Origin of the sequence: Arthrobacter gandavensis, from assembly GCF_039528575.1 — a bacterium.
Taxonomy (GTDB): Bacteria; Actinomycetota; Actinomycetes; order Actinomycetales; family Micrococcaceae; genus Arthrobacter_B; species Arthrobacter_B citreus_B.
On sequence record NZ_BAAALV010000003.1, the window covers coordinates 107348 to 219465 of the forward strand.

The following is a 112118-nucleotide window of genomic DNA, read 5'->3' on the forward strand; positions in this document are numbered from 1 at the left end:
GCTGGGCTTAGCGGCCGCGTGCGGCCTTGCGGTCCGGACGTGCCTTGTACGGGTCGATTCCCTTGGGGATGGGCAGGCGCTGGCCAATGGCGGAGAGGCGCTTGTTGACCGCCTGGACCTCCTGCTTGGTGAGCGACTTCTTGAGCTTCTTGACCTTCTTGGCCACCTGCTGCAGCGGGACCTGCCCCTCGCCGCGGCCGGTCTGGATGACGTGGACCGGAACGTTAGGAACGATGCGGTTCATCTTGCGGCGTTCGCCGTCGACCAGGGCCTTGACGCGGTTGGAAGGTCCTTCAGTCACCAGCACGATGCCGGGACGGCCGATCGCGCGGAAGACAGCGTCCTGGGTGCGGGGGCTGACTGCCACCGGCTGCTCTTCGAGGATCCAGCCCCGGCGCAGCACGGAGAGCGCAGCGCCCGAGGCACCGGGCTGCCCTTCGATCTGCGCGAAAGCGGCGCGCTCGGCGCGGCGGGAGAGGATGAACATGGCGGCCAGCAGGCCAAGCGGGATCGCGATGATGAGCATCGTCACCCAGTTGTCGATCAGGAACCCGATGATCAGGCCGATGGCGATGATGCCGAAGAAGGCACCAACCATCCGCCAGATAACGCTGGGGTCGTTGCGCCGGGTCATCTTGAAGACATCGGCGATCTGTTTCATGCGGCCGGGCTGCTTGTTCTTCTTTTCCGCCTTCGGCTTGCGGGAGAAGAGGCCGCGGCGGGCGCCCTTGGATGCGTCGGAATCAGTGCTGTTGGCCATAATGCGTCAATTCTACGTGATGACGGCCCGGCGCTTTCTCCCTGTGACAAGAGGAAGGCGCCGGGCCGTTGAACAGTGGCGGGAACCCCGGTTTACTGCCGGGCCAGTACGGCAGAAGCTTCCTGGGCAGCGGTGCCGGAATCCGCAATGTGCGCCAGGTTGGGCGGCAGGACCCGGCCCTTTTTCCGCATCGCTCCGGCCCACAGGCGACCGGCGCGGTAGGAGGAACGGACCAATGGTCCGCTCATGACCCCCAGGAACCCAAGTTCTTCGGCTTCGGCGCTGAGTTCCACGAACTCCTCGGGCTTGACCCAGCGGTCCACCGGCAGGTGGCGTTCGCTGGGGCGCAGGTACTGGGTGATGGTCAGCAGATCGCAGCCTGCCTCGCGGAGGTCGCGCAGCGCGCCGGAAATCTCCTCCCGGGTTTCGCCCATGCCCAGGATGAGGTTGGACTTGGTGACCATACCCAGTGCCTGTCCCTGGGTAATGACGTCCAGGGAGCGTTCGTAGCGGAACGCCGGGCGGATCCGCTTGAAGAGCCGCGGCACAGTCTCCACGTTGTGCGCAAAGACTTCCGGGGCGGCGTCGCAGATCGCCTGGATGTGCTCGGGCTTGCCGGAGAAGTCCGGAATCAGGATTTCGACGCCGGTGCCCGGGTTCAGGGCATGGATCTGCCGGATCGTTTCGGCATAGAGCCAGGTACCCTCATCGGCCAGGTCATCGCGTGCTACTCCGGTGACGGTGGCGTAGCGCAGGTTCATTGACTGGACTGAGCGGGCCACCTTCATCGGTTCCATGCGGTCCAGGGGCGAAGGCTTGCCGGTATCGATCTGGCAGAAGTCGCAGCGCCGGGTGCACTCCGAGCCGCCGATGAGGAAGGTGGCCTCCTTGTCTTCCCAGCATTCAAAGATGTTGGGGCACCCGGCTTCCTCACAAACCGTATGGAGGCCTTCCTTCTTGACCTGGCCCTTGAGGTGGACGTACTCAGGGCCAATATTTACCTTGGCCTTGATCCAGTCGGGCTTGCGTTCCACCGGAACGGCGACGTTTCGCTGCTCAATGCGCAGCAGGCGGCGGCCTTCGGGGGCAAGTGTCACGTCACGGCTCCTAGTGTGTCTTCGACTGTGCCGGCTGCCGCTGGTGCGGAAGCGGCGGCTCCCGGGCGGCTGGCAAGCCTCCCGAGGGTACGCATGAGTTCCTCTTCGACCCGCTGCACGACGGCGGCGGGCGTCACCAGGGTGCCTGTCTCCTGGCTGAGGGAGGTGGTTCCGGCGTCTGTAATGCCGCAGGCAATGATCTGGGCGTACGGTGCCAGGTCATTGCTGCAGTTCAGCGAAAAGCCGTGCATGGTGACGCCATGGTCCACACGGATTCCTACGGCGGCTATCTTGCGGTCCTGTCCGCCGTCCGCTCCGGAAATCCATACGCCGGAGCGGCCCTCGACGCGCCTGCCTGCGACGCCGTAGCCGGCCAGCACTGCGATCAGTGCTTCTTCGAGGGCGGCCACGTAGTCCACCACCAGGACCGGATCAGGCAGCCTGAGGATCGGATACCCCACCAGCTGTCCCGGGCCGTGCCAGGTGAGTTTCCCCCCGCGGTCAACGCTGACTACTTCCGTGCCGTCGAAAGGACGTTCGTGGGGTTCGGTGCGGCGCCCGGCGGTGTACACGGGGGTGTGTTCGAGCAGGAAAACCGTGTTCGGCCGGCTGCCGTCCCTGACGTCCTCATGGGCCCTGCGCTGGAGGTCCCATCCTTCCCGGTAATCCAGGTAATCCGGGGCGAGGCCCACGCGCAGAAACTGCAAATCCATAGGGGACACCCTAGCCGGGAATGTGACGGAAAGCAGACATGATCCCCGTCACGTTGTGCCGGCCCTGTGGATAACTTCTGCAAGACTGCGCCGAACAAGCTAGAACTGTCGGCATGCAGATGGCCCATGACCCGGAGACACCCGGCGCGGACGAACTGGATTCTCCGCGCAGGCCGGCACTGCCGGATCCGCAATGGCGCGTCGGACGCTGCCTGGGGCAGGGCAGCAGCTCATCCGTGTGGCTGGTGGAACGGCTTGGGGAACGGAAGCGGTACGCACTGAAGATGCCGCATGGCCAGGACGCACTGGCTGAAGGCTACGAGCTGCGCAGGGAGCTCGCCATCCTGGCCAGGTACCGGCATGAGAACCTGCTGGGCGTCGAAGGCATCCTGGCCACTGCCCACGGTAACGGGCTGCTTCTGGAGTACGCCCCCGGGGACAGCCTTTCTCAGCTCGTGGCTGCCCGCGGTGCCCTCAGCCCCGGGGAAACGGTCACTGTGCTCGTCGCCGTGGGGCGTGCACTGGAGTGCCTGCACGCTGACGGCGCCGTCCACGGCGATGTGTCCCCGGGCAACGTCCTGTTCACGGCCAACGGAAAGCCGCTGCTGGCTGATTTCGGAACCGGCAGGCTCCTGGCCGAACCGGAAGCGGGCGGCACAGGGACGCCCGGGTTCATGGCACCGGAGATCGCGGCTCCGACGGTAAAGCAAGGTTCCCCTCCTGCAGGAGACGTGTTCGCGCTCGGTGCGCTGGGCTGGTTCATGCTGACCGGCAGGCCATTGGTTCCGGGCCTTCGCCTTCCGCTCAGCGTCCTGCTCCCGGAGCTTCCGGCCGCACTGCGGGACCTGGTGGACTCTGCGCTGGAGGAGGACCCGGACTCCAGGCCCGGGGCCGGCGACTTTGCGGCACGCGTGCTGCGGGCCTGCCCGGCAGAGCCGCTGGACCTGCTTCCGGCTGTCCACCAGAGCGTGGTTGCAGAACTGCGCACCCGCCGCACCTCCCCTTCCGTCCGGTCCCGGAGGGTCCGCAAACCCCGGCTGCGGGAGGCCCGCCGTTCCGGGCAGGCTCCTTGGGAAGAGCCGCGGCGGCAAGTGGATCCCCGGACGCGGGCTCCGCGGCCCGGGACACGGAAACGCCGCAGCAGTGCGGGCCTGGTGAGCGGGTGGTTGATTGCCGCCGCCGTCCTGGTGAGTGCAACCGCGGTGCTCGGAGCCATTGCGGTTTGGGCGCCGGAGCTGCTCCGCCCCGATGCGGGCAGCGCGGTCCCCGCAGCAGGACAGGATCCCGGCCCGGCTGGGGCAGGAAACACCGCCGCAGGCCCGTCTTCCGCCGAACCCTCTGCGGGCAACCCGGAAGCCGAACGGGCCGTATCCGAACCGGCACCGGAGGAGCTGGCGGTACTTGCCGGGGACGATCCGCTGGCGGCGGCCAAGGTGCTCCCCGTGCTCCGGACCCGTGCCTTCGAACAGGGGAACCCGGCGCTTCTTGCCTGGGTCAACCAACCCGGCACGGCGGCGGAAGCCGCCGACCTGGAAGCAGTACAGGCACTGCAGGAGCGCGGTGAGCGGCTTGAAGGACTGACAGTGGCAGTCCTGGGAGCTTCCGCAGCGGGTCCTCCTTCCGGAGAGCTCGTCCGAATAGCAGTCTCTGCCGAACTGTCGGCGTGGAAACAGGTTCGCAGCGACGGGACCGAGGCTGCGGAGCCCGGCACGGCGCAGCGTCAGGATGTGCTCCTTGAACTGCAGCGCACCGGAAAGAACTGGCGGATCGCTGCGGTGCTGCCCCCGGCGGCAAGCCTTCAGGAGCCCGCAGCCGCAAAAAGATAGGATCGAAGGTATGAGTTCAACTCCGTATCTTCGCTATCCCGACCTGCACGGCGACCGGGTGACCTTTGTGGCTGAGGACGATGTGTGGGTGGCACCGGTCTCCGGGGGCCGGGCCTGGCGGGTGTCCTCCCTGCAGCTGCCGGCCCGGAACCCGAAGTTCTCACCGGATGGTTCGAGGATCGCCTGGAGCGTCACGCAGGGCTCCGCCCCTGAAGTCGTGACCGCTGATACCGACGGCGGAGACTTCCGCCAGCTCACCTTCTGGGGCAACCAGAGCACCACCGTCCGCGGCTTCACCCCCGGGGGTGCGGTGATTGCAACCAGTCCTTTCGAATTCGAAGACTTCCGGCTGCGCTGGGCCTACGAGGTGCCCCTGGACGGGTCCGCACCCCAGCGGCTTCCTTACGGCCCGGTGGATACGTTGGCCCACGGGCCCGTGCTGGGTGACGAACGGCCCCTGGTCATCGGTTCGGTGCTCAGCCGCGAGCCGGCCCGCTGGAAGAGGTACCGTGGGGGCACCGCAGGGAAACTCTGGATCGACGCGGACGGCAACGGCGAGTTCGTCCGCCTTGTTCCGGAGCTGGACGGCAATCTTGCCTACCCCATGTGGATCGATGGCAGGATCGCCTTCTTCTCAGACCATGAGGGCCACGGCAATATCTACTCCGTAACCCCTGCAGGCACCGACCTGCGCCGGCACACCGATTTCCAGGACTTCTACGTCCGGCATCCTTCAACGGACGGCAGGCGGATCATCTTCGAATCGGCTGGGTCCCTGTGGATTTTGCCGTCGCTGGATGCCGAGCCGCAACGCCTGGACATTAGTCTCGGGTCCGCCGGAACCAACCGGAGGCCGCGTCCGCTCAATGCGGCACAGCACCTTCGCGCGGCTTTTCCGGACGCCGCCGGGAAGTCCAGTGTCGTGGAAACCCACGGCACCCTGCACTGGCTCACGCACAAGGACGGACCCTCCCGCGTCATTGAGGCGACGCCGGGCGTACGTGCCCGGCTTGGCCGTCCGCTGCCGGGAGGCCGCGCCGTGTACGCCGCGGACCCGGGCAATGAAGAGGCCCTGTTCATCAAGGACGTTTTCGCCTCCCTGCCCGCCGCCGGTGACCTGCGCCCGGCCCCCGTGCCCGCCCCTGCGCCGGCCGCCGCCCAGTCCTCCGGTGAATCGGAGGCCGCGGAGCTGCCGCGCCCGGTCTCTGCCCTCGGTCGTCCAACGGCAGGGAGCCCGGAGACGGCGGTTCAATCCGATACCCGTGCCGGGGAGGCTGACGGCCCCGAACAGTCTGCCCAGGGTGCCTCCGAGGCAGTACTCGCCTCGCAGGAAAAGGCGGCAGAAACCGGCCTGGTGCGGATCCCGTTCCCATCGCCGGCCCGCACATCGCAGCTGGTGCCAAGCCCTGACGGCAAACTCGTGGCCGCTGCCACCGAGTTCGGCAAGGTCTACCTCCTCGATGCAGGCACCGCCGAGCTTAGCGAGATAGCAGACAGCGGCCACGGAGCGGTGACGGACCTGGCGTTCAGCCCCGACTCCCGCTGGTTGGCCTGGGCGGAGCCCGTCACAGTCCACGGTGCGCGCAGCAGGATCCGGCTCAGGGAGACATCAGGGAGCGGAGCCGCGATCACGGACGTAACGGACGGCAGGTTCCACGACCACAGCCCTTCCTTTACTCCGGACGGAAAATTCCTCGCGTTTCTGTCCGAACGCAGTTTCGACCCCGTCTACGACACCCACGGATTCGACCTCGGTTTCCCAACCTCCACGAAGCCGTTCCTCATTGCCCTTGCCGCAGGAACCAACTCGCCGTTCGGGCCTTCCGCCCACGTGGTGGAAGCACCTGCAGCCGGGAGCGCCGAATCCGACGATCCGCAGGACGTGCCGGAGGACGCTCCCGCGACCGCCGTGGATCTGGAACGGCTGGCTGAGAGGATCATCGCGGTTCCGGTTCCCCAGGGCAGCTATACAAAACTGCGCGCTGCGGAAGGAGCCCTGCTGTGGCTGGCCGAAGACGTGTACGGCGTCACCGGCGACGGGCGGGCCAGTTCCTCGGACCGCGCGCCGGGCAAGAGGCTTGAGCGTTTCGATGTGGCGGCCAGGGAAGTTTCCGTACTCGTGCCCGCGTTGGAGGACTACGAACTCTCGCAAGATGCCGGCACGGTGGTTCTGCGCCACGAGCACCGGGTGCGGGCCGTTCCTGCCGGTGCCCGGACAGACGAGGATTCGCCGGAGAACGTGAGCGTGGACCTGTCCAGGATCCGGGTCCTGCTGGAGCCGCTGAAGGTGTGGGGACAGGCCTTCGATGAAGCGTGGCGGCTGCAGCGAGAATTTTTCTGGACCCCGGACATGGGAGGGCTGGACTGGGACGAGGTACATGCCCGTTACCGTCCCCTGGTGCAGAACCTGGGCTCCCACGACGACCTTGTGGACCTGCTCTGGGAACTGCACGGTGAATTGGGAACCTCCCACGCGTACGTTACAGCCCCCGGCGCAGCGGAAGCGGGGGGAGGGGCACAGGGATTCCTTGGCGCTGATCTTCGGCCGGGTGCAGGCGGCTGGGAAGTCGTCCGCATCCTCGACCCTGAATCGTCCGATCCCAAGGCCATTTCCCCGCTGAGCGCACCGGGAGCGGATGTTCGTCCCGGTGATGTCATCACTGCCGTGGACGGACTGCCGGTCCCGGCCGACAAGGGGCCCGCGGCGCTGCTGGTTGGCGCCGGCGGCCGCGTGGTGGAACTGACCGTTGTCCGCGGGGCGGGGGAGGATGGCCCGCAGCAGCGGCGCATCGCCGTCGTTCCCCTGCGCAGCGAAGAACGGCTGCGCTACCAAAACTGGGTGAATGCGAACCGCCGGGCCGTCCGCGCGGCATCCGAGGGCGCCTTCGGGTACCTCCATATTCCGGACATGGTTGCCAGCGGATGGGCGCAGCTTCACCGGGACCTGGACAGCGAGGCAGCCAAGAACGGTCTGATCATCGACGTCCGCCACAACCGCGGCGGCCACACCTCCCAGCTGGTCGCAGAACTGATCGGCCGAAAGGTCACGGCATGGATGCTCCCGCGCGGCGAGCAGGCGGGGACCTACCCTGACCAGGCGCCGCGCGGTCCGGTTGTGATCCTGACCGACGAGTTCGCCGGTTCTGACGGGGATATCGTGACCCAAGTGGCCAAGCTGCGGGGAATCGGACCCGTAGTCGGCACCCGGACATGGGGCGGTGTCGTCGGCGTTGACGGCCGCTTCGACCTGGCCGACGGAACGTCCGTGACCCAGCCGCGCTACGCCTTCTGGTTTACCAAGGGAGTGGGCTTCGGCGTGGAGAACAGGGGAGTCGAGCCGGACATCGAGGTTCCGTACCCGCCGCATTCCTATGCCGCTGGAGAAGACCCCCAGCTGGAACAGGGCGTAGCGATCCTGAAGGAAATGCTGGCAGAGATCCCCACGGATGTCCCGCCGGCCAGGGAAGGCTATCCCAGCCTCCGTCCAGCCCCGCTGCCTCCCCGGCCGCAGGACCGGACAAGCAAGGAAAGCTAGTCGGAGCCGGACGGTGGATTCCTCCCTGGCGGGAGGGAATCCTCCGTCCGGACCTTTCCGGCGGTCTGCTTGATTGAGCGAGACGGGACGCAGGCGTACCGTTCAAAAATGGACACTAATTCCAGTTGGCTGCGGCCCGTCACCGACGGTCCCCGCGGGCCGGGTGATGATCGGACGGCACAATGAGCGGCACCCGCGCGGCGTACCTGCGCTGGGGCCCGATCGGACTGGTTGCCCTCGGCGGGGCTGCCGGCGCAGCAAGCCGCGAGGGCCTGTCGCTCGTCATCCCCAACCTCGGCGAAGTCCCGATTGCGATCCCGATCATCAACGTGATCGGTGCCTTCCTGCTCGGCTACCTTTACGAAGCCGTCACCCGCCTGGACAAGGCGCGTCCGACCGGCGCGAACCTCAAGCTCCTGCTGGGCACCGGGTTCTGCGGCGGCTTCACCACCTACAGCTCGCTGGCCACCGACACCGCCGTGCTTTTCCGCGACGGGCTCCCGGGATCCGCAGTGATTTACGCGCTGGCCACGGTGATTGTGGGCGCCTGCGCCACCTGGGCGGGCATCGCGATCGCGACCGCCGTCAACAACCGTGCCCCTGGCCCGCGCAGGGATGAACAGGAGGATGCGACATGACCCCCGGAATCTTCCTATTGCTGGCCCTGGCAGGCGGTGTGGGGGCCACTGTGCGCTTTATGCTGGACGGGTTCATCCGTGCCCACTCCAAGACGCGGTTCGCCTGGGCGACGACGATCATCAACGTCTCGGGTTCGCTCGTGCTTGGCTTTCTTACCGGCCTCACCGTGGAGCATTTTGTATCCACCGACGTCAGCATCGTCATTGGTACCGGATTCCTTGGCGGCTATACGACCTTCAGCACGGCAAGCTACGAGACCGTGCAGCTCATCAAAAAGGGCCGCTACGGCGCGTCTTTCATCAGCGGAATCGTCATGCTTCTGCTCTCCGTCGCCGCTGCCGCGGCCGGCCTTTGGATCGGTGCTTCGCTGTAGCTGAATTCCACCAGCCTGGATGCATCCGGACGACCCGCCGCTAGGGACGCTTTGCCGCGGGAATGTAGTGGGCGATGACCAGGAACACCCAGGTAGTGAGGATGTAGGGCCAGGTGTAGGTGGGCGCGGCTATGTCGTGCATCAGCAGTGTGACCAACGCTGTCACCGCGGTTCCAATGACCGCGAGCACCCATGAGACGGTACTGCTGCGCAGGAACACGACGGCCAGCGCGATCGCAGTCAGCACGCCGGAGTAGCCGGCCAGGCCGTTGGCCGTCTCGGTAAGGGCTTCACCGAGAGCCAGGGCGCACAGGCTGCCCACCACGCTGCCGAGCAGGCCGGCCAGGCCAACCTTCCAGCTCGCCACGAACAGACCCAGCAGGATGAGCGCTCCGGACCATTCGTTGTTGATGAGTACTACCTCGGACACGTTCGTCAGCAGGGAACGTACGAAGGCCAGCGGTGCCGAATCGATGGTGTCCGATGATGCCGCGCTCACATGCAGCGGCTCAGTGCTGAACAGGATGATCGTCGCCACGATGCAGAACGGAGCCGTGGTCGAGGGCAGCCCGTAGATCCTCAGCGGCGTCTTTGTGAACAGTGCGTTCACCAGCCAAATTACCGGGGCGCAGAGTATGCCCCCGGCCAGTGCGATTGGATACGCCTCCCATGGGGCGCCGATAGCCGCATAGGTCGCTGCTCCGACCAGGGCGCCGCAGAAGCCCTGCATCCCCGCCATGACCGAGGACGAGTCGGCTCCGATCAGGCGCCCGGCCACCGTGTTGCCCGCGGCACCGATGAGGACCAGCAGGGCCATGCGCCAGTCTGCGACGGCAAAGGCAGCCAGTATCAGCAGCGCTGTGAAGACGTTGCTCTGGAAGAAGATCTGCGAGAGCCCCTGGCCCCAGCCTTTTAGCCAGCCTGCGGCCGGGATGGCAGGGTGCGGAGCGGTTGCCCCTGTGCTGCTCATGCTGTTTCCTCTCCGGCAGGGGTGCCTGGCGGCCGGCCCGGCTCGGGTGTTTTGCCAGGCCTGCGGCCCCGTTGCGGGCCCTCACCGGGGAGAACGCTCCCGGGGCCTGGTTGAGCCCACCGCTCTTCCACCCTCCCGAACTTCCAGTAGGCGGTGGAGATGAGCCAGACCAGGACCAGGGTGCCCGCGATGATGTATCCCACGTTCTCCAGATCGATCCCGGCAACCCACCCGGTGAGCGGATCCCGAAGCCCAAGCTTCTCGTTCAGCAGGCCAACCAGCTCTATGCCGCCAATGATGACGGCAATCATCACGGAGAGCCCGGTGATGGTCAGGTTGTAGTAAACCTTGCGGATCGCGTTGACGCTTGCCCAGCCGTAGGCGCGGACCATAACGGCCGAGTCGAGGGTGTCGAACAGGCTCATGCCGGCTGCGAAGATGAGCGGCAGGCAGAGGATGGCATACCAGGGCAGGCCTGTGGCCGCTCCGGTTCCGGCAAGCACCAGCAGCGCGATCTCACTGGCGGTGTCAAAACCAAGCCCGAACAGGAACCCGACAGCGTACATCTTCCCCGGCCGGTCGATCGTCTTCAGCAGCGGCCGGAGAATCCGGGTGATGAAGCCGCGTCCCTGAAGGTGGCGTTCCAGCTCCACCTGGTCCAGCTCGCCGTTGCGTGAAGCCCGCCAGACCTTCAGGATTCCCATAAAGGCGACGGCGTTGATGAGCCCGATCAGCAGCAGGAAGACGCCGGACACGAGCGTGCCGAAAACGCCCAGGCCGTTGCGGACCTCGTTGCCGTCGTCGCTCAGCCCCACGGCCCAGCTCACTCCGAGTGCCAGCAGCGCCGCCATCAGGAAGACGATGGTGGAGTGCCCCAGTGAGAAGAACAGGCCGACGCCGGCGGCGGGCCGGCGCAGGTCAACGAGCTTGCGGGTCGTGTTGTCAATGGCGGCAATGTGGTCGGCGTCGAAGGCGTGCCTCACGCCGAGCACATAGGCCACCACGGCAATACCGACTCCAAAGACGGAGGATCCAAGCTGCAGGTGCAGCGGTTCCACCAGGAAAAAGAACAGTCCGAACCCCGCGATGTGCAGGAGCACAACGGGTATGAAGGCCAGAATGACCTGCGCCCGGAAGGAATGCTGCGGCCCTGCCGTCGCCGTCTGCGTACCGCTTTGTCCACGCACGGTCAGACCCTTCCTAGTTTTTCCGAATGTGGGGCGCCTGCTTCCCGGTCAGCAGCTCATGCACGGCGGAAGCAGCTGCCGTGTTCGCGGCCGCCACTGCCACGGTGTCGTTGCCAACCAGGCGCATCCAAACCCCGGTATTGCCGGGCAGGGTACTCACCCCGTAGATCAGGTCGCCCCCGCTTTCGCCAACCGCCCGGAACAGTGTGTCTGCCAGCTGCGCCGGGGGAGCGAGGGGAGTGAAGACGTAGAGCATCGCGAGCACATCGTGGCCCGCAAGCACACCCAATCCGTTTACGCCGCTTCCCTCTTCCCCGTCCCCTGGACAGAGCCGCACCCTGTCCAGGGCGACCAGCTGGCCGTCGGGACGCCGCACCTCAAGGTCGGAGGCATACACGTCATAGGCGTGCCGCTCGCCGCGGGCCAGCCGTCCGGCGTAGACGGTCTCGCCCAGCAGCAGCGTCGCGGACTCGTCCAGCACCACTGAAGTCTGCTGGTAGAAACGCGAATCCGCGAAAGGGACAACCGGGTCCGGCAGGTACTCAACGTACGCATCTTCTTCAGCCGCGAGGTTAACGACGGCGGTCGCGTAACCGTAGTCCATGCGGTAGATCCGGGTATGCGCCTGGGTGGTCACGTGGGCCGATGTCCCGGCACCGAACCGCAGGTCGGTGCGCTGCCGGTCGCCCTGCAGGATGCCTCCGCCCGATGACATGAGGTAGGTGTAAGGCATGTCGGGGCGCAGCAGGTTGAAGTACAGCGGATGCATGATCTGCAGCGGAGACTTCTGGTAATGCTCTACCAGCTCGGTCCGGCCGCGGTTGCGGTCGAAACCGAGCTGCAGCACACCCACCTTGCCCGGGCTGCCGACCGGCAGGCTGCGCGGCGCCCCCGAGTGGCGCAGGACTTCCTCCGGCACCCGGTCCGGTTCAAAGTAAGCCGGCTCGAGCCGGTAGCCGCCCGTGCTCGGAGGCCGGCCTCCGGTCTGCGGAACCTGTGGCTGGGGGACCCCATCCAGCTGGGGAGGGGAAGTGCTTTCCGGTTCCGCGGCTTTGACCGTCATCCGATGAGCTCGGTTCTGGCGCCGTTCCACTGCGTCATGATCTGCTGGTGCAGCTCATCGACTCCCTGCCCGGTGAGTGAGTTGGTCAGCACCACCGGCCTGTCTTCGCGCACCCGGTGCGCATCGGCCTCCATGACGCCCAGGTCCGTACGGACGTACTGGGCGATATCGATCTTGTTGATCACCAGGATGTCGCTGTCCGTAATGCCAGGTCCCCGTTTGCGGGGCATTTTCTCGCCCTCCGCTGTGTCCAGCACGAACACGAACACATCCGCCAGGGCGGGCGAAAATGTCAGCGTCAGGTTGTCCCCGCCCGATTCGTAGATGAGCGTATCGACATCCGGGAACCGCTCCAGCATTTCGGCGCCGACTGCCAGGTTCATGGTTGGATCATCCCGCACGGCCGTATGCGGGCAGGAACCGGTCTCGACCCCAATGACGCGCTCCGGGTCCAGGATGCCGTCCAATTCCCGGCGGACGTGGTGGGCGTCCTCCTGGGTATAGATGTCGTTGGTGATGACGCCCGGGGTTCGGCCGGCCGCGATGAGCCGGGGAACGAGGGCCTCCGTCAGGGCAGTCTTGCCGCTGCCCACGGGTCCGCCGATGCCGATCCTCAACACGTTCTCGCTCATAACTTCCTCATTTCGTGTTCTGCATCTTTCGTGACGGGCACCGTACGGTGCCCGTCCGACCTTCCTTCGTGTGCCGGGTCAGCTGGCGAAGAGCCGTGCCTCGGCTTTTTCGTGCTGGGCGGACATGACATCGGCCAGCGGCACGCAGCCGCCGAGGTCGGCGAGGTCGCGCTCAAGCGCGGCGTCCGTGGCCTGCTCCATTACTCCAGCCGTTTCCAGCAGGACGGCCTGGGCATGCCGGTGGTCGGTAAGCCGCAGGCGGAGCGCGGCACCAACGAAGCTTGCCGAAAAGGCGAACAGGTCCGAGGCCACGGCCTGCCGGGTCTGGACGCCATTAGCCGCATAAATCACGGCCGAGGCAACAGGCTGGCAGCCGGGGGTGGCCCGGCTGCGCACCCTGGCACCGTATTCAGCGAGCAGCGGCTGCTCAATCAACTCGGCACCGAGATCGATCAGCTGGTGTCCGCTGCGCACGGAGGCCGTACGCATCTCCGCGTTCAGCTTGGAGGCGAAGAGAAGCTGGTCGATTTCCTGAACGAGTTCGATGTCGCCGTCGGACGCCGCGCGGTGTGCCGCGGCGAGTGCCGTTGCATCCCCGGGTCCAACGGAGTGCAGCAGCAGATCCGCCAGCAGCGGCTGCACATCGCCGCGCGAGACGAGCCTGGCCTGGCTGAAGCCCTCGAGTCCGTGCGACATTGTGTAGAACCCGCTGGGAAAGGCCGAATCCGCGAACTGCAGGCTGGTGAGCAGCTGCCTTACGTCCGACATCCTGTGTTCCTACGCCAGGAAGAACAGCTGGGTCAGCGGCAGGGACTGCGCCGGGGGTATCTTCGCCAGCGTGCCGTTATAGGTCACGTCATAGGTCTCCGGATCCACCGTGATATCCGGCGTGGCATTGTTGCGGACCATATGTTCCTTCCCGATGCCGCGGCAGCGGTGCACCGGCAGGATCTGGCTCTCCAGGCCAAGCGTTTCCGGCACGCCCTTGTCAATGGCAGCCTTGGACATAAAGGTCGCCCGGGTGCTCTGCAGCGCCTTGCCCTGCGCGCCGAACATAGGCCGGTAGAACACCGGCTGCGGGGTGGGCAGTGAAGCGTTCGGGTCTCCCATCAGCGCCCAGTTGATCAGGCCGCCCTTAACGATCAGCCTCGGCTTGGCGGCGAAGGACTGAATCGGCCAGAGCACGATGTCCGCCATTTTGCCCTCTTCCAGTGACCCGATGTAATCGGAGACACCCTGGGTGATGGCCGGGTTGATGGTGATCTTGGCAAGGAACCGCAGCACGCGGAAGTTGTCATTGTCCGCGCTGTCTTCCGGCAGCTTGCCGCGCTGGTCCTTGCAGTGGTGCGCAATTTGGAAGGTGCGCATAAAGGATTCACCGATGCGCCCCATGGCCTGGGAATCGGAGGACACCATCGAGATGATGCCCTCGTCGTGGAAAACCGTCTCAGCGGAGATGGTCTCGGCACGAACGCGCGAGTCCGCAAAGGCGACGTCCTCGGGGATGTCGTGGGAGAGGTGGTGGCAGACCATCACCATGTCCAGCAGCTCGTCCACGGAGTTGGCCGTATAAGGCAATGTGGGGTTCGTTGACGACGGAAGCACGTTGGGGTAGCCGGCCACCTTGATGATGTCCGGGGCGTGCCCGCCGCCGGCGCCCTCGGTGTGGAAGGTGTGGATGGTGCGGCCATCGATGGCGTCCAGCGTGTTCTCTACATATCCGGCCTCGTTGAGGCTGTCGGTGTGCACCGAGATCTGGACGTCGTAATCGTCCGCGACTGAAAGTGCCATGCTGAGCGCGGCCGGTGTCGCTCCGAAGTCCTCATGAACCTTGAGGCCCGCTGCTCCGCCCTCGATCTGCTCGATCAGTGCGTCCGGCAGCGATCCGTTGCCTTTTCCAAGAATGCCCATGTTGACGGGCATCCCCTCGATGGACCGGAGCATCGTGGCTATGTTCCAGACGCCGGGGGTTGTAGTGACGCCGTTAGTACCGTCCGTTGGCCCCGTGCCGCCCCCAAAAAGGGTGGTGATGCCGTTGGAGAGCGCCGCCAGCGCCTGCTCGGGGGAGATGTAGTGGACGTGGGAGTCGATGCCACCGGCTGTGGCGATGAAGTGTTCGCCGGCGAGCAGTTCGGTGCCTGGTCCAACGACAAGACGGGGGTCAACTCCGCTCTGGGTATGCGGGTTCCCGGATTTGCCGACCCCGGCGATCTTTCCGTCGCGAATGCCGATGTCGCCCTTAACGACTCCGAGGATGGGGTCCAGGATAATGGCATTCGTGATGACCAGGTCCAGGACGCCTTCAGCGGAAGTCGCCTGGGGGTCTGCGGCCATGCCGTCGCGGGCTGTCTTGCCGCCGCCGTAGACAACTTCGTCGCCGTAGTGGCCCTCGTTGAAGTCCTTCTCAATCTCGATCACCAGATTGGTGTCTGCCAGGCGCACCCGGTCTCCGGTAGTCGGGCCAAAGAGGTCGGTGTACTGTTTGCGCGGGATCCTGGCCATCACTTCTTCCCCTCTTTTGCGGCAGGGGTTTTGCCCGTGCCGTCTTTTTTGCCGGCAGTTGGTTTGGCGGTCGGCTTGCCGTCCTGGAACCCGAGTTCCCTCATCCGCTCCATCGCGCGGATCTTGGTGTCCGCAGCGTCGAGTCCGCCGTCAACAAGGTTGTTGAAGCCGATCACCCGCCGGTTTCCCGCGTAGGCGGTGAGGGTTACCTCCCGGGTATCCCCGGCCTCAATCCGGACGCCGGTGCCTGCTGGAAGGTCCAGATGCATTCCGTAGGCCCGCTCACGTTCGAACAGGAGGGCCTTGTTGGTTTCGAAGAAGTGGAAGTGCGAGCCTATCTGCACCGCCCGGTCTCCGGTGTTGCTTACCAGCAGGGTGACGCTTGGCCGGCCGGCGTTTATCTCAATGTCCTCTTGCTTATGGTCATAACTTGGGGTGCCCAGCATGATCTGTCCTTCCCTAGCGGTGCAGGGTCGCTGTATCTGGTTGTGGGTGGAGGCCCGTCAGTTCCTGCCAGTCGGGGCGGGGTAGCTGTGCGTATGGCCGGCAGCTACGCCGTGGGTGTGTGAGTGCCCGCCGGACGCCTCCTCGAAGGCGTGTGAATGGGCGTAGCCGTGGCCGTGGTCGGCCTGCAGCCCGGCTTCCACGCCGGAACGGCCGTGGCTGAGGGCATGCAGGGCGTCCCGGACCCGATCACGAATGACACGCAGCACTGCCTGCTCGCTCAGCAGCGCGCCGTAGAATTCGACGTCGGAGAACTCGCCGGCGCGGAACGGCACCGCCTCCGAGTGGACGGTTCCCGCACGCCGGAACCCGGCGGGAACCACAACGGTGTGCACGCTGCCAAGCCGCCGGAGCCGCTGGACCGCTTCCAGGAGCCCGCCGACGCTGCCCACAGTTGCCGTTTCGACGGGGATGCCTGCTCCGTGCGTCCGCACCAAATGGGTGACGCGGTAAAGGTCGGCATCGTCGAAAGGGTTCGCGGCGTCGGCAGTGATCAGCATTGCCGCTTTCGGTGACCGCCTGCGCACTTCGACCGCCGCAGTCCTGAGCCAGGCCGTGAGGTGGTCGCTCGTTCCGAAGGGATCGGCCAGGGAGAGTGGAGCTGCGGGCTGACCTGCGGCGGCACCCAGCCAGCGAAGTGTCTTCGCCGTATCGGCAACGAGGGTGGGGTTGCGGCCGAATGTCATGGGCAGCACCACTACGGGCCGCGGGTCGGAAGCTGCTTCCCTGCTGCGGGCCAGGAGGCGCGTGAGCAGGTTGTGCAGGGGCCGGCCGGCGGGAGTGATAAGTGCGCCGGGCACAAGATCCGGCACGAAGGCCAGATCAGCACCGTTGCCGCTTTCATGTCCTCCGACCAGTACTACCGTCGCATCCGGCTCCGTGGGCCGGGTCAAGTCACACCCCGATCGGATCGTGGCAGGAGACCAGCTTGCTGCCGTCGACGAAGGTCGCTTCGACCTGCAGAAGGGGCAGCCGTTCGCGGACGCCGTCCATGCACTGGCCCTCGGAAACTATGTGCTTTCCGAGCTCCATCACTTCAGCGACGGTTTTGCCGTCCCGGGCACCTTCCAGGATTGCCTCGCAGATCAGGGCAATGGCCTCGCTGACGTTGAGTTTGGTTCCCCGGTCCCGGCGCCTTCGGGCCAGCTCGGCCACCTGGTAGACGTAAAGTTTGTCGATTTCCTTTGGCGTGAGGTTCATATCTTCACCTTCAGACGCAGTTGCGGTCGTATCGAAACCGCTCCCTTGGCCCCCGGCCAAGCTCGCTTGTAAGGGAGAGTACGCGTACGGGTTGGCGGGCAATACCCCAAAGGACCTCTCCCGGCGGGGAGAGGTCCTTTTTAGTCCGGGAGGGCGAGGTGGAGCCTAGGTTTCCAGCGTCGCATCCATGGTGATGGTGATGCCGGAAAGCGCCTGGGACACGGGACAGCCGGTCTTGGCGGACTCGGCAATGTCGGTGAACTCCTCGGCGGTCAGATCCGGAACCGCGGCGTTGACGCGCAGATGGCTGCCTGTGATTCCGGTTCCCGGAACGAAGGTGACCTCGGCGGAGGTTTCGATGCGTTCTGCTGTCTTGCCTGCTTCTGCCAGGGCGTTGCTGAAGGCCATGGAGAAGCAGGCGGAGTGTGCGGCCGCTATTAGTTCCTCGGGGCTGGTCCGCCCCTCGGCCTCCTCCGCGCGGGCTTTCCAGGTGACGTCGAAAGTCCCAAGCTGGGACGAATCGAGGGTTACTTCACCCTTGCCGTGGAACAGGTCCCCGTTCCAAATGGTGTGTGCTTTACGGACAGTAGCCATGGAAGCTCCTTCGGGGCAGGGCGCCGGGCGGGACTGCCGTAAGGCGCTGGCGCCCATCCTTGCAGGCAGGGAAGGCAACTGCCAGACCCCTGGGCCGCAGTCCGTCCACGCCGTCCGGGCAGAGGGCACAAAAAAGTTCCTCCCCTCCGAAGCGGAGGGGAGGAACCCGGGCGGATACACCGCGTAATGCGTTTAGGGGTTGATCACCACATGGTGGCCAGGGCCACGTTGACCACAGTCAGGATGCCCACGCCGTTGGCCAGTACGCCGGAGACCGGCTGGTCCTTCTTGTACTTGCGCTGGCCGATGAAGGCCATGATTGCGATCACCAGTGCGATGGTGAGCTTGGCCGCAACCTTGATGTGGTTGACGTCGCCGTCGCCCATCTCATTGACGCCGACCAGCAGGATGCCGGTCACCAGCTGCAGCAGTGCGGCGTGGAACTGGCCGGGCATCACGGTGGGGTTCTTGATCTTGGCAACCCAGATGCCGACGATGATGCCGGCTCCGAGGATGTGGAGGAAGACAAGGAAGTTGTGAAGGAAGTCCATGGATTCGATCTTACCGACAGAGTGTCAGGGTGCGTAATTATTCCGGTAACTATTCTACAACGGGTAGAACTTCCCCTGCCGGGCAGCACTTAACGCGACAGGCGGGCGCCCCGAGGGGACGCCCGCCTGTCTGCGTGGTCTAGCGCTTAGAGGCCCAGATCGGCTTCGAAGCTGCCTTCTTCCAGCCGTGCCTTCAGCGTCTGAAGGAACCGACCGGCGTCGGCGCCGTCCACCAGGCGGTGGTCGTACGTCAGTGACAGGTACATCATGGACCGGATGGCAATGGTGTCATTGCCGTCTTCGTCCGTGCGGACAACCGGGCGCTTCACGATCGCACCGGTGCCCAGGATTCCAACCTGGGGCTGGTTGATGATCGGGGTGTCGAAGAGTGCTCCGACGCTGCCGATGTTGGTGATCGTGAAGGTGCCGCCGGAGAGCTCATCCGGACCGATCTTGCCGTTGCGGGTGCGTGCCCCGACGTCGGCAATCCGCTTGGCGAGGCCGGCGAGGTTCAGGTCGCCTGCGTCGTTGATGACCGGAACCAGCAGGCCCTTTTCGGTATCAACGGCGATCGCCAGGTGCTCGGCGTCGTGGTAGGTGATTTCCTGCGTCTCGGAGTCGTAGGAAGCGTTCAGCTTCGGGTGCGCCTTGAGCGCCTCCACCACGGCCTTGGCGATGAACGGCAGGAACGTCAGGTTTGCACCGTTCTGCTCCTTGAAGCCGGCCTTGGCCTTCTGCCGCATCGTGGCGATGCGGGTCATGTCGACTTCCTGGACCTGCGTCAGCTGTGCAGAGGTGTCCAGGGACTCCTTCATGCGGCGGGCAATGGTCTGGCGGATGCGCGGTGCCTTGACCGTGGTGCCGCGCAGCTTTGCGCTCTCTTCGCTGATCTTCGCGGGAGCAACCTTGTCAGAGGACGACGGCGCCGCAGCGGATGCCGGTTCCTTTGCCTTGGCCGCTTCGGCAGCATCCAGGACATCCTGCTTGCGGATGCGTCCGGCTACGCCGGAGCCCTTCACAGTGGAGAGGTCCACGCCGTGCTCGTTGGCCAGCTTGCGGACCAGCGGCGTGACGTAGGTACCCGAGCCGGATTCTTCCGTGTCGGCTGCCTGCTTGGGAGCCTCTTCCTTCGGGGCCTCCTGCTTGGGGGCCTCCTGCTTGGGAGCCTCCTGCTTGGGAGCGGCTTCCTGCTTGGGCTCGGCTACGGGCTCTTCGCGCTCGGTCGACGGCGCGGCGGCTACCGGCTCAGCTTCCTTCGGCTCGGCCTTGGCCGGAGCCGCAGAGCCGGAACCGATGACGGCCAGGACGGAACCGACCTCAGCGGTCTCGTCCTCGTTGACCTTGATCTCCAGCAGCTTGCCGGCCACGGGGGAGGGGATCTCGGTGTCGACCTTGTCGGTGGAGACCTCCAGGAGGGGCTCATCTACTGCCACGTCGTCGCCGACGGCCTTCAGCCACCGGGTGACGGTGCCTTCGGTAACGCTCTCGCCCAGGGCCGGCAGCGTGACATCGGTGCTGTCGCCGGAGTCGGCGGAGCCGGAGTCCTCAGCGGGGGCTTCCTGGGCGGGTGCTTCTTCCTTGGCCTCGGGCTCGGGAGCCTCTTGGGCAGGTGCTTCCTCCTGCGCCGGTGCCGAGGAATCGGAGTCGGAGGAGGAGCCGGAGCCGTCGCCGATGCGCACCAGCGCTTCGCCAACCTCAGCGGTCTCGTCTTCGGCTACGAGGATCTCCTCGATGACGCCTGCCACCGGTGAAGGGATTTCGGTGTCGACCTTGTCGGTGGACACTTCGAGCAGGGGCTCGTCAACGGCGACGGTATCGCCTACCTGCTTCAGCCAGCGGGTAACGGTGCCTTCGGTGACGCTCTCACCAAGAGCGGGTAAGTTCACGGTTTCAGACATATTGTCCCCGTTTCTCCTTGTTAGTTCTCTGACCAGCCGTACCGCTGGTGCTGGTTGGTTTGAAGCCTAGTGCACCCGGCGGCTACGGCACCGGGTGCACCAGGGAAAAACTGGTGCTGCAAGGCCTCTTAGCCGTGCAGCGGCTTGCCCGCGAGGGCCATGGCAGCCTCGCCAATGGCTTCGTTCTGGGTGGGGTGGGCATGCAGCAGGCCGGCCAGGTCTTCCGGGTAGGCTTCCCAGTTGACGATGAGCTGGGCTTCACCGATCTGCTCGCCGATACGGCCGCCGATCATGTGGACACCGATGATGGGGCCATCCTTCTCGCGTACCATCTTGATCAGGCCGGAACTGCCCAGGATGGAGGTCTTGCCGTTGCCGGCCAGGTTGTATTCCTGGACCTGGACGTTGTCGGCACCCAGCTTTTCCTTGGCCTTAGCCTCGGTCAGGCCAACGGAAGCGATTTCCGGTTCGCAGTAGGTGACCTTCGGGATGTTGACGTCTTCGACCACTACCGGCTTCAGGCCGGCGATTTCCTCGGCGACGAAGATGCCCTGCTGGAAGCCGCGGTGGGCCAGCTGCAGGCCGGGGACGATGTCGCCCACGGCGTAGACGTTGCCGACGCCGGTGTGCAGGCGCTCGTTGGTGATGACGAAGCCGCGGTCCATGGTCAGGCCGGCTTCTTCGTAGCCGAGGTTGGCCGTAACCGGTCCGCGGCCGACGGCGACGAGCAGCAGCTCGGCTTCGAAGGTCTTGCCGTCAGCCAGGGTGACGACGACGCCGTCGTCGTTCTGCTCCACCTTTTCGAAGAAGATTCCCGTGCTGAACTTGATGCCGCGCTTCTTGTAGGCGCGCTCCAGGTTCTTGATGATGGCGGCGTCTTCGTTGGGGACCAGCGACGGCAGTCCTTCAACGATCGTGACGTCAACACCGAAGGAGTTCCACACGGAGGCGAATTCGACGCCGATCACGCCGCCGCCCAGGATCACTGCACTCTTGGGGACGTAGTCCAGGGTCAGTGCCTGGTCGGAGGTGATGACGCGTCCGCCGATTTCCAGGCCCGGAAGTGACCGGGAGTAGGAGCCGGTGGCCAGGATGATGTTGGAACCGGTGTAGGTCCGGCCGTTGACCTCGATGGTCTTTTCGCTGGTCAGCCGGCCTTCACCCTCAATGACGGTGATGCCCTTGGACTTGATCAGGCCCTGCAGGCCGCGGAACTTGCCCGCAATGATGTTGTCCTTGTAGGTGTTGACGGCGTTCATGTCCACGGAGTCGAAGGTGGCCTTGATGCCGTACTTCTCCGCAGTCTTGGCGTTTTCAGCGATTTCGGCTGAGTGCAGCAGTGCCTTGGTGGGGATGCAGCCGTTGTGCAGGCAGGTGCCGCCCAGCTTCCCCTTTTCGATCAGCCCGACGGAAAAGCCCAGCTCCACGGAGCGGAGTGCTGCGGCGTAGCCGCCGCTGCCTCCACCGAGGATCAGGATGTCGAACTCTTGCGCAGTTGCCTCTTCGGCCACGTGGACGCTCCCTCGCGTAATCTGTTGACGCACTGATGGCGCGTCGGTTAGTGATTCGGGCGGTTGTGAATAGGTTTCACACTATCGCCCAGTTTCCCCGGCATCCACTCGGTTAAGTGGGCCGGAAGGCGAATGTAACCAGAAACACGCGCAACATTTGCCCGTCTAAGTTGCACGCGGAACAGCTGTGGGTGTTATACCGCGCGGGCCAGGACGTCCTCCGCGTAGGAAACCAGCGTGCGCACAGCAACCCCGGTGCCTTCCTTCGGGGTGTAGCCGTAGGGTGCGCCTTCGTTGAAGGCAGGTCCGGCGATGTCCAGGTGGGCCCAGGGGATCTTTACACCGTCGACTTCGCCGACGAACTCGCGCAGGAAGACAGCGGCGGTCATCATGCCGCCGAAACGCTCACCGATGTTGGCGAGGTCAGCGGTGGGCGAATCCAGGCTGGCACGCAGTTCTTCGGGCAGCGGCATGGGCCAGAACAATTCTCCGGCGCGGTCCGCGGCGGCCTTGACGGCGTCGCGGACGCCGTCCTCGCCCATGACGGCGGACACGCGGTTGCCCAGCGCTACCATCTGTGCGCCGGTCAGGGTGGCGACGTCGATGATGGCGTCCGGGTGTTCCTCGCTGGCGATCGCCAGGCCGTCGGCCATCACCAGGCGGCCCTCGGCGTCGGTGTTCAGGACCTCCACGGTGCGTCCGCCGTAGGTGGTGAGGACGTCCGACGGGCGCTGGGCGGTGCCGGAGGGCATGTTCTCGGCCAGGCAGAGCCATGCCGTGACCTTGAGCGGCAGGCCCAGTTCAGCAATGGCAAGCAGTGCATTGAGGACGACGGCGGCACCGCCCATGTCCGACTTCATTGCCTGCATGCCCGCGGCCGGCTTCAGGGACAGTCCGCCCGAGTCGAAGGTGATTCCCTTGCCTACCAGGGCGAGCTTGGCCTTGGCCCGGGCGGGGGAGTACTCCACCTTTACCAGGCGCGGCGGACGGGCCGAGCCCTTGCCGACGCCCAGGATGCCGCCGAAGCCGTCGCGCTCCAGTTTCTTCTCGTCCCAGACAGTGACCTTGACGGGCAGCGGCCGGGCGGCGTCGCGGGCGGCCGCGGCGAAAGTTTCGGGGTAAAGGTGGCTGGGCGGCTGGTTGACCAGTGTGCGGGTGGCATTCACGGCGCGGGCCACGATCCGGGCGCGCTCGAGGGCCGGCTTCAGCGCGGCATCCGAGGCGGTGGAGGTAACCACAGTGATTGATGAGACGGGCGCGGGAACCTTGGCAGAGTGGGCGCTGCGGTGTTCCGTGAAGCTGTACGCGCCAAGGAGGGCACCTTCAGCAACCGCGGCTGCGTCCTCCACGGTGGAGGCGGGAAGGGCCAGGGCCACCGTGGCCGTGCCCGCGAGCTGCCGGACTGCGGAGCCGGCTGCCCGGCGGAGTGATTCGGTGCTCAGCTGCTCACCTGCCGAAACCGGGCCGAGGCCTGCCAGGACCAGCATCTCTGCGTCCAGCTCCGGCAGGCCTGGAAGGCGGACCACCTGGTCGGCGGCACCGGTGACGCCCAGCAGGGCGAAGGAACCGGCCACTGCCGAGGAAGACTTTTGTGAGAGCGGGCTGTCCACCAGTACGGGTCCGTCAGGGGTCTGCCCGACGCCGACTACCAGTGCCTGCGTCTGGACCTTGCGAACGTCCCGGGAAATTACCTGCAGGTCTGGCTCACTGGCTTTGCTCACGAAGCTTCATCCTCACGTTTGTGTGTGTTCCTTGTGCTTTGCTCTTCCGATCGTAGTCTCTTCCGCCGCTGCCCATGCGGCAGGGGTTCCCGGCGGTGTGGAATGAATCGGCTATCGCCTGGCGTTTACCCTTGAGTAAGGGATTGACAACCACGCGCTTGGTTTCTAAAGCGCCCCCGCAAACCAACGGGACGAGTGGCAGGAAGGTACAACATGCTTGATCCGCTGACCCTGTTCAACCTGGATCCGGAACTGGCCGCCTCCGCCGAAGTGCGCGGGCTGCGGCTGATTGCCGGATTCACGGGTTTCGGTGAGGCAGGCCATGTGGTGTCCCAGGTCCGTGACGAACTTTTCGAAAACCTGGAACACGATCTGGTGGCCACCTTCGACGCCGACCAGCTCATCGACTACCGTGCCCGCCGTCCGCAGCTGACTTTCGTGGAAGACCATTTCACGGGCTACGAGGCTCCGCGCATCGAACTGCACCGCTTTTACGACGGACTGGGTGAACCCTTCCTGTTCCTGACCGGGTTCGAACCCGATTTCCAGTGGGAACGCTTCACCGCAGCGGTGCTGAGCCTGGTTCAGGCACTGGACGTATCGCTCGTCGCATGGGTCCATTCCATCCCGATGCCCGTGCCGCACACGCGCCCCATCGGCGTCACTGCGCACGGCAACCGGCCGGACCTGATCGAGGGAATCAGCTCGTGGAAGCCGACGGCGCAGATCCAGGCTGCCGTGGGTCACCTGCTTGAGCTGCGCCTCTCCGAGGCCGGTGTCGACGTCGTGGGCCATGTGGTTCACGTCCCGCACTACCTTTCGGATGCCGAATTCCCGCCTGCCGCCGTGGCGGCGCTGGAATACCTCGGTGCGGCGGCTAATCTGGTCCTGCCGACCGACCGGCTGCGCGAAGCCGGCCGCGAGGTTGAAAAGCAGATTGCGCAGCAGGTCGATGCCTCAGCCGAAGTCCGCGGTGTCGTGGCCACGCTGGAGAGCCGGTACGACGAGTACAACGGCAGCACCGTCCGGCGTTCCCTGCTGGTCAAGAACAACGATGAGCTGCCCGACGCCGAAGAGCTCGGCGCCGCAGTCGAAGCGTACCTGGCCAGCCCGCAGGCCGAAGAAGAGACTGAGGCACTGCTTGTTGGACAGAACGAGCAGGAACCCGGCCAGGACGGCAAAGGCCCTGCGTCAGACGAGGATGAGGAAAGCGTTGAACCGAACGGCCCCGAGCGCCTTCCCGGCGGCGAAGACCGGCCCGGAACACCCGGAGACAACGGCAACGCATAAGCCTGTTCCTGTGTTGGCCGCCGTCTGTGCCGGCGGTGCCGCATGAAAACCCGAGGCGCATGGCTGGTCTGGGGTGCCGGAGTCTTTGCCTACATGGTGGCCGTCACCCAGCGGACCGCTTTTGGTGTTGCAGGTGTGGAGGCCACTGAACGGTTCTCGGCGACTGCATCCGTCCTTTCCATCTTTACCGTCGTGCAGCTGGTCGTTTATGCCGGCCTGCAGATTCCGGTAGGCATGCTGGTGGACCGGTTCGGTCCCCGGCTCCTCATCGCCGCCGGAGCGGTGCTGATGTTCGCCGGACAGTTCCAGCTTGCCGTTGCGGAGTCAGTAGGTGCCGGCATTGCCGGACGTTCCCTGGTTGGGGCCGGTGACGCGCTGACCTTTATTTCCGTTCTGCGGCTGCTGCCGGCCTGGTTCCCGGCGCCAAGGATTCCCGTCCTGACCCAGTGGACCGGGATTATTGGCCAGCTGGGCCAGATTGCCAGTGCCATTCCGTTCGCGTTTGCGCTGCATGCCCTGGGATGGAATACGGCGTTCATCTCCGCGGCGGCACTCTCTGTCCTCGCCTTCGTGCTGGCGCTGGCTTTCGTCCGCAATCAGCCCGGCAATGCCGTGCGTGTCCCCCGCTCAACGCACGACGGCGGTTCCCTCGCAGCTGCCTGGCGCCAGCCCGGCACCCGGCTGGGGCTGTGGACACACTTCACCATCCAGTTCCCGGGGACGGTGTTTGTGCTGATGTGGGGATACCCGTACCTGGTCAGCGCCGAACAGGTTTCCCCCGCTGAAGCCTCCCTGCTGATGACATTCTTTGTTGCGGTCGCCATCGTGTGCGGACCGTGGCTTGGGTCGTGGGTGGGCCGGCACCCGCTGCGCCGGTCCACCATGGTTCTGCTGATCGCTGCCGCTATGGCCTGCGCCTGGCTGGTCGTGATGTTCTGGCCGGGCCCGGCTCCCGTATGGGTCCTTGCCGGTCTTGTTGCCGTGCTTGCCATTGGCGGCCCTGGCTCCATGATCGGTTTCGATTTCGCCAGGACGTACAACCCCAGCACCCGTCTGGGTACGGCCACCGGAATAGTGAACATCGGCGGGTTTGTTGCCTCACTTGTCTCGATGTACCTCGTAGGCCTGGTCCTCGATGTGCTGCTCAATACCGGCTTCTCCGGCGGAAACCTTTATGATCTGGCGGCATTCCGCATCGCCTTGGCCGTGCAGTTCCTGGTCATGGGCGTTGGAGTGGCCGGCATCCTGAGGAGCCGCCGCAGGGTGCGCTCTGCCATGGCTGATGACGGACTGCGCCTGCCGCCGCTTCGGGAAGCGCTGGCCCGGGAACGCCGCCGCCGCCGCGAGGAACGCCGCGGTGCCGGGCCGGACCACGACGGACGGGGAGTGCAGAAACCGGCAGGCGACTAACGTCTTTGCGCCGGTCCCTGCCGGGATGAGGATTTCCGGGGATGCGCCGTTGCCGGCCCTCTTCCGCGTCTTTCCCTCCCCAGCGGAGCCAATAGCCTGCGCCGCCGGGCCGTTGTCCGCAGGTGATGAGTCCAAAGGGCCGGTGACCGTCCTGTGCAGGCAGGCTGGCCGTATGAACGAATTCCAGGAAGCGGGACACCCTGCCGGCGGTCGCCAGCCCGAACACCGCAAATCCGTTCGGGCGGACACTACAGGAAGCGCTGGCCCCGGTTCTGGTGCCGCCGATTCCGGCACCCCGGAGGTGCTGTGCGCAGGGACGCCGCAGGACATTCTGGCGTTTGTTCCCCACTGCCTCGGCTTCCAGCCGCAGGAATCGCTGGTTCTGCTCGGGCTCCGCGGTTCCCGGCTCGGGGCCACGCTCCGGCTGGACCTGCCGGGTGCCTCCTGCGCCGGAAACAGGCCCGAACCCGACAGTCTTGAACTGATCTCCGGCTATGTATCCCGAATCTCGTCCCTGCTGTCCAACGATGAAGACACCGATGGAGTGCTGGCCGTGATGTACACCGGCCTGCGCCTGGTTGAAGGCGGCCCTCCGCCGTACAGCGCCCTCATGGAGCTCCTGAGCGGGGAACTCGAAGACAATGGGCTGAGCCTCCGCGACGCCTGGCTGTCGGGTAACGGAACATGGCGGTCCTACTTCTGCACGGACGCTGCCTGCTGCCCCTGGCCCGGACACCCGGAGGACAAGATTGCCGAGAGCAGGCTTAGTGCAGAACTGGTCTACCGGGGGAGCGCCTACTCCGCCTCGCTGGATGGATCACTGCGCACGGCAGGAACGTTCCGGACCGCCGCCCTGGATGAACGCGTTGAGGAAATCCGTTGGCGTCTGGACGGCATGTGGGGCAACCCGGAAGTCTTCGATGAAGTGCTTGGGGCCTGGGACCGCAGGATCGGATCAGCCCCCGGGACGGTGCCGCCGCCGTCCGCAGCCGGGGCGCCGCATCCCACGCAAGAAGGGGTTCAGGGGGACGCGCTGCTGCTGGCCAGCCTTCACTGCAAGCCCATACGGGACACCGTCCTGGTCCTTGCCGCCTCGGGACTGACGGCCGCCGTAAACGGTGCACGGCAGTGGCTGGATCCGGCAGCGGAGCCGCAGGCACAGGGAAGCACCGCACCGGCAGCTTCTGCGCGGGCCGGCCAGCAGTTCAGATCCATGCTCATTGGACGCAGCCGGAGCGCCCCGGACTGGGAGCGGCTGGACCGCACGCATGCAGTATTCAGTGACCTCCTGCAGTTCACGTCAGGTGAGCCGGCCGCTGCCCTGCTGACTTTGCTGGGTTGGATTGAGTGGGCACGCGGGCGCAGCTCCCGGGCCGAGCTGTGCCTGTCCGCGGCGCTTCGCGAGGAACCCGGATACCGGCTCGCAGCGCTGCTTCGTGAACTGCTGCGCAGGGGAGAGCTGCCCCAGTGGGCGCTGTACCCGCGGACCGCCTGGCGTGGCGGGCCGCCGGCCTGAACAACCCGCCGCCGCTGGCGGAGGAGCCTCAAGTCTCGTGTCCGGTGGTGGCACTGTGGGAAAGCATGCGACAATGGGAACCGAGACCCGGTTGGGTTCGTGTACCTAGTGTCGTTCCAAGCTTCCCGCTCACGCGGGGAATAGGAACCGGACGCGGTGTGTTTTCGTCAAGAACCACACCGCGTACAAACCACTGGTTATGGCACGGACTTGACAGGGTCATAGTGGTGTTGCCCCCATGGCGGCGCCGCAGCCCGCCGTATTGAAAGGTTTTCTGTGTCCGCGAGAAAGACAACTGCTGTCAAAGAGACTGACACTGTGACTGCCGAGGTTGCTGAGGCGGCACCCGCCGCAGCCACCAAGACGGCTGCCAAATCCGCCCGCAAGCCTTCCACCCGGAAGGCTCCGGCAAAGGCCTCCGCGGCAAAGACCACCGCCAAGAAGGCAGCCGCCCCCGCCGAGGACGCCGACGTCCATACCGATGAGGCCGAAGCAGAGCCCACGGACGTGGACGTGGAGGTCGTTGAGGCTGATGCTCCTGAGGCAGCCCCGACCGGTTCCGGTTTTGTTTACTCCGACGCCGACGATGACGATGCCCCTGCCCAGCAGGTCGTCTCCGCAGGCGCCACCGCGGATCCCGTTAAGGATTACCTGAAGCAGATCGGTAAGGTTGCCCTGCTGAACGCTGAGCAGGAAGTCGACCTGGCCCTGCGGATCGAAGCAGGCCTCTACGCCGAAGAGAAAATCGCTGCCGACCCGGACATGGATCCCAAGCTCAAGCGGGATCTGCAGCAGATCATCCACGACGGCAAGCGCGCCAAGAACCACCTGCTGGAAGCCAACCTCAGGCTGGTTGTGTCGCTCGCCAAGCGTTACACCGGCCGCGGCATGCTGTTCCTGGACCTGATCCAGGAAGGCAACCTGGGCCTGATCCGTGCGGTGGAGAAGTTCGACTACACCAAGGGCTTCAAGTTCTCGACCTACGCCACCTGGTGGATCCGCCAGGCCATCACGCGTGCCATGGCCGACCAGGCCCGCACCATCCGCATTCCCGTGCACATGGTGGAAGTCATCAACAAGCTGGCCCGTGTCCAGCGCCAGATGCTTCAGGACCTGGGCCGCGAGCCGGCCCCGGAAGAGCTGGCCCTTGAACTGGACATGACCCCTGAAAAGGTCGTCGAGGTGCAGAAGTACGGCCGTGAGCCCATCTCCCTGCACACCCCCCTTGGTGAGGACGGCGACTCCGAGTTCGGTGACCTTATTGAGGACTCCGAAGCCGTTGTTCCTGCCGACGCAGTGAGCTTCACCCTCCTGCAGGAACAGCTTCACTCCGTCCTGGACACCCTGTCCGAACGTGAAGCTGGCGTTGTTGCCATGCGCTTCGGCCTCACTGACGGCCAGCCCAAGACCCTCGATGAGATCGGCAAGGTCTACGGCGTGACCCGCGAGCGGATCCGCCAGATCGAATCCAAGACCATGTCGAAACTGCGCCACCCGTCGCGGTCGCAGGTCCTGCGGGACTACCTCGACTAAGACGCCGCAGTATCCGCAGCATGTAAACGGCAGTGCCCCCGCGTTCACCGCGGGGGCACTGCCGTTTCTCCCGGACGCTTCGAATCAGACCCCGGACCCGGACCTTGGATGCCAACGTCTGATCCGGTGCGCGGGGGCCCTGCCCATGGACAGAACGAAGGCCCCTCCGAACCGGAGGGGCCTTCGCCAAGTCTTGGACTGCTGGTCTTCGGAATTAGTCTTCCGGAGAAGCGGCCTTCTGGTGCAGACGAGCACTTTCGTCCTGCCACTCAGACGTCAGGGGCCGAAGGTTGGCCTCCACCGTCCGTGCATGGTGAGCGCAGAAAAGCAGTTCCCCACCGGAGGATTCCAGTACCGCGCGCACGTAAGCCTGAGCGCCGCAGCGGTCACAGCGGTCCAGCGCATTTAGTTGACGTGTAGCAACTGCTGCTGTCATGAGTGCCTCCTTAAGGGTGTTGATACTTCATATAACCACCTTTCCCCGCCCGCCCTTTCCATTAAGGCCAGCCTTTCGCTCTGCGCGTACCAATGAGTAGGTCACATCCGAGCCGGCAGGCAGTGGCAATGTTCACTTTCGCCTCTCCGGCGGGCCCGGATCGGCCGGTGCTGCTGAGTCGCTGCCGGAGACTGTCACCGGCGGGCATTAACCTTATAGAAGGCCGGTTTCCGCCGGCTGCCCAGCCGCAAGGCTTTCCGACGCATAACAAGGCCGTTTCCCGGCCCTAGGAGTTCAGCACCGTGGTCCCCCTGGATACTGAGTACAACGCCCGGCACCTTTCCGTCCTCGAGGGCCTTGAGGCTGTCCGGAAGCGCCCTGGCATGTACATCGGGTCCACCGATTCCCGCGGCCTGATGCACTGCCTCTGGGAGATTATCGACAACTCCGTGGACGAGGCGCTGGCCGGCTACGGGCAGAGCATCCGGATCATCCTGCACGCGGACAACTCCGTGGAAATCCATGACGACGGGCGCGGCATTCCCGTGGATATCGAGCCTAAGACCGGGCTCTCCGGCGTCGAGGTGGTCTTCACCAAACTCCATGCCGGCGGCAAGTTTGGCGGCGGGTCCTACGCGGCTTCCGGTGGCCTGCACGGTGTGGGCGCCTCCGTTGTCAACGCACTCTCCTCCCGTTTGGACGTGCAGGTTGACCGCGCCGGGAAGACCTACCAGATGACCTTCCGCCGCGGCGAGCCGGGGGTCTTCGCGGACACCGGTTCCAAGCCGTCCCCCGACGCAAAGTTCACCCCGTTCCTGGAGAGCAGCAAGCTCGAGGTAGTCGGCAAGGCCAAGCGCGGCGTCACCGGCACCCGCATCCGGTACTGGGCCGACCGGCAGATCTTCACCCCGGACGCCAAGTTCTCCTACACAGAGCTGGAGGCCCGGGCCCGCCAGACCTCCTTCCTGGTGCCGGGCCTGCGGATCACCCTGCGCGACGAACGCCGCCTTCCCGGAACCCCCGGGGAAGACGGTCCGGTGGAGGAGGTCTTCCACCACGACGGCGGCATCTCCGAATTCGTTGAGTTCCTCGCAGCTGACGCTCCGGTTACCGACATCTGGCGCCTGCACGGAGCAGGGAAGTTCAAGGAGTCCGTCCCGGTCCTGGACGAGCGCGGGCACAGCAAGATCACTGAGGTGGAGCGTGAATGCGAGGTGGACATCGCCCTTCGATGGGGGATTGGCTACGAGACCAGCATCCGCAGCTTCGTCAACATCATCGCCACGCCCAAGGGCGGTACGCACCAGGCAGGATTCGAGCAGGCTCTGCTGAAAACCTTCCGCAAAGTCATTGAAAGCAACGCCCGCAAGCTGAAGGCCGGCAACGACAAGATCGAGAAGGACGACGTGTTTGCGGGCCTCACCGCCGTGCTGACTGTCCGGCTCGCCGAACCGCAGTTCGAAGGGCAGACCAAGGAGATCCTTGGTACGTCCGCCGTGCGGTCCATCGTGGCCAAGGTTGTCGAAAAGGAGATCACGGCCAGGCTCAACTCAACAGCCCGAGGCGACAAGGCCCAGACCGCACTGCTTTTGGAAAAAGTCGTGTCGGAGATGAAATCCCGTATCTCCGCCCGGGTGCACAAGGAAACCCAGCGCCGGAAGAATGCGCTGGAAACCTCGTCGATGCCCGTGAAGCTGGCCGACTGCCGGATTGATGACAACGAACGTTCCGAGCTCTTCATCGTCGAGGGCGATTCCGCCCTGGGCACAGCCAAGCTGGCACGGTCCTCGGATTTCCAGGCGCTGCTGCCCATCCGGGGCAAGATCCTCAATGTGCAGAAGGCCTCCGTTTCCGACATGCTCTCCAACGCAGAGTGCGCAGCCCTGATCCAGGTGGTGGGTGCCGGTTCAGGCCGCAGCTTCCAGCTTGAAGCCGCACGCTACGGCAAGGTGATCTTCATGACCGATGCCGACGTTGACGGCGCCCACATCCGCACGCTGCTGCTCACCCTGTTCTTCAGGTACATGCGCCCGCTCGTGGAAGCCGGCCGGGTCTACGCGGCCGTACCGCCGCTGCACCGAGTGGAGGTCATCAACCATGGCTCCAAGGCCAATGAGATGGTTTACACGTACAGCGAGAAGGAACTCCACCAGCTGCTGGACCGGCTGGAGAAGGAAGGCAAGCGCTACAAGGAACCGATCCAGCGCTACAAGGGCCTGGGTGAGATGGACGCGGACCAGCTGGCCGAAACCACCATGGACCCCCGCCACCGCACGCTGCGCCGGATCCGCCTCAGTGAAGCAGAGGAAGCCGAGCGCCACGTGGATGAGGCTACGTTCGAACTGCTGATGGGCAGCGACGTCGCGCCGCGCAAGGAGTTCATCATCGCCGGTGCGGCAATGCTGGACCGCGACCGGATCGACGCCTAGCAGCCCTGTTTCCGGCCGGTCAGCCGTGGATCAGGCCGGGGGCGAACAGCAGCGCAGTGGGGACGGCGAGCAGCAGTACTGCAGCGGCCTGGATGAGAACGCTGACCCAGCGGTGCAGCGGCGGCTGAGGCGTGAGCAGGCGGCTGAGCCGGGCAGCCATGCCGTTTTCGCCGTCCAGCCCTCCGCCGGCGACCGCAGGGACCGAGGAGCCGGGCAGGCTGGCGGCGGTATCAGCGCCTGCCCCTGAGGCGGAGGCGACGATTGCCACCGCGCGGATCAAGGTTGGCCGGTCGACCTTCTTCAGCGCCTCGTCGTCGGCCAGCATTTCGATCAGCTCGTTCACGGACCGCTGGGCGAGCTGCGAGGTGGGCAGCCACGGCAGTGCCGCCCGCCAGGCCGCGAAGGCCCACAGCAGCAGATGGTGGTGCTGGCTCAGGTGCGCCTTCTCATGGGTGAGGACCCCGGAAAGCTCTTCCTCGGAGAGAATATCCATCAGCCCGTCCGAGAGGACGGTGACGGACTGCGCCCCGCCCGGAAGGCAGTAGGCCACGGGGGAGGGATGGGGGATAACGAGGGTCGCCGGCGTGTTCTGCGAGGGGGAACTGAGGAGGTTCAGCATGTCCCGGTGGCGGCGCCGGCCGGAGACGATGCGGTAGTAGGTGAGCAGCAGGGTGAAGACAAGATGCACGCTCAGCAGCACGGCTGCGCTGATGGCGAACACATGGACCAGGCCCAGTGCTTCAACGGATTGCCGCTGCAGGAGGATATTCCAGAGACCCCGGAGGCCCTGGGCAAGGTTGTCCGCTATCGGCTCCAGGCCCCAGGTCAGCATGGCACCGATCATCGACAGCCCGCCGGCAAGGGCGATCGACTGCCACAGCACCATTGCGGTGAACGGCGACCGGGCCGGCCACTTGGCGCGTGAAAGCAGGACTGGAACCGGCCAGGCGAGAATTACCGCAAGTGCAGCGAGAAAATAGGAGGCCCAGAACATGCGGGGCGCAGACCGGGGGCCTAGGCGCCGTCGAGCAGCCTGCGCAGGGTTTGCGCTTCGGTTGCCGAGACGGAACCGACGAAGCGGGCCAGGACCGCTTCGCGGTCGTTGGCTGAGCCGAGGACCTCGTGCATAAGCTCGGCGGTGTGTTCGGCGCGGGTCGTCACTGCACGGTAGCGGTGGGGGCGGATGTCGCGTTCACGCGCCACCAGGGCCTTTTTCTCGAGCCGGGAGAGAACTGTGAGGACCGTGGTCACGGCCAGGCCCTTTGCCTCGGCGCGTCCCGCGTCATTCTGCGCCAGGCGTTCGCGGAGTTCATTGGCGGTCAACGCCTCGGCGGACTCCCAGAGGAGGTCCATCATCGCACGCTCGAGCTCTCCAAGAGTCGCCATAGTCCGCATCTTCCTTTATCTCTTCTGGTTCCTGGTCCGGGAGTTCGCCCCGGGCAGGTTGTCCCTCACGGCGGACCCTGCCGGGTCCTGCCGAGGAGCTTAACAATACCGACTTTTTCGGAAGTTCTCTACGTCACGTAGAAATGTGTCGCCTAGTGTTCTACGATTCGTAGAAGAAGGGTTTTCTACCGCTTGTAGAACATGACATAACTAAGGACCTGCACGTGGAAGCATTGGACATTGCCCGCTGGCAATTCGGCATTACGACGGTGTATCACTTCCTGATGGTCCCGCTGACCATTGGCCTGGGGCTGGTTGTGGCCGCCCTGCAGACCGCATGGGTCCGCACCGGCAAGGAAGAGTACCTGCGCCTGACCAAGTTCTGGGGCAAGCTGTTCCTGATCAACTTCATCATGGGCGTGGCTACCGGCCTGGTCCAGGAATTCCAGTTTGGGATGGCCTGGAGCGAGTACAGCCGGTTTGTCGGCGACGTCTTCGGGGCCCCGCTGGCACTTGAATCGCTGCTCGCCTTCTTTACCGAGTCCGTGTTCCTGGGCCTCTGGATCTTCGGCTGGAACCGCCTCCCCAAGAAGCTTCACCTAGCCACCATCTGGCTGGCAACGGGGGCCTCGGCGCTCTCGGCGTACTTCATCCTCGCAGCGAACTCCTGGATGCAGCATCCGGTTGGCGTTGAGCTCGTGGACGGCCGGGCCGTCATGACGGACATCTGGGCCGTGCTCACAAACAACACCCTGCTGGTTGCCTTCCCCCACACCATCACCGGTGCATTCGCCGTTGCCGGCGGCTTCCTCCTGGGTATTTCCTGGTACCACCTGTGGAAGCGGCGCCGCGACGGCATCGACACGGTGGACGAGAACGGCCGCGTGATCGTGGGCGAAGACGCCGCGATTGGGCGGGACAAGACCGACCATGCGGTCTGGATCAAGGCGCTCCGTATTGGTGCAGCCGTCGCAGTTGTAGCGTTCGCCGGCACCGCCATCACGGGTGACCTGCAGGGCAAGCTGATGTTCGAGCAGCAGCCAATGAAGATGGCTGCCGCGGAAGCTGCCTGCCACAACGGCACCTCGTTCTCCATCCTCTCCGTTGGGGACGTGGGTGCCCGTGACTGCGACGACGTCAAGACACTGATCGAGGTTCCCGGCGTCCTGTCCTTCCTGGCAAACGGCGACTTCAACACGCCTGTGGACGGCGTGAACACGCTGATCCCGGAGTACCAGGAAAACTACGGCACCCACCTGCCTGATGACCCGATGTATGGCGAGCAGGCCGGCCAGGAGATCGACTACCTGCCGGTTATGGCTGTGACCTACTGGGGCTTCCGCATCATGATCGGCTTCGGCGGTATCGCTGCGGTGGCTGCCGCGGTGGCCCTCTGGGTTACCCGCAAGGGCACCGTGCCGCAGTCCAAGGGGCTTATGCGCCTGGCCGTGTTCGGCATCCTCGCTCCGTTCGGCGCCAACAGCGCCGGCTGGATCTTCACCGAGATGGGCCGCCAGCCCTTCGTTGTGGTGCCCAACCCAAGCTTCACCGGAATAGACAACGTCTTTATGTTCACCGCAGCGGCGGTGTCCCCGGGGGTAAGCAAGGCGGAACTGCTGTTCTCCGTCATCTCCTTCACGGTCATCTACCTGGCGCTGCTGGTGGTGGAAGTCGGCCTGCTGGCGAAGTACGTCCGCGGAGGCGTGCCATCCGCCATGCCCGAACTGCTGCCCGGTAACGGACACGACGGTGACGGCTCTGACGGGCCGGACGGTACCGGAGACAGCGGTGACGGCAAGCCCGGCGGACGCAAGTCCGACGACGTCCTCGATTTCGCCTACTAGCAGGAAGGGAAGAACATGACGCTTCCAACATTCTGGTTCATTGTTATTGCCTTCCTCTGGGTTGGGTACCTGTTCCTGGAAGGGTTCGACCTGGGCGTGGGCATGCTCATGAAGCTCTTCGCCCGCAATGAGCGCGAGCGGCGCGTACTGCTCAACACCATCGGTCCTGTGTGGGACGGCAACGAAGTCTGGCTCATCACCGCAGGCGCCATGACCTTCGCAGCTTTCCCGTTCTGGTACGCAGCGCTGTTCTCCGCGCTCTACCTGCCGCTGACACTGGTGTTGCTCGGCCTGATCTTCCGCGCTGTTTCGATCGAATACCGCGGCAAGCGGGACTCCGACCGCTGGCGCAACCGCTGGGACTGGGCAATGGCACTGGGTTCCTTCGTCAGCGCGTTCGGTGTAGGTGCGGCTCTGGCGCTGACCTCCACGGGCCTGCCGCTGAATGAGAACGGCGACCGCGTGGGCGGAGCCTTCGCCTGGCTCACCCCCTGGGCAGTCCTTGGCGGCCTGGCCGTTGTCGGTTTTGCCCTGGTTCACGCGTGCGCCTTCCTGATGCTCAAGACCGACGGCGAGATCCGCGCCCGGGCCCGCCGCGCCGTCGTGCGCTGGCTGCCCGTGGGCGTGCTGCCGCTGGCTGCCTGGGCCATCGGCGTGCAGTTCACCAGCGGCGAGCTGATGTCCCTGATCCCGCTGGCCGTTGCCGTGGTTGCCCTGGTGGTCGCCTGGGTGATGGCATTCAGGGGCCGGGAAGCGCTGTCCTTCGCGTCCCTGGGCGCGTTCCTTCTCTTTGGCGCGGTATCCATCTTCGCGGCCATGTACCCGGTGGTCCTTCCGTCCTCGCTCGACGCAGCCTGGAACCTGACCATCGAGAATGCGTCCTCCAGCCCCTACACGCTGAAGGTCATGACCTGGGTCTCCGTGTTCGGCCTGCCGATCGTGCTGCTCTACCAGGGCTGGACCTACTGGGTCTTCCGCAAGCGCGTCACGGCTGAGTCCATCCCCGCTGTGCACAAGGTGAAGGTCCAGTGAAGCCGGTCCTTCCGGTCAGCGCCACCAGCCGCCGGGCGCTGTACCTGCTGGGACTCGTCGCCGCGGTCAAGGCCCTGGCCCTGGTGCTGCTGGCAACCGGTGTTGCCGCCGGAATTGCCGGCCTCGCCGCCGGCAGCCCGGACTGGGGATACGTCGCCGCCACGGGTATCAGCGGAGCGGTGCTGCGGTCAGTGGCGATGTGGGCCCAGGAAACCGTGGCGCAGCGGGCCGCGGCCGGGGTCAAGGACGAACTGCGCGGTCAGCTCACGCAGAGGGTCCTGGCCGACGGCGGCAGCGTCCCCGGCATGGGACCGGGCGCACTTAGCGTCCTTCTGACCCGCGGACTGGACGGACTGGACAACTACTACGCCAAGTACCTTCCGGCGCTCGTGACCTGCGCGGTCCTGCCGCTCCTGGTCGGCGTCCGCATCCTCACCGCCGACTGGGTCAGCGCCGTCGTGATTGTCCTGACCGTTCCGCTGGTGCCGGTGTTCATGATCCTGATCGGCCTGCACACCGGAGACAAGACGGCGAAGGCCATCGAAGCGCTGAACCGGCTCTCGGACAACATGCTTGAACTGGCCAAGGGCCTGCCGGTGCTGGTGGGCCTGGGCCGTGCCCGTGCCCAGACCCGGGCGCTGCGCGACGTCGCCGACCGCTACCGCGTCACCACCCTGGAAACCCTGCGCGTGGCCTTTATGTCCTCCCTGGCGCTTGAACTGATCGCCACGATCTCCGTGGCAGTGGTGGCCGTGTTCATTGGCGTGCGCCTGGTGCACGGGGACATGTCACTGGAACTGGGCCTCCTGGCACTGATCCTGGCTCCCGAGTGCTACCAGCCGCTGCGGGATCTCGGCACAGCGCACCACTCCAGCGAAGACGGGCTGGAAGCCCTCAAGCGGACCAATGCCGTGCTTGACGCGCCGTCGGCCCGCCCGCTGGCCCGGGAACCGGAAACCAACGACGGCGGCGTGACCGTACGCGGCCTGACCGTCAAGTACGACGGGCGGCCCGAACCGGTGATCGAGGACCTCTCCTTCACCGTGCCTGCCGGAGCCATAGCGGCACTTACCGGCCCCAGCGGCAGCGGCAAGACTACCGTTCTCGAAGTGCTGGCCGGCCTGCGCCGGGACGGTGCCGGAATCGAGGTCAGCGGGAGCGCCTCCGGTGTGGACCGTTCCAAGATCGCCTGGATCCCGCAGCATCCGGTCCTGGTGGAGGACACCGTAGCTGCCGAAATCGGGCTGTATTCCGGACTGGCAGATCCCGGAGACCAGCTCACCGCAGCCGGGCAGGCGCTGGCGGAGATCCGCTCGGTGCACCTGCTGGACGCCCACACCGCAGACCTCAGCCCCGGCGAACAGCGCCGCGTGGCCGTAGCGCGGGCCATCGCCCGTGTGCGCAACGTTCCCGGCGTTAGCGTCCTGCTCGCGGATGAACCTACCGCACACCTGGATGAAACCAGTGCCGCTGCGGTTCGATCCGCACTGGCCAGCCTCAGCCCCGAATGCACTGTCCTGCTGGTCGCCCATGACCGCCGGACCGCGGCCCTTGCGCAGGCCGTGGTCAAGGTAGGCGAAGGCGCCTCCGAGTCCGCGCCGGTGCCCGACATCCAGCCTGCGGCTGATCAGGAGTCCCAGGAGGTCCTCCCTGAGTTCAGCGGTTCGACTGCGCAGGCAGGCTACGCGCATCAGCCCCTGTGGAAGAACCTGCTGGTGCTGCGGCCCTGGAGCCCCCAGTTCCTGAAGGCACTGGCCTACGGAACCGGCGCAACCATTTTCGCCGTCGCGCTCAGTGCCTTGTCCGGCTGGCTGATTGTCCGCGCTTCCGAGCAGCCTCCGATCCTGTACCTGCTCACCGCCATCGTGGGAGTGCGGTTCTTCGGCATCGGCCGCGCAGTCCTGCGCTACCGTGAACGGCTCCACCTCCACGACGCCGTCTTCCGCGCCACCAACTCCATCCGCATCCGGCTCTGGAACGGCCTGCTGAACCGCCCCGAAGGATGGCGCCGGCTGGCCCGCGGCGGGGGAGCGCTGGAACGCCTGGTGGGAGATGTCGACGAGCTGCGCGACATTGCCCCGCGCGTGGTCTTCGCTCCGCTGACGGCGTTCGTCACAGCGGTGGCAGCGTGCATTGCCACCTCGATCCTGATTCCGGAAGCGATCTGGGTGCAGCTTGGCCTGTGCCTGATCGGGCTGGTTGCAGCCCCGGCCGTTGCCCTCTGGGCCGACGCCGCTGCCCGCGCCCGCACGGTAACGCTGCAGTCGAAGGCCATGGCCTCCATGGCAAAGCTGCTCGGCGCGGCCCGTGACCTGGAAGCCAACACGTCCGCCACGCCCGTGGTGACGCGGCAGCGGCTGCTGGATGCTGCCGCGGCCGGAGCAGCCCGGCGCAGCGCCTGGGCCCAGGGCCTGGCCAACGCCATGACGGCGCTGGCCTGCGCCGGCTCAGCGCTCTGGATCCTGCACCTGGCGCAGGGCGTCCCGGCAACAGTCGCAGCGGTGATCGTGCTGATGCAGCTGGCCCTGCTGGAGTGCTTCGCGGCGGTCAACGGTTCAGTCCAGCAGTTCACCGCCTGGCGGGTGCTTGGGGACAAGGTGCTTCCGGACCTGGGGTCGGATTCGGTCGACCCCGGCACGGAAGGGGATTCGTCCACTGCCGTTCCAGCTGCACCGCGGCCGGGCAGCATCGAACTGTCCGGAATCCACTACCGCTACCCCGGGGGATCACGCGAGGTGCTCTCCGGCGTCGACCTCAGCCTGGAACCGGGCGACTGGCTGGCTGTCACCGGCCCGTCCGGCAGCGGCAAGTCCACCCTGCTGGGAGTGCTGCTCGGCTTCCTGGAACCCCAGGCTGGAGAGTTCCGCATTGGCGGGCGCCCGGCGTCGGACTTCAGCCGTGAAGCCCGCGGCATGGCCTGGTGTCCGCAGGAGGCGCACCTCTTTGACTCCACCCTGCGCGGCAACCTGCTCATCGCCCGTGACCGGTCCAACGCTCCAAGCGAGGCAGAAATGCTGGCTGCACTGGAGGCTGTGGGGCTGGGCGGACTTGTCGCGGAGCTGGAAGACGGCATCGACACCCGGATCGGCAACGGCGGCCACCGGCTATCCGGCGGACAGCGCCAGCGGCTGGCAGTTGCCCGCGCCCTGCTGACTGAAGCCGGAATCGTGCTGCTGGATGAGCCCACGGCGCACCTGGACCCGGCGGCGGGGCGCCAGCTGATGGCAGACCTTTCCGTCGGTCTGGCTGGCAAGACCGTGGTGGTGGTTACCCACAACCCGGCCGACGCCGCCTGGTGCGCGCGCCGTCTTGAGCTGGGTGCGGCCCAAAGCAGCCTTGCCCTACGCTAGGAGCCATGGCTTCAACGAATCCTGTACAGCTGCCCGGACCGCAGACCCAGCTGGCCTGGCGTGCCATCACCGAGGCCGACCTTGATGACTGGCATGCCCTGATCCGCCGGATGGTGGACGTGGACAAGCCGGGGTGGGCCGAGGACCGTGCGGATCTGGAGCACGCACTGCAGCGGCGGGGCGACGACCCGGCATTGGACTCCCTGCTGGGGGTGGACGCCGACGGCGTGCCGAGGGCGTTCGGGCTGGTCAGCCTCAATCCCGGATCAGTGCGTGCCACCGGATTCGGCGGGGTGGACCCGGCGTGGCGAAGGCGCGGGATAGGTGCCGCTGTGTACCACTGGCAGGCCGCCCGGGCCCGGGTGCGGGTCAACGAGCGGGATGGTGAGAACCCCGTGCTGCGCAGCTATGCGGAAGCCAACAACCCTTCACACCTGGCATTGCTGGAATCAGCAGGTGCGCGCGTGGTGCGGTACTTCACCGAGATGACACGTCCGCTGGACGGGGACATCCCCGATGCACAGCTGGCCGGCGGCCTGGAGTTCCGGACCTTCTCCGAGGAGATTTCCGAGCGGCTGCGGCAGGCCCACAACGAAGCTTTCCGGGATCACTGGGGGAGTGAGCCCCGGGATACCGAGAGCTGGAAGTTCACGGTGGGCCACCCGCAGTTCCGCGCTGACTGGAGTTTTGTGGTGGTGGATAGGACCTCCGGAGAGATTGCCGCCTACCAACTGGCCAGCTACGACCCGGAGTCTCCGGCAATTTTCGGCTATTCCGAGGGGTACACCGAGCTGCTGGGAGTGCTTCGGCCCTGGCGTGGCAAGGGAATTGCTCCGGCCATGCTCACCGAGGCAATGCGGCGTTTCCGGGACTCGGGGATGCAGAACGCGGGCTTGGGCGTGGACACCGAGAATCCGTCAGGCGCCCTTCAAATCTATGAAAACCTGGGCTACAGGCCCATCAGCCGCCAGGTTGTGTTCGACCTGCCGCTGGAGCGGGAATCCGCTTAGGCCTGCACAACCCAGATGGCTTCCGCGGCGGGCAGTCCAAGCTCCACGCGTCCGCCGGCCCGTTCCAGGGTGAGTGTGCCGGCGTAAGCCTGCCGCTCCAGGACGCTGATTTCTGTATCCAGGCCCAGGCCCATGCCGCCAAGATAGCGCAGCAGCTCAGGACTGTTATCCGAAACCCTCGCAATGCGCAGGAGCTGTCCAGGTTCGCTGTGGCTCAACCGGGAGGCATCCAGCGCGGGCAGGCTGCCGTCGGGTGCGGGAATGGGGTCTCCGTGCGGATCACGGACCGGGTTCCCCAAGCGCACCGCCAGGGCCTCGACCATCTTGTCCGAGACAGCATGCTCAAGGTTTTCTGCCTCGTCATGGACCTCGTCCCAGCCGTAGCCGAGATACTCAACCAGGAAGGTTTCGATGAGCCGGTGCCTGCGTACCATATTCACCGCGGCCTGCTCGCCGGTGGGAGTCAAAGCAACCGACCCGTAGCGTGCATGGGTGAGGAACCCCTGCGAGGCCAGCTTCTTCACTGCCTCGGAAACTGAGGACGCAGAGAAGCCCAGGTGTGCCGAGAGGGCAGACACCGTCACCGGCGCGTCCGTCCATTCCTGTGCCGTCCAGATGACTTTGAGGTAGTCCTCCGCGGCGCTGGTCAGTTCTTTCTTTCCCACGCGTCCACCTTACGCCAGCGCCCCGGCGAACAAGGTGGGACCGGCATCCAGGTACCCCCAGGGGGTACTTGACTGATACCCACGGGGGGTATAGATTCGCAGGTGTTGCCAGATATTACCGGGAGGTCGGATCGTGGACACCAATGCACGTGCTGCAGTGGAGGTGGCCGAAGAACAGCGCGGCTACGCCAGCGACAAGGAAGCGTACCTGCGGCGGCTGAAGCGCATTGAAGGGCAGGTCCGGGGGATAGCCCGGATGGTTGATGAGGACAAGTACTGCATCGACGTCCTCACCCAGGTCTCAGCCGTCACCAAGGCGCTGCACGCCGTGAGCCTCGGCCTGGTCCAGGACCACATTTCCCACTGCGTCGTCTCGGCCGCAAGGGAAGCTGAGGAAGCAGGGGACCCGTCAATCGTGGACACGAAAGTCCAGGAAGCAACAGACGCAATCGGCCGGCTCCTGCGCTAGCGGCGCGGAACCGGAGAGCCGGCAGGGCGCGGCCCTGCCAGGGGAGGAACAGCTATGGAAACCAAACTCAGCATTTCAGGTATGACCTGCGGGCACTGCGTCGCTTCGGTCACCGAGGAGGTCAACGCCGTCGAAGGCGTCCAGGACGTCCGGGTGGATCTGGTGGCCGATGGGGTTTCAACCGCAGTGGTTGTGTCCAGCGAGCCCCTTGCACCCGAACTGCTCGGCGAAGCCGTGGCAGAAGCCGGCTACACAGTGGTGGGCTGAAAGGAGAATCATGGCAACCCGTGAACAGCAGCACCTGGCCGCAGAGCGCGAGGTGTCGCTGGACATTCAGGGCATGACCTGCGCTTCCTGCGTCAACCGTGTTGAACGCAAGCTCGGCAAGATCGAGGGAGTCCAGGCCACCGTCAACCTGCCGCTGAACTCGGCATCGGTTAAGGTTCCAGCCGGTGTCACTGATGACCAGCTGGTGGCAACTGTCGAAGCGGCCGGCTACCAGGCGAAGGTGGCGGTACCGGCGGACCACGCCGGTCATGAGGACCACATGGCACACGGCGGCACCGCAGCGCAGCTTCGCCCGCGCCTGATTACCGCGGCGATCCTGACCGTTCCGGTGCTGCTGGTTTCAATGGTGCCGGCGTTCGCCTTCCCGAACTGGGGCTGGGTCGCTGCGGCACTTTCGCTGCCGGTGGTCCTCTGGTCCGCCTGGCCTTTCCACCGCGCCGCGGCGGTCAATGCGCGCCACCTGGCCTCGACCATGGACACGCTGGTGTCCATCGGAGTCAGTGCCGCCTACCTGTTCTCCCTGGGCCAGCTGATTGCCGATCCCGGACTGACAGCTGACCCCGGCATGAGCGAGGCCCACCTCTACTTCGAGGTAGCCGCCGTGGTCACCACGTTCCTGCTGCTTGGCCGATACCTCGAAGCCAGGGCAAAGACCAGTGCCGCCGATGCCCTGACCTCCCTGCTGAGCCTGGGAGCCAAGGACGCAGTTGTGCTGCGGAACGGCCGTGAGGTGCTCATCCCGGCCGCCGAACTGGTGCCCGGGGATGTCTTCGTGGTGCGTCCGGGGGAGAAGGTCGCCACCGACGGAACTGTGGTGGAGGGCGAGTCAGCCATTGACGCAGCCTTGATCACCGGTGAGTCCCTGCCGGTGGAGGTCCATCCCGGCGATCCCGTCACCGGGGCCACGGTCAACACTTCCGGGAGGCTGCTGGTCCGGGCAACCCGGGTGGGCAGCGAAACCACCCTGGCGCAAATGGGTGCGCTGGTCAGCGCCGCCCAGTCGGGCAAGGCTCCGATCGCGCGGCTCGCCGACCGGATCAGTGCGGTGTTCGTGCCGGTTGTCCTGGTGATCGCCGCCGTGACTTTCCTGCTCTGGCTCCTGCTGGCCGGTGACCTCCAAAGCGCATTCACTGCTGCCGTGGCGGTCCTGGTCATTGCCTGCCCCTGTGCCCTGGGACTGGCTACTCCGGTAGGGCTGCTGACCGGAACCGGACGGGGCGCCCAGCTGGGCATCCTGATCAAGGGTCCGCAGGTACTGGAGGACACCCGAACGGTGAACACCATCCTGCTGGACAAGACCGGGACGGTCACCAGCGGCAAGCTTTCGGTGGCCCGGACGGTGCTGCTTCCGAATTCAGGAGCGGGGGATGAGGATACCCTGCTCCGCCTGGCCGGTTCGCTCGAGAACGCCGGCGAGCATCCGATTGCCCGCGCCATTGCCGCAGCTGCGGAGCAGGGCCCCGGCCTGGCACCCGTCAGCGGGTTCCTGTCCTCGCCCGGCGGTGGTGTGCGCGGCACGGTTGAGGGACGCAGCGTCGTGGCGGGCCGGCCCGGCTGGCTTGAGGAAAACGGCATTGCGCTCGATCCGTCGGCTGCGGGCGTGCTTCGCCGGGAGCAGGAAACCGGTGCCACCGCTGTCGTGGTTGCCCTCGACGGAGCCCCGGCAGGCATCATCAGCCTCCAGGACACCATCAAGGACGGTTCCCGTGAGGCGGTGGCACGGCTCTTGGAACTTGGGCTGCGTCCTGTCCTGCTGACCGGGGACAACGCCGTCGTGGCCGCAGCCGTGGCGCGGGAAGTCGGGATTGCCCCCGAGGACGTACTGGCCGACGTCCGCCCGGAAGGCAAGGTTGCGGCAGTGCGCCGGTTCCAAGAGCAGGGCGCCACAGTGGCCATGGCAGGGGACGGCGTGAACGACGCCGCCGCGCTGGCCCAGGCGGATCTTGGCATCGCGATGGGCTCAGGAACGGACGCGGCCATGGCCGCGGCAGACCTGACCGTGATGGGCAGTTCCCTGGGGCAGGTCGCCACCGCGATCGAGCTCTCCCGGCGGACCCTGCGGACCATCAAGGTCAACCTGTTCTGGGCGTTCTTCTACAACACCGTGGGGATCCCGGTGGCCGCCCTTGGGTTGCTGAACCCGATGATCGCCGGCGCGGCCATGGCCGCCAGCTCGGTGCTGGTGGTGGCGAACTCGCTGCGGCTGCGAAGCTTCGGTAAGTAACAGCCCATACAAAAACGGCACTGGGCCGGACCTGGAAAACCAGGTTCGGCCCAGTGCCGTTTAACGGTGCCGGCTCTAGGGAGCAGTCAGGCTGGGGCCGATGTGCTCCACCGGGCTGGCTAGCGGAACGCCGGAGCCGTCCCGGCGGCCGTGTTCAGTGGGCAACGCCCGGGCCACGCCGTTCGCGGCTGCGGCCTTGGCGGGGCCGTGCCCGGCCCAAGCGGCTACCAGTGCGTCTTCGCCCTTCAGGAACCGGTGCGCCCGCACGCCCGCAGTGGCGCGTCCCTTGGCCGGGTATTCGGCAAAGTCCGTCACCTTAACGGATCCGCCGGGTGTCCCGGGAAGCGTCTCGCTGCCGGAAGCGACGGTGACCACGACGGCGTCCGGGTCGCCCGCAGCGACCACACCGAAGAAGATCGCTTCATCACCCTCGCCAAGCTTCATGCCTGCCACACCGCCGGCGGTCCGCCCCTGCGGACGCACTGCGGAGGCCGGGAAGCGAAGCAGCTGGGCACCCCTGGTCGCGAAGACGAGTTCGTCGTCGTCCTTCGCGGCCACGGCGGCACCGATGACCTCGTCGCGCGGCTTGAGCGTGATCGCTTCCCAGTCGTCCCGGTTCAGCGGGTATTCCGGGTTCACGCGCTTCACTACGCCGTTTCGGGTGCCAAGGGCCAGCACGGCGTTCAGCGGCACCAGGCCGATAAGCTTCTCGCCCTTCGTCAGGGTCATGAAGTCCTTGGCAGCCACCCCGCCGGCAAGGTTGGGCAGGCCGTTGGTCGGGGGAAGCGCCGGCATGTCCATCACCTGGACGCGGATCATTCGGCCGGAGGACGTGACCGCTCCGATCTCACCGCGTGCGGTGGTGGCCACCACGCTGCGGAAAACGTCGTGGCGGGTCCGTTGCCCGCCTTCCACCAGCGGCTCCTGGTTGGAGGTCCGTGCCAGCTGGCCGGAGGCCGAAAGGACTACCCAGCAGGGATCGTCGGGGATCTGGAGCGGAAGAACGGCTTTCGCTCCCTTGCCCGCCTTTACCGCCACTGCCTCGGAGGCCATCGGCGCCACCGCCTCGGACTCCAGGAGCACTGTGCGGCGCGGGGTGGCATACCTGGCCGCCACGTCGCCGAGCTCCTCGCATACCAGTTCGCGCAGCCGTTCCTCGGAATCCAGGATGGCCTGCAGCTCCTCGATTGCGGCGCGCAGTTCCTCCTGCTCCTTCTCGAGTTCCAGCCGTGAGTACTTGGTGAGCTGGCGCAGCCGTAGTTCCAGAATGTGGTTGGCCTGGATCTCAGTGAGGTCGTAGATGGACATCAGGCGCGTGCGCGCCTCTGCAGTCTCTTCCGAGGAGCGGATGACCTGGATGACCTCGTCAATGTCCACGATCGCGATCAGCAGGCCCTCAACCAGGTGGAGCCGGTCCTTCTTGCGGCCCAGGCGGTAGGCGGTGCGCCGCCGCACCACTCCCAGGCGGTGGGACGCGTAGACCTGCAGCAGTTCCACCAGGCCAAGGGTGCGCGGCTGGCCGTCCACCAGGGAAACGTTGTTGATGCCGAAGGAATCTTCCATCGGGGTGTAGCGGTAGAGCTGGGCAAGGACGGCTTTGGGGTTGAACCCGTTCTTCAGCTCAATAACCAGGCGGAGGCCGTTTTGGCGGTCCGTGAGGTCCACGACATCCGAGATGCCCTGCAGTTTCTTGGAGGTGACCGCGTCCTTGATCTTTTCGATCACCTTTTCCGGGCCCACCATGTACGGCAGTTCGGTGACCACCAGTCCGGTCCGGCGGGCAGTGAGCTGCTCCACCTCCACCTTGGCGCGGGTCTTGAACGAGCCGCGCCCGGTTGCGTAGGCGTCACGGATGCCGTCCAGGCCCACGATGCGGCCGCCGGAGGGCAGGTCCGGGCCCGGTACAAAGCGCATCAGGTCATCCAGGGTTGCCTCGGGATGACGGATCAGGTGCTGGGCGGCCGCGATGACTTCGCCCAGGTTGTGCGGTGCCATGTTGGTGGCCATGCCGACGGCGATGCCGGAGGCACCGTTGACCAGCAGGTTGGGGAACGCGGCCGGGAGTACCTCAGGCTGCATCAGCTGGTTGTCGTAGTTCGGGACAAAGTCCACGACGTCTTCGTCGAGGTGGTCCGTGAGGGTCAGGGCGGCAGCAGCGAGCCGGGCTTCGGTGTAGCGCGAAGCGGCGGGGCCGTCGTCAAGCGAACCGAAGTTGCCGTGGCCGTCGATCAGCGGCAGGCGCAGCGCCCAGTCCTGTGCCATGCGGACCATGGCGTCATAAATGGCCGAGTCGCCGTGCGGGTGCAGCTTGCCCATCACCTCGCCGACCACGCGTGCGCTCTTGACGTGTCCGCGGTCAGGGCGCAGGCCCATCTCGGCCATCATGTACAGGATGCGCCGCTGCACGGGCTTCAGGCCGTCACGTGCGTCCGGCAGGGCACGCGAGTAAATCACCGAGTAGGCGTACTCGAGGAAGGACCCCTCCATCTCGGTGGTGACATCAATGTCGATGATGTTCTCAGCGATGGGTTCGCCGGGAGTGGGTGCGGAGGCGGAGCGCCGGGCCATGTAGTTCTTGCGTCCTTGAGGTTGGTGTTGACTGGTCGGTTTCGGTGCGTTGTGGAGGTTCAGTGGCGGGTTCTAAAAAATGCCCACTAGTCTGAGTCTATGGCGGAGCAGGGACAATACCCCGAATATTGGGAAGCTGATGTCGTTTTGCGGGACGGGCGTACAGGACACCTGAGGCCTGTTTCCCCGGCGGATGCCGAGGCGCTGCAGGCGTTCCACATGCGGCAGTCCCAAAGCTCCATTTATCTGCGTTTCTTCACTTACAAGGCTAAACTGAGCGGCCGCGAGCTGAAGCGCTTTACCAACGTGGATTACCGGGACAGGGTTGCGTTTGTCATCACACTCGGATCCGAGATCGTGGGAATTGGCCGCTATGACCGTCTGGATGATCCCGCCGAGGCGGAAGTGGCCTTCAACATTTCCGATGAACACCAGGGACGGGGCATCGGCTCCATCCTCCTGGAACACCTGGCCGCCGCAGCGCGGGAGAACGGGATCCGCCGCTTCAGCGCAGAGGTGCTGCCGGAAAACCGCAAGATGCTCAGTGTGTTCGCGGACGCCGGCTATGAGGTCCGCCGGGCGTTCGACGACGGCGTGATCGCCCTGGACTTCGACATCGACCCGACGGAAAAGTCCCGGGCCGTCATGGAAGCCCGGGAACACCGCGCTGAGGCGCGCAGCGTCGCGGACCTCCTGGCGCCGTCGTCCATCGCCGTAATCGGTGCCAGCCGCGAATGGGGCAGCGTTGGCTACCAGCTGATGGAACACATCGTCGAAGGCGGATTCACCGGGAGTGTGTATGCCGTCAATCCGGAAGCCTTCGAACTCGCCGGGATGGTTTCCTACGGCAAGATCTCCGAGATTCCCGAGCCGGTCTCCCTGGCCGTCATTGCCGTCCCGTATGACCAGGTCCAGTGCGTGGCCGAAGAATGCGCCGCCGCGGGAGTGAAACACCTCCTGGTGGTCAGTGCGGGATTCGACGACGGCGAAGCGGGACTGGCGCGCCAGCGCCGCCTGGTGCGCTACGCCCGGGCCAACGGCATGCGGGTAGTGGGACCGGCGTCGCTGGGCCTGATCAACACCCGTCCCGAAGTTTCGCTGAATGCCTCCATGGCCCCGGCCCTGCCGCGCCGCGGGGGACTGGGCCTGTTCAGCCAGTCCGCTGCGATCGGCGTCCTCCTTTACGCTGCTGCCCAGCGCCGGCGACTGGGACTGTCCTCCACCATTTCCGCGGGCAACCGGGCGGATGTCTCCGGCAACGACGTCATGCAGTACTGGGAAGACGACGCCGGCACCAAGGTGGTGGGCCTGTACCTGGAGTCAGTGGGCAACCCCCGCAAGTTCTCACGCATCGCCCGCCGCCTGGCCTCCGGCAAACCGGTCATCGTAGCCAAATCGGATGTCACCGGGCTTCAGCTTCCACCGGGGCACTCGGTACGCCTTACCCAGGCGCCGCAGGGAGCGCTGGACGCAATGCTTCGCCAGTCCGGCGTGATCCGGGTGGCCACGAATGAGCAGCTCATGGACGTAGCCCAGATTGCCTGCAGCCAGCCGCTGCCCCAGGGCAGGGGGCTGGCAGTGCTGAGCAACTCCGCCGCACTTGGACGGGTGCTCGCCGATGCCGCTGTTCCGCTGGACCTGGACGCCGTGCACCTGCGCACCGACCTGGACCTGGACCGCGGCCAGAGCGTTGCCCTGCCTGCACTGCGTGAGGCCGTGGCGAAAGCCCTGGCGGATGAAGCCGTGCACAGCGCCGTGGTGACGCTGCTGCCGGCGCCGGGGCTGGACAATGATGCGGTTGCCGAAACCCTGCTGGACTGTGCGCTCGAAGCCGGAAAGCCCGTGGTAGCGGTCTTTACCGGAATCATGGATCCCAGCCAGCTCACCGAAGGCGTACTCGCCGCCCGTGAACAGGTCCCGCCGGCCGCGTCGACGGATGATGCACAGGTCCCGGAGCCGGCAGTACTCCCGGCAGGCCTTCCCTGCTTCGCCAGCCCGGGCGCAGCGGTCAGCGCACTTTCGGCGCTGGTCCGCTACAGCGAATGGGCAGGGCGGGAACACGGCCACTACACGGAGCCGGCCGGTGTGGACACCGAGGCCGCGCAGGCCTTCATCGACGAACAGATGGCGCGGGTGGCCAACACCGACCTCTTGCGCCTGGGCCCGGCCGAAACGTCCCGGCTGCTGGGCTTCTACGGGATCAGCGTCCTGCCTTCCCTGCCCTTCCGCACGGAGGATGAGGCCGTCCAGGCCGCCGACCAGCTTGGCTGGCCGGTAGTGCTGAAAACCATGGATGAGCACCTGCGGCACCGACTGGACCTGGGCGGAGTGCGGCTGAACATCTCCTCTGAGCAGTCACTGCGGAGCAATATTTCCGAGATGCGTTCCGCCCTGGAACCGTACGGCCGCTTCGAACTCGAGGTGCAGTCAATGGCGCCGTCGGGCCAGGGATGTGTGCTGCGGGCCATTGAGGACCCGCTGCTTGGTCCGGTCCTCTCCTTCGGGATCGCCGGGGACGCCGTGAACCTGCTCGATGACTGGGCCCATGGCATTCCGCCGCTGACGAGCGTGGACGTTGCGGACCTTGTGCGCACGCCGCGAACCTCCCGGCGGCTCTTCGGCTACCAGGGGCTGCCCAAGGTTGACGTCGCCGCCCTTGAAGACCTCATAGCCAGGGTGGCGCTGCTGAAGGATGAACACCCCGAGATTGCACTGCTGGAGATTAATCCGGTGCTGGTTTCGGTACAGGGCGTCACGGTCCTGAGCGCGGATATCCGGCTGGGCAACCCGCAGCAGCGCACCGACAGTGCCCGCCGCGCCCTCCGCGATTAACCCGGCTGCAGACCAGACAGTTGTGCACACTCAGCGCGCCTTTTTAGGTGCTCAGGGCGCATCTGGGGGAAACTGGTTTTATGTCGCCGCTACTTTCCGCTGAACGCCGCAGCCTTGACGCCTCCATCGAGCGCGCTGGCTTCTACCCCACGCTGCTGGCAGACGTTGTGCATGACGCCCTGGACGGGCGTGAGCCCCTCTCCCACCTGATCCATCTTGAAACGCATTTCGACCGGACCGAAGTGCACCGCCACATAACCGTCCTGGTGCTGACCGAGGACATGCTGGTGATCACCCATGTGGACGACCAGCAGCTGGATGAAGCCGGTGAGCAAATGATGGCGCAGGTTTCCACCGAGTCGGTCCCGGTGACCCAGATCCGCTCCGTGGTGCTTGGCTACATGTACTCCCAGCCGCAGAACTACAAGCCGTCCGACCAGGCCCGTGAACTTACCCTGGCAATCGCATGGTCCGGCGGGCAGCGCCTGGACATGGGCCCCGCCGGCTGTGCCGATCCGCAGTGCGAAGCCGATCACGGCTATACCGGAACCATCGCCCAGGAAGATATCGTCCTGCGCGTGTCTGCGGAAGCCGACGGAATCCAGGCCGTGCAGAACGCAAAGGCCTTCGCCCGTGCCCTGCGCAAAGTCAACACCGACACCATGAATGTCCGTGCCATGGAGCCGGCCCTCGACCGGCAGCGGATGCCGGGAATTGGCAGCCGTTTCAACCGCGGCCACCACCAGCGGTAAGGGGCATGGACGCAGCACCCGCCGCTGACCCCCTCCCGCAGGCGCCCGGTTACGGCCGCAGTTCCGTAGCGGAAGTCCTCACTAGTGCCGCAGCGGTCCTGAAGGTTCCCGGTTTCACCAACACCCTTGGACTGCCCGCCGCGAAGCGGGTCTGCGTGGTGATGGTGGACGGACTGGGCCGGAGCCTGCTCAAACAGCGTTCCGGACACGCGCCGTTCCTGCGGTCAATGCTGGAAGGCGGACGCACGCTCACCGCGGCCTTTCCCACCACGACGGCGGCGTCCCTCGCGTCGCTGGGCACCGGCCTTCCCCCGGGACAGCACGGCATGGTGGGCTACGACGTCCTTGATCCTGCCCAGGACAAAGTGGTGAACATGCTGGGCAACTGGGACCCGGGAGTGGACCCGCGCCGCTGGCAGCCTTTCCCGACTGTCCTGGAACAGGCATCCGAACATCTTCCCGTTACGACCGTCAGCCTGCCAAGGTTCGCTGATTCCGCCATGACCCGGGCTGCCCTGCGCGGCGGCAGCCACGCCTCGGGCACCGGCATCCACGCGCGCGTTGAGGCCGCTTCGGGGGCACTGGCGGCCGAGAAGCGCATGCTGATGTACTTCTACTTCAACGAGCTGGACAAGACCGGACACCGCTATGGTGCCCAGTCCCCTGAATGGGGTGGGTCCCTGGAGGAACTGGATTCCGCCCTGAAGCGGTTCACGGCCAAGCTGCCCCCGGACACCCTGGTTCTCCTGACTGCGGACCACGGCATGGTAGACACCGCTCCGGCTGACCGGATCGACTACTCTGCCAACCCTGCCCTGGTTGACGGGGTACGCCACACGGCCGGAGATCCGCGCATGGTGCAGCTTTACCTGGAACCGGATGCCCCGGTCGGAACCCTGGAACGGCTCGCCGGTTCCTGGCGGCAGGCCCTGGGCTCCAAGGCCTGGATACTCACCCGGGACCAGGCAGTTGCCCAAGGCCTGTTCGGACCCGTCCGGGAGGAGATCCTGCCCCGCATTGGGGACCTGCTGATTGCTGCCCGCGAACCGATTGCACTCTTCGATGCCCGGCGGGCCAGCCCGTCGGCACTGCAAATGGTGGGCCAGCATGGCTCGCTGACCCGCGCCGAGCGCGAAGTCCCGCTGCTGACGCTGGCCCGGCCGGCCAAGGGCGGGCGGAAGTAGGTTATGGCTGAACTCGTTTTCTTCTCCGGGACCATGGATTGCGGCAAGTCCACCCTGGCGCTGCAGATGGACTACAACCACAGCGCCCGCGGACGCGGGGGAATACTCTTCAGCCGCAACGACCGCGCCGGAAACGCGATGATCTCCAGCAGGCTGGGGCTGAAGACCCGGGCCGTTGAGGTGAAGGACCACACGGATTTCTGGGACGAGGTAATCCGGACCCGCAGTGCGGGGGACCGGGTGGACTACCTCATCTGCGATGAAGCGCAGTTCTACAGCGAGGAACAGATCGAACAGCTCGCCCGGATTGTGGACGAGATGGAAATCGATGTGTTCGCCTTTGGCATTGCCACGGATTTCCGCACCCGGCTGTTCCCGGGGTCCCGGCGCCTGATCGAACTGGCCGACCGCATCGAAGTACTGCAGGTCCGTGCGCTGTGCTGGTGCGGACGCCGGGCCACCCACAACGCCCGCACCGTGGATGGAGTCATGGTAGTAACCGGTGACCAGGTTGTGGTGGGTGACGTTGACAAGCGGTCAGCGGACCCTGGTCCGGAGGCGCTCTTTGAGCCGGAGGAAGCCGGAGCACCGCCTGTTGTGGGATACGAAACGCTCTGCCGGCGCCACTATATGCGCCGGATGGGCGCCCAGCAGGCTGCACGCTATGCGGGAACGGGCGAAGATCCGGACATTTGTGCCGTGGACATAGCCCGCAGCTAGGCAGAGCCTGCGCGGCGGCGGTCCGTGGCGCGCCCGGACCGCCGTAACGGGCTAGTCGCCCTTGGTACCAAAAACGATTTCGTCCCAGCTGGGCACCGAGGAACGCTTGGGCTTGATCCGGCGTTCGGTCACCGGTTCCTTGGCTTCCGGGGTCTCTCCGGACTCTTCGGGCTCAGCGGCGGCCTTCGGAGTGTCTGAACCGCGCGATCCGCGAAGCGGCCGGGCAAGGATGCTGATTTCCCGCGTCGAGGTGCTTACGCCCTCATCCAGGCGCAGCGGGTCGGCAGGACCCTCTTCCGCCTCGGGCTCTGCTGTGTCCTCCGGTTCGCCCGGGAACACAGGCGCCAGGCTCAGTTTGCCGGTGCGCGGCCGGTGCGCGGACTCGTCCTCAAGTTCGGCCTGGCCTTCACGTGGGTGTGCTGCAGGAATACTGCCCTTGGCGAGCAGGGCGGCCAGGGCGTCGTCGCCGTCTTCATCTGTGCCCAGGCGCTGCCCGCGACGGGAACGCAGGACGTTGAGCAGCTCATCTGTCTCTTCGTCCGAGACGGGAAGGGGCTCCTCCGGGGCGGTGTCTGTTTCGAAATCGAAGACGCGGTCGGCTACTGCGGACAGCCGGCGTGCCGGGACAGGGGAGTCCACCGGCGCGAGTTCGCTGAGCAGCTGCGCCCAGCGGTTGGCATTGGTCACCTGGCGGCGGAGCGGGCTGTAAGTCCACCGGGCAGGAGGCTCCTCGCCCACGGATACCCGGGAGTTCTCGCCCAGGCTGAAGCTGGCCACTACGTCCCAGGACCCCTCCGGGCGCCGCCAGGAGTCCCAGACCACCGTTTCGGGGTCCACGCCGAAGGCACGGAGGCGGTGGCTGACCATGTCGCCCAGGTTGACGGGAGAGTCCCCAAAGGCTGAGCGGTGGCTGTCCTGCGCAGCGCTCATGGGCGCTTCCACCTCAACGGACTGGGCCTGGCGCGCGATGTACTCGCGTTCAGCCAGCACCGGGCCTTCGTAGCGGCGGATATGGGCGAGGTCGTGGCCGGAGAGCTCCGCGACTTCCTCGGCGCTGGCACCGGACCGGATCCGGGCCTGGATATCACGGGGAGTCATTGTGGGTCCGGCCTCGGGCTCGGCTGCCTGTCCCGCACGCCGTGCGGGGCGGGAAGCAGCAACGCGCAGGGCTTCGTCGATGCGGAGCCGGAACGTTTCGCCGCCCCGTCCGCTCAGCAGCAGATGTTCGCCGCCCTCATGGACACCCACGAGCCGTAGATCCTGCATGAAAAAATCCTCGCTATCGATAGCAACTCCTTCTTGAAACAATGCCATCCGGGCACCCAAATTCCTACCGTTTAGCCCGGTGTGGCGCGGATCCACGGCCTGGGCGGGCAATGATTCTTGCCCTGCGGACACGATCCCCGAGGCAGAGGCGTGGCTATTTCGTTCAGGGCGGACAAAAATCTCTCTTCTGCGGGCACAAACGCAGTGGCCGCGGCGTTGTCTACTCCGAGCCGCGCTGCGGTTTCAGGCCAGGCGCCCGGAACCGGCAGTACGTGCCTCGATTTACCCGTGAAGTACTGACACCGATGGTGGGATGTGAATTATGGCGACAGACTACGACGCGCCGCGCAAGGCCGACGAGGACGCCAGCGAAGAATCAATCGAAGAACTGAAGACACGGCGGACAAACGTGCAGTCGGCCGTGGTGGACGAAGACGAAGCCGAGGCAGCGGACAGCTTCGAACTGCCGGGAGCAGACCTTTCCGGCGAAGAACTGATGGTCCGGGTGCTTCCCGCCCAGCAGGACGAATTCACCTGTGCTTCCTGCTTCCTGGTGCGGCACCGTTCGCAGATTGCCAAGGAGAAGGACGGACTTTATTACTGCATCGACTGCGAAGGCTAAGCCGGGGCCAGCGGTGGTTAGCTGCCTGCGGGCTGAAGGGCAGCCACCAGCTTTTCCGGGTGGCGGGTGGAAGTGAGCCAGTACGGGGTGCGGTCTGCGGGATCAGTGATTTCCATCTTCACGACCGGGCTGATCCAGCCCCGGATGCAGAGGTACGCGGTGCCGTTCAATGCCGGCCCGCGCTGCTGGGTTGCATCTTCACCGCGGTAGGCTTCCACCGCGCCGATCCACTTGCGTTCAATCTGGGCGCGCCCCACCTGCACGGTCTCCTCGGTAACCCGGATGACCGGTGTGGATATCAGCAGCAGTACCGTCAGGACCACCGCGGCCACCAGGGCAACCAGGATGCCCACGAGCAGGCTGATGGGAATGAACGCAAGGACGAAGGTCCCGGACAGGCCGGCGACAACCAGCCAGATCCAGAATGCCGGCAGCAGCCTCTCCGAATAGAGCACGGTCTGGGCAGGGCTGTGGGCAGCGGGCGTTGACATACTCCTAGCTTTCCATCTTTGTTCCGGCATTTCATCTTGCCTTTGGCCCTGACCGGCGCAGTCCCGGCCCGCGCGGCGGGACGGCGCGGGGCTGGCACTACGCGCTAAAGTAAACAAGGCGCTGCCGGTCTCTGGCCGCAGCTGCCGTAAGTCATTGAAGAAACAGTTCCAGAAAGATCCCGGAGACAGCTGTGCAGCAAGCAGGACCCAGCGTGAAAGTCCAGCTGAAAATGCTCGACGACGGCCTCGAAGCGCCGTCCTACGCCCACCCAGGTGATGCGGGCGCAGACCTGCGTGCCCGCGTCGACGTCGAACTGGCACCCGGCCAGCGGGCCCTGGTGCCGACCGGCGTTTCCATCGCGCTGCCTTTCGGGTACGTTGCCTTGATCCATCCGCGCTCCGGGCTCGCCACGAAGCACGGGCTCACGATCGTCAACGCGCCCGGTACCGTGGACGCGGGTTACCGCGGTGAAATTTCCGTCACACTGTTAAACACGGACGCCGCCGAGCCCATTCGGCTCAAGCGCGGGGACCGGATTGCGCAGATGGTGATCCAGCGCGTTGAGACTGCTGAGTTCGAACCCGTTGCTGAGCTCTCCGACTCGGTGCGCGGGGCCGGAGGATTCGGCTCCACCGGCGGATTCGGCACAGCAACGGCCTAGGCCGCTACAACCCGGGTTCACTTGCCCGGCACCACAGAAGGAAAGAGGACCAGGCGATGGCATTTGGACGCCGCAGGAAAGACCGGGCGGAATCCGGGTACGTTCCCAAGGAACAGGACACGGCAGATGAAGCTGCAGGTGCCGCCGCGGGACCCGCCCAGGGACCGTACGACGTCGCCGACCGGCCTTCGGAGGAAGGCTACGTGGACCTTGGCGCGCTGCGCATTGCCGCCACGCAGGGCCTGGCGCTGCGCCTGGAAGTCGAAGAGAAGACCAAACGGGTAGTTGCCGTCACCCTGGACATGGACGGATCCAGCCTCCAGCTGCAGGCCTTCGCCGCACCGAAGTCGGAGACCCTCTGGGACGAAATCCGCGCGCAGATCGTCAAATCGGTTTCTTCCCAGGGCGGCACCGCAGACGAACTTGAGGGACGCCTGGGCACCGAGCTGCTGGCGCGTGTGCCTGCGCAGGCACAGGACGGTTCCAAGGGCTACCGTGTGGCACGGTTCGTAGGAGTGGACGGTCCCCGCTGGTTCCTGCGCGGCGTGTTCGGCGGTCCGGCGGCCATGAACCCCGATGCGGCCGGTCCGCTGGAAGAAGTCTTCCGCAACGTTGTGGTGGTCCGCGGGGACGCTCCGCTGCCCCCTCGCGACCTGCTGCAGCTGAACCTGCCCCGTGACGCTTCTCCGCTGCCCAAGCGCGGTGAAGACTCAGCCAAGCCGGAGCCGCCGCAGCGCGGACCGGAAATCACCACCATTGGCTAAGCAGATGCCCCCGGCGGCCGGAGCTTCCGCCCGGCTGCGCATCGCCGACCTGCCGGGCCGGGGCCGCGCTCACAGCAGCGGCTACGTTGAATCGGTCACCCTGGTTCCGGCAGACTCCGCGCCCCGGTTCACCGCCGTCCTGGCGGACCTGCAGGGCGCCTACCGGGATCCCGCCGCAGCGCAGACCCGGCAGCGGGTACGGCTCATCTGGATTGGGCAGCGCCGCATCCCCGGAATAGTTGCCGGAACCCAGGTGGCGTTCGAGGGCATGGTGAGCAGTGTTGGCGGCCAGCCCACCATCTTCAACCCGCGGTACGAAATCATTGGACGTCCGGAAGGCGAATTATGAGCACCAGCCCAGAACCCGAAGGCAAAGGCCGCCCCGACGGCCAGCCTTCGATGAGCGAGCTGGCCGGACAATATGCTGCCCGCTCCGGCGTCGAACGCGGCGACGACGGGCAGATCGACGTCCTGAAATCCGTCGGCGGTGTGCGCGGACTGGCGGAGGCGATCCTCCCCGGGCTGCTGTTCACGCTGATTTACACGATCACCACGGCCCTCTATCTGTCCCTGGGAGCTGCCGTGGTGGCCGCCGGAGGCTTCGCCGTCGCCAACCTCATTCAGAAGCGGCCGCTGGTGCAGTCGCTGACCGGCGTCATCGGTGTTGCGATCTGTGCAATATTCGCGCTCCGAAGCGGCAGCGGCACCGAGTTCTTCCTTCCGGGTTTCTACCTCAATGGTGCCTACATCCTGGCCTTTGCCGTCTCCGTGGCGGTCAAATGGCCCGTCGCAGGGCTGCTGTTTGGCTTTATCCGCGGCGAGAACCTCTCCTGGCGCAGCGAACCTAAGCGGCTGCGTGCCTATACCCTGGCCACCTGGATCATCATCTCTGTCTTCGCGCTGCGGCTCGCGGTGCAGCTGCCCCTCTACCTGGCAGACAATGTTGCAGCCCTGGGCACCATGAGGCTGGCCATGGGCGTGCCGCTGTACGCGCTGGGACTCTGGCTGGCCTGGATGGTTTCCCGTCCCGCAGCAGTCCGCGAACCCTAGTCCTTCGGGGCCAGCAGGGCCCGCAGCTCGTCCTCCGCAGCGATGGTGGTGACGAAGAACAGTTCGTCGCCGCCTTCTATGACGTCGTCGCTGCTCGGAGTGATGGGCGCATCGTCGCGCAGGATCGCAACCAGGGTCGAATCCTGCGGCCACGGAACGGAACCTACGCGCGCTCCCAGCATCGGGGAGGCCGCCGGGACGGTGAATTCGACCATCGAGGACACCCCTGTCTGCAGGGTCAGCAGACGCACAAGGTCGCCGACCTCCACGGCTTCCTCCACCAGGGCAGTCATGAGGCGGGGGGTGTTGACCGCGACGTCCACACCCCAGGAGTCATCGAACATCCAGTCGTTCTTTGGATTATTGACGCGCCCCACGGTCCGGGCCACTCCGAACTCGGTCTTCGCGAGCAGGGAGACCACCAGGTTCACCTTGTCATCGCCAGTGGCGGAGACCACCACGTCAGCGGCGTCCAGCCTGGCATCCTTCAGGGTGGTCAGTTCGCAGGCATCCCCGATCAGCCACGCCGCGCCGGCAAGTTCGCTCCGGGCCTCGGTCTCGGGCTTCTCGTCGATGAGGAGCACCTCGTGTCCGTGGGACAGCAGCTCGCGGGCAATCGAGGACCCCACACTGCCGGCTCCGGCAATTACAACCTTCACGGGTTCTCCTTTGCAGGCGGAGCAGACAGGACCCTGCTGATTTCCGCGGTTCGTTCAACATGCATCATTGCGTGCAGGACGTCACCCTGCTGGTAGCTCGTGTCGGCGCGGGGGAGCACGCCTTCTCCGAAGCGGGTCAGGTACGCAATCCGTACCCCGGCCGCGGCCTCCACCTCGTGCAGCGGGCGGCCCAGCCACGACGGGTCCAGCGACAGTTCACCCAGGATGAGCCTGCCGGAGGATTCCCGGAAGTCGCCGTTGATGCTTTGTTCGGGCAGGATCCTGCGCAGAACCTGGTCAGCGCTCCAGCGCACGGCCGCCACGGTGGGGATACCCAGCCGCTGGTAGATTTCGGCGCGCCCCGGATCATAGATCCGTGCCACGACGTGGGGCACATGGAAGGTTTCCCGTGCCACCCGGGTCGAGAGAATGTTTGAATTGTCGCCGCTGGAAACAGCGGCGAAAGCGTAGGCGCCTTCGATTCCGGCCTGTTCCAAAGTGGCACGGTCAAATCCGACGCCGGTCACCCGGGTGCCGGTAAAAGCAGGCCTCAGGCGACGGAAAGCCCGCGGATCCTGGTCTATGACCGCCACGGAATGTCCGGCGTTGTCCAGGGTGTGTGCCAGCATGGCTCCCACCCTTCCGCACCCCATGATCACGTAATGCGCCACCGTGTCCTACCTCATGTTCTCTACCGGGATTTCCCGCGTGCTGCCGTATCCCGCTCCGGGCCAAAGGAAAGCATAGTCGGGTGCACCGGCGAAATCGTGATGTGATGGTGTTTTAGCTCCAACACGGAAGTCCGAACGCACTATGACCCCCGAAACCCCGCAGGGCACAAATCCTCCCAGCGATCTTGAACTGACCATCGGCCCGGCCGCCCACGGAGGGCACTTCGTTGCCCGGCACGAAGGCCGCGTCGTCTTCGTCCGGCACGGCCTGCCGGGGGAGCGTGTACGGGCCAGGCTCACCGATGCGGGTGAGAAGGCAAAGTTCTGGCGTGCCGACGTCGTCGAGGTCCTGGAGCCCTCGGCCGCCCGGGTGCCGCATTTCTGGGCGCCGGCAGACGCGCTCAAGGCAGCATCCCGCGGCAGGCTACCGGTGGGGGGAGCCGAATTCGGACACATCGAACTGGCCGAACAGCGCCGGTTGAAGGCCGGGATCTTTGCCGAGCAGCTCAGGCGCCTTGGCGGCGTTGACCGTGAAGTCACCGTTGAAGCGGCGGCGGATGAGAGTCCTGACGGCCTGGGATGGCGGACCAGGGCCAGCTTCTCCGTAGCTCCCGGGGGCCGCCTGGCCATGCACCCGCACCGTTCCGAAGACCTCATCCCGGTCCAGGAAATGCCGCTGGCCTCCGCCGCGATCAACGCACTGAAGCTCTGGGATGTGGACTTCACCGGAGCCGGACGCGTTGAGGTTGCCGCACCCGCTGCCGGGGGCCCGCCCCTGGTTCTTCTCATTCCTTCTGAGGGAACCCATCCGCGGACGCTGGCCCGCATTGCCTCCGAAGTTGGTGCCGCCGCGGATCCCGGCGCCGGAGAGACTGTCTCGGTGGCAGCCTGGGATCCCGAAAGCCATGAACTAACCCGGCTGCGCGGGCGGACCTGGGTCCGGGAACAGGCCGCCGGACACGAGTACCGGGTTACCGGAGCAGGGTTCTGGCAGATCCACCGCAGTGCCCCCGAAACACTCGTGCAGGCAGTCCTGCAGGGCCTCGATATCCAGCCGGGTGAGCGGGCCGCCGACCTCTTTGCCGGCGCCGGCCTGTTCACCGCACCGCTCGCTGCAGCTGCCGGCACCGAAGGGCACGTCCTCTCCGTGGAAGGTTCGCCCGGCACCAGCCGCGATGCCCGCAAGAACCTGTTTGCCCTGCCCCAGGTTGAGGTTGTCCAGGGCCGGGTGGACCGCGTGCTGCGAAGCCACGAAGGCCGCCTGGACGCCGTCCTCCTGGACCCGCCGCGGACCGGAGCGGGCCGTGTGGTCGTGGACCAGATCAGCGCCGCCGCCCCGCGTGCGGTTGGCTATGTGTCCTGCGACCCCGCTTCCTTCGCGAGGGACCTGGCCTGGTTCCGCGAAGCCGGCTGGGAGCTGGACGTGCTGCGCGTCTTTGACCTGTACCCCCATACCCACCACATGGAGTCCTTCGCCGTCCTCCGCCGCCCGTAGCGCTGCCCCTGCACGAGCCGCCGGGCCGGTGTGTGGCGGGCCATATACCGGTATCCGGCGCGGTGAACGGTCCAGCGGACGCGCATCCGGCTAGGATGGGAACAGTTGTCCGGCTCCGTGCCGAAGGGATTCCCGCCATACGTTTGCACGGCAGGGGGGACTAGCCAGCCCGGGAAATCACCCACCATTTCCCGGCCGGGCCCAACAGCTGTGCCGGTTAGGAAATCCTAACTAGCGTGCGGCGGATCACTGGACAAAGATAAAACGGTGGCGAGAGGAGTCCTGTTATGAGTAATGTGGACAGCTTCGGATCCAAAGGCGTCCTTGACGTCAACGGAAACGAATATGAAATTTTCCGGCTGAATTCCGTCGAAGGCGCCCAGAGCCTTCCGTTCAGCCTCAAGGTCCTGCTGGAGAACCTGCTGCGCACCGAAGATGGTGCCAACATCACCGCGGACCACGTCCGTGCCCTGGCCAAGTGGGACGCAAACGCAGAGCCCAGCACCGAAATCCAGTTCACGCCTGCCCGCGTGATCATGCAGGACTTCACCGGTGTTCCCTGCATCGTTGACCTGGCGACCATGCGTGAAGCAGTGGCCGACCTTGGCGGCGACCCCAAGCGCGTCAACCCGCTGGCACCGGCCGAAATGGTCATTGACCACTCCGTGCAGATCGATGCTTTCGGCAACGCCGGCGCACTCGAGCGCAACATGGAAATCGAGTACCAGCGCAACGGTGAGCGTTACCAGTTCCTGCGCTGGGGCCAGACCGCATTCGATGACTTCAAGGTTGTCCCCCCGGGAATGGGCATTGTCCACCAGGTCAACATCGAGTACCTGGCGCGCACCGTTATGACCCGTGAAGTTGACGGCGTCCTGCGTGCCTACCCGGACACCTGCGTCGGCACCGACTCCCACACCACCATGGTCAACGGCCTGGGTGTGCTCGGCTGGGGCGTTGGCGGCATCGAAGCCGAAGCAGCAATGCTCGGCCAGCCCGTCTCCATGCTGATCCCGCGCGTTGTCGGCTTCAAGCTCACCGGTGAGATCCCGGCCGGCGCCACCGCCACGGACGTCGTCCTGACGATCACCGAGATGCTGCGCAAGCACGGCGTCGTCGGCAAGTTCGTGGAGTTCTACGGCGAGGGCGTTGCCTCCGTGCCGCTGGCCAACCGCGCCACCATCGGCAACATGAGCCCGGAGTTCGGTTCCACCGCCGCGATCTTCCCGATCGACGACGTGACCCTGGACTACCTGCGCCTTACCGGCCGCTCCGAGGAAAACGTAGCCCTCGTGGAGGCCTACGCCAAGGAACAGGGCCTCTGGCACGATCCCTCGAAGGAAATCAAGTACTCCGAGTACCTCGAGCTGGACCTCTCCACCGTGGTTCCCTCGATCGCCGGCCCGAAGCGCCCGCAGGACCGCGTGGAGCTCACGAACGCCAAGCAGCAGTTCCGTGCCGACCTGAAGAACTACGTCCACGAGACCGTAGAGGCCCAGAACGGCACCGTGGATGAAGCGCTGGAAGAAACCTTCCCCGCTTCGGACGCTCCGTCCTTCGCCGAGGGCAGCACCAAGATCAAGGACGTCCAGCACGACCTGGTCAAGGAATCCGATGCTCCCGCCGAGCGTTCGGTGAACAAGGTTCCCGTCACCATGCCGGACGGCCGCAGCTTCGAGCTGGACCACGGTGCCGTGACGATCGCCTCGATCACCTCCTGCACCAACACGTCCAACCCCTCGGTGATGATGGCCGCTGCCGTACTGGCACGCAACGCCGTCGAAAAGGGCCTCGTCGCCCAGCCGTGGGTCAAGACCTCGATCGCACCGGGCTCCAAGGTAGTCACCGACTACTACGAGAAGTCCGGCCTGATCCCGTACCTGGAGAAGCTCGGCTTCTTCGTGGTTGGCTACGGCTGCGCCACCTGCATCGGCAACTCCGGTCCGCTGGAAGAGGAAATCTCCACGGCGATCAACGAAGCCGACCTTGCGGTTACCGCAGTGCTCTCCGGCAACCGCAACTTCGAAGGCCGCATCAACCCGGACGTGAAGATGAACTACCTGGCGTCCCCGCCGCTGGTAGTGGCCTACGCACTGGCCGGTTCCATGGACTTCGACTTCGAGAACGACGCCCTGGGTCAGGACGCCGAAGGCAACGACATCTTCCTGAAGGACATCTGGCCGAACCCGGTCGAGGTCCAGGAGATCATCGATGCCTCCATCGACAAGAAGATGTTCACCGACAGCTACGGCACCATCTTCGAAGGCGACGACCGCTGGAAGTCCCTGCCCACCCCCGAAGGCGCAACCTTCGAATGGGATTCGGAGTCCACGTACGTCCGGAAGCCCCCGTACTTCGAGGGCATGAAGGCACAGCCCGAGCCCGTCGAGAACATCGAAGGTGCCCGCGTGTTGCTGAAGCTGGGCGACTCGGTCACCACCGACCACATTTCCCCGGCCGGTTCCTTCAAGTCCGACACCCCCGCAGGCAAGTACCTGCTGGAGCACGGTGTGGCCCGCAAGGACTTCAACTCCTACGGTTCCCGCCGTGGAAACCACGAAGTCATGATCCGCGGCACCTTCGCCAACATCCGCATCAAGAACCAGCTGCTCGACGGCGTTGAAGGCGGCTTCACCCGCGACTTCACCCAGGCCGACGCACCGCAGGCTGCTGTTTACGATGCCGCGATGAACTACCAGGCCGCAGGCACTCCGCTGGTTGTCCTGGCCGGCAAGGAATACGGTTCGGGCTCCTCGCGTGACTGGGCTGCCAAGGGCACCGCACTGCTGGGCGTCAAGGCAGTCATCGCCGAGAGCTACGAGCGCATCCACCGCTCCAACCTCATTGGCATGGGCGTCCTTCCGCTGCAGTACCCGGCCGGCGTCAACGCTGAGTCCCTGGGCCTGACCGGTACCGAGACCTTCTCGGTTGAGGGCGTTACCGAGCTCAACAACGGCACCACCCCGAAGACCGTCAAGGTCACCGCGGTGCCCGAGAACGGTGAGGCCATCACCTTCGATGCGGTCCTGCGCATCGATACCCCGGGTGAGGCCGACTACTACCGCAACGGCGGCATCCTGCAGTACGTGCTTCGCCAGATCTCGGCAAAGTAGGGCTGCACAGCGCCTGAGCACAGCGCCCCGTTTTCTTCCGGATGGAAGGAAACGGGGCGTTTTGCGCTTCTGTGGAAACCGGGGGTGCGGGGCAGGCGTTAGAGTTAAAAGCTGTGACGGTGCATTTGCCCGTTGCCTAAGACGCAAGGGAGGCGCCCTCTTGGGACTTCTGGAAACCATCCGTGATCCGCGGGACCTCAGTAAGCTGAGCAGCTCCCAGCTCTCAGCCCTCGCCGAGGAAATCCGCTCATTCCTCATCACGAATGTGGCCCAGACCGGCGGGCATCTGGGACCTAACCTGGGCGTCGTTGAACTAACCATGGGCATCCACCGGGTGTTCGACTCACCGCGGGACAGCATCGTCTTTGACACAGGCCACCAGTCCTACGTGCACAAGATGCTCACCGGCCGCCAGGACTTCTCGACCCTGCGCCAGCAGGGCGGCCTCTCCGGCTACCCCTCACGGGCAGAATCTGTCCACGACATCGTGGAGAGCTCGCACGCTTCTTCCTCCCTGTCCTGGGCTGACGGCATCTCCCGCGCCCGGCAGCTCAACGGTGAAGGCGACCGGTACACGGTTGTCATGGTGGGCGACGGTGCCCTCACCGGGGGCATGGCCTGGGAAGCCCTGAACAACATCGCTGCCGACCAAAAGCGGCGTGTGGTGATCGTGGTCAACGACAACGGCCGTTCCTACGCGCCCACCATCGGCGGCGTGGCGGATTACCTTGCCTCGCTGCGGCCGACCATCGACGCCGTGCGCACACACCACATGTACGAAAACACCATGGACTGGTGGAAGGGCCGCCTGCAGAACGGGGGACCCGTGGGCCGGTTCGCGTACCACAGCCTCCACGCAGCCAAGAAGGGCGTCAAGGACTGGTGGGCACCCCAGGGTCTCTTCGAAGACCTCGGAATGAAGTACGTCGGGCCGGTCGACGGCCATGACCTTGAGGCTGTGGAACAGGCGCTGGAAAAGGCCAAGAATTTCGCCGGACCGGTGATCGTCCACGCGATCACCGAAAAGGGCCACGGCTACGCCCCTGCGCGGGCGCACGTGGAAGACCAATTCCATGCAGTGGGAGTGATCGATCCCGAAACCGGTGCCCCCGTAGCCGCCGGCGGCAAGCAGTCCTGGACCTCCGTCTTCGCCACCGAAATCGCAGACATCGCCGACGAACGGAAGGACATCGTCGGTATCACCGGTGCCATGCTCATCCCCGTGGGCCTGCACCGCATGGCTGAGAAGCATCCGGAACGGGTGTTCGACGTCGGCATCGCCGAGCAGCATGCCCTCACCTCCGCGGCCGGTATGGCCTACGGGGGACTGCATCCCGTGGTCGCGCTCTACGCCACCTTCCTGAACCGGGCATTCGACCAGCTGCTCATGGACGTGGCCCTGCACAAGGCCGGCGTGACGATCGTCCTTGACCGCGCCGGGGTTACCGGGCCGGACGGCGCCAGCCACCACGGCATGTGGGACATGTCCATGCTGCAGATTGTGCCCGGACTGCACCTGGCAGCTCCCCGAGATGCCACCCGGCTCCGGGAAGAACTTCGGGAGGCTGTCGCGATCTCCGACGCGCCCAGCGTGGTCCGTTTCTCCAAGGGAACCGTAGGACCGGACGTTGAAGCTGAGGAACGCACCGAGGACGGCGTGGACATCCTGGCCCGCCGCCCCTCCGGTGATGCCAGCAACGACGTCCTGATCGTCAGTGTTGGAGCCATGGCGGAGATGGCGCTGGAAGTCGCCGACCGCCTCGGCGACCAGGGGATAAGTTCCACCGTGGTGGATCCGCGCTGGGTGCTGCCGGTTCCGCGGTCGATCGTCTGCATGGCGGCCGAGCACCGGATCGTGATCGTCATTGAGGACGGTGTGCGGGCCGGGGGAGTCGGATCCCGGATCCGCCAGGAGATGAGGGCGGCAGGCGTGGACACCGCCCTGAATGAAGTGGGCCTACCGGTCGAGTTCCTGGACCACGGCACCCGTGCCGAAGTCATGGAGCGCGTGGGCCTTACGGCCCGCCAGGTGGCCAACGACGTCGTCGCCCAGGTGCTGGGAACTAAGGTTCCCTTCGCCCGGCCGCTGCCGGGTCAGCAGGCACCCACAGGACAGATACCGAAGATCAAGTAAGCTCCGCAGCCCCGGCGGGGCAAGGAAAGCAGGTGGCGCCAATGCCGAACGACCTCCCTCCTCTCGCCGTCACGGGAGCCACCGGTGCACTTGGCGGTATGGTCGCACGTCTGCTGGCAGGGCAGGGCGTACCGCTGCGCCTGCTGGCGCGGCATACCGCCCGGGTTCCGCAGCAGCCGGACACGCCCACCTTCGCGGTGTCCTACGCGGACAAGGAACACGCTGAGCGTGCGCTCCGGGGAACGCAGACCCTCTTTATGGTGTCGGCAGCGGAGAATCCATACCGCGCCCAGGACCAGCGCACGTTCGTCGACGCGGCCGTTGACGCCGGGGTAAGGCACATTGTCTACACTTCGTTCATGGGGGCCTCGGAGAATGATGTGTTCACCCTGGGACGTGACCACTGGGACACCGAGCAGTACATCCGGGAACGCGGACTGGAGTTTACGTTCCTGCGCGATGCCTTCTACCAGGACATCCTGCCTTCCTTTGTAGGGCGCGACGGCGTGATCCGCGGTCCCGCAGCGGACGGCCGGTTTGCCCCGGTGGCGCGGACCGACGTCGCTCGTTCAGCAGCACGGATCCTGGCCGATCCCGTGCCTCATGCCCACCGGACCTACACACTGACCGGGCCCGAGGCCCTGACCATGGCCGAGGTAGCGGAGATTCTTTCCCGCGTCACCGGTGAGAACATCACCTACCATGCCGAATCCCTGGACGAAGCGGTCGAATCCCGGCTGGCCACGGGCGCCACGCAGTGGCAGGCGGTGGCGTGGGCCACCAGCTACGCGGCCATCGCAGCCGGGCAAATGGCCCGGGTTAGTGACGACGTCGCTGAACTCACCGGTGCGGCGCCGCTGAGCTTTGAAGACTATTTGCGCAGCGAAGGTAAAAGTTCACCTTAGCGGCTCTTCCCACCGGAGGGGCGCGTGGCTAGTGTCGGCAGTATGGAACAGGCACAATCCGGTCCCGTGACGGACTTTTTGCGGGAATGCACCATCACCGGCCTCAGCGAAGACGAGGCCACGCCGACGGCGGACTTGTACGGCATTTACATCATCTGGTGCGAGCAGGCCGGGCTGGACCCGGTTTCCTCGCCGGCGTTTTCCCGCCGGTTGAAGGAGAGCGGGAACCAACCGCGCCGCCGCAACCATGAGAGCATCTATCCGGGCCTGCTTCCCACCGGGCCCATTCCCGTCCAGTACATCCTGGAGACGGACAAGCCTCCAAGCCTCAATGGGCCAATGAGCGCCTTCGGCCCCTAGCGGGGCGGATTACCGCATGCGGGCAGCGGTAGTTGATAGCGTGGCAGGATGACCACCTACAACAGACTTGGCAATTCCGGACTGACCGTTTCCACGGTTGGCCTCGGCTGCAACAACCTGGGCCGTGCAGGCACGGCAACCGAATCCCAGGAGGGAACGGACGCCGTCGTCCACGCCGCTATCGACGCAGGGATAACCCTCTTCGATACTGCCGATATCTACGGCGCCGAACCCGGACTGAGCGAAATCCGGCTGGGCAAGGCACTGGGTGCACGCCGCGCAGATATTGTCCTGGCGACCAAGTTCGGCATGGACATGCAGGGGGCCAACGGTCCTGATTTCGGCGCGCGCGGATCCCGCCGCTATATCGTCGCTGCCGTCGAGGCGTCCCTGCGCCGGCTTGGAACGGACTGGATTGACTTGTACCAGTTCCACACACCGGACCCGCTGACTCCGATCGACGAGACCCTCGCGGCTCTGGACGATCTGGTGACCAGCGGCAAGGTGCGCTACATCGGCCACTCAAACCGCACCGGCTGGCAGATCGCGGAGGCTGAGTTCACTGCCCGCATGAAGGGCAGCACCCGGTTCATCTCGGCACAGAACCACTACAACCTGCTGGACCGCCGGGCCGAACTGGAAGTCACTCCCGCTGCGGAAGCCTACGGACTGGGTGTGCTGCCCTACTTCCCGCTGGCCAACGGCCTGCTCACCGGGAAGTACAGCTCCGGCCAGGCTCCCGAGGGAAGCCGGCTGACCCACTCGCGCACCAACCTGCTGCAGAACGCCGACTTCGACCAGCTGCGCGAGTTCGGTGACTTCGCCCGCGACCGCGGCCTGACCGAGGTGCAGGTGGCGTTCTCATGGCTGGCGTCCCGTCCGTCGGTTGCCTCCGTGATCGCGGGTGCCACGAAGCCGGAACAGGTTCAGCAGAACGCCGAAGCCGCTTCCTGGGTGCCGTCCGAGAAGGATCTTGAGGAACTGGACCGGATCTTCCCGCAGACGCCGAAGGTTGCCTTGTTCTAGTTCCGGAGTGGAGGCCGGAGGGTCCGGGACTGCGGTGGTGAATCCCCGCTTCTTCGGATCCTTCGGACCTCACGACGGTTTGGTCGCGTTCCCGTCCAGCCAGAGCGTGTCTGATTCGTCCCGGTGCGGTCCGGAGGTCCCCACATGCCTGGCATCGATCGAGGGACCATTGCGGATCACATACACCAGCGCCATCCCGTGGCCGCGGCCCAGTCCGTAGTCCGTTTTCAGCCACTCAAGGATTTCACCGGCTTTAACGTCAGGCCCGTCGAAACCCTTTGCCCGGGCTTCGTCCGCGAGCTGGCGGGGAGTTCGCCCCGTCTTTTTCTCGATAGTGTCCAGGTACGCCTGAAATGACATTGTGTTCCTCGCTTGGTGGGCGGAAGATGATGGAGCGATTCTTGCCCCAAGGCCCGGAAATGTACATATCGCGGTTACCCGGTACCGCAGGTTCGACGTCCGAGCGGCAATCCCCCTATCCGATGGAGGAGGGGCCGAAAGGGAATCAGGGGTGCCGCATTTTGAGAGCAAGCGGAAGGTTGAGGAACGCCGCCTGCCGTTTCCCGACGGCATCCCGCTTGAGATGCTCGCTGTCCGGGATCTCGGCCGGGCTGCGGCATCAGTTCTGCTTGGCGCTGAGGTTCCGGGCGGGGCCGTCGAGATCGGCGGCGATAAACGAACCGGCAGCCAGATCGCTGAAGCGTTCGGGGAAGCGGCCGGACTTCCTGCCCGCTACGAAGCCCTTCCCCTGGAAGCAGTCGGCGCAGACAGCGACATGGCGGCCATGTTCCGCTGGTTCGCCGAAACCCCGGCCTACCAGGCAGACTTTGAGGCCACTCGGGCACTGGTCGGCGGGGACGGTCCTCTGGATCTTCCCGGCTGGATCCGGCACGTCCAGTGGACACCGAACAGCTAGGGGATCGGGCCGGGCGCCGGCGTGTCCCGCGGCGGCCAGTGCAGCATTCCACGGCCCTCCATTTCGACGCCGAGCTCCACGGCAGCCGCTGTTGACCATTTACTGACGGCTACCAGCGTTCCGTCCGGATACTCATGCTGATGCTGAGAGGGAGGAGACGGGCGTCCGTATGCGGCCAGAGAAAACCAGTTGAGGTATCCGACGGGAAGCTTCTCAAGGAAACGGGTGTCCAGCTGTACTCCCCGGTCCATCATCGCAGCCTGAGCCACCGTGGATCCTACTGCGGCGAATCCCGGTTCCCAGATGGCTACCAGCCTGCGGAACCATTCTGCAGCTTCCTCCGGGGTGCCGAGCAGGAAACCTCCCGGGAGCCGGAGCGAAATACCGTTGTACCCCGCGCCTGCTTCGGCTGAGAAATCGAAAATTCTGCCGGCTTCGGGATCATGCCCCTCATACAAGGTGTAACGCGCTTCCAGCGTCCCCTGCACGGACAGCCCGTCGGCGGCATCTTTTTGCCGGGGGCTTGCGATGAGGGCACCCAGTTCGTTGGGATCCTCCGGGACGGGTAGCTCCTCCATTAGCCCGAAGGTTCTCCCAGTGCGTATCAGCCACTGGGCCTCCGCTGCCGGAAACCGGGCCCGGACCAGCCCCAGGGTTGGCAGGATGCGTTCCGCCACCTCATGTGCCGTTTCTTGCCGGTTTCCCCAGTACAGATCTATCCACGCCCATTGGTGCCCGCTGAGGGCCAGGGCATCAGTCACTGTCAAAGTCATGCGGCCCAACCTATCGAATCGATGCGATGGTGGGGGACTCCCGGGATTGGCGGGGCAGGACGCACGCCCTGGAATCGCCCGCCTGGGTTAGGGTGTGGCAATGGGAGACCGCCGGGAAATACTGCTGGACCTGTCAGTGGAGAACGCCCATGCTGACGAGCGCATGCGGGACGTACGGGCGTGGTTCCGGGCCAACGGCTTGAGTTCCCCGGACCCGAATGCCAGTGACGACATGTATTCCAAGCATCCTGCGGATGCTCTGGGACCGCGCCTACGGGAGCTGGTGCCTCCGAAGAACCACTTCGCCATCTCGTTCGTCGCCGGGCATGACCTGTATTTCCCAGGGGGCGGCCCACTGGGACCGGTGTGCCGGCGGTGCGGCACGGAAACTGACTTTGACGGCACAGTCCCCCTTGCCGCGGACTGGCTCGCGAGCCGTCTTGAACCCAGTCTCACCTGCCCAAACTGTGACTGGCATGCGCTGTGGGGTGATTGGGACATCAGTGCCTCACTCGCTGTCTGCTCCTTTGCAGTAATCTTCGGCGACGTGTATCTGGAGCCCGACATTAGAGCGCTGGCTGCTGATCTGCAGGACCAGCTGCAGGCAGAACTGGGTGGCCGCTGGAGACTGATGCATTTCCACGACTAGGATCTTGTGCGCGGTTTTGTGCAGGATGACACGCTGGCTAGTGAACCGGAGAAAATGGGGATCGGTCCCGTGCAGCCATCACGTCCGCATCAGCCGCAGCACTGCGGTGCTGCTGCCGTTGAGCTCGCCCTCGCGGACCGGGCGGCCGGACACCGCCAGCAGCAGTGCCACTGCAGGACCGCCCACCAGGTCAGCGCTGCCATGTTCGAAAGTCATGTCGGAGGCAATCAGCCGCAGTCCGTTCGCCCGCTCCTTGCCGCCGCCCAGCTTCACTGATGTCTCCACCTGATGCCGCAGCGCCGCGAGCACAGACGCAGGGGGATAGGCGCGGACAATCCCGAGCGGTCGCCGGATGTCCTCGCCGTGAACCACTGCTTCAACCAGGCGGGTGGCACGTGGTGCCGGCGGTCCGCTGGTCCGGTGCTGAACCGAGCGAAACGCCTCCAGGGTTTCAGCCGGGCTGCTTCCGCGGTGCTTTCGGACGCCGTCGGCATTGCTGCGGTCAAAGTCGAAGCGAGCCCTCACCATGCCGCGCAGGAAACCCAGCCGGGTGGTTCGTGCGGTGTCCACCAGATGGGCAAGGACATCGTGGACACTCCAGCCGGGACACAGAGACGGCCTCTGCCACGCATCTTCCGGAAGGTCCTCCAGATCCGCAATCAGCGCGCGGCGTTCCTCGTGCACTGCCGGCCAGACGGAAGAGCTGCTTCGGGGAGCCATGTTCGGTACTCAACCAGCGCGGGCGGAGGTTGTACAGACTATTTCCGGTCCAGGGTTCCCTCGATGCGAGCCAGCAGTCCGGCGAGAGCCTTCCGCTCCTCGGAGCTGAGGCCCGCCAGGATGCTCTCCTCAGTCGCCAGATGATCCGGCAGCACCCGCTCAACCAGCGCAAGTCCGTCAGCTGTGAGCGCCACCTTCTTTCCCCGCCCGTCCGAGGAGTTTTTGGTACGGGACACCAAACCCCGTTCCTCCAGCCGGTTCAGCCGCTGGGCAATTGCCGCGGAGGTGACCATGGTGCTGGCCGTCAGCTCTGACGGGCTCAGGGTGTACGGAGCACCGGAGCGGCGCAGGGTCGCCAGGACATCAAAAGCAGCGGCGTCGAGACCATGCCTCGCGAAGGTTGCCGCCAGCCGGGTATCCACCTTCCGGGACACCCGGGAGATCCGCCCGATGACAGCCATGGGAGAGGCATCAAGATCCGGCCGTTCCGTTGTCCACTGAGCCAGGATCTGCTCTATCTGGTCCTTCATAGATTCCAACCTATCCGTTTGTGCGCTGATCACGCCGTTGGTGAAACCCAGCCGGATTCACTGATTGGGAAGCAGGCTGCCTGTTAGCGTCGATGGGTGAGCACTAAACCCGTATCTGCTGCCCAGCCCGCTCCCAGCTCCTCCTCCGACCCCGAGGGCAACGGCATGGTCCGTGTCCGCGGCGCCCAGGAAAACAACCTGCGCAGCGTAGACGTCGACATTCCCCGTGACGCGATCGTTGCGTTCACTGGAATCTCCGGCTCAGGCAAGTCGTCCCTGGCGTTCGGAACCATCTACGCCGAGGCACAGAAGCGGTACTTCGAATCGGTTGCGCCGTATGCGCGGCGCCTGATCTCCCAGGGCCACAATCCCAAGGTGGAGGCCATCACGGGCCTGCCCCCCGCCGTCGCGCTCCAGCAGCGCCGAGGCACGGCCAGTTCGCGGTCGACGGTTGGCACGCTCACCACGCTTTCAAACTCGATGCGGATGCTCTTCTCCCGCGGCGGCACCTATCCGGCCGACGCCGAGCCCGGCAGCCTGGATTCGGATGCCTTCTCACCCAACACTGCCGCGGGCGCGTGCCGCGAATGCTCCGGCCTGGGCATCGCTCACACCGTGACCGAAGAGTCCCTGGTCCCTGATCCGTCCCGGACCATCCGCGAGGGTGCCATCGCTGCCTGGCCGGGTGCCTGGCAGGGCAAGAACCTGCGGGACATCCTGATTCACCTGGGCTACGACGTCGATGTGCCCTGGCGGAAGCTCCCGAAGAAGGACCGCGACTGGATCCTCTTCACCGAGGAACAGCCCGTGGTCACCATCACACCGCAGCGCGACCGCGTCGCCAAGCCCTACAAGGGCCGTTTCTGGAGCGCCCGCAGCTACGTGCTGCACACCCTGGCCGATTCCGGCAGTTCGAAGATGCGGGAACGGGTCCTGGAGTACATGGTCTCCGGCCCCTGCCCGGTCTGTGGAGGAGCGGGCCTGCGTCCGGAGGCACTGGCCGTCACTTTCGCCGGCCACAACATCGCTGAACTCAACGGAGCAACCCTGGGCGAGCTGGCCGAGATCATCCGGCCGACGGCGGAACTCAAGGCTGCCGGCACGGCCTCCCGGTCAGCGGCGTCGAACGAGGACACCGAGGTTGCCGTCACCATCACGCGTGACCTTCTGTCCCGCCTCGAGATCCTGATCTCGCTTGGCCTGGGCTACCTCAGCCTGTCCCGTGCCACTCCGACGCTCTCACCGGGGGAGATGCAGCGGCTGCGCATCGCCACCCAGCTTCGGTCGGGCCTGTTCGGCGTGGTCTACGTGCTGGACGAACCGTCCGCCGGACTGCATCCGGCCGACGCCGAACCGCTGTTGGCCGTGCTGCAGGAGCTCAAGGACGCAGGGAACTCGGTGTTCGTCGTCGAGCACAACATGGACGTGGTGCGCAGCGCCGAATGGATCGTCGACGTCGGCCCGCAGGCGGGCGACGGCGGCGGAACCGTGCTCTACAGCGGCCCGGTGGAGGGCCTTGCCAATGTGGCTGAGAGCGCTACCCGTCCCTTCCTCTTCGGCGAGGAGGAGGAAACCGCTCCTGCCCGGCGCAGGGCTGAGCGCTGGCTGTCCCTGAAGGGCATCTCGCGGCATAACCTGCGGGAGCTCGACGCCGACATTCCGCTGGGTGTGCTTACCGCCGTCACCGGCGTGTCCGGGTCCGGCAAGTCCACCCTGGTCAGCCAGGTCCTCGCCGAAGCCGTAGGCACCCAGGTCAACGGCGCGCCGCCGGAAGCCGAGGACGAGGACGAGACCATGGAAGCGGGCAGTGAGGATCCCGGTGTCCAGGTGCGGGACATCAGCGGGCTGGAACACCTTGACCGGCTGGTGAAGGTAGACCAGCGGCCCATCGGCCGGACGCCGCGCTCGAACCTGGCCACCTATACCGGCCTGTTCGACCACGTCCGCAAGCTCTACGCCGGCACGGACGAAGCACGGGCACGCGGCTACAACGCCGGGCGGTTCTCCTTTAACGTTGCCGGCGGCCGTTGTGAAACCTGCCAGGGTGAGGGCTTCCTCGCCGTCGAACTGTTGTTCCTTCCCGGCACCTACGGCCCCTGCCCCGACTGCCACGGTGCCCGGTACAACGACGAGACCCTGGAAATCACCTACCGGGGCAAATCCATTGCGGATGTCCTTGGCATGCGGGTGGAAACCGCGGCGGAGTTCCTGTCCGACCTTCCGGCCGCAGCCCGCAGCCTGAACACCCTGCTCGACGTCGGCCTCGGTTACCTGAGGCTCGGCCAGCCCGCCACGGAGCTCTCCGGCGGCGAAGCGCAGCGCATTAAACTGGCCACCGAACTGCAGCGCGCCCGGCGCGGGCACACCCTCTACCTGCTGGACGAGCCAACTACCGGCCTGCACCCGCAGGATGTGCAGCTTCTGCTGGCCCAGCTGAACCGGCTGGTGGAGGCCGGCGATACGGTGGTGGTCGTTGAGCACTCGATGAACGTGGTGGCGTCTGCTGACTGGGTGATCGACATGGGTCCGGCAGGCGGCGGCGACGGCGGCCGGATCATCTGTGCCGGACCCGCCGAGGAAGTTGCTGCCTGTGAAGCGAGCCGGACGGCGCCGTACCTGGCTGCTGCGTTGAAGAGACTCTGACAGGGCGGCCGGAAGGAACGGACCGGCGGATCGGCAACCGGCGTGCCGCCTGGCCCAAGCCCTCCTGCCGTAGAGATCGCCGGCAATACGGTCGGCACAATAACCTTCGGTGACTTGACGCTCTTTGGAGCGGGTTCCGCGAAACGTTTGGGGAGATAACGCCGTATTGGGAGCGCCATACGAGCGTTATCTCCACGAAGGTTAAACCCGGATGCCGCTTTCCAGCGTTATCTCCCCGAAGGTTGCTGGCCCGAACGAATGAGCAGGGCCCACAAACGTGTGGTTGACAGTACGAACGGACCTGACGAGCATTGCGCTATGACCAAGCAGGAAGCACTGCCACTCCGTTTTGTCCTGGTGACCCTGGGACTCCTGGCCCTGTTGTCGCAGACAGTGCTGCTGCCGCGCCTTGCGGGCGAGTACGCCGCGGCGTATCCGCAGGCCGCACATCTCGCCGTCCCGTACGCGATTGCGGCGATTGTGGCGGTAGCCTGCCTTGAAGCGGCGCTGCTGGCGGCGTGGCGGATACTCAGCATCGTGGTGGCAGAAGGCGGACTAACTCTCGGTGCAGCCGAACCGGCAAACGTCATCGCAGCGTCTCTCGGTCTGTCCGGCATAACCGTTGCCGGGATTTGCGCACACGCCGGGTCCGTAGCCTCCGTGGGCGGCCCGCTGATGCTCATGGGGCTTCTTGCCGGGCTGGCGCTCGTTCCTGCTGCGGTTGCGCTGCGGAACAGGGTCCTGCGAGGCAGCAGCGGCACCGCAGAGATCCCCGGGCCCGCCCACTGGACGTGAGAGGAAACAGCAGCATGCCCGTAACAAGCACCGGAACCACGGTGAATGAGGTGATGGACCAGCTGGCCTCCCTTGAGGACCCGAAGATGCGGGCGATCAACGAGAGGCACGGTGACGACCACGGGGTGAACCTGACCCGGCTTCGCGCCGTCGCCAAGGAGCTGAAGGCGCAGCAGGAGCTGTCCCGTCAGCTCTGGCAAACCGGTGACACCGCGGCTCGCCTGCTGGCGCTGCTGATCTGCAGGCCCAAGTCCTTCACCCAGGACGAACTGGATTCCATGCTGCGCGAGGCACGTAGTCCAAAGGTGCAGGACTGGCTGGTGAACTATGTCGTCAAGAAGAATCAGCACGTCGAAGACCTGCGCCGCACCTGGTTCACCGACCCCGACCCCGTGGTGGCAAGCGCCGGCTGGGCGCTGACCAGCGATCGGGTGGCCAAAAACGCCGATGGCCTGGACCTGCCAGCCCTGCTGGACACAATAGAGGCGCACATGCAGGACGCACCCAGCCGGCTGCAGTGGGCTATGAACACCTGCCTCGCCCAGATCGGGATCGCTCACCCCCAGTTTCGCTCCCGCGCCATAGCCATCGGCGAACGGCTGGAAGTGCTCAAGGACTATCCCACGCCGCCTAACTGCACCTCACCCTACGCACCAGTCTGGATTACGGAGATCGTCCGCCGGCAGGCAGGGGTGTGAACCATGGGAACGATATCCCTTGACCTGTTTCTCACACTGGACGGCGTTTACCAGGGCCCCGGCGGAGCGGATGAGGACCCCTCGGGAGGGTTCTCCCTCGGCGGCTGGCAGGCTGCCTTCGCCGATGCTGAATCCGGCGCCGCGATCATGGAGGGAATCAATGACATGGACGCCCTCCTGCTGGGACGGCGGACCTACGACATCTTCGCCCGGTACTGGCCTCAGCGCGTGAATTCCAACCCGATCGCGGAGAAGTTCAACTCGATGGACAAGTACGTGGTGTCCCGGACACTGGAAGGCGCCGGCTGGGACGGGACCACGGTCCTGTCCGCCGCGGACAAGGCGGCGCAGCTGAAGGAACGCCATGAGGACATTCATGTCGTGGGCAGCGGGGCACTGGCCGGTTCGCTCCTGGCGGCAGGAATCCTGGACCGGCTGAACCTGTTCCTCTATCCCATAACGCTCGGCTCAGGGAAACGCGTTTTCGCCAACGGTTCCGGTGTTCCCGCTGCCTTCACCCTTGCCGCAGAACCGCAGGCTTTCCCATCCGGCGTTGTCCGCCTGGTCTACGAACGTTCGGGGATTCCGGTGACGGGGCTCGACGCCGGTGACTAGTGGCGGTAATGACGGTTCCGGGCGGTTAGGATCACGGCGCCGATCGTCGCGGAAATCATCGACCCCACAATCACGCCCACCTTCATGTGGTCCGAGGCCGCGCCGGAGGGATCGTAGGAAAGTTCGCCGACGAGCAGGGATACGGTGAACCCGATGCCGGCGATGAAGGACATCCCCACGATGTCGATCCAGGCCAGGGACTTGTCTATGGTGATTCCGTGCAGTCTCGTGATCAGGAACGTACCTCCGGTGATCCCGATCGCCTTGCCGAGGACCAGCCCGCCGATGATGCCGAGCGCGATGCTGTCTCCGAGGGACTCGAGCAGTCCGCTGAAGCCGCCCACCGTAACCCCGGCGGAGAAGAATGCGAAGACCGGTACAGCGACGGCGCTGGAGAACACGGACCACTTGTCCGCAAAATGGGCGGCCAGGCCCTCGAAGAGCGGGGTACCGTCTTCCCGCGTGCCGGCCGGAACCCTGGCACGGCCCTTCGCAATAACGGGAACCATAAAGCCAAGCAGGACGCCGGCCACCGTAGCGTGGATGCCGGAGGCATGGATCAGGGCCCAGACACACACACCCAGGGGAATCAGCACCCACCAGGTCCGGACGCCGCGCTGGACCAGCACAGCGAAGACCGCCAGCGGCAGCAGGGCAGCCAGCAGCGGCAGGAACGCAATGTCGTCGGTATAGAAGACGGCGATGATGGAGATTGCCAGCAGGTCATCGACGACGGCCAGGGTCAGCAGGAAAGTCCGCAGGGCCGGCGGCAGCATCCTGCCCACCACTGCGATGACGGCCACTGCAAACGCAATGTCCGTGGCGGCCGGGATCGCCCAGCCATTGAGGGCGTCTCCGCCGGCATTGAGGTTGATCAGCGTGAAGATCAGCGCCGGGATGGCGACTCCGCCCACGGCGGCGACAATAGGAACGACGGCGGTGCGCGGGTCCCGCAGCTTGCCGGCGACGAACTCCTCCTTCAGCTCAAGGCCTACAACAAAGAAGAAGACGGCAAGCAGGCCATCCGCCGCCCAGGCAGCAACGCTGAGATTCAGGTGCAGGGCTTCGGGGCCGAAGGAAAACTCCCGTACTGACTCGTAAAAGTCAGCCAGGGGCGAGTTAGCCAGGATAAGGGCAATCACGGTGGCGCCCAGCAGCAGGGCACCTCCTGTTGTGTCCTTGCTGAGGGTTTGGTGGACACCGCGCCAAATTGAGTGCGGCTGCTGGTTTTCGGGTAGGGCAGGGGAAGAGTGGGACATGGCTGGTTCTTTCACGCGGGGTACCGGGGCAGGGCAGAGTGCACCTGTCCGTCCTCAGATCAGAACGCAGGTGCTTAGCAGGTGCGTGGCGGCGGGCAGCCGGCAATCTCGCCGTGCGCGTTGGTGCCCCAGGAACTCATCCAGCCGTTGGTCCCGCTGGCCCGCTTGGCCAGCAGCAGCCGCTTCAGGTACGCCGTCAGCACCTGTGCGGAAGCACGGGTGAACAGGAGGCGGCGGGCAGTCATGGCGTCCAGTCTAGCAAGGATGCTGATGAATCCGGCCCGTGTGACCCCGGCTCCCAGGCTCAGGAAGCAGGGGACAGGACAGCCGCAGCCCTCTCCAGGGCGCCCGGGATGATGGCGTAATACGCCCACACTCCGCGCTTCTCGCGGCGCAGGATTCCGGCGTCCACCAGGATCTTCAGGTGGTGGGAGACAGTGGGCTGTCCCAGGCCAACGGGTTCCGTGAGATCGCAGACGCAGGCCTCTTTGTTCTCCTGCGCGGCAATGATGGACACCAGGCGCAGCCGAGTTGGCTCCGCCACGGCCTTGAGGAGCTGGGCGAAGCGCTGCGCGTCCTCGGCGCTGAGTATCTCTTGGGTCACGGACGGGCAGCAGGCATCGGCAACGGGCTCGGGAGCTCTCTGGGCAGTGTCCACCGAACCATTATGCCTGAGATTGACATCCTTCGATATAAGGCGGGATAGTCGACATTGACAGATATCGATATAGGTCCCGGCCGCGCCCGGCCGCGCCAAACCCCTTTCCGCTGAGGAGCACTGTGCCCAACCCCGCCGCCGCACCAGCAGCCGCCCAGGCCGCCGCACGGCTTTCCACCCTTGACCGGTTCCTGCCAGTCTGGATCGTCGCCGCCATGGCAGCAGGGCTGCTGCTGGGCCGTTTCGTCCCAGGTATTGGAGCCGCGCTGGACTCAGTGAAGGTCGCAGACGTATCCCTGCCCATCGCCGTCGGGCTCCTGATGATGATGTACCCGGTGCTGGCGAAGGTCCGTTACAGCGAGACCGGCAAGGTGGTGGCTGACCGCAAACTCATGGTCACGTCCCTGATCATGAACTGGGTGGCCGCGCCTGCCTTTATGTTTGCCCTCGCGTGGATCTTCCTCCCGGACCTGCCCGAATACCGCACCGGGCTGATCATCGTGGGGTTGGCCCGCTGCATCGCGATGGTGATGATCTGGAACGACCTCGCCTGTGGAGACCGGGAAGCCGCGGCGGTGCTGGTGGCCATCAACTCGGTTTTCCAGGTCCTCGCGTTCGGAGCGCTGGGCTGGTTCTACCTGCAGGTCCTGCCCGGCTGGCTGGGCCTGGAGACAACCAGCACGGACTTCTCCTTCTGGGCCATCACGCTCAGTGTGCTCATATTCCTCGGCATTCCGCTCCTGGCCGGATTCCTCACCCGTACGTTCGGTGAACGGGCCAGGGGGCGCGCCTGGTACGAGGACCGGTTCCTGCCGAAGATCGGCCCGTGGGCACTCTACGGGCTCCTGTTCACCATCGTGGTGCTGTTCGCGATGCAGGGCGACGAGATTGCCGCGAACCCGCTCGACGTCGCACGCATTGCCCTGCCGCTGCTGGTCTACTTCGTGGTGGTGTTCGGTGCCGGCATGCTGCTCGGCCGGATCCTGAAGATGGGCTACCCGCGCACCACCACGCTGGCTTTCACTGCTGCCGGAAACAACTTCGAACTGGCGATTGCCGTGACGATCGGAACCTACGGGGCGGCCTCCGGCCAGGCGCTGGCCGGCGTCGTCGGGCCGCTGATCGAAGTTCCCGTCCTCGTAGCCCTTGTCTACGCAGCACTGTGGGCGCAGAAGAAATTCTGGCCTGCTGCTACACCAACCCCCGCAGCTCCGGCAGAAAAGGCACGCCGATGACCCCCGCAGCCAAACCATCCGTCCTGTTCGTCTGCGTCCACAACGCCGGCCGGTCGCAGATGGCCGCCGCCTACCTCCGGGTCCTTGGCGAAGGGCGGATCGACGTCCGTTCTGCCGGATCGGAGCCCGCGGACCGAATCAACCCGGCCGCCGTTGCAGCGATGGCCGAAGACGGCATCGACATGTCCGCCGAGCTGCCGAAGGTCCTGACCACCGACGCCGTGCGGGAATCCGACGTCGTCATCACTATGGGCTGCGGGGATACCTGCCCGATCTTTCCCGGCAAACGCTACGAAGACTGGAAACTCGACGATCCCGCGGGACAGGGCCTCGAGGCCGTCCGCCCGATCCGCGACAGCATCCGGTCCCGCATCGAAGCCCTGGTTGCCGAACTGCTCCCCGGCGACTCAACCCGACCCAACCCTTTCGCCTAAGGAATCCCATGTCGAAGAACACCGACACCGCACCATCCCGGCTTCCCGTCGCAGTCATCGGCTCCGGCCCGGTGGGCTTGGCTGCCGCCGCGCACCTGCTCGAACGCGGACTGAATCCCGTCATCTTCGAGGCCGGCAGTTCACCAGCCGCCGCCGTTAGTGCCTGGGGGCACGTCCGGTTGTTCTCACCCTGGCAGTACGACGTCGACGCCGCCGCCCGCCGCCTGCTCGCCGGTACCGGCTGGCAGGAACCCGATGCGCAGGCGCTGCCCACCGGGAACGAACTCGTGGAGCAGTACCTGCGCCCGCTGGCCGCTGTTCCTGCACTCAGGGCCGCTCTGCGGTTGAACAGTGAAGTCCTGGCCGTCACCCGGGAAGGACTGGACAAGACCCGAACCGGCGGACGGGAAAGTACCCCGTTCCTGCTCCGGGTCCGGGATGCATCCGGCAGTGTGACTGACCACCGGGTCCGCGCAGTCATCGATGCCTCCGGTACGTGGAACACACCTAACCCGCTCGGTCAGGCGGGACTCCCTGCCGCCGGCGAAGCGGAGGCCTATGCTGCTGGCGTCATCACTGCCCCGCTTCCTGATGTAGCCGGCCGTGAGCGTGACCGGTTTGCGGGCAGGCATGTCCTGGTGGTGGGCGCCGGCCACTCTGCTGCCAATACGCTTCTGGCCCTGGGGGAGCTGGCTGAACTGGAGCCGGCTACCCGGATCAGCTGGGCCATCCGCAGCAGCTCGCCCGCCGGGGTCTATGGTGGCGGCGACTTGGACGGCCTGCCCGCCCGCGGCGTCCTGGGAAGCCGGCTGCGTGCCCTCGTAGAGGCGGGACGAATTGAGCTGCACACTTCGTTCCGGATCACCGGGTTCAAGACGTCGGACAGCCTCACCATTGTGGGAAGTACCCCGGCCGGGGAAGTGCAGCTGAACGTGGACCTGCTGGTGCCCGCCACCGGCTTCCGTCCCAACCTGGACATGCTGCGCGAAGTGCGGCTGGACCTTGATCCGGCGGTGGAAGCTCCGCGGCAGCTCGGGCCGCTCATCGACCCCGAGTTCCACAGCTGCGGCACCGTGGAGCCGCACGGTGCCAGGCTCCTGAGCCATCCCGAAAAGGACTTCTACATTGTGGGCATGAAGTCCTACGGACGCGCTCCCACGTTCCTGATGGCCACCGGCTATGAGCAGGTCCGCTCCATCGCCGCAGCCTTGGCGGGAGACCGGGAAGCTGCGGAGAGGGTGGAGCTTGTCCTGCCGGAAACCGGTGTCTGCTCTATGGACCTCGGCGGCAGCTGCTGTGATGCGCCTGCGGCTGAGGAGGAAGCCGAGGCATCCTGCTGTGCTGCACCGGAGCCGGCTTTCCTGGGTATACCCACTGGCTTGGCGCACGGGCGCTCCGCCCGTGAGGAGAGCTAAGGGCGCAGCTTTGCGGGCGGGACCCAGCAGCAGGCCCGGCTTTGTTTTCATCGGCTTCCCCTTGCATATCGCCAGCTCCACCGGCCGCAGGATGCCCTCGATCGGGCTGTCCGCCCGGGTCGAGGCAACACCTCAGCGGCTCAAAGCGATTGCCCATCATCCTCTGGGGAGATAACGGCCTTTAGGGACGCTCCGGCGCAACCTTCGGTGAGATACCGCCCTTATGGGAGCCGTATTCCGGCGTCAACTCCCCGAAGGTTGGGCACGAGAGACCCATAGCAGCGTTATCTCCCCGAAGGATCGGCACGAGAGACCGATAGCAGCGTTATCTCCCCGAAGGATCGGCGATGTCGGGCGAACCTCGGCGGCCGTGAATGGCACGCACCAAGGCTTAGCGAACGCAACAGCGCCGGACGGACCGGGTTAGGCGGCTTTAATACTCCTTGCGAGCTCTGCGAGCAAAGGAGTTTCGTTGCCGCCGTTCCGGTCCGCCCGGCGCGTGCCAAGCGTGCCAAGCGTGCCAAGCGGGCCAAGCGGGCCAAGCGGGCCAAGCGGGCTAAGCGGGCAAAACAGGTGAAGAACTAGGCAGCAGCCACCGGAACAGCACCGGCGTTGAACAGCTTTCCGTTCACGCGGTCCGAGGCTCCAACACGGTCCAGGTACGGAGTGATTCCGCCCAGGTGCATCGGCCAGCCGGCGCCGAGGATGACGCAGAGGTCAATGTCCTCCGGACCAGCCACAACGCCTTCATCCAGCATCTTGCCGATCTCCTCGGCGAGGGCGTCCTGTGTGCGGCGCAGGACTTCCTCGGAAGTGGACGGCGAGTCACCGAACGTCAGCATGTCCAGGGTTTCCTGCGGCACGTACGGCTTGCCGTCCCCGTCCTTCTGCCACAGCGACTTGATGCCGGCATCGATGAGCTTCTGCGAGTTCTCCGAGACGTAGAACCGGTCACCAAAGGCAGTGTGCAGGGATTCCTGCACGTGCTGTCCCACCGGCAGGCCCACCAGGGCCAGCAGGTTGAACGGTGTCATGGGCAGGCCCATGGGGCGCAGTGCGTTGTCCGCCGTGGCGGCGTCGGTCCCCTCGTCAAACACCTTCGTGATCTCGCCGAACATACGCCCCAGGATCCGGTTCACCACAAACGCAGCAGCATCCTTCACCAGTACGGCGGTCTTCTTCAGCTGCTTGGCGAGGACAAAAGCGGTAGCCAGCACGGCATCGTCGGTCTTCGGCGCGCGCACGATCTCCAGCAGCGGCATAACGGCAACCGGGTTGAAGAAGTGGAAACCTACAACGCGCTCGGGGTGCTGCAGGTCAGCAGCCATTTCCGTCACCGACAGCGAGGAGGTGTTCGTGGCCAGGATGCACTCGGGGGAGACGACGGCCTCCACCTCGGCAAAGACCTGCTTCTTCACGGACATTTCCTCGAAGACGGCCTCAATCACGAAGTCGGCATCCGAGAACGCTTCCTTGGACACGGATCCTGTGACCAGAGCCTTGGTGCGGTTCGCGGCGTCGGGGGAGATGCGGCCCTTGCCCAGCAGTTTGTCCACCTCGGCATGTACGTAGCCCACGCCCTTGTCCACACGCTCCTGGTCGATGTCCGTCATGACCACCGGCACCTTGAGCTGCTTGGCGAACAGCAGGGCGAGCTGGCTGGCCATCAGGCCTGCGCCGACGACGCCGACCTTGGTGACCGGACGGGCCAGCTTCTTGTCCGGGGCTCCGGCGGGGCGCTTGCCCCGCTTCTGCACCAGATCCAGGAACGCGTACACGGTGGACTGGAACTGCGGGGTCTGCATCAGTTCTGCCAGTGCATCGCATTCGGCTTCCCGGGACTGCTCACGGGTCCAGTCCTTGCCCGCTTCGAGCAGGTGCAGCACCTTGGCCGGAGCCGGTGCGGCGTTGGAGGTGCGCGCTTCAACGAAGGCACGCCCGGCGGCAACGGCGGCGTCCCAGCGGTCCGCAACTTCGGAAGGCTCGACGGCGTTGGGACGGTTCACGCTCTCAGCACCGGTGATCACCCGGGAGGCCCAGGCGAGGGACTGTTCCAGGAAGTCGGCCGGTTCGAACAAAGCATCGGCGACGCCGAGCTTGTAGGCAGCCGGACCGGAAAGGGTCCGGTTGTTGCTCAGCGGGTTCTCGATCATCACCTTGACGGCATTCTCCGGACCGATCAGGCGCGGGAGCAGGTAGACGCCGCCCCAGCCCGGAACCAAGCCGATGAATGCCTCGGGCAGGGCGAGGGCACCCGCGCCCGTCGATACCGTGCGGTAATCGGACTGCAGGGCAATCTCGAGTCCGCCGCCCAGTGCAACACCGTTGATGAAGGCGAAGCTGGGGACCCCAAGGTTGCCGAGCTTGGCGTAGACCTCGTGGCCCAATGCCGCCATGGCTACCCCGTCCTCGTACTCACCGAGGGTCTTCACTGCGGACAGGTCTGCACCGGCCACCAAATAGTGCGGCTTGCCGGTGACGCCGACGCCTACGATCTCGCCCTTGTCTGCGCGCTCCTTGAGCGCATCAAGGACACCGCCCAGTTCCAGCAGTGTGTTCGGGCCCAGCGTGGTGGGACGGGAGTGGTCGACGTCGTTGTCCAGCGTGATCAGCGCGAAGGTGCCGGCACCGCCGGGCAGCTCGACGTCGGAGACGTAGGAGTGGGTGACAACCTCGTTGGGGAAGAGCCCGGCGAGGCGCTGGAAATCAGTGGCAGTCATTTACTTCGAAGCCTCCGTGGACTCGGTGTTGTAGTCGGGGTGGTTGGGGTTTTCCCAAATGACGGTGGCGCCCATGCCCAGGCCAATGCACATGGTGGTCATGCCGTAGCGCACCGAGGGGTCTTCCTCGAACTGGCGGGCCAGCTGGGTCATCAGGCGAACGCCCGAGGACGCCAGCGGGTGCCCGACGGCGATTGCACCGCCGTAGCGGTTCACCCGGGGATCGTCGTCCGCAATGCCGAAGTGGTCCAGGAAGGAGAGTACCTGCACGGCGAAGGCCTCATTGATTTCGAACAGGCCGATGTCCTCGATGGACAGGCCCGTCTGCTTCAGCGCCTTCTCCGTGGCCGGCACCGGGCCAATGCCCATCACCTCCGGCTCGACGCCGGCGAAGGCGTAGCCGACCATGCGCATCTTGACCGGGAGGCCGAGTTCCTCGGCGGCGTCGGCGGAAGCGAGCAGGGCCGTGGTGGCGCCGTCGTTCAGGCCGGAGGCGTTGCCCGCGGTGACGCGGCCGTGCGGGCGGAAGGGGGTGCGCAGGGTCGCGAGGTCCTCGACCGTGGTTCCCGGGCGGGGCCCTTCATCAACGGTGCTGAGGGTCCACCCGGCGCCGGCCTTCTTGGTGGCAACGGGAACCAGGTCCGGCTGGATCTGGTTGCCGGCGTAGGCCTTGGCCAGTTTCTCCTGGCTGGCGGCGGCGTACGCGTCGGTGCGCTCCTTGGTGATGTCCGGGAAGCGGTCGTGCAGGTTCTCGGCGGTGTTGCCCATGTTCAGGGCGGCGGGGTCCACCAGGCGCTCGGTGACGAATCGCGGGTTGGGATCTGCGTCCGCCCCCATTGGGTGGTGGCCCATGTGCTCCACGCCGCCGGCAATCACGACGTCGTAGGCACCGAAACCGATGCCCGACGCCGTAGTGGTCACGGCCGTCATGGCGCCGGCGCACATACGGTCGATGGCGAAGCCGGGAACGCTGCGGGGGAGTCCGGCCAGCAGGGCGGCGGTGCGCCCGATGGTCAGGCCCTGGTCTCCGGTCTGGGTGGTGGCAGCAATCGCTACCTCATCCACCCGCTCGGGCGGCAGTGAAGGGTTGCGGCGCAGGAGTTCGCGGATGCACTTGACCACCAGGTCATCGGCACGGGTGTCGGCGTACATGCCCTTCTCGCCGGCGCGTCCGAAAGGCGTGCGGACGCCGTCGACGAAAACTACGTCCCTGATCTGCCGTGCTCGGCTCTGTGGGCTCACGTACTGCTCCTCTTTGAGATGTGGATTAGCTCACGCTCAATGTTACTAGCGAGTAACTTAGGCTGCAAGGGTTGCCGCCGCGTGGCGCAGGCCGCCTCCAGCCCAGCAAATTCCGGCAGATACGGCAAGACCCGGAACCCGCGAGTCGCGGATTCCGGGTCTTGTGACCGGACGGAGGAGCTAGACGCTGGTGGCGTCCTGAACTTCGCCGACCAATTCCTCGATGATGTCCTCCAGGAAGAGCACACCGGTGGTGTTGCCCTCGGCGTCAAACACGCGGGCAACGTGCGCTCCGGTCCGCCGCATGGTGTCCAGGGCGTCCTCAAGCTCGCTGCCGCGGAACGCGGAGGCGAGGCGGCGGATCCGCTTGGCCGGAACCGGAGCATTGAACTTCTCCGCAGTATTCAGGTCCATGACGTCCTTCAGGTGAAGGTAGCCGGTCAGCCCGCCGTCCGCATCGGCCAGAATGTACCGGGAGAAGCCGTGGCTGCCTACCGCCGCCTGAATATCCGCGGGGGTGGGTTCAGCAGGCACAAGCACCATCTCGGCCAGGGGAACTTCAACATCGGCAACGGTCTTGGACGTGAACTCGAAGGCGTTCGTCAGGGCGCCGGTTGTGTCATCCAGGACGCCCTCGCGGGTGGACTGCTCCACAATCGTCGCCACTTCATCCAGGGTGTAGGCGCTGGTCGCTTCGTCCTTGGGCTCCACCTTGAACAGGCGCAGCACGCCGTTCGCGATGGAGTTCAGGCTCCAGATCACGGGCTTGAAGATCCTTGCCACGAGCACCAGCGGGGGAGCCAGCAGCAGCGCCGCACGGGTCGGCACCGAGAAGGAGATGTTCTTCGGGATCATCTCGCCTACCACCACGTGCAGGAAGGTCACCAGCAGCAGCGCCACGACGAAGGCGGTGATGCTGATTGCCTCCGGAGTCAGTGGAGTGCCGGCCAGGGGGATTTCCAGCAGGTGGTGGATGGCCGGTTCGGAGACGTTCAGGATCAGCAGCGAACATACGGTGATGCCCAGCTGGCTGGTGGCCAGCATCAGGGTGGCATGTTCCATGGCCCACAGCGTGGTCTTGGCTGCCTTGCTGCCTTGGGCGGCCTTGGGCTCAATCTGGGACCGGCGGGCAGAGATGACGGCGAATTCGGCACCCACAAAGAAGGCGTTGACGGCAAGCAGTACAAACAGCCAGATAATGCCGGGCAGGTACTCACTCATGGATGGCTTCCTTCGTCAGGGTGTCGACCAGGCGGTCGTGCGCGCTGCGCGGTGATTCCGAACCGGGGTTGGGGGTGAAGCGCAGGCGCTCGACATGCGTGCCCACCACGCGCTCGACGCGCAGGACGCCGTCGTCAACCTCCACTTCGTCGCCGAGTTCAGGCATCCGGTCCAGGCAGTGCGTGACGAAGCCGGCGAGGGTTTCATAGTCCTCGCCTTCCGGCACGGTAATGCCGGCACGGTCGAGCAGTTCATCCGGGCGCAGGGAAGCATCGAAGGTGACCGCGCGTCCGGTGCGGACGACGCCGACGCGCGCGCGGTCGTGTTCATCCTCCAGCTCGCCGACGATTTCCTCGACGAGGTCTTCCAGGGTGACGACGCCGGCGGTTCCGCCGTGTTCGTCGGTCACCACAGCGATCTGCAGCCCCTGGGAACGCAGGATGGCCAGCAGGGAGTCAACGCCCATGGATTCGGGGACCCGCAGCGGCGGGACCATGACGTCTGCCGCGGTTGTGGTGGCACGCTGGTCCAGCGGCAGGGCGAACGCCTGCTTCACGTGCAGCACACCAAGGATGTCATCGGAGTCCCTGCCAAGGACAGGGAAGCGGGAGTAGCCGGTGGAGACGGCAATGGCGATGATGTCCTCAGCAGTGTCCGTGGCCTGGACGCCGACCATCCGCACGCGCGGGGTCATGACGTCTTCGGCCGTGTGGTCGGAGAACCGCAGGGTTCGGTGCAGCAGCTCGGCATGGTCCTGGTCCAGCACGCCTTCCAGGGCGGACCGGCGGACCAGGAAGCTCAGTTCCTCGGCACTGCGGGCGCCGGAGAGTTCTTCCTTCGGTTCGATGCCGAAGGAGCGGATCACCTTGTTGGCGGTGTTGTTGCACAGCAGGATGACGGGCTTGAAAACGGTGGTGAACAGGGCCTGGAAAGGCACAACCACCTTTGCGGTGGCCTTTGGGAGTGCCAGGGCGAAGTTCTTCGGGACAAGTTCACCGATGATCATCGAGAGCAGGGTGGCCACCGCGATGGCGATGACCGCTCCGGTGCCGCCGACGAAAGCTTCGGGCACTCCTGCCGACGTGAGCGGGCCGCGCAGCAGGGAGCTGATGGCCGGCTCAAAGGTGTAACCGGAAAGCAGGGTGGTCAGGGTGATGCCCAGCTGGGCACCTGAGAGATGGGTGGAAGTGATCTTCAGGGCCTTGATCGTGGGACCAAGACGCTTCTCCCCGGCGGCCTGGCGGGCCTCGAGGTCACTGCGGTCGAGGTTGACCAGGGCGAATTCAGAAGCAACGAACAGGCCGGTACCGACCGTCAGCACAAGGCCGACGCCGATCATCAGCCATTCATACCAGTCGTTCACTTGGGGTGCCCTCCTCGAACCAAATCATCCAGAACTTCATCTGGGTCAGGGGAGGGCATGGGTTTATGAGAAGGGTCGTCCATAGTAGCAATGAGCTTACGGTTATTTCCTAGGAAAATCCTGATAAGCCCTAGCCAGAGCGCCTGATCCTGAAAACCCCGCGTGCCTGCTGTCACAAAACGGCTGCCGGCGGTGTCTTATGTGCAACCGCAAATACGGTGCGGCACCCAAAAGCAGGAGGAAGATCCGTGGACACGACAGCAGTAATTCTTGGCGCCGGCTACGCCGGCGTCATGGCAGCTAACAGGCTGGCAGGGCAGGGGGTGCGGGTGCGTCTGGTCAGTCCCGAACGGCGCTTTACGGAGCGTATCCGGCTCCATGAGTTCACCGCCGGCACCAGGGCTGACCCGACCGTTCCCTTCAGCAGCCTGCTGCATCCGGACATTGAGATGGTGTACGGCGTTGCGGAGAACATCGACGCAGCTTCGCGCCGCGTCGCGCTTTCCAATGAGGCGGTGCTGGACTACGACTGGCTGGTCTACGCCGTGGGAAGCGGAAACGGCTCCGTGCCCGCCGGAGCTGAAGCACCGAGCTGTCTCTCCGGTGCCGGCCCAGCGCGGGAGAAACTGCGAAGCCTAAAGCCCGGGGACCCGGTAGCGGTGGTGGGAGGCGGACTGACCGCCGTCGAAGTGGCTGCGGAAACGGCGCACGCCTATCCGCACAACCCCGTGACGATCTACGCCGCCGGGCCGGTGATTCAACACTTTTCGGGCAGTACCAGGCGTGGTGTGCTCCGCAGCCTGGAGCGCGCCGGAATTTCCGTGCGGCAGGAGATGGTGGAGGCGGACCGCCTGCCCGAAGCAGCAGCAGTGCTGTGGTGCACGGGTTTTGGGGTCCCGGACCTGGCAGCACGAAGCGGACTAGCGGTTGACGCCGCAGGCCGGCTGGCGGTTGATTCACGCCTGCGGGCGGTGGGCCGGGAACGGATCTTCGGAGCCGGCGACGCCGCGGTCATCACCGACCCCGGTTACTCATACCTGCCGCAGACCTGTGCCACGGCCATGCCGATGGGCGCCGAAGCGGCGTCGAACATCCTGCGCACGCTGGCAGGGGAACCGCTCCCGCCTCACAACAGCGGCTTCCAGGGGCAGTGTGTCTCACTCGGACGGCAGGACGGCGCTTTGCAATTCCTGCACCCCGGCTACACCCCACGCAGAATCCACCTGCACGGGAGGGCTGCCGCAATGCTAAAAGAAGTACTGTGCCGCATGACTCTGAAGTGGATCCGCGGCGAAGCCAAGAGAAGCGGAGCGTACACATGGCCGGCCGGACCCCGGATGACCCCAGCACCGGCACTGGCGGAAGCCTGAGGGCAGACCGCGGTAAGGAGTTCCTCGCGCACCGCCGGATGGTGTTCACCATCGCGTACAACGTCACCGGTTCGGTAGCCGACGCCGAGGACGTGGTTCAGGAAACGTACCTGCGGTATGCCGCCGTTGCCCAGGCTCCGGCGCATCCGCGGGCATACCTGGCGCGGGCAGCGTCCAGGCAGGCCCTCAATGCAGTCCGCGCCGCGTCACGGCGGCGCGAGGACTATCAGGGTGAATGGCTGCCCGAGCCGCTGCCAACCGGACCGGACGCCGGCGGGAGGCTGAACCCCGAGGCGGCAGCACTGACCGAGGCGGAAGTATCCACCGCCATGCTGGTGCTGCTGCAGCAGCTGGGCGGATCCGAACGCGTGGCCCTGGTGCTGCGGGACGTTTTTGGGTTCGCGTATTCGGAGGTCGCAGCGGTCCTGGAGTCCTCCGAGCCCGCTGTCCGGCAGCTGGTCCACCGCGCAAGGGGCCGGGTGCGCACACCACAGCCGCGCAGCCTGCCGGACAAGGCCGAGCACCGTGCCGCCGTCGAGCGTTTCCTGGAGGCGGCGCTGACCGGGCAGACCCAGGCACTGCTGGATGTGCTGGCGCCGGACGTGGTGCTGCACTCCGACGGCGGCGGAAAGGTAAGCGCAGCCCGCCGGCCGGTCTACGGGCCGGAAAAGGTTGCTGCCCTGCTCCTTGGGCTGGCTTCCAAGTTTGGTGCCGGTGCGGCGCCGGAGTTCATCGAGCTGAACGGGCTGCCCGCCGTAGCCTTCCGGGAGGAGGGCACAGTGACAACCGTCTTCCAGCTGCAACGGGAGGACGGGCTGATCACAGGGGTATATGCCATGCGGAACCCGGACAAACTCGACCGGGTGCAGTAGTTGGCTAGTCCTTTTCGGTTTCCTTTTCCGGCAGGGGATCAGGATCCAGGAACGCAACGGTAAGCACCGCGGCGGTCTGCTGGATCTGCCACTCGCGTGCACCAAGCCCGCGCAGTGCAGCCGTGATCGTATCCAGGTCGATCACCGCCGGCGGACGCCAGGCCAGCCGGCGCAGGTGATCGGGGGTCAGCAGGTTCTCCACCGGCATGTTCAGCCGGTCCGCCACGGCGGCGAGGCGCGGTTTGGCGGTGTGCAGGCGGGCAGCGGCTGCCGGGTCATTCCTGGCCCAGACCCGCGGCGGCGGCGGGGAATTGGTGGGAATGTGAAGCGGCGGGAGGTCTTTGGTTTCCCGGGCGGCGGCAATGCAGCGCAGCCACCTGGGGGCCTCTTTGTGGGCGGCCCGGCCGTGGAATCCCGGTGTGGACAGAAGCTGCGGCACAGTGGAGGGCATCGCCCTGGCCGCGGCAACAATGGCAGCATCCGGGATCAGCCGTCCCGGCGCGGTGTCGCGGCGCTCGGCCAGCTGCTCGCGTTCCTGCCACAGTTCGCGCACTGCTGCGAGCTGGCGGCGGTCGCGCAGCTGGTGCATTCCGGACGTGCGGCGCCAGGGGTCGGTGCGCGGCGGTGCCGGATCAGCCGTCCGGATAGCCTCGAACTCTTCTTCCGCGAACGCGAGCTTGCCGTCTGCTTCGAGGAGCTTGATCAGTTCCTCGCGGAGTTCGGCCAGCACTTCCACGTCCAGCGCCGCGTAGCGCAGCCACGGCTCAGGCAGGGGACGGGTGGACCAGTCCGCCGCGGAGTGTTCCTTGGCCAGGCTGAAGCCGAGCAGGTTCTCGATCACGGCGGCGAGTCCGACGCGGGGAAGGCCCGCCAGCCGGGCAGCCAGTTCGGTGTCGAAGAGCTTGTCCGGCCACATGCCCAGTTCGGACAGGCAGGGCAGGTCCTGGGTGGAAGCGTGCAGGATCCATTCGACGCCGCTTAGGGCATCGTTGATGATGCTCAGGTCCCGCAGGGGTTCCGGGTCGATGAGCCAGGTTCCTGCACCTTCGCGGCGAATCTGGACCAGGAAGGCCCGTTGCCCGTAGCGGAAGCCGGAGGCGCGTTCGGCGTCGACGCCTGCCGGGCCGGTGCCGGCGGCCAGCGCGCGGGCAGCACGCTCGAGCCCGCTGAAGGAGTCGATAACAAGCGGGACGCCCTCACGCGGAGCATCAAGGACGGGAAGCGGTGCAGCAACAGGTTCGTCTGTGGACAGCTCTGAAGCCGGATTGCCGGAAGTTTGCGCGGTCATAAGAACTTCAGTCTATCGAGAACTGGCGGTATACCTGTTTTCCTGGCTGGTTGCGGCTAGTTCAGCCGCCTCCGCGGCAGCGGGGACACGCCGTCGGGCAGTGGCGGAAGGCCGGCAAAAGTGCACACCATGTCCGACCAGGCTTCGAGGTGCGCCTGCACATCGGCGTCGGCCGGTGTCCAGGAGGCGCGGAGCTCAATATCGATTGCGTCGCTGCGTCCGGCAAGCGTGCCGTAACTCTCGGAGAGGATCCGTGTTGCGGTGCCTCCGGCAGAGGAGTAGCGCGCGCCGTGCTCCTGCAGGGCATCCACCAGCCATGTCCACGCGACTGAGCCAAGCATCTGGTCATTACCCATGTCCGGTTCAAGTTCAGCGCGGATGTAGGTCACGATCCGGAAGGTGCCGTTCCAGACGTCGCTTCCGTCCGGATCGTGCAGCAGGATGAACCGGCCGGTTGCCAGTTCCCTGCTTTCGGGCAGGACGGGGCCCACGGGACCGTGGAAGGTTCCGCCTACCGGCTGGGGGCCGGACGCCGTAACGTCCGCGGCCAGAGAAACGGCAAACGGAGCCAGCCTGGTGGGGGCCGGAATTTCTTCCAGCCGCAGTTCCGGACGGCACTTCGCCCGGCGCAGAGCCCCCAGGGCTGTCAGGAAATCCGGGGGCACCTCTGACAGGTCACCAATCGCACTCACCCTCGAAGGTTACGGCTGTCCTGCGTGCAGGGAATGCAGGCTCGCCGGTGTGTCCAATTCGTTACGTGGCTACACCTTACGCAGGTACGGCCCGGCACCGACAGTACGAAGATTCAGCGTGCTGCCGAAACCTCCTCGGCGATGGCCGCAGCGAAGGCGTCCACGTCGGCCTCAGTGGTGTCGAAGGTGCACATCCAGCGCACCTCTCCGGTGGCCTGGTCCCAGTCGTAGAACCGGAACTTGTCCCGCAGCTTGTCCGCCACCCCGGCAGGCAGCGTCGCGAACACTGCATTGGACTGGGTGGGCTGGGTAAGGGTGATGCCCTCGATCTTCTCCACCGCGGCCCGCAGCCGCGCTGCCATGGCATTGGCAGTGGATGCTGAGCGCTGCCACAGGTCCGTGCCGTAGAGGGCGATGAACTGGGCCGAGACAAAGCGCATCTTGGAGGCCAGCTGCATGTTCATCTTGCGCAGGTAGTCCAGGCCGGGAGCGGCGTCCGGATCAAGGGCCACGATGCATTCGCCGTACATCATGCCGTTCTTGGTGCCGCCCAGGGAGAGGATGTCCACACCGGCGTCGGCGGTAATCGCGCGCAGCGGCACGCCCAGTGCGGCGGCCGCGTTGCCCAGCCGGGCCCCGTCCATGTGCAGCTTCATGCCGCGCGCGTGGATGTGGTCGGCGATGGCCTGGATTTCGTCCACCGTGTACAGGGTGCCCAGCTCGGTCGACTGGGTAATGGAGACTGCCAGCGGCTGGGCACGGTGCTCATCGCCCCAGCCCCAGGCCTCGCGGTCGATCAGCTCGGGGGTGAGCTTGCCGTCCGGGGTGGGAACGGTGAGCAGCTTCATGCCGCCCACACGTTCGGGGGCGCCGTTTTCGTCCACGTTGATGTGGGCGGTGGAGGCACAGATAACAGCGCCCCAGCGGGGAAGCAGTGACTGCAGGCTGATGACGTTCGCGCCGGTGCCGTTGAAGACCGGGAACGCACGCATGCGGTTGCCGAAGTGGTCGGTGAAAACCTCGCGGAGCTTGGCGGTGTAGACGTCTTCGCCATAGGCAACCTGGTGGCCAAGGTTGGCCGCCGTGAGCGCATCAAGGATTTCCGGGTGCACTCCGGAGTAGTTGTCCGAGGCAAAGGCTCGCAGGGCAGGATCATGCAGGGAGGCGGTATCAGTCACGGGTGTCAGTATTCCTCAAGGTCGGTCATTGGTGAAAACGGCTCAGGTGCGGGGCACCAGGCTGAGCCGTTTTCCGTTGATCTGCGCGGCGTCCGTCGTGAAGAGCCGCACGGACGCTGCGGCAAGCTCGTCCACGCCGGTGTAACCGGGGAACTTCCGCTCCGGCGCGGCCGCCCGCATTGAATCGTTCACCAGGGCCTTCACTACGAAAACGGCGGCGGCGGCCTGTGTGCCGCTGAAATGAGAGGCGATGGCCTGTACCCACGCTTCGGCGGCAGCCTTGGCCGCAGCGTATCCGGCGTTGCCGGCCGTGGGTGCCTCCACCGCGGTGGACGAGACTATGGCCAGGCGGCCGTGCGGGGACACTGCCAGCTGGCTGATGAAACTCCGGCTGACATTGCGCAGCGTGGTCAGGATGTTCTGCTGCAGGAAATCCCAGTCGTCATCGCTCTGGTCCGCGAGGGTTCCACCGCCGCGCCAGCCGCCCACCAGATGGATCAGGCCGTCCACGCCGCCTTCGTCCTGCAGGTCCCGCGCCAGGGCGTCAACGTCGCCCTGCCGGCTGAGGTCGCAGGTGCGAAGCTCGACGCCGGGAACATTCTCCAGGGCCTCAGCCAGCCGTCCTGCACTGGAGCCTACTGCCACCACGCGGGCTCCGGCGGCGGCCAGGGCCTTACAGACGGCCGTTCCGGAGGCAGAGGACGCTCCGGCCACGAGGACCCTGAGGCCTTCAAGTGCGGATTCTTCCCCTGCTCCGGCTGCGCTCATAGTGTGCTGCTCCCAGTGATTCCGGCGGTCGATTCGATGACCGGTGCCATTTTCTTCGACAGCGCCTCGTAGAACATTGACAGCGGGAATTCGTCGTCGAGCACCTGGTCCGTCAGAGCCCGGGGCGGTCCCTCGAGCGGCAGCGCGTCCGGTCCCTTGGCCCAGCGGGAAGCAGGGTGGGGCGTCAGCGTGCCTGAAACCAAAGCGTACGCGGCGAGCCAGTGGGCTGTCTTGGGGCGGTCGATGGAACGCCAGTACAGCTCCTCGATTTCCTCGCCGAGCTTGACGACGACGGCGGGTGCCTCGTCCCAGTCGATGCTGAGCTTGCCGTCGGTCCAGTGCAGCACACGGTGCTGGTGCATCCAGGCGAAAAGCAGCTGGCCGCCGAGGCCGTCGTAGTTGCGCACCCGGGAGCCGGTGATGGCGAAGCGGAAAATCCGGTCGAAGATGACCGCGTACTGCACCAGCGCGGCGGTGCTGCGGGCCTTGGGATCGGCGTCGTCGTCCTTTTGGATCTTCACCGACTCGCGGAACGCGGTGAGGTCGCAGCGGAGTTCTTCCAGCGAGTACAGGAAATACGGCATGCGCTGCTTGATCATGAACGGATCAAAGGGCAGGTCTCCGCGCATGTGGGTGCGGTCGTGGATGAGGTCCCACATCACGAAGGTTTCTTCGGTGAGCTGCTGGTTCTCCAGCAGCTCGGCGGCAGCCTCGGGAAGCTCGAGGGAGGTGATCTCCGCTGCTGCCCGCAGGACGCGGCGGAAGCGTGCGGCTTCCCGGTCAGCGAAGATGGCGCCCCAGGTGAAGGACGGGGTTTCACGGACGGCTACGGTTTCAGGGAAAAGGACAGCCGAGTTGGTGTCGTAGCCCGGGGTGAAGTCACGGAAGCGGATCGGCACGAAGAGCTTGTTCGAGTACTCGCCGGCTTCCAGTTCAGCGATGAAGTCCGGCCAGATCACCTCAACCAGCACTGCCTCCAGGAGCCGGGAGCGTGAGCCGTTCTGCGTGTACATGGGGAAGACCACCAGATGGAGCAGGCCGTCGGTGCGGTCCAGCTGCGGCTGGAAGGCCAGCAGTGAATCGAGGAAGTCCGGTACGCCGAGCCCTGCTTCAAGCCAGCGGTCCATGTCCCGTACCACCAGGTCCAGGTACCGGGCATCATGCGGAAAGGCCGGGGCCAGCTCGGCAACGGCGTCGCGCGCGGTCTGCAGCAGCGGGGCTGCAGCAGTGCGGTGTTCCGCCGGTACGGAGCCGTCCTGTTCCTGGAGCTGGGCGAACCCGGTGGCCGCGTCCTTCAGCCGCAGCCACGCGGCGGAGTCCTCAGGTGCAGCGAGCTGGCCTGCGGGGGAGGAGAAAGCAGTGGATGACATAGCTGAGACCTTCCGGTTGCACGAACTCCCGGGCCGGGAAGATGTGATGGCCCCAGCGTAGCCACAAATCAAGCCAGCTTAGCCTTGATGCCGGTTCGAGTAAGCGATCCTTATGCTTCCCGCTTCCGGCTGTTGGATTTGGCCCAGTGCCGCTTCGGGTAGCCGTCAGCCGCCCGGGGGATGCCGGCGTAGAACGGGGACCACGCGCGGGCCGCCCCGGACGCCTGGTAATAGATGTTGGCAAGTACGATCAGGCCTGCCGTAGTCGCGGTTGTCAGCGCCGTCGCCAAACCCGGAACGGCGTCTACCGGAAGATTCCAGGCCATATACACGCGAACCGCGGCGTCCGCACAGAGGCCCGCACCCCACAGGATGCTCGTGGCGCGCCAGATCCTGCGGAAGCGCGGCAGCAGCGACCAGAGGCTGTCCCACTGGCCCGGCCAGCCAAAGCGTCCTTCGAGGATGGGCCTGCTCATGACGTAGACCAGCGGCTTGCGCGTGGCCGCGCTGATGAGGAACCACAGTCCGGACACGCCAACAACCACGGCGCCGCGGGCCAGGAGGAACCGTTCGTCGCCCGGAACCAGGCTGACCACTGTGCTGAGCACCATCAGGGACAGCGCGTAGAGGCCAAAAGGCGAAACCTTCCGGGATCGGAGCAGGTCCGCGAGTGACCCGGCTGCCGAGATGGCCGTGCCTGCCAGCAGTGCGGCGTAGGCGCTGACACCTGCTGCCCGAAGTCCGTAGAACAGTCCTACCGGGACGAGGAACTCGATGGCTGCGCGGAGGATCCGGGCAGCTGGGGATTTCCTGCGGGCGGCACCGGTGCCGGCCGGCACTATCCGGTGTGCGTTGATCCTGCGCATATCCTGCCTCCCGGCATGGAGTTCCGCTGAAGCTCTCAGTTGGAAACGGGTTTCCGTGCGTCCAGCCGCGTGGCGAGTTCGAACAGGGCGCCGAGCTCGCGTCCGTAGGCTGCGCAGTCCGTTTCGGGTGCCCGCTCAAGCACAAACGGCAGTCCGTCGATGCTGCGCTGGACGGCGTGGGCCATCACCGCGGGATCGAAGGAACGGAACTCTCCGCTTTCCTGGCCCCGCCGAAGCAGGTCCTCGAGCGGGGCGGCGGCCGCGGCGTCGTCGGCGGTTGTGTACTTCAGTGCTCCGGCCAGCACAATGCGGGTCAGGGCAGTCATGGCAGCCCGGTTGTCATCTATGAACCGGATTGTCGCCGTGATGTACGCCTGCAGGGCACCCGCCGCTGTTTCCTCGGCATGCACTGCAGAGCCGGTCCAGGCTCCGATCCGCTCGATCACCTGGGCGGCACAGGCGCTGATCAGATCAGCCTTGCCGGCAAAGTGGTAGGAGATCAGCCGGGTACTGGAGAGCCGTGCCTGCTCCGCTATGCGGGCATAGGAAGCGCGGTCATAGCCCTGTTCGGCAATGACGGAGAGCGTGGCGTCGACGATTTGCGCCCGCCGTGCCGAACCAGTGAAGGACGGCTCTTTTACCTGCATGGGTAAAAACTACGCCGCACAGGTAAGCAGGAACAGAGTCTCCGGTAAATTTTTCGGGCGAGGAAAGGCGCCTAGTAGCCGCGGCTGTTTGGTGACTCCGTGCCAATAACTGCCAGCGGAACCTCGGGGTGGTTCTTCTCCACGCGGCGCAGCGCCCAGATGTCATTGAAGACCGCCACATACGCGCCGTCGGTGCGCACCAGCACCTCGGCACCGTGGACGTTGGAGAGGATCTCAGCAGCGCCGGCCGACGTCAGCCGGGCCAATGAGTAGGAAAGCTGCTCGTAGCGCATGGGCGCGTTGAAGTCCTGCGTCATGCGGTCTTCCACCACCTCGAACTGCATCGGTCCGACGGCAGCCAGGACCGGTGCCTGGTCACCTCGGCGGTCCGAGCGCAGCACCTGGATGATGCCTTCGTGTTCAAGCTGGTCGATGCCGCGCCGGAACTGCTTGTACCGGCTGGGATCCTGGGAGCGGGCCACCCGGAAGTGCTCGGGGGAGAAGAACGGGATGGGCGGATACTCCACCGGCTCCTCCACATAGAGGCTGTCACCCACACGCAGCGCCGAGGCATTGACCAGCCCGACGACGTCGCCCGGGTACGCCTGGTCAATTACTTCGCGTTCACGCCCGAACAGGTGCTGGGCGTACTTGGTGGCGAACGTCTTGCCGGTGTTGGAATGTGTCACCACCATGCCGCGCTCAAAGATTCCGGAGCAGACGCGGATGAAGGCCACGTGGTCGCGGTGGGCGCGGTTCATGCCGGCCTGGACTTTGAAGACGAACCCGGAGAAGGGTGCCTCCACGGGACGGAGCCCGCCGTCCTTGTCCTCGCGCGGGGATGCTGACGGGGCCAGGTCCACCAGGGCGTCCAGGATCTGCTTGACGCCGAAGTTGAGGGCGGCGGAGGAGAAGAGGATGGGGGTGGCCTTGGCGTCCAGGAAGGCATCCCGGTCGAATTCCCGGCCGTCGATGACCAGTTCTGCCTCGTCCAGGGAATCGCTCCAGGCATCGCCTTCGCGTTCAAGGGCCTGTTCCGGGGTGAAGTGCTCTTCCTTGGCCAGGGAGGCGCCGGAGTTCTGCCGCTCGAAGTGGACGTATTCGTCCTTCTGCAGGTCCCAGACTCCGCGGAAGTCACCGGCGATGCCGATGGCCCAGGTCAGCGGCATGGGGGCCAGGCCGGTGCGCTCGGTGATTTCGTCCATGAGTGCCAGCGGGTCCAGGCCGGGGCGGTCCCATTTGTTGATCACGGTGATGATCGGCAGGTTGCGCGCACGGCAGACTTCAAAAAGCTTCATGGTCTGGGTTTCCAGGCCCTTGGCGGCGTCCACCAGCATGACCGCGCAGTCCACCGCCGCGAGGACACGGTAGGTGTCCTCGGAGAAGTCGGCGTGTCCCGGGGTGTCCAGCAGGTTGATCACGGTGTCGCGGTAGGCGAACTGCAGGGCCGTGGAGCTGATGGAGATGCCGCGGTCCTTTTCCATCTGCATCCAGTCGGAGACCGTTTCGCGGCGGTTCTCCTTGCCGTTGGTGGCGCCTGCCGTGCCGATCACCCTGGCGTGCAGGGCAAGCGCTTCAGTGAGCGTGGACTTGCCGGCGTCGGGGTGGGAGATGACGGCAAAGGTACGCCGCCGGGCGGACTCCTTGAGGATCTCCTTGGTGGCGGTGGCGCTGACGGTGGTGGAAACCTGTTGGGACACTCCGCTGCTTTCACGTGTGGTGGGAAGGGCCGCAGGGCTGGACACTCGCGGCAGTGCTGCCAGCAATGGCAGCCTTTCCATTCTAGCCGGTCCCGTGGCGGACCCCCGCAGCCGGCGGCATCGCCTAACGTGGTGCAGGACACAGGCAGACAACCGGCAAAGGGGCCAGCCATGGCTGAAGCATTCATTATCGACGCGCTGCGCACTCCGGTGGGACGGCGCGGCGGGGGACTGAGCGGGATGCACCCGGCGGACCTTGCCGCCGCCGTCATCGGTGAAACGGTACGGCGCACGGGCATAGATTCCGATGAGTTCGACGAGGTGATCCTGGGATCCATTGACCAGGTTGGTCCGCAGGCCATGGACATAGCCCGCACTGCCTGGCTGGCCGCCGGGCTCTCGGAACGGGTGCCGGGAACCACGGTTGAGCGCCAGTGCGGTTCGGGCCAGCAGGCCGTCTCCTATGCCGCGCAGGCCGTGATGAGCGGCACGAGCGACCTGGTGGTTGCCGGCGGCGTGCAGAACATGTCCGCGGTGCCCATTGGCTATGCGAACACCGCTGCGGCGGAACTCGGCTTTCCCAACCCGTTCGCCGGTTCCGCCGGATGGGAAGCCAGGTACGGCACGCAGCCCATCTCGCAGTTCATCGGCGCGGAAATGATGGTGGACCGCTGGAACCTGAGCCGCCGGGAAATGGAGGACTTCGCCGTCGGCTCCCATGAACGGGCGCTCGCAGCCCAGGCCCAGGGCCGCTTTGAGAGCGAGATCCTTCCCGTTGCCGGGATCACGGCCGACGAAGGTCCGCGGGTTCCCAACCGGGAGAAGATCGAATCCCTGGCACCGCTGCGCGACGGCGGGAAGCTGACCGCGGCGACGTCGTCCCAGATTTCAGACGCCGCCGCCGTGCTGCTGCTGGCCTCGGAAGACGCCGTGCGCCGGTACGGCCTCACACCGCGTGCCCGCATCCACCACATCTCCGCCCGCGGGGACGACCCGGTCATGATGCTCAGCGCACCCATCGAAGCCACCCGGCACGCACTCAAGCGCACCGGCATGACCCTGCACCAGATGGACCTCATCGAAATCAACGAGGCGTTCGCCTCCGTGGTCCTGGCCTGGCAGCGTGAGCTGGAAGCGGACATGTCCACGGTCAATGTGAACGGCGGCGGGATCTCCCTGGGCCATCCCATCGGCGCCACCGGAGCCCGCTTGATGACCACTCTGCTTCACGAACTGGAACGAACGGGCGGCCGCTACGGGCTGCAGACCATGTGCGAGGGCGGCGGCCAGGCGAACGTCACGATCATTGAACGCCTCGGCTGAACGCCGCCGCGTCTCCTAGATGGCACCCGCCGCCCACCGCAGGCGCAGGCTCTCTTCCAGTTCCTGTTCGGCGAGGCTGCGCAGGATCCGCTCCAGTTCCGCTTCCAGCTTCGGTATCCAGCGGTGCTCGACGGCGCGCTGGCGGGTGCGGGTCGCGGCGAGTTCGCGGCTGAGAAGCAGCACGGCCCGTGCATCGGCGGCATGGACGACGGCGGCGGCGAGCGCCTCCCGGTGCGCCGCGGCGGCGTAGGCCAGCGCTGAGGAACCTGAGGAGGGCATTTGGGCAGGCAGGTTCACGGCGGCGTCCTCCGGATAGGAGATGCCCATAGCCCCGCCCCAGCGGATCTCGGCTTCGGCAAGGGTGTCCGGGACCGCCTCGCGGATGTGCCCCAAGCCGTCCAGCGCCAGCGCCCTCCCCAGCCAGAGGGACGCACCGGCAGCGGCCTCATGGAACCGCTGCAGGCTCTGCTCCGACCGTTCGGCCCGGTTCCCGATGGCGATGCGCAGGATCTGCTGCTTGCGGTCCAGCAGTTCCGCCCCGCGCCGCGCCGTTTCAAGCCGCCGTTCGGTTTCGGCCCGTGCTGCCCGGCCGTTCCCGCTCACAGCCGTGCCCCGCCAACCGGGCCCGGAAGGTATTTGTCCAGCAGTTCGGGGGAGAGCATGCTCAGCTCACGGCGCGGCAGCAGGCCGAGGGCTTCCCAGGCCAGGCCCAGGGTCTGTTCCAGGGAACGGTACTCGTCCACGCCCTGGTTCAGCAGTTTCTCCTCCACCGCGGAGCGGAACGCGATGTAGGCGCGGTCCGCCTCGCCCAGGGCATCCTCTCCAACGAGTTCGGCCAGCTCCGAGGCCTGCCGTGCCCTGGCCATGGCCGCCAGCACCTGCGCCGCCACGTCCAGGTGGTCCTCCCGGGTCCGTCCCTTGCCCGCCCCGGAGCGCATCAGCCGGGAGAGGGAGGACAGGACGTCCACCGGGGGATAGATGTCCCGTGCGCTGATGTCAGGGGAGAGCACGATCTGCCCTTCGGTGATGTAGCCGGTCAGGTCCGGGACCGGATGGGTCATGTCCCCCGACGGCATGGTCAGCACCGGAACGATCGTCACTGAACCCTCCCGGCCCTGGACCCGTCCGCAGCGTTCGTACAGGGTCGCCAGGTCGCTGTAGAGGTAGCCGGGGTAGCCGCGGCGGGCCGGGATTTCCTTGCGGGCCGCTGAGACTTCCCGGACGGCTTCGGCGTAGCTGGTCATGTCGCTCATGACCACCAGCACGTCGCTGCCTTCCTCATATGCCAGGTGCTCGGCAATGCTCAGGGCGATCCGCGGGGTCAGGATACGTTCAATGACCGGGTCGTCGGCGGCGTTGAGCAGCAGCACCAGCTCCCCGGCCGCGGAGCGTTCCTCCAGCCGGTCCCGGATGTAGGCAATGTCCGCGTGGGTCATGCCCATGGCCGCGAAGACCACCCGGAAGTTCCGGCCCCCGGTGCGGGACTGGGCGGCGATCTGCGTGGCGAGGGTCAGATGCGGCAGTCCGGCCACGGAGAAGATGGGGAGTTTCTGCCCGCGGACCAGGGTGGTCAGCGCATCGATGGCGGAGATCCCCGTGATGACCGCTTCCTGGGGTGGGATCCGGTAGACCGGGTTCAGCGGCCACCCGCTCACCGGTTCCACGGTATCCGCGGTAATCGGCGGACCCCCGTCAAGCGGCTCACCGCGTCCGTTGCAGACCCGGCCCAGCCACTCCGGTCCCACCGGGATGTGCAGCGGCCTGCCTTGGAAACGCACCGATATGCCGCCCAGGCGCATTCCCTCAGTGCCTTCCAGGACCTGCAGCAGGGCCTGGTCGCCGTTGACTTCCAGCACCAGGGCATGCCGTTCCGCCCCGCCCTCCACGTCGACGCCGGCAAACTCGTCCCAGCCCACGCCATCGGCATCACCTACAACCATGAGCGGCCCGCGCAGTTCACGCACGTCGCGGTGGGAAACCAGGTTCCGGTTGGGGACGGTCATTGCAGCTCCTTCAGTCCGGCCAGGAAAGCCGCGGCGCGCTCGGAAACGCCCTCGGCGTCGGACGGACCGGCGGACTCGCGCAGGCGCAGCAGAGTGGAGAAATCGAACGCGTCAACGGTGGCCGGCGGAACCCCGCGGGCAACCAGCTCCTGGCAGATGTCCACGGTGTCCAGTACGGCCTGCAGCAGCGCGGCGCCCTTGGCCGCGGAGCAGTAGCCGTCGTTGGCGCTGAGGGCGTTCTGCACCAGCACGCCGTCACGCAGCAGCCGCCCGCCCAGCAGCACCATCTGTTCGTGGCCCGGCAGGGAATTCGCCCCGATGATTTCCGCCAGGGCGGCGAGCCGGTCCGCTTCCGCCAGGATCAGGCTGGCGCGGGCCCGGCGGGAGGCCCATTCCGGGTCGCCGTTGGCCGCATGCCAGCGTCCCAGGGCGTCGGCGTCCCGGGAGAAGGACCCGCGCCAGCTCACTGCCGGATAGTGCCGTGAGTAGGCGAGCTCCCGGTCCAGCTGCCACAGGGACCGGACGAAGCGCTGGGTGCCGGTGGTCACGGGCTCGCTCATGTCACCGCCCGGGGGAGAGACGGCGCCGATGACCGTGACGGACGCCGTCCCGCCGCCCAGCGTGATGGCCAGGGAGGCTCGTTCGTAGAAGGCGGCAAGTTCCGAGGCCAGCGACGCCGGATACCCCTCTTCGGCGGGCAGGTCCCCGTTGCGGTTGGCGAACTCGCGCAGTGCTTCGGCCCAGCGCGAGGTTGAGTCGGCGATCACCACCGCGTGGTAGCCCATGTCACGGAAGAACTCTGCGACGGTGACCCCCGTGTTGATGCTGGCCTCCCTGGCCATCATGGGCATGTTGGAGGTGTTGGCAATGATCACGGTGCGGTCCAGCAGGGCGCCTCCGGTGCGCGGATCCTCCAGGCTGCTCAGCCCGTCGAGGACGTCGGCCATCTCATTGCCGCGCTCGCCGCAGCCCACGTAGACGATCACATCGGCGTCGGACCATTTGGCGATCTGCTGCAGCAGCAGCGTCTTGCCGGTGCCGAAACCTCCCGGAACAGCGGCGGCGGCTCCGCGGGGGAGTGGGAACATCAAATCCAGGACCCGCTGCCCGGTGTGCATCGGCACCGCATCGGAGAGCCGGGACGAGACCGGGCGGGGCCGGTGGACCGGCCAGCGCTGGGCCAGGCTGATTTCAATGCCGTCCACCACTGCGGCGCGTTCCAGCGGGCGCAGCAGGCCGTTCCCGAGCCAGGTCAGTTCACCCTCGACGCCGGGGGGAACCGTCACCCGGAACGGCACGCTGCCCGCTTCCGGCACGATACCGAGCACCTGCCCCGGGCTGACGGTGTCACCGACCGCGGCCTGCGGCTCGAACTTCCACTGCCGGTCCAGCACCAGGCGGTCTTCCGCGGCGTCTTCCCGGTCCGCGCTCAGCCACAGCGGAGCGGAGGAGAGCGGCCGGAGCAGGCCGTCAAAGACCTGTCCCAGCAGGTGCGGGCCCAGCAGAGCGGAGAGCTGGTGTCCGGTTCCTTCGGCGGCATCCCCTGCCTTGAGCCCGCCGGTGTATTCGTAGGCCTGAAGCGTTGCGTCTGCGCCGTTGACGGCGATTGTTTCCGCCGAGATCCGCTCGGGCCCCAGCGCAACCACTTCCAGCATGGAGATGTCCGGCAGGCCGCTGATTTCCACCAGCGGTCCGCTGACCCGCCGGATCCTGCCTGCCCCGCCGGCCTGCGGCTCGCGCGCGGCCCCTCCGGTTTCTACTCCTGCCACAGGTCCCGCACCTCCCCGGCATAGCGTTCAAGGGCTGCGTTGCCCAGCGCAGGCAGGGACAGGTCGACGCTCCGGGAGCCCAGGCTGGCTGTGATTCCGCCGTCGGGGGCTTCCCTGGTCTGCGCCTGGGGGCCCAGGAGCTCACGCGCCTGCTCCCGCAGCGCGTCCAGGAGGGCCGGATAGCGCGGATCCGTGCGGAGCGTGGCTGCCTCGGCCAGGACCCGGCGCCGCAGCTCTGCGCGAAGTTCCTCCTCGCGGGCCAGGACCGTCCCGCCGGCAGCGCGCCGCGCCCGGGCGGAGCGCAGCACGGCTTCGGCCCGCGCTGCCTCGCGGCCGTCGGCCTCGGCGCGGCTGCGGATCTGCTCGGCCTCTGCGCGGCCGCGTTCCCGGATTTCAGCAGCCTGCCGCTCGGCGGTGTCCAGGATGGTTTGCGCCTGGGCTGCGGCACCGGAGCGGATGGCTTCGCGGATGGGTACCAGGGCGGGCGCGGCAGCGCGCGGAAGGCTGCTCATGCGGGCAGCGCCACGGTCAGGGGAGCTGTGGGATCGTCCAGGCGCCCGGCCAGGGCGGCAGCGGCGTCGGCAGTCAGGAGAACGACGGCGGTGTCCTCCGGAAGCTGGGACCACGCCTGCCGCACGTCCTCGTCGCTCCTGGCCGCGATCAGCCGGGCGCCGGCCAGCTCATAGCCGGCCAGGATCCCCGGCGCGCCCAGGGCCGCAACGACCGCCCGGGTGCTCATGCCTGGCCGATCAGGATGATGGAAATGATCAGCCCGTAAATGGCGATGCCTTCGGCCAGCCCAACCACCACCATGGCGCGGCCGAAGATCTCCGGCCGCTCACTCATGGCAGCGAGCGCGGCCGAACCGGTGTACGCCACCGCGATTGCCGCGCCAATGGAGGAACCGGCGACGGCGATTGCCGCGCCGAGGAGGGCGGCGCTGGAGCTGTCGGACCCGTCGGTGGCCATGGAGACGGCGGTCTCCGCCGCTCCGCCGGACGCCGACGCCGGTGCTGCTGCGAAGGCTGCCGCCAGCAGCGCCAGGGCTCCGGCCATGATCAGTCCGTTCACGCCCAGCATCACCTTGAGGCCTGCCCCCCGCCGGCGCCGAAGCAGCCAGAGCGCTCCTCCGGCCAGCAGGACGGTGATGATCAGTGCCAGGGGGATACCGGCAAACCAGGGATTCATGGCGTTTGCCTTTCAGTGGTGGACGAACCGGATGCCGCGGATTCGGGCAGCTGGGGGCTCCAGGGTTTGAACGGACGGCCCTCATCCGTAAAGATGCGGGAGAAAAGCTCGTAGTACTCCAGCCGCAGCGCCTGGATCGCCGCTACCAGGCCTTCCAGGGCGAAGGTGACGGCGTTGCCGACTAAGAAGACCAGCACGGCCAGCACGGCCCGCCAGTCCGGATGCCACAGCGCGGTGGTGCCCTGCCAGACGATGGACATCAGCGCGGCATGCGTAAGGCCGAACGCGGCAAGGCGGGTGAAGGACACCAGGTTGGAAGCAAGCTGGATGACGGTATCCACCAGCTCCACCGAGGCCTGCATGGTCCCGGTGCCGCCGCCTCCCGCCTCGACGAACAGGCCGGTGAAGATCAGTGCCAGCGCCAGGACCGCCAGGACTGCGGCGGCCACGACCATCGGAGTCCAACCGGCCACCAGCCCGCCTGCCAGCATGCCGACCGCCAGGAACAGCAGGGCGCCGGCCAGCCCTGTCCGGGCGTACAGCGCATAGCCCCAGCCGCCTTCCCGGACCCGGTTGATGGTGCCGAGGGTAAAGGCGAAGGCCAGCAGGACGGCACCGAAGATCAGGGCCGCGATGAGCAGGGGTATGGGGTTTTCCACCGGCTCCAGCCACAGCACCGGAATGACGTGGGTGGGACCGAAGAACTCCCCGTACAGCACACCGAAGAACACCGCTGCCAGCCCGGCACCGAAGATGAAGAGCCAAGTCCGCTGGAAGCGGCGGATGCGGGCGATCCGCCCGGAGCGGACAATCAACCCAGCCAGGACCAGCAGCAGTCCCTGCCCGGCGTCGCCGAACATCATGCCGAACATCACCACGTACGCCAGCCCGGCCAGCCGGGCCGGGTCGACGTCGGCGTACGGCACTGTGGTGTAGGTGTCCACCAGCAGCCGGGAGAATTTGGGCGGCTGCCTGGAGCGGCGTTCGTTGCCGGTCAGCAGGGTGGGCGGCTGGACGCCGCGGGGCGCTTTCAGCGGCACGACGCCGGCGCCCAGGGGCTTGAGGGCTTCCTGCAGTTCCGGGACCCTGCGCGACGGCGCCCAGCCCACCAGTCCGGAAACGGCGCCGTTCTCCACTGCCGCTCCGGCTGCGCGGTCCAGTTCCTCCGGTCCGTCGCCGGGAGTGTAGGGAAGCTCGAGTTCGACGGCGGCGCTGCGGGCCACCTCTTCCAGGGCTTCGCGTGTACGCTCCGTTGGGGCGATGACCGCCACACGGTCCATGCGGATGGGGCTGAGGGTTTCACGCCACTGCATCAAGCACCTCGCTTCCTCCGCCGGTGGCGGCAGCTGCGAGCGCCGCACGTACACGCCAGGCATCCATGGCCAGCACGGTGATGGCCCCGACTGCGATGTCCGGTCCGGGCAGGCCGGAGCGCAGCAGGGAGAACGCGTCATCTTCAACCCGTGCCCGCAGTGCCGCTTCGGCCCGCCAGAGGTCACCGGGGTCCTCAATCCCGTCCAGCACGGGAGCAGCTGCAGCGGGCAGTGCCGCCCGAAAGGACGCCACATCCTGCGCTTCCGTCCAGCTGCTGCCGATCATCGGCTGCAGCAGTGCGTGCACCCGGTTCCCGGGTTCAGGCCGGACTCCGGCGCCGCCTTCAGTGCCTGGCATGGCAAGCACCCGGCGTGCAGCCAGCAGGGCAGCCCCTGCCACCATCCAGCGGCGGGTTTGCGGTGCTGCAGCGGCCAGCCTGCGGAACCAGACGACCGTTAGGGTGTCAGCGAGGTCCTGCGGAGAACCGGGGTCTCCCCAGGGACTCGTCCGCAGCGCCTCCGCGAGGTCGGAGAAGGTCCCAGCCTGTGACAGTCTCGGCCAGGCGGTGGCCAGCCCGCCGAGGTCAAAGTACTCCGGGAGCACTGCACTGCGCCGCAGCCCGTCACCCGTTTCCGCCGCTGCGGCTCCCTGCAGCCGGCGGGAAAGCACCGTGATGTTCTCGAGTTCGAACGCAGCTCCGGCGGCCCGGACCATCCGCGCACCGGAGACCGGCAGCCAGCCCGCAAGCACCCTCAGCTGCCACAGGACGCTGCGGCGCGTTGCGTGCTGCGCCGCTGCCAGGTCGGCTTCCGGCCCGGTACCGCCGTCCCGTGCGGAATTCCCGTCCCGTGCGGTATTCGCGTCCGCGATGAGCTCCGGGCCGTATCCGGTCTGTTCAAGGATCTCCAAGGCCCGCGGCAGGGAGCCCAGGGCTGCGGCGTCCCGGCACAGGCCTGCCCCGGCCCGCCTGCGAGCCATGGCCTTGGCACGTACCGACGCGGCCACCCAGTCGGACCTCATTGCCGGTTCCCGGTGTTTGGTCCGGCACCGTCTCCGGCACCGTCTGAACCGTTGGGGGAGCCCCCGCCGAGGTAGTCCCGGGTGATGGAGGCGGCGATTCTCTCCGCAAGCTGCGGAATCCGCTCCCGGGCCGCCTGTCCGAGCTGCTCGGCCCGGTTCCGGGCCTGCGACATGAGTTCCTTCTCCTGGGCTGCGGCCTGCTGGGATACCTCTTCGGCTGCACGGGCGCGGACGGAGCCGGAGTCCAGCCGCGCCTGCGCCACTTCGGCGTCAGCCTGCCGCCGCGCTTCAGCCAGCAGGTCCCGTGCCCGCGCTGCTGCCGCCTCGACCTGGCTTCTGCCTTCAGCGGTGTCCGGCTGGAGCGACGCGAAGACTGGAAGCAGTTCGGCGTCGGGACCTTCCTGGTCCGTGGAGGGAACTCCTACGGGCCCGGAGGGGCCGGGAGCGCCGACCGGGCGGAACCGGTCCAGGATGGTTGGCCGTGCCATTGCTCATTCACCTCCGGGGGTTCGGCAGGGTGAAGCTGTCGGGCCGGGACCTACTCGTTCTCGGCCGCAGCCGCCTCTGAGGCTTCACCGTGGGCAACGATGTCGCCGTCGGTGAAGAGAATGCCGCGTGCCATTTCCCGCCATTCAGGCGTTTTGCGAAGCAGGAATTCAAGTTCCATGGAAAAGTGCTTGAACTCCTCGCCGAGGGAGTCCTGCATGATGGCGCGGGAAGCGGCGTCGGGTTCCACGGAGATGCGCTGCACGTACCAGCCGATCGCTTCGGCCTCCTCACTCAGGCTGGCGCACATCCTGGCGAATGTCCGGGTTTCGGCCGACAGCTCTGCCGGCGGCTCGTGATACTGGTCTGTTCCCATTGCAGCTCCCTGGCTGTCCAGTCGGGCGCGCGGGCAGCAAAAAACCCGCCGTACGCTGGGCCGAAAACGGGTTCGGCGCGTTATTCGAGCGTACGGCGGGCTATCAGGAGGCACAATGGCCGGACGGCAACTGTGCCCGTCGGGGGTCAGTTCCCGTCTGCGGCCTTGGGAACCAGCTTGATGGAAATCGAATTGATGCAGTACCGCTGGTCGGTGGGGGTGTCAAAGCCCTCGCCTTCGAACAGGTGTCCCATGTGGGAGTCGCAGTTCGCGCAGCGGACTTCAACGCGGTCCATGCCCATGCTGCGGTCGTGCAGGTAGCGCACCTTTCCTTCGGCCAGCGGCGCGAAGAAAGAGGGCCAGCCGCAGTGCGAGTCGAACTTCTCGCTGCTGGTAAACAGTTCGGCCCCGCAGGCTCGGCAGGCGTACACGCCTTCAGTCTTGGTGTCCCAGTACTCTCCGGTGTACGGGCGTTCCGTGCCTGCCTTGCGGAGGACCTGGTACTCAGCAGGAGTCAGCTCGGCCCGCCACTCGTCGTCGGACTTCTGGACCGGGAACTGGGTACCGGTGTCATTGGTGCTGTTCATTGCCGCCTCACTGTTCGTTCCTGTCGTGCTCATGTTCGCCACAACGTCCGGAGGCGGCCAATAAATCCCGCCTCCGGATTCCGCGGGCCGGTGCCTAGGAGTCCCCGATGAAGGTTGATCCCGAGTACAGGTGCAGTACCGGTACTCCCAGCCGGTCCTGCGCCTCGTTGGCCCAGTCGGTGCCGAACGTGTCTTCCACCGCGTGCGGGGTGGTGATCACCACTACCTGCTGCGCCTGCGAGCGCCCGGCTTCCTCGACTACCGCTTCAACGGGATTCTGCCCCGTGACCCGGCCGTCGGCGTCGAACCCCAGGCCGCGCAGCAGGTCCAGCGATTCGGCGAGCTCCTGCTCAGCTGCCTTTACCTCCTGCTTCTCGCTCAGGTGCGGGCCCGCGATGTTGCGGTACGCGGCGGCGAAATCCAGCAGGCTCAGGTTGTCCAGTACGTCCACCAGCATGTTCCGACCGGGATCCGCCGGCACAAGGACCTCGAACCGTACCGGGTTGTCCTCCGCCAGATAGCCCAGGTTGCGGGCGTCGGCTTCGTTCAGCGTTTCTTCCGTAAGCACCAGAATCGTTGGGTTCATCCCGCCAGCCTAGCTTTTCCGGGCGTCAGCGCCACAAGGAACGCAGCGAAGGTGCGTTTAGCTTGCCGACAGGAAAGTCGGTAACAATAAAGACATGGTTCTCTCTCCTTCCGAAGTGACCGAGTCCGCCTCCGCGCTGACTCCGCCGTGGGTCAAATGGACCGCTTTCGGCGCCGGCATGGGCGTTGCGGCGTCCACGGCTGTCCTCGCTGCGACGTCGGGACTCGCCGTCTACTTCGCGCGGCAAATCGTCACGCCCCGCAAGGATCGGGAGGAGAACCTGGAAATCCTTGCGGTCATCGATTCACCGGACGGGCTGCAGGTGATCCTGCCCGCGAATGAGGACACGACTGTTCCCGGAACGTACGGGCTGTACTGGAACCGCGGTGCCGGGCATGCGCGGATCGGGGAGATCCGTTCCTACGTGCCGCGGGAAGGGACCGTGCAGCGCGACGTCGAACAGGTCTACTCCGGAGACATTGCCACTGCTGTCCGGGGATGGTGGTCCGGTGCCATGCACCCCTCGCCCTCGGCCGCCGGTTTCCCGCAGGAGGACGTGGAGATCGACGTCGAGAACGGCAAGGCGCCGGCCTGGCTGGTGCGCTCGCTGGACGATTCGGGCACCTGGGCCATCATGGTCCACGGCCGCGGCGCCCAGCGCACCGAAACGATCCGCGGCCTGGGAGCGGCCCGGCGCGCTGGAATGACGAGCCTGCTGATTTCCTACCGCAACGACGGCGAAGCTCCCTACGCTTCAGACGGCCGGTATGGCCTGGGACTCACGGAATGGCGCGACGTCGAAGCCGCCATCCGCTATGCACTTGAGAACGGTGCACGCGACGTCGTGCTCTTCGGCTGGTCCATGGGAGGAGCGATCGCGCTGCAGACCGCCGACCTTTCGCCGCTGAAGCGGCATATTCGGGCACTGGTGCTCGACGGTCCGGTGGTGAACTGGGTGGAGGTCCTGGCCCACCATGCGCGGCTGAACAGGATTCCCGCGCAGGTTGGCCGGCTCGGCCAGTGGCTGATCTCCAACGCAGCCGGGCGGACGCTGACCGGCCTTGCCGCACCGCTGGACCTGCGCAGCATGGACTGGGTTTCGCGCGCGGAGGAGATCCGGACTCCGGTGCTGATCGTCCACAGTGAGAGAGACGAGTTTGTTCCGGTGGGTCCGTCTGCCGACCTGGCGGAAAAGAACCCGGACCTGGTTACTTTTGTCCGCTTCCCGCAGGGCGGGCACACCCGGGAATACAACGTTGACCCCGCACAGTGGGAGGACACCGTGGCCGGATGGCTGCAGACAGCCATCGGCCGCACCCGCCGTCCGGCTGAGCACCGCTAGGGTCTTACCCGGCCGTTCCTGTCCTGCGAGGATCGCGTTTCCAACGGCTCATTGTGGCCTGCGGTGCCGGATGCGAGCATGAGGCAAGCCCGGAAACCACACCCGGGCAGCTGTCCCCGGTGTCTGCCGTGGCCGGTACCAGGTACAGGCAGGAGGAACCATGCTCGTCGTCGCCTCGGTCTTCGCGCTCATTGCTGCTGCCATCCACGTGTACATCTTTGTGCTCGAGTCAATCCGCTGGACGGCCCCCGCAACCATGGCACTGTTCCAGATCCCGAACCGTGAGCAGGCGGCCCACACCCAGGCGCTCGCCTACAACCAGGGCTTCTACAATCTCTTCCTTGCCGTGGGCGCCATCCTGGGCGTCCTCCTGCTGGGGGTGGGGAACATCGCCGTAGGTGCGACCCTGGTCGGCTTTGCGGCCGCGTCCATGATGCTCGCCGGCGCGGTGCTCCTGCTGAAAGATTCCCGCATGCTCCGCCCGGCCCTCATCCAGGCTGGTCCTGCACTGCTGGCGCTGGTGTTCCTTATTGCGGGGCTTTGAGACGGGTCTCGTTTCCGGGTCTCTCTCCGGGGTATTGCCGGGTTATTCTGCCGGTCTCCGGCCCTGTTCGCCAGACGGGTTCCCATAGCTGGACATTTTTGCCAAGCGTTCGTGCAGACGGCCGTGTCCGCTGGTGCCGCCGTCGGGCACCAATACCGCCCGTGCTAGATTTCCCCCCATGCAGAGCCTTGGGGGGCGGGTGAATAAGAACGCGGTGAGCGGGCCAGATGCCGGCGCGGACGGCAGCGAGCTGGGTGCAGACCCGAAAGGCTTCGATAAGGCTCCCGATGGAACGGCCGGTTCCGCTGCCGCAGTTATCGCGGATGTCTATGCCGGTGCCGCGCTGATGTTCGCCGTCGGCGCCGGTACGGTGCTGTCCCTCTTGTACGTCCTGAGCGGCAACGCTGCATTCAGGACGCCGTGGGAGCCCGTCGATCTGTCTTTCCTCTTTCCGGGGGTGCTGTATCCGCTCCGTGTTCTCCTGCCGCTGGTAGTCCCTGCACTGGTGATATTCGGTGCGTACTTTTTCGTCGCCAGGACGGAGAGCCGTTTGAACGTGCGCCGTCAGCGCGGTGCCCTGGCGCTGCTTGGTTTCGCGGCACCGCTCCTGGCGCTCCCACTGTGGAGCATGACCTATAGCGGGGTGTACGGCGTGGCACTCTTGGCGCTGGCTCTACGGACCCGGGAGACACTGACTGTGGTTACCGGCGTGATGGCCTTGGCTGCCTATATGGGGACTTTCTTCGCCGACTCGTGGGTTGTCCTCCCTATGCTCGGCCTGGTGGCTATTGCGGCGTTTGCGGGAGGTTGGCGAGTGCGCCGGAACCAGGTCTGAAGCCGGGGCGGTACGGGCGTGCGGGGGACTGAAGCCTGCTGGATGTGCCTGGTGGATGTGCAGGTTGGTGCTGTCCGAACTGTCCGAACTGTCCGATGCCGGACGAGCTGACGGACGGGACTCGTTCCCCGCGGAACCGCTGGGGAGTTCGTGCCTGCCATTGTCCTCCTCCACAGTACGGGTCTTCTCCTCCACAGTATTGGGGTGTGCTTTCTGCCGGATGAGTTATCCCCGGATTCAGAAGATACTGTGCCCGCATTTTCCGGGCTGCGAGTGCGGAGAACGCTAGCGCTCGCAGGTGTTCGAGGAGGGTAATAGAACCCGTAGAAGCGCTCTTTCGAGGCGCCGTGGCAGACCCTAGACTCGAACACATGTTCGAATCATTCAGTGAGGCACCGGCACCACCGACACCACCGGCACCACCGGCAGAGAGTCCAGAGGGCATGTCTGTCGGCTCTGGTCGTGCAGGTATGTATCCAGTGCCTGGTCGTGCGGCCAGGGAAGATGGCTCAGGCGAAAGAGGGCGGCAGCTGGCAGCAAGGGTTCGGACGTTCTCTGCCGCGCTCGCAGCTGCCGAGCTTCCGGAGGCGGCCGATTCACAGCTTGTTGATGTGATGCGGGTGTTGGAGGAGTTGAAGTCTGCTGCTGCGGCGGTGCAGGCCCGTGCTGCGGCTGT

The 112118-nt window shown here is 65.9% G+C and carries 103 protein-coding genes and 1 pseudogene; 47 read left to right on the forward strand and 57 right to left on the reverse strand.

Annotated features, from left to right (window positions below; genetic code table 11):
* Window positions 1-7 precede the first annotated feature (7 nt).
* From ABFX29_RS10770 to lipB, 3 genes are all read right to left on the reverse strand, one after another.
* Window positions 8-760 carry a DUF4191 domain-containing protein gene (locus ABFX29_RS10770; protein ID WP_152229153.1) on the reverse strand — a complete coding sequence of 251 codons (753 nt, stop codon included), beginning with the start codon at window positions 758-760 and terminating at the stop codon, window positions 8-10.
* A 92-nt stretch (window positions 761-852) separates the two neighbouring features.
* Window positions 853-1857: a lipoyl synthase gene (lipA, locus tag ABFX29_RS10775; protein ID WP_152229152.1), complete on the reverse strand. Its 1005-nt coding sequence runs from the start codon at window positions 1855-1857 to the stop codon at window positions 853-855.
* Window positions 1854-2606: a lipoyl(octanoyl) transferase LipB gene (gene lipB / locus ABFX29_RS10780; protein WP_275124691.1), complete on the reverse strand. Its 753-nt coding sequence runs from the start codon at window positions 2604-2606 to the stop codon at window positions 1854-1856. The genes lipA and lipB overlap by 4 nt, the downstream gene beginning before the upstream one ends.
* A 77-nt stretch (window positions 2607-2683) precedes the next feature.
* On the opposite strand from lipB, the gene ABFX29_RS10785 reads away from it, so the two are divergent.
* The 4 genes from ABFX29_RS10785 to crcB all read left to right on the forward strand — a co-directional run bounded on the left by ABFX29_RS10785 (window position 2684) and on the right by crcB (window position 8943).
* Complete coding sequence (locus ABFX29_RS10785; protein WP_152229150.1) at window positions 2684-4396, forward strand: serine/threonine-protein kinase; 1713 nt, start codon at window positions 2684-2686, stop codon at window positions 4394-4396.
* Window positions 4397-4406: 10 nt separating this feature from the next.
* Window positions 4407-7931: a S41 family peptidase gene (locus ABFX29_RS10790; RefSeq protein ID WP_152229149.1), complete on the forward strand. Its 3525-nt coding sequence runs from the start codon at window positions 4407-4409 to the stop codon at window positions 7929-7931.
* Window positions 7932-8113: 182 nt separating this feature from the next.
* The gene (locus tag ABFX29_RS10795) at window positions 8114-8569 is read left to right on the forward strand and encodes a fluoride efflux transporter FluC (RefSeq protein ID WP_152229148.1); all 456 of its coding nucleotides are present in this window, start codon (window positions 8114-8116) and stop codon (window positions 8567-8569) included.
* The gene (gene crcB / locus ABFX29_RS10800; protein ID WP_152229147.1) at window positions 8566-8943 is read left to right on the forward strand and encodes a fluoride efflux transporter CrcB; all 378 of its coding nucleotides are present in this window, start codon (window positions 8566-8568) and stop codon (window positions 8941-8943) included. The genes ABFX29_RS10795 and crcB overlap by 4 nt, the downstream gene beginning before the upstream one ends.
* Window positions 8944-8983: 40 nt before the next feature.
* Here the strand turns inward: crcB and ABFX29_RS10805 are convergent, their stop codons facing one another.
* From ABFX29_RS10805 to ABFX29_RS10870, 14 genes are all read right to left on the reverse strand, one after another.
* Complete coding sequence (locus tag ABFX29_RS10805; RefSeq protein ID WP_152229146.1) at window positions 8984-9913, reverse strand: urea transporter; 930 nt, start codon at window positions 9911-9913, stop codon at window positions 8984-8986.
* Window positions 9910-11100 (reverse strand): HoxN/HupN/NixA family nickel/cobalt transporter, encoded by a 1191-nt coding sequence (locus ABFX29_RS10810; RefSeq protein ID WP_211372422.1) that lies wholly within the window; start codon window positions 11098-11100, stop codon window positions 9910-9912. The genes ABFX29_RS10805 and ABFX29_RS10810 overlap by 4 nt, the downstream gene beginning before the upstream one ends.
* Before the next feature lie 13 nt (window positions 11101-11113).
* A complete protein-coding gene (locus tag ABFX29_RS10815) occupies window positions 11114-12163 on the reverse strand; it encodes an urease accessory protein UreD (RefSeq protein WP_152229144.1) in 1050 nt (349 codons plus the stop codon).
* On the reverse strand, window positions 12160-12795 hold the full coding sequence (gene ureG / locus ABFX29_RS10820; RefSeq protein WP_152229143.1) for an urease accessory protein UreG: 636 nt from the start codon (window positions 12793-12795) through the stop codon (window positions 12160-12162). The genes ABFX29_RS10815 and ureG overlap by 4 nt, the downstream gene beginning before the upstream one ends.
* A gap of 78 nt (window positions 12796-12873) precedes the next feature.
* Entirely contained in the window at window positions 12874-13563 is a 690-nt protein-coding gene (locus ABFX29_RS10825; RefSeq protein ID WP_152229142.1) for an urease accessory protein UreF, read from the reverse strand.
* Between the two features lie 9 nt (window positions 13564-13572).
* Window positions 13573-15297: an urease subunit alpha gene (gene ureC / locus ABFX29_RS10830; RefSeq protein ID WP_152229141.1), complete on the reverse strand. Its 1725-nt coding sequence runs from the start codon at window positions 15295-15297 to the stop codon at window positions 13573-13575.
* A complete protein-coding gene (locus ABFX29_RS10835; protein WP_152229140.1) occupies window positions 15297-15743 on the reverse strand; it encodes an urease subunit beta in 447 nt (148 codons plus the stop codon). Before ABFX29_RS10835 ends, ureC begins: the two co-directional genes overlap by 1 nt.
* A gap of 57 nt (window positions 15744-15800) precedes the next feature.
* On the reverse strand, window positions 15801-16694 hold the full coding sequence (locus ABFX29_RS10840; RefSeq protein ID WP_152229139.1) for a sirohydrochlorin chelatase family protein: 894 nt from the start codon (window positions 16692-16694) through the stop codon (window positions 15801-15803).
* Between the two features lies 1 nt (window position 16695).
* Window positions 16696-17001, reverse strand: coding sequence for an urease subunit gamma (locus tag ABFX29_RS10845; RefSeq protein ID WP_152229138.1), 306 nt, complete (start codon window positions 16999-17001; stop codon window positions 16696-16698).
* Window positions 17002-17166: 165 nt separating this feature from the next.
* Window positions 17167-17595: an OsmC family protein gene (locus ABFX29_RS10850; protein ID WP_152229137.1), complete on the reverse strand. Its 429-nt coding sequence runs from the start codon at window positions 17593-17595 to the stop codon at window positions 17167-17169.
* 203 nt (window positions 17596-17798) lie between these two features.
* Window positions 17799-18146, reverse strand: a complete 348-nt coding sequence (locus ABFX29_RS10855; protein ID WP_152229136.1) for a hypothetical protein — start codon at window positions 18144-18146, stop codon at window positions 17799-17801.
* A gap of 146 nt (window positions 18147-18292) precedes the next feature.
* Window positions 18293-20044: a 2-oxoglutarate dehydrogenase, E2 component, dihydrolipoamide succinyltransferase gene (sucB, locus tag ABFX29_RS10860; RefSeq protein ID WP_152229135.1), complete on the reverse strand. Its 1752-nt coding sequence runs from the start codon at window positions 20042-20044 to the stop codon at window positions 18293-18295.
* 128 nt (window positions 20045-20172) lie between these two features.
* Entirely contained in the window at window positions 20173-21555 is a 1383-nt protein-coding gene (gene lpdA / locus ABFX29_RS10865) for a dihydrolipoyl dehydrogenase (RefSeq protein ID WP_152229134.1), read from the reverse strand.
* A gap of 194 nt (window positions 21556-21749) precedes the next feature.
* On the reverse strand, window positions 21750-23276 hold the full coding sequence (locus ABFX29_RS10870) for a leucyl aminopeptidase (RefSeq protein WP_152229133.1): 1527 nt from the start codon (window positions 23274-23276) through the stop codon (window positions 21750-21752).
* A gap of 213 nt (window positions 23277-23489) precedes the next feature.
* Between ABFX29_RS10870 and ABFX29_RS10875 the strand changes: the two are divergent.
* The 4 genes and pseudogenes from ABFX29_RS10875 to ABFX29_RS10890 form a co-directional block, all read left to right on the forward strand.
* A pseudogene (locus tag ABFX29_RS10875) lies at window positions 23490-24383 on the forward strand (proteasome assembly chaperone family protein); the annotation flags it as partial.
* A gap of 225 nt (window positions 24384-24608) precedes the next feature.
* On the forward strand, window positions 24609-25976 hold the full coding sequence (locus ABFX29_RS10880) for an MFS transporter (protein WP_152229131.1): 1368 nt from the start codon (window positions 24609-24611) through the stop codon (window positions 25974-25976).
* A 172-nt stretch (window positions 25977-26148) separates the two neighbouring features.
* Window positions 26149-27492 (forward strand): DUF4192 domain-containing protein, encoded by a 1344-nt coding sequence (locus ABFX29_RS10885; RefSeq protein WP_170287799.1) that lies wholly within the window; start codon window positions 26149-26151, stop codon window positions 27490-27492.
* A 276-nt stretch (window positions 27493-27768) separates the two neighbouring features.
* A complete protein-coding gene (locus tag ABFX29_RS10890) occupies window positions 27769-29025 on the forward strand; it encodes an RNA polymerase sigma factor (protein ID WP_152229129.1) in 1257 nt (418 codons plus the stop codon).
* Between the two features lie 214 nt (window positions 29026-29239).
* Here ABFX29_RS10890 and ABFX29_RS10895 read toward each other — a convergent pair whose 3' ends face one another.
* Window positions 29240-29461: a DUF7455 domain-containing protein gene (locus tag ABFX29_RS10895; RefSeq protein ID WP_091605542.1), complete on the reverse strand. Its 222-nt coding sequence runs from the start codon at window positions 29459-29461 to the stop codon at window positions 29240-29242.
* Window positions 29462-29763: 302 nt separating this feature from the next.
* On the opposite strand from ABFX29_RS10895, the gene ABFX29_RS10900 reads away from it, so the two are divergent.
* Window positions 29764-31890 carry a DNA gyrase/topoisomerase IV subunit B gene (locus tag ABFX29_RS10900; protein WP_152229128.1) on the forward strand — a complete coding sequence of 709 codons (2127 nt, stop codon included), beginning with the start codon at window positions 29764-29766 and terminating at the stop codon, window positions 31888-31890.
* 19 nt (window positions 31891-31909) lie between these two features.
* Here the strand turns inward: ABFX29_RS10900 and ABFX29_RS10905 are convergent, their stop codons facing one another.
* Both ABFX29_RS10905 and ABFX29_RS10910 read right to left on the reverse strand, forming a co-directional pair.
* Entirely contained in the window at window positions 31910-32884 is a 975-nt protein-coding gene (locus tag ABFX29_RS10905; protein WP_152229127.1) for a M56 family metallopeptidase, read from the reverse strand.
* Between the two features lie 20 nt (window positions 32885-32904).
* Entirely contained in the window at window positions 32905-33276 is a 372-nt protein-coding gene (locus ABFX29_RS10910; RefSeq protein ID WP_055241689.1) for a BlaI/MecI/CopY family transcriptional regulator, read from the reverse strand.
* A gap of 224 nt (window positions 33277-33500) precedes the next feature.
* On the opposite strand from ABFX29_RS10910, the gene ABFX29_RS10915 reads away from it, so the two are divergent.
* From ABFX29_RS10915 to ABFX29_RS10930, 4 genes are read left to right on the forward strand one after another with little or no spacing between them, the layout of a single operon-like run.
* Window positions 33501-35120 (forward strand): cytochrome ubiquinol oxidase subunit I, encoded by a 1620-nt coding sequence (locus ABFX29_RS10915; protein WP_152229126.1) that lies wholly within the window; start codon window positions 33501-33503, stop codon window positions 35118-35120.
* Window positions 35121-35135: 15 nt separating this feature from the next.
* On the forward strand, window positions 35136-36152 hold the full coding sequence (cydB, locus tag ABFX29_RS10920; protein WP_152229125.1) for a cytochrome d ubiquinol oxidase subunit II: 1017 nt from the start codon (window positions 35136-35138) through the stop codon (window positions 36150-36152).
* Window positions 36149-39502 carry a thiol reductant ABC exporter subunit CydD gene (cydD, locus tag ABFX29_RS10925; RefSeq protein ID WP_152229124.1) on the forward strand — a complete coding sequence of 1118 codons (3354 nt, stop codon included), beginning with the start codon at window positions 36149-36151 and terminating at the stop codon, window positions 39500-39502. Before cydB ends, cydD begins: the two co-directional genes overlap by 4 nt.
* A gap of 5 nt (window positions 39503-39507) precedes the next feature.
* A complete protein-coding gene (locus ABFX29_RS10930) occupies window positions 39508-40512 on the forward strand; it encodes a GNAT family N-acetyltransferase (RefSeq protein WP_246167682.1) in 1005 nt (334 codons plus the stop codon).
* On the opposite strand, the gene ABFX29_RS10935 is transcribed toward ABFX29_RS10930, so the two are convergent.
* Window positions 40509-41177: a metal-dependent transcriptional regulator gene (locus ABFX29_RS10935; RefSeq protein WP_152229123.1), complete on the reverse strand. Its 669-nt coding sequence runs from the start codon at window positions 41175-41177 to the stop codon at window positions 40509-40511. The genes ABFX29_RS10930 and ABFX29_RS10935 overlap by 4 nt on opposite strands.
* 133 nt (window positions 41178-41310) lie before the next feature.
* Between ABFX29_RS10935 and ABFX29_RS10940 the strand changes: the two genes are divergently transcribed.
* The 3 genes from ABFX29_RS10940 to ABFX29_RS10950 are packed head-to-tail and all read left to right on the forward strand — an operon-like array spanning window position 41311 to window position 44158.
* Window positions 41311-41646: a metal-sensitive transcriptional regulator gene (locus ABFX29_RS10940; RefSeq protein ID WP_275124673.1), complete on the forward strand. Its 336-nt coding sequence runs from the start codon at window positions 41311-41313 to the stop codon at window positions 41644-41646.
* A gap of 54 nt (window positions 41647-41700) precedes the next feature.
* Window positions 41701-41913 (forward strand): heavy-metal-associated domain-containing protein, encoded by a 213-nt coding sequence (locus ABFX29_RS10945; RefSeq protein ID WP_152229121.1) that lies wholly within the window; start codon window positions 41701-41703, stop codon window positions 41911-41913.
* Window positions 41914-41923: 10 nt separating this feature from the next.
* The gene (locus tag ABFX29_RS10950; RefSeq protein ID WP_152229120.1) at window positions 41924-44158 is read left to right on the forward strand and encodes a heavy metal translocating P-type ATPase; all 2235 of its coding nucleotides are present in this window, start codon (window positions 41924-41926) and stop codon (window positions 44156-44158) included.
* Between the two features lie 75 nt (window positions 44159-44233).
* Here the strand turns inward: ABFX29_RS10950 and ABFX29_RS10955 are convergent, their stop codons facing one another.
* Window positions 44234-46726, reverse strand: coding sequence for a DNA gyrase/topoisomerase IV subunit A (locus tag ABFX29_RS10955; RefSeq protein ID WP_152229119.1), 2493 nt, complete (start codon window positions 46724-46726; stop codon window positions 44234-44236).
* A 99-nt stretch (window positions 46727-46825) separates the two neighbouring features.
* Between ABFX29_RS10955 and ABFX29_RS10960 the strand changes: the two genes are divergently transcribed.
* From ABFX29_RS10960 to ABFX29_RS10975, 4 genes are all read left to right on the forward strand, one after another.
* The gene (locus ABFX29_RS10960; protein WP_152229118.1) at window positions 46826-49558 is read left to right on the forward strand and encodes a bifunctional acetate--CoA ligase family protein/GNAT family N-acetyltransferase; all 2733 of its coding nucleotides are present in this window, start codon (window positions 46826-46828) and stop codon (window positions 49556-49558) included.
* Between the two features lie 80 nt (window positions 49559-49638).
* Window positions 49639-50310: a DUF5998 family protein gene (locus tag ABFX29_RS10965; protein ID WP_152229117.1), complete on the forward strand. Its 672-nt coding sequence runs from the start codon at window positions 49639-49641 to the stop codon at window positions 50308-50310.
* Between the two features lie 5 nt (window positions 50311-50315).
* The gene (locus tag ABFX29_RS10970) at window positions 50316-51494 is read left to right on the forward strand and encodes an alkaline phosphatase family protein (protein ID WP_152229116.1); all 1179 of its coding nucleotides are present in this window, start codon (window positions 50316-50318) and stop codon (window positions 51492-51494) included.
* A gap of 3 nt (window positions 51495-51497) precedes the next feature.
* The gene (locus tag ABFX29_RS10975) at window positions 51498-52214 is read left to right on the forward strand and encodes a thymidine kinase (RefSeq protein WP_152229115.1); all 717 of its coding nucleotides are present in this window, start codon (window positions 51498-51500) and stop codon (window positions 52212-52214) included.
* Between the two features lie 51 nt (window positions 52215-52265).
* Here ABFX29_RS10975 and sepH read toward each other — a convergent pair whose 3' ends face one another.
* Entirely contained in the window at window positions 52266-53480 is a 1215-nt protein-coding gene (sepH, locus tag ABFX29_RS10980) for a septation protein SepH (protein WP_152229114.1), read from the reverse strand.
* 322 nt (window positions 53481-53802) lie between these two features.
* Between sepH and ABFX29_RS10985 the strand changes: the two genes are divergently transcribed.
* Window positions 53803-54102, forward strand: a complete 300-nt coding sequence (locus tag ABFX29_RS10985; RefSeq protein WP_152229113.1) for a DUF4193 domain-containing protein — start codon at window positions 53803-53805, stop codon at window positions 54100-54102.
* Window positions 54103-54119: 17 nt separating this feature from the next.
* Here ABFX29_RS10985 and ABFX29_RS10990 read toward each other — a convergent pair whose 3' ends face one another.
* Entirely contained in the window at window positions 54120-54593 is a 474-nt protein-coding gene (locus ABFX29_RS10990) for a DUF3093 domain-containing protein (RefSeq protein ID WP_152229112.1), read from the reverse strand.
* Window positions 54594-54769: 176 nt separating this feature from the next.
* Between ABFX29_RS10990 and dut the strand changes: the two genes are divergently transcribed.
* The 4 genes from dut to ABFX29_RS11010 are packed head-to-tail and all read left to right on the forward strand — an operon-like array spanning window position 54770 to window position 57069.
* Entirely contained in the window at window positions 54770-55255 is a 486-nt protein-coding gene (gene dut / locus ABFX29_RS10995) for a dUTP diphosphatase (protein ID WP_246167701.1), read from the forward strand.
* Between the two features lie 56 nt (window positions 55256-55311).
* Window positions 55312-56019, forward strand: a complete 708-nt coding sequence (locus tag ABFX29_RS11000; RefSeq protein WP_152229110.1) for a DUF3710 domain-containing protein — start codon at window positions 55312-55314, stop codon at window positions 56017-56019.
* Entirely contained in the window at window positions 56012-56368 is a 357-nt protein-coding gene (locus ABFX29_RS11005; protein ID WP_246167681.1) for a single stranded DNA-binding domain-containing protein, read from the forward strand. The genes ABFX29_RS11000 and ABFX29_RS11005 overlap by 8 nt, the downstream gene beginning before the upstream one ends.
* Window positions 56365-57069 (forward strand): DUF3159 domain-containing protein, encoded by a 705-nt coding sequence (locus tag ABFX29_RS11010; RefSeq protein ID WP_246167680.1) that lies wholly within the window; start codon window positions 56365-56367, stop codon window positions 57067-57069. The genes ABFX29_RS11005 and ABFX29_RS11010 overlap by 4 nt, the downstream gene beginning before the upstream one ends.
* On the opposite strand, the gene ABFX29_RS11015 is transcribed toward ABFX29_RS11010, so the two are convergent.
* Both ABFX29_RS11015 and ABFX29_RS11020 read right to left on the reverse strand, forming a co-directional pair.
* Window positions 57066-57728: a potassium channel family protein gene (locus ABFX29_RS11015; RefSeq protein WP_152229109.1), complete on the reverse strand. Its 663-nt coding sequence runs from the start codon at window positions 57726-57728 to the stop codon at window positions 57066-57068. The genes ABFX29_RS11010 and ABFX29_RS11015 overlap by 4 nt on opposite strands.
* Window positions 57725-58399, reverse strand: coding sequence for a potassium channel family protein (locus tag ABFX29_RS11020; protein ID WP_152229108.1), 675 nt, complete (start codon window positions 58397-58399; stop codon window positions 57725-57727). The genes ABFX29_RS11015 and ABFX29_RS11020 overlap by 4 nt, the downstream gene beginning before the upstream one ends.
* A gap of 142 nt (window positions 58400-58541) precedes the next feature.
* Between ABFX29_RS11020 and ABFX29_RS11025 the strand changes: the two genes are divergently transcribed.
* The 6 genes from ABFX29_RS11025 (at window position 58542) to ABFX29_RS11050 (ending at window position 67432) form a co-directional block, all read left to right on the forward strand.
* Window positions 58542-59894, forward strand: coding sequence for a class I SAM-dependent RNA methyltransferase (locus ABFX29_RS11025; RefSeq protein WP_152229107.1), 1353 nt, complete (start codon window positions 58542-58544; stop codon window positions 59892-59894).
* Between the two features lie 287 nt (window positions 59895-60181).
* Window positions 60182-63007 (forward strand): aconitate hydratase, encoded by a 2826-nt coding sequence (locus ABFX29_RS11030; RefSeq protein WP_152229106.1) that lies wholly within the window; start codon window positions 60182-60184, stop codon window positions 63005-63007.
* 160 nt (window positions 63008-63167) lie between these two features.
* Window positions 63168-65141 carry a 1-deoxy-D-xylulose-5-phosphate synthase gene (dxs, locus tag ABFX29_RS11035; protein ID WP_152229105.1) on the forward strand — a complete coding sequence of 658 codons (1974 nt, stop codon included), beginning with the start codon at window positions 63168-63170 and terminating at the stop codon, window positions 65139-65141.
* Window positions 65142-65182: 41 nt separating this feature from the next.
* Window positions 65183-66046 (forward strand): SDR family oxidoreductase, encoded by an 864-nt coding sequence (locus ABFX29_RS11040; protein WP_152229104.1) that lies wholly within the window; start codon window positions 65183-65185, stop codon window positions 66044-66046.
* Window positions 66047-66088: 42 nt separating this feature from the next.
* Window positions 66089-66406 carry a primase-like DNA-binding domain-containing protein gene (locus ABFX29_RS11045; RefSeq protein WP_152229103.1) on the forward strand — a complete coding sequence of 106 codons (318 nt, stop codon included), beginning with the start codon at window positions 66089-66091 and terminating at the stop codon, window positions 66404-66406.
* Between the two features lie 48 nt (window positions 66407-66454).
* Complete coding sequence (locus tag ABFX29_RS11050; RefSeq protein WP_152229102.1) at window positions 66455-67432, forward strand: aldo/keto reductase; 978 nt, start codon at window positions 66455-66457, stop codon at window positions 67430-67432.
* Between the two features lie 69 nt (window positions 67433-67501).
* Here ABFX29_RS11050 and ABFX29_RS11055 read toward each other — a convergent pair whose 3' ends face one another.
* Window positions 67502-67792, reverse strand: coding sequence for a DUF4287 domain-containing protein (locus ABFX29_RS11055; RefSeq protein ID WP_152229101.1), 291 nt, complete (start codon window positions 67790-67792; stop codon window positions 67502-67504).
* 151 nt (window positions 67793-67943) lie between these two features.
* Here ABFX29_RS11055 and ABFX29_RS11060 point away from each other — a divergent pair, with 151 nt between their 5' ends.
* Window positions 67944-68348 carry an NmrA family NAD(P)-binding protein gene (locus ABFX29_RS11060; RefSeq protein ID WP_152229100.1) on the forward strand — a complete coding sequence of 135 codons (405 nt, stop codon included), beginning with the start codon at window positions 67944-67946 and terminating at the stop codon, window positions 68346-68348.
* Here the strand turns inward: ABFX29_RS11060 and ABFX29_RS11065 are convergent.
* Window positions 68345-68926, reverse strand: coding sequence for a hypothetical protein (locus ABFX29_RS11065; RefSeq protein ID WP_152229099.1), 582 nt, complete (start codon window positions 68924-68926; stop codon window positions 68345-68347). The two genes, ABFX29_RS11060 and ABFX29_RS11065, sit on opposite strands and share 4 nt — an antisense overlap.
* 295 nt (window positions 68927-69221) lie before the next feature.
* Between ABFX29_RS11065 and ABFX29_RS11070 the strand changes: the two genes are divergently transcribed.
* Window positions 69222-69770 (forward strand): hypothetical protein, encoded by a 549-nt coding sequence (locus tag ABFX29_RS11070; RefSeq protein ID WP_152229098.1) that lies wholly within the window; start codon window positions 69222-69224, stop codon window positions 69768-69770.
* Between the two features lie 78 nt (window positions 69771-69848).
* Here ABFX29_RS11070 and ABFX29_RS11075 read toward each other — a convergent pair whose 3' ends face one another.
* Window positions 69849-70490, reverse strand: coding sequence for a maleylpyruvate isomerase family mycothiol-dependent enzyme (locus tag ABFX29_RS11075; protein ID WP_152229097.1), 642 nt, complete (start codon window positions 70488-70490; stop codon window positions 69849-69851).
* 38 nt (window positions 70491-70528) lie between these two features.
* Window positions 70529-71020: a MarR family winged helix-turn-helix transcriptional regulator gene (locus ABFX29_RS11080; RefSeq protein WP_152229096.1), complete on the reverse strand. Its 492-nt coding sequence runs from the start codon at window positions 71018-71020 to the stop codon at window positions 70529-70531.
* A 165-nt stretch (window positions 71021-71185) separates the two neighbouring features.
* Here ABFX29_RS11080 and uvrA point away from each other — a divergent pair, with 165 nt between their 5' ends.
* The 4 genes from uvrA (at window position 71186) to ABFX29_RS11100 (ending at window position 75771) form a co-directional block, all read left to right on the forward strand.
* Window positions 71186-73663: an excinuclease ABC subunit UvrA gene (gene uvrA / locus ABFX29_RS11085; RefSeq protein ID WP_152229238.1), complete on the forward strand. Its 2478-nt coding sequence runs from the start codon at window positions 71186-71188 to the stop codon at window positions 73661-73663.
* Between the two features lie 318 nt (window positions 73664-73981).
* On the forward strand, window positions 73982-74458 hold the full coding sequence (locus ABFX29_RS11090; RefSeq protein WP_152229095.1) for a DUF2975 domain-containing protein: 477 nt from the start codon (window positions 73982-73984) through the stop codon (window positions 74456-74458).
* Between the two features lie 14 nt (window positions 74459-74472).
* The gene (locus tag ABFX29_RS11095) at window positions 74473-75156 is read left to right on the forward strand and encodes a DNA alkylation repair protein (RefSeq protein ID WP_152229094.1); all 684 of its coding nucleotides are present in this window, start codon (window positions 74473-74475) and stop codon (window positions 75154-75156) included.
* Window positions 75157-75159: 3 nt separating this feature from the next.
* The gene (locus ABFX29_RS11100) at window positions 75160-75771 is read left to right on the forward strand and encodes a dihydrofolate reductase family protein (protein WP_152229093.1); all 612 of its coding nucleotides are present in this window, start codon (window positions 75160-75162) and stop codon (window positions 75769-75771) included.
* Here the strand turns inward: ABFX29_RS11100 and nhaA are convergent.
* The 3 genes from nhaA to ABFX29_RS11115 form a co-directional block, all read right to left on the reverse strand.
* Window positions 75768-77030: a Na+/H+ antiporter NhaA gene (nhaA, locus tag ABFX29_RS11105; protein WP_152229092.1), complete on the reverse strand. Its 1263-nt coding sequence runs from the start codon at window positions 77028-77030 to the stop codon at window positions 75768-75770. The genes ABFX29_RS11100 and nhaA overlap by 4 nt on opposite strands.
* Before the next feature lie 74 nt (window positions 77031-77104).
* Window positions 77105-77275, reverse strand: a complete 171-nt coding sequence (locus tag ABFX29_RS11110) for a hypothetical protein (RefSeq protein ID WP_154577943.1) — start codon at window positions 77273-77275, stop codon at window positions 77105-77107.
* A 59-nt stretch (window positions 77276-77334) separates the two neighbouring features.
* Window positions 77335-77688, reverse strand: coding sequence for an ArsR/SmtB family transcription factor (locus tag ABFX29_RS11115; RefSeq protein WP_152229091.1), 354 nt, complete (start codon window positions 77686-77688; stop codon window positions 77335-77337).
* A gap of 122 nt (window positions 77689-77810) precedes the next feature.
* Between ABFX29_RS11115 and arsB the strand changes: the two genes are divergently transcribed.
* Genes arsB through ABFX29_RS11130 form a run of 3 tightly spaced genes read left to right on the forward strand, consistent with a single transcriptional unit; the run spans window position 77811 to window position 80772 of the window.
* Window positions 77811-78923 carry an ACR3 family arsenite efflux transporter gene (gene arsB, locus ABFX29_RS11120; protein ID WP_211372420.1) on the forward strand — a complete coding sequence of 371 codons (1113 nt, stop codon included), beginning with the start codon at window positions 77811-77813 and terminating at the stop codon, window positions 78921-78923.
* Window positions 78920-79357: an arsenate reductase ArsC gene (locus ABFX29_RS11125; RefSeq protein WP_152229089.1), complete on the forward strand. Its 438-nt coding sequence runs from the start codon at window positions 78920-78922 to the stop codon at window positions 79355-79357. Before arsB ends, ABFX29_RS11125 begins: the two co-directional genes overlap by 4 nt.
* Window positions 79358-79365: 8 nt before the next feature.
* Window positions 79366-80772 carry an NAD(P)-binding protein gene (locus ABFX29_RS11130; RefSeq protein ID WP_152229088.1) on the forward strand — a complete coding sequence of 469 codons (1407 nt, stop codon included), beginning with the start codon at window positions 79366-79368 and terminating at the stop codon, window positions 80770-80772.
* Window positions 80773-81353: 581 nt separating this feature from the next.
* On the opposite strand, the gene ABFX29_RS11135 is transcribed toward ABFX29_RS11130, so the two are convergent.
* The 4 genes from ABFX29_RS11135 to ABFX29_RS11150 all read right to left on the reverse strand — a co-directional run bounded on the left by ABFX29_RS11135 (window position 81354) and on the right by ABFX29_RS11150 (window position 87294).
* On the reverse strand, window positions 81354-83492 hold the full coding sequence (locus tag ABFX29_RS11135) for a 3-hydroxyacyl-CoA dehydrogenase NAD-binding domain-containing protein (RefSeq protein WP_152229087.1): 2139 nt from the start codon (window positions 83490-83492) through the stop codon (window positions 81354-81356).
* Complete coding sequence (locus ABFX29_RS11140; protein ID WP_152229086.1) at window positions 83493-84734, reverse strand: thiolase family protein; 1242 nt, start codon at window positions 84732-84734, stop codon at window positions 83493-83495. It lies immediately after the preceding gene.
* Window positions 84735-84914: 180 nt separating this feature from the next.
* Window positions 84915-85955, reverse strand: a complete 1041-nt coding sequence (locus ABFX29_RS11145) for a hemolysin family protein (protein ID WP_152229085.1) — start codon at window positions 85953-85955, stop codon at window positions 84915-84917.
* Complete coding sequence (locus ABFX29_RS11150) at window positions 85948-87294, reverse strand: hemolysin family protein (protein WP_152229237.1); 1347 nt, start codon at window positions 87292-87294, stop codon at window positions 85948-85950. Before ABFX29_RS11150 ends, ABFX29_RS11145 begins: the two co-directional genes overlap by 8 nt.
* Window positions 87295-87566: 272 nt before the next feature.
* Here ABFX29_RS11150 and ABFX29_RS11155 point away from each other — a divergent pair, with 272 nt between their 5' ends.
* Both ABFX29_RS11155 and sigJ read left to right on the forward strand, forming a co-directional pair.
* On the forward strand, window positions 87567-88688 hold the full coding sequence (locus ABFX29_RS11155; RefSeq protein ID WP_152229084.1) for an NAD(P)/FAD-dependent oxidoreductase: 1122 nt from the start codon (window positions 87567-87569) through the stop codon (window positions 88686-88688).
* Window positions 88637-89560, forward strand: coding sequence for an RNA polymerase sigma factor SigJ (gene sigJ, locus ABFX29_RS11160; protein ID WP_152229083.1), 924 nt, complete (start codon window positions 88637-88639; stop codon window positions 89558-89560). The genes ABFX29_RS11155 and sigJ overlap by 52 nt, the downstream gene beginning before the upstream one ends.
* A 4-nt stretch (window positions 89561-89564) precedes the next feature.
* On the opposite strand, the gene ABFX29_RS11165 is transcribed toward sigJ, so the two are convergent.
* The 8 genes from ABFX29_RS11165 to ABFX29_RS11200 all read right to left on the reverse strand — a co-directional run bounded on the left by ABFX29_RS11165 (window position 89565) and on the right by ABFX29_RS11200 (window position 98069).
* Window positions 89565-90848 (reverse strand): HRDC domain-containing protein, encoded by a 1284-nt coding sequence (locus ABFX29_RS11165; RefSeq protein WP_152229082.1) that lies wholly within the window; start codon window positions 90846-90848, stop codon window positions 89565-89567.
* 56 nt (window positions 90849-90904) lie between these two features.
* A complete protein-coding gene (locus ABFX29_RS11170; protein WP_387014672.1) occupies window positions 90905-91540 on the reverse strand; it encodes a DUF3000 domain-containing protein in 636 nt (211 codons plus the stop codon).
* Window positions 91541-91653: 113 nt separating this feature from the next.
* Window positions 91654-92718, reverse strand: coding sequence for a threonine aldolase family protein (locus ABFX29_RS11175; protein ID WP_246167676.1), 1065 nt, complete (start codon window positions 92716-92718; stop codon window positions 91654-91656).
* Between the two features lie 42 nt (window positions 92719-92760).
* On the reverse strand, window positions 92761-93486 hold the full coding sequence (locus ABFX29_RS11180) for an SDR family NAD(P)-dependent oxidoreductase (RefSeq protein ID WP_152229080.1): 726 nt from the start codon (window positions 93484-93486) through the stop codon (window positions 92761-92763).
* Window positions 93483-94856, reverse strand: a complete 1374-nt coding sequence (locus ABFX29_RS11185; protein ID WP_211372419.1) for a DUF6421 family protein — start codon at window positions 94854-94856, stop codon at window positions 93483-93485. Before ABFX29_RS11185 ends, ABFX29_RS11180 begins: the two co-directional genes overlap by 4 nt.
* Before the next feature lie 110 nt (window positions 94857-94966).
* Window positions 94967-95722 (reverse strand): VC0807 family protein, encoded by a 756-nt coding sequence (locus ABFX29_RS11190; RefSeq protein WP_152229079.1) that lies wholly within the window; start codon window positions 95720-95722, stop codon window positions 94967-94969.
* A gap of 35 nt (window positions 95723-95757) precedes the next feature.
* Window positions 95758-96369 (reverse strand): TetR/AcrR family transcriptional regulator, encoded by a 612-nt coding sequence (locus ABFX29_RS11195; RefSeq protein ID WP_152229078.1) that lies wholly within the window; start codon window positions 96367-96369, stop codon window positions 95758-95760.
* Between the two features lie 71 nt (window positions 96370-96440).
* On the reverse strand, window positions 96441-98069 hold the full coding sequence (locus tag ABFX29_RS11200) for a peptide chain release factor 3 (protein WP_152229077.1): 1629 nt from the start codon (window positions 98067-98069) through the stop codon (window positions 96441-96443).
* 171 nt (window positions 98070-98240) lie between these two features.
* On the opposite strand from ABFX29_RS11200, the gene ABFX29_RS11205 reads away from it, so the two are divergent.
* Window positions 98241-99392 (forward strand): acetyl-CoA C-acetyltransferase, encoded by a 1152-nt coding sequence (locus tag ABFX29_RS11205; RefSeq protein ID WP_152229076.1) that lies wholly within the window; start codon window positions 98241-98243, stop codon window positions 99390-99392.
* Window positions 99393-99407: 15 nt separating this feature from the next.
* Here the strand turns inward: ABFX29_RS11205 and ABFX29_RS11210 are convergent, their stop codons facing one another.
* The 12 genes from ABFX29_RS11210 to ABFX29_RS11265 all read right to left on the reverse strand — a co-directional run bounded on the left by ABFX29_RS11210 (window position 99408) and on the right by ABFX29_RS11265 (window position 108721).
* Window positions 99408-99995, reverse strand: a complete 588-nt coding sequence (locus tag ABFX29_RS11210) for a V-type ATP synthase subunit D (protein ID WP_170287798.1) — start codon at window positions 99993-99995, stop codon at window positions 99408-99410.
* The gene (locus ABFX29_RS11215) at window positions 99992-101395 is read right to left on the reverse strand and encodes a V-type ATP synthase subunit B (RefSeq protein ID WP_152229074.1); all 1404 of its coding nucleotides are present in this window, start codon (window positions 101393-101395) and stop codon (window positions 99992-99994) included. Before ABFX29_RS11215 ends, ABFX29_RS11210 begins: the two co-directional genes overlap by 4 nt.
* Window positions 101392-103164: a V-type ATP synthase subunit A gene (locus tag ABFX29_RS11220; RefSeq protein WP_152229073.1), complete on the reverse strand. Its 1773-nt coding sequence runs from the start codon at window positions 103162-103164 to the stop codon at window positions 101392-101394. The genes ABFX29_RS11215 and ABFX29_RS11220 overlap by 4 nt, the downstream gene beginning before the upstream one ends.
* Window positions 103152-103676 (reverse strand): hypothetical protein, encoded by a 525-nt coding sequence (locus tag ABFX29_RS11225; protein WP_152229072.1) that lies wholly within the window; start codon window positions 103674-103676, stop codon window positions 103152-103154. Before ABFX29_RS11225 ends, ABFX29_RS11220 begins: the two co-directional genes overlap by 13 nt.
* Entirely contained in the window at window positions 103673-103903 is a 231-nt protein-coding gene (locus tag ABFX29_RS11230) for a hypothetical protein (protein ID WP_152229071.1), read from the reverse strand. The genes ABFX29_RS11225 and ABFX29_RS11230 overlap by 4 nt, the downstream gene beginning before the upstream one ends.
* A complete protein-coding gene (locus tag ABFX29_RS11235; RefSeq protein WP_152229070.1) occupies window positions 103900-104352 on the reverse strand; it encodes an ATP synthase subunit C in 453 nt (150 codons plus the stop codon). Before ABFX29_RS11235 ends, ABFX29_RS11230 begins: the two co-directional genes overlap by 4 nt.
* A complete protein-coding gene (locus ABFX29_RS11240) occupies window positions 104349-105665 on the reverse strand; it encodes a V-type ATPase 116kDa subunit family protein (RefSeq protein ID WP_211372418.1) in 1317 nt (438 codons plus the stop codon). The genes ABFX29_RS11235 and ABFX29_RS11240 overlap by 4 nt, the downstream gene beginning before the upstream one ends.
* Window positions 105652-106686, reverse strand: coding sequence for a V-type ATPase subunit (locus ABFX29_RS11245; RefSeq protein WP_152229069.1), 1035 nt, complete (start codon window positions 106684-106686; stop codon window positions 105652-105654). Before ABFX29_RS11245 ends, ABFX29_RS11240 begins: the two co-directional genes overlap by 14 nt.
* Window positions 106683-107174 (reverse strand): ATP synthase subunit B family protein, encoded by a 492-nt coding sequence (locus ABFX29_RS11250; protein ID WP_152229068.1) that lies wholly within the window; start codon window positions 107172-107174, stop codon window positions 106683-106685. The genes ABFX29_RS11245 and ABFX29_RS11250 overlap by 4 nt, the downstream gene beginning before the upstream one ends.
* Window positions 107175-107224: 50 nt before the next feature.
* Entirely contained in the window at window positions 107225-107548 is a 324-nt protein-coding gene (locus tag ABFX29_RS11255; protein WP_152229067.1) for a ferritin family protein, read from the reverse strand.
* A gap of 146 nt (window positions 107549-107694) precedes the next feature.
* On the reverse strand, window positions 107695-108135 hold the full coding sequence (gene msrB, locus ABFX29_RS11260) for a peptide-methionine (R)-S-oxide reductase MsrB (protein ID WP_152229066.1): 441 nt from the start codon (window positions 108133-108135) through the stop codon (window positions 107695-107697).
* A gap of 94 nt (window positions 108136-108229) precedes the next feature.
* On the reverse strand, window positions 108230-108721 hold the full coding sequence (locus ABFX29_RS11265) for a hypothetical protein (RefSeq protein WP_152229065.1): 492 nt from the start codon (window positions 108719-108721) through the stop codon (window positions 108230-108232).
* Between the two features lie 94 nt (window positions 108722-108815).
* On the opposite strand from ABFX29_RS11265, the gene ABFX29_RS11270 reads away from it, so the two are divergent.
* The 4 genes from ABFX29_RS11270 to ABFX29_RS11285 form a co-directional block, all read left to right on the forward strand.
* A complete protein-coding gene (locus tag ABFX29_RS11270; protein ID WP_152229064.1) occupies window positions 108816-110063 on the forward strand; it encodes an alpha/beta hydrolase in 1248 nt (415 codons plus the stop codon).
* A gap of 160 nt (window positions 110064-110223) precedes the next feature.
* Entirely contained in the window at window positions 110224-110607 is a 384-nt protein-coding gene (locus ABFX29_RS11275; protein ID WP_152229063.1) for a DUF1304 domain-containing protein, read from the forward strand.
* A gap of 178 nt (window positions 110608-110785) precedes the next feature.
* Window positions 110786-111442, forward strand: a complete 657-nt coding sequence (locus tag ABFX29_RS11280; RefSeq protein ID WP_346038491.1) for a hypothetical protein — start codon at window positions 110786-110788, stop codon at window positions 111440-111442.
* 371 nt (window positions 111443-111813) lie between these two features.
* On the forward strand, window positions 111814-112118 hold a 305-nt coding region (locus ABFX29_RS11285), incomplete at its 3' end, for a hypothetical protein (RefSeq protein ID WP_428830568.1).

Coding starts and splice junctions, on each gene's coding strand:
- ABFX29_RS10975 (WP_152229115.1), top strand. CDS start 51,498: ATGGCTGAACTCGTTTTCTTCTCCGGGACCATGGATTGCGGCAAGTCC.
- sigJ (WP_152229083.1), top strand. CDS start 88,637: ATGGCCGGCCGGACCCCGGATGACCCCAGCACCGGCACTGGCGGAAGC.
- crcB (WP_152229147.1), top strand. CDS start 8,566: ATGACCCCCGGAATCTTCCTATTGCTGGCCCTGGCAGGCGGTGTGGGG.
- ABFX29_RS11265 (WP_152229065.1), bottom strand. CDS start 108,721: ATGAACCCAACGATTCTGGTGCTTACGGAAGAAACGCTGAACGAAGCC.
- ABFX29_RS11185 (WP_211372419.1), bottom strand. CDS start 94,856: ATGTCATCCACTGCTTTCTCCTCCCCCGCAGGCCAGCTCGCTGCACCT.
- ABFX29_RS11215 (WP_152229074.1), bottom strand. CDS start 101,395: ATGACCGTCCCCAACCGGAACCTGGTTTCCCACCGCGACGTGCGTGAA.
- ABFX29_RS10770 (WP_152229153.1), bottom strand. CDS start 760: ATGGCCAACAGCACTGATTCCGACGCATCCAAGGGCGCCCGCCGCGGC.
- ABFX29_RS10850 (WP_152229137.1), bottom strand. CDS start 17,595: ATGGCTACTGTCCGTAAAGCACACACCATTTGGAACGGGGACCTGTTC.
- ABFX29_RS11025 (WP_152229107.1), top strand. CDS start 58,542: ATGACCCCCGAAACCCCGCAGGGCACAAATCCTCCCAGCGATCTTGAA.
- ABFX29_RS11250 (WP_152229068.1), bottom strand. CDS start 107,174: ATGGCACGGCCAACCATCCTGGACCGGTTCCGCCCGGTCGGCGCTCCC.
- ABFX29_RS10965 (WP_152229117.1), top strand. CDS start 49,639: ATGTCGCCGCTACTTTCCGCTGAACGCCGCAGCCTTGACGCCTCCATC.
- ABFX29_RS11145 (WP_152229085.1), bottom strand. CDS start 85,955: ATGAGTGAGTACCTGCCCGGCATTATCTGGCTGTTTGTACTGCTTGCC.
- ABFX29_RS10835 (WP_152229140.1), bottom strand. CDS start 15,743: ATGCTGGGCACCCCAAGTTATGACCATAAGCAAGAGGACATTGAGATA.
- ABFX29_RS11110 (WP_154577943.1), bottom strand. CDS start 77,275: ATGACTGCCCGCCGCCTCCTGTTCACCCGTGCTTCCGCACAGGTGCTG.
- ABFX29_RS11275 (WP_152229063.1), top strand. CDS start 110,224: ATGCTCGTCGTCGCCTCGGTCTTCGCGCTCATTGCTGCTGCCATCCAC.
- ABFX29_RS10790 (WP_152229149.1), top strand. CDS start 4,407: ATGAGTTCAACTCCGTATCTTCGCTATCCCGACCTGCACGGCGACCGG.
- ABFX29_RS10985 (WP_152229113.1), top strand. CDS start 53,803: ATGGCGACAGACTACGACGCGCCGCGCAAGGCCGACGAGGACGCCAGC.
- ABFX29_RS11100 (WP_152229093.1), top strand. CDS start 75,160: ATGGGAACGATATCCCTTGACCTGTTTCTCACACTGGACGGCGTTTAC.
- ABFX29_RS11045 (WP_152229103.1), top strand. CDS start 66,089: ATGGAACAGGCACAATCCGGTCCCGTGACGGACTTTTTGCGGGAATGC.
- ABFX29_RS11190 (WP_152229079.1), bottom strand. CDS start 95,722: ATGCGCAGGATCAACGCACACCGGATAGTGCCGGCCGGCACCGGTGCC.
- ABFX29_RS11225 (WP_152229072.1), bottom strand. CDS start 103,676: ATGAGCAGCCTTCCGCGCGCTGCCGCGCCCGCCCTGGTACCCATCCGC.
- ABFX29_RS11095 (WP_152229094.1), top strand. CDS start 74,473: ATGCCCGTAACAAGCACCGGAACCACGGTGAATGAGGTGATGGACCAG.
- ABFX29_RS11180 (WP_152229080.1), bottom strand. CDS start 93,486: ATGAGCGCAGCCGGAGCAGGGGAAGAATCCGCACTTGAAGGCCTCAGG.
- ABFX29_RS10970 (WP_152229116.1), top strand. CDS start 50,316: ATGGACGCAGCACCCGCCGCTGACCCCCTCCCGCAGGCGCCCGGTTAC.
- ABFX29_RS10885 (WP_170287799.1), top strand. CDS start 26,149: ATGAACGAATTCCAGGAAGCGGGACACCCTGCCGGCGGTCGCCAGCCC.
- ABFX29_RS11130 (WP_152229088.1), top strand. CDS start 79,366: ATGTCGAAGAACACCGACACCGCACCATCCCGGCTTCCCGTCGCAGTC.
- ABFX29_RS10905 (WP_152229127.1), bottom strand. CDS start 32,884: ATGTTCTGGGCCTCCTATTTTCTCGCTGCACTTGCGGTAATTCTCGCC.
- uvrA (WP_152229238.1), top strand. CDS start 71,186: ATGGTCCGTGTCCGCGGCGCCCAGGAAAACAACCTGCGCAGCGTAGAC.
- ABFX29_RS11165 (WP_152229082.1), bottom strand. CDS start 90,848: ATGACCGCGCAAACTTCCGGCAATCCGGCTTCAGAGCTGTCCACAGAC.
- msrB (WP_152229066.1), bottom strand. CDS start 108,135: ATGAACAGCACCAATGACACCGGTACCCAGTTCCCGGTCCAGAAGTCC.
- ABFX29_RS11010 (WP_246167680.1), top strand. CDS start 56,365: ATGAGCACCAGCCCAGAACCCGAAGGCAAAGGCCGCCCCGACGGCCAG.
- ABFX29_RS11150 (WP_152229237.1), bottom strand. CDS start 87,294: ATGATCGGCGTCGGCCTTGTGCTGACGGTCGGTACCGGCCTGTTCGTT.
- ABFX29_RS11030 (WP_152229106.1), top strand. CDS start 60,182: ATGAGTAATGTGGACAGCTTCGGATCCAAAGGCGTCCTTGACGTCAAC.
- ureG (WP_152229143.1), bottom strand. CDS start 12,795: ATGAGCGAGAACGTGTTGAGGATCGGCATCGGCGGACCCGTGGGCAGC.
- ABFX29_RS10785 (WP_152229150.1), top strand. CDS start 2,684: ATGCAGATGGCCCATGACCCGGAGACACCCGGCGCGGACGAACTGGAT.
- ABFX29_RS10825 (WP_152229142.1), bottom strand. CDS start 13,563: ATGTCGGACGTAAGGCAGCTGCTCACCAGCCTGCAGTTCGCGGATTCG.
- ABFX29_RS11040 (WP_152229104.1), top strand. CDS start 65,183: ATGCCGAACGACCTCCCTCCTCTCGCCGTCACGGGAGCCACCGGTGCA.
- ABFX29_RS11000 (WP_152229110.1), top strand. CDS start 55,312: ATGGCATTTGGACGCCGCAGGAAAGACCGGGCGGAATCCGGGTACGTT.
- ABFX29_RS11065 (WP_152229099.1), bottom strand. CDS start 68,926: ATGGAGGAGCTACCCGTCCCGGAGGATCCCAACGAACTGGGTGCCCTC.
- ABFX29_RS11070 (WP_152229098.1), top strand. CDS start 69,222: ATGGGAGACCGCCGGGAAATACTGCTGGACCTGTCAGTGGAGAACGCC.
- ABFX29_RS10950 (WP_152229120.1), top strand. CDS start 41,924: ATGGCAACCCGTGAACAGCAGCACCTGGCCGCAGAGCGCGAGGTGTCG.
- ABFX29_RS11080 (WP_152229096.1), bottom strand. CDS start 71,020: ATGAAGGACCAGATAGAGCAGATCCTGGCTCAGTGGACAACGGAACGG.
- ABFX29_RS10845 (WP_152229138.1), bottom strand. CDS start 17,001: ATGAACCTCACGCCAAAGGAAATCGACAAACTTTACGTCTACCAGGTG.
- ABFX29_RS11280 (WP_346038491.1), top strand. CDS start 110,786: ATGCAGAGCCTTGGGGGGCGGGTGAATAAGAACGCGGTGAGCGGGCCA.
- ABFX29_RS10880 (WP_152229131.1), top strand. CDS start 24,609: ATGAAAACCCGAGGCGCATGGCTGGTCTGGGGTGCCGGAGTCTTTGCC.
- ABFX29_RS10910 (WP_055241689.1), bottom strand. CDS start 33,276: ATGGCGACTCTTGGAGAGCTCGAGCGTGCGATGATGGACCTCCTCTGG.
- ABFX29_RS11230 (WP_152229071.1), bottom strand. CDS start 103,903: ATGAGCACCCGGGCGGTCGTTGCGGCCCTGGGCGCGCCGGGGATCCTG.
- ABFX29_RS11205 (WP_152229076.1), top strand. CDS start 98,241: ATGGCTGAAGCATTCATTATCGACGCGCTGCGCACTCCGGTGGGACGG.
- ABFX29_RS11255 (WP_152229067.1), bottom strand. CDS start 107,548: ATGGGAACAGACCAGTATCACGAGCCGCCGGCAGAGCTGTCGGCCGAA.
- ABFX29_RS11090 (WP_152229095.1), top strand. CDS start 73,982: ATGACCAAGCAGGAAGCACTGCCACTCCGTTTTGTCCTGGTGACCCTG.
- ABFX29_RS11270 (WP_152229064.1), top strand. CDS start 108,816: ATGGTTCTCTCTCCTTCCGAAGTGACCGAGTCCGCCTCCGCGCTGACT.
- ABFX29_RS10795 (WP_152229148.1), top strand. CDS start 8,114: ATGAGCGGCACCCGCGCGGCGTACCTGCGCTGGGGCCCGATCGGACTG.
- ABFX29_RS11125 (WP_152229089.1), top strand. CDS start 78,920: ATGACCCCCGCAGCCAAACCATCCGTCCTGTTCGTCTGCGTCCACAAC.
- sucB (WP_152229135.1), bottom strand. CDS start 20,044: ATGTCTGAAACCGTGAACTTACCCGCTCTTGGTGAGAGCGTCACCGAA.
- ABFX29_RS10945 (WP_152229121.1), top strand. CDS start 41,701: ATGGAAACCAAACTCAGCATTTCAGGTATGACCTGCGGGCACTGCGTC.
- sepH (WP_152229114.1), bottom strand. CDS start 53,480: ATGCAGGATCTACGGCTCGTGGGTGTCCATGAGGGCGGCGAACATCTG.
- ABFX29_RS10990 (WP_152229112.1), bottom strand. CDS start 54,593: ATGTCAACGCCCGCTGCCCACAGCCCTGCCCAGACCGTGCTCTATTCG.
- ureC (WP_152229141.1), bottom strand. CDS start 15,297: ATGGCCAGGATCCCGCGCAAACAGTACACCGACCTCTTTGGCCCGACT.
- ABFX29_RS11075 (WP_152229097.1), bottom strand. CDS start 70,490: ATGGCTCCCCGAAGCAGCTCTTCCGTCTGGCCGGCAGTGCACGAGGAA.
- ABFX29_RS10960 (WP_152229118.1), top strand. CDS start 46,826: ATGGCGGAGCAGGGACAATACCCCGAATATTGGGAAGCTGATGTCGTT.
- ABFX29_RS11240 (WP_211372418.1), bottom strand. CDS start 105,665: ATGCAGTGGCGTGAAACCCTCAGCCCCATCCGCATGGACCGTGTGGCG.
- ABFX29_RS10930 (WP_246167682.1), top strand. CDS start 39,508: ATGGCTTCAACGAATCCTGTACAGCTGCCCGGACCGCAGACCCAGCTG.
- ABFX29_RS10955 (WP_152229119.1), bottom strand. CDS start 46,726: ATGGCCCGGCGCTCCGCCTCCGCACCCACTCCCGGCGAACCCATCGCT.
- ABFX29_RS10895 (WP_091605542.1), bottom strand. CDS start 29,461: ATGACAGCAGCAGTTGCTACACGTCAACTAAATGCGCTGGACCGCTGT.
- nhaA (WP_152229092.1), bottom strand. CDS start 77,030: ATGTCCCACTCTTCCCCTGCCCTACCCGAAAACCAGCAGCCGCACTCA.
- ABFX29_RS11050 (WP_152229102.1), top strand. CDS start 66,455: ATGACCACCTACAACAGACTTGGCAATTCCGGACTGACCGTTTCCACG.
- ABFX29_RS11245 (WP_152229069.1), bottom strand. CDS start 106,686: ATGAGGTCCGACTGGGTGGCCGCGTCGGTACGTGCCAAGGCCATGGCT.
- ABFX29_RS11195 (WP_152229078.1), bottom strand. CDS start 96,369: ATGCAGGTAAAAGAGCCGTCCTTCACTGGTTCGGCACGGCGGGCGCAA.
- ABFX29_RS10805 (WP_152229146.1), bottom strand. CDS start 9,913: ATGAGCAGCACAGGGGCAACCGCTCCGCACCCTGCCATCCCGGCCGCA.
- ABFX29_RS11235 (WP_152229070.1), bottom strand. CDS start 104,352: ATGAATCCCTGGTTTGCCGGTATCCCCCTGGCACTGATCATCACCGTC.
- cydB (WP_152229125.1), top strand. CDS start 35,136: ATGACGCTTCCAACATTCTGGTTCATTGTTATTGCCTTCCTCTGGGTT.
- ABFX29_RS10815 (WP_152229144.1), bottom strand. CDS start 12,163: ATGACGGTCAAAGCCGCGGAACCGGAAAGCACTTCCCCTCCCCAGCTG.
- ABFX29_RS10855 (WP_152229136.1), bottom strand. CDS start 18,146: ATGGACTTCCTTCACAACTTCCTTGTCTTCCTCCACATCCTCGGAGCC.
- ABFX29_RS11055 (WP_152229101.1), bottom strand. CDS start 67,792: ATGTCATTTCAGGCGTACCTGGACACTATCGAGAAAAAGACGGGGCGA.
- ABFX29_RS11135 (WP_152229087.1), bottom strand. CDS start 83,492: ATGACTGCCACTGATTTCCAGCGCCTCGCCGGGCTCTTCCCCAACGAG.